Source organism: Methanohalophilus euhalobius (genome assembly GCF_900215215.1).
In the GTDB taxonomy this organism is placed as follows: Archaea; Halobacteriota; Methanosarcinia; order Methanosarcinales; family Methanosarcinaceae; genus Methanohalophilus; species Methanohalophilus euhalobius.
In genome coordinates this window covers 113551-228893 of record NZ_OBDR01000002.1, presented here as the reverse complement: position 1 = coordinate 228893, position 115343 = coordinate 113551, and the positions used below count along the sequence as shown (strand labels likewise).

128 protein-coding genes, 2 tRNA genes and 1 pseudogene (1 of these 131 running past the window's edge) are annotated in these 115343 nt (G+C 42.7%); 79 read left to right on the top strand and 52 right to left on the bottom strand.

Going from position 1 to position 115343, the window contains the following annotated elements; genetic code table 11:
* The 12 genes from CP947_RS03450 to ablB all read left to right on the top strand — a co-directional run.
* Nucleotides 1-4 carry the final stretch of a radical SAM protein gene (locus CP947_RS03450; RefSeq protein WP_096711834.1) on the top strand. The gene continues 1181 nt to the left of window position 1, outside the view, so only the last 4 of its 1185 coding nucleotides appear in the window; the start codon falls outside the window, past its left edge; it ends in the stop codon at nt 2-4.
* Between the two features lie 265 nt (nt 5-269).
* Nucleotides 270-596, top strand: a complete 327-nt coding sequence (gene ahaH / locus CP947_RS03445; RefSeq protein WP_096711833.1) for an ATP synthase archaeal subunit H — start codon at nt 270-272, stop codon at nt 594-596.
* The gene (locus tag CP947_RS03440) at nt 589-2523 is read left to right on the top strand and encodes a V-type ATP synthase subunit I (protein WP_096711832.1); all 1935 of its coding nucleotides are present in this window, start codon (nt 589-591) and stop codon (nt 2521-2523) included. Before ahaH ends, CP947_RS03440 begins: the two co-directional genes overlap by 8 nt.
* Before the next feature lie 4 nt (nt 2524-2527).
* Entirely contained in the window at nt 2528-2758 is a 231-nt protein-coding gene (locus CP947_RS03435; protein WP_172425447.1) for a V-type ATP synthase subunit K, read from the top strand.
* Between the two features lie 55 nt (nt 2759-2813).
* Complete coding sequence (locus tag CP947_RS03430) at nt 2814-3365, top strand: V-type ATP synthase subunit E (RefSeq protein WP_096711831.1); 552 nt, start codon at nt 2814-2816, stop codon at nt 3363-3365.
* A 7-nt stretch (nt 3366-3372) separates the two neighbouring features.
* Nucleotides 3373-4446 (top strand): V-type ATP synthase subunit C, encoded by a 1074-nt coding sequence (locus tag CP947_RS03425; protein WP_096711830.1) that lies wholly within the window; start codon nt 3373-3375, stop codon nt 4444-4446.
* Nucleotides 4446-4748 carry a V-type ATP synthase subunit F gene (locus tag CP947_RS03420; RefSeq protein ID WP_096711829.1) on the top strand — a complete coding sequence of 101 codons (303 nt, stop codon included), beginning with the start codon at nt 4446-4448 and terminating at the stop codon, nt 4746-4748. The genes CP947_RS03425 and CP947_RS03420 overlap by 1 nt, the downstream gene beginning before the upstream one ends.
* Nucleotides 4739-6475: an ATP synthase subunit A gene (locus tag CP947_RS03415; protein ID WP_096711828.1), complete on the top strand. Its 1737-nt coding sequence runs from the start codon at nt 4739-4741 to the stop codon at nt 6473-6475. The genes CP947_RS03420 and CP947_RS03415 overlap by 10 nt, the downstream gene beginning before the upstream one ends.
* Before the next feature lie 2 nt (nt 6476-6477).
* On the top strand, nt 6478-7860 hold the full coding sequence (locus CP947_RS03410; protein ID WP_096711827.1) for an ATP synthase subunit B: 1383 nt from the start codon (nt 6478-6480) through the stop codon (nt 7858-7860).
* 17 nt (nt 7861-7877) lie between these two features.
* A complete protein-coding gene (locus CP947_RS03405; RefSeq protein ID WP_096711826.1) occupies nt 7878-8495 on the top strand; it encodes a V-type ATP synthase subunit D in 618 nt (205 codons plus the stop codon).
* A gap of 409 nt (nt 8496-8904) precedes the next feature.
* Nucleotides 8905-10218, top strand: a complete 1314-nt coding sequence (kamA, locus tag CP947_RS03400; protein WP_096711825.1) for a lysine 2,3-aminomutase — start codon at nt 8905-8907, stop codon at nt 10216-10218.
* Nucleotides 10211-11041, top strand: coding sequence for a putative beta-lysine N-acetyltransferase (gene ablB, locus CP947_RS03395; protein WP_096711824.1), 831 nt, complete (start codon nt 10211-10213; stop codon nt 11039-11041). The genes kamA and ablB overlap by 8 nt, the downstream gene beginning before the upstream one ends.
* Before the next feature lie 31 nt (nt 11042-11072).
* Here the strand turns inward: ablB and CP947_RS03390 are convergent, their stop codons facing one another.
* The 7 genes from CP947_RS03390 to CP947_RS03360 form a co-directional block, all read right to left on the bottom strand.
* Nucleotides 11073-12476 carry a DUF7289 family protein gene (locus CP947_RS03390; protein WP_096711823.1) on the bottom strand — a complete coding sequence of 468 codons (1404 nt, stop codon included), beginning with the start codon at nt 12474-12476 and terminating at the stop codon, nt 11073-11075.
* 10 nt (nt 12477-12486) lie between these two features.
* Nucleotides 12487-13227 (bottom strand): DUF7289 family protein, encoded by a 741-nt coding sequence (locus CP947_RS03385; RefSeq protein WP_241645879.1) that lies wholly within the window; start codon nt 13225-13227, stop codon nt 12487-12489.
* Between the two features lie 56 nt (nt 13228-13283).
* Nucleotides 13284-13757, bottom strand: a complete 474-nt coding sequence (locus CP947_RS03380; RefSeq protein ID WP_096711821.1) for a DUF7266 family protein — start codon at nt 13755-13757, stop codon at nt 13284-13286.
* 9 nt (nt 13758-13766) lie between these two features.
* Entirely contained in the window at nt 13767-14582 is an 816-nt protein-coding gene (locus CP947_RS03375; RefSeq protein ID WP_132130933.1) for a hypothetical protein, read from the bottom strand.
* A 12-nt stretch (nt 14583-14594) separates the two neighbouring features.
* Nucleotides 14595-15203: a DUF7288 family protein gene (locus CP947_RS03370; RefSeq protein ID WP_243641536.1), complete on the bottom strand. Its 609-nt coding sequence runs from the start codon at nt 15201-15203 to the stop codon at nt 14595-14597.
* 1 nt (nt 15204) lies between these two features.
* Entirely contained in the window at nt 15205-15711 is a 507-nt protein-coding gene (locus CP947_RS03365; protein WP_096711819.1) for a DUF7287 family protein, read from the bottom strand.
* A gap of 265 nt (nt 15712-15976) precedes the next feature.
* Entirely contained in the window at nt 15977-16507 is a 531-nt protein-coding gene (locus CP947_RS03360; protein ID WP_096711818.1) for a DUF2189 domain-containing protein, read from the bottom strand.
* Between the two features lie 186 nt (nt 16508-16693).
* Here CP947_RS03360 and CP947_RS03355 point away from each other — a divergent pair, with 186 nt between their 5' ends.
* Entirely contained in the window at nt 16694-17050 is a 357-nt protein-coding gene (locus CP947_RS03355) for a hypothetical protein (RefSeq protein WP_096711817.1), read from the top strand.
* An 8-nt stretch (nt 17051-17058) separates the two neighbouring features.
* Here CP947_RS03355 and CP947_RS03350 read toward each other — a convergent pair whose 3' ends face one another.
* The gene (locus CP947_RS03350; protein ID WP_096711816.1) at nt 17059-17397 is read right to left on the bottom strand and encodes a cupin domain-containing protein; all 339 of its coding nucleotides are present in this window, start codon (nt 17395-17397) and stop codon (nt 17059-17061) included.
* A gap of 32 nt (nt 17398-17429) precedes the next feature.
* Complete coding sequence (gene hcp, locus CP947_RS03345) at nt 17430-19118, bottom strand: hydroxylamine reductase (protein WP_096711815.1); 1689 nt, start codon at nt 19116-19118, stop codon at nt 17430-17432.
* 117 nt (nt 19119-19235) lie between these two features.
* Between hcp (CP947_RS03345) and CP947_RS03340 the strand changes: the two genes are divergently transcribed.
* Entirely contained in the window at nt 19236-19610 is a 375-nt protein-coding gene (locus tag CP947_RS03340; RefSeq protein WP_096711814.1) for a winged helix-turn-helix transcriptional regulator, read from the top strand.
* 11 nt (nt 19611-19621) lie between these two features.
* Here the strand turns inward: CP947_RS03340 and CP947_RS03335 are convergent, their stop codons facing one another.
* The 3 genes from CP947_RS03335 to tnpA all read right to left on the bottom strand — a co-directional run bounded on the left by CP947_RS03335 (nt 19622) and on the right by tnpA (nt 22579).
* Complete coding sequence (locus CP947_RS03335; RefSeq protein WP_096711813.1) at nt 19622-20989, bottom strand: NAD(P)/FAD-dependent oxidoreductase; 1368 nt, start codon at nt 20987-20989, stop codon at nt 19622-19624.
* A 139-nt stretch (nt 20990-21128) separates the two neighbouring features.
* Nucleotides 21129-22181, bottom strand: coding sequence for an RNA-guided endonuclease InsQ/TnpB family protein (locus CP947_RS03330; protein WP_096711812.1), 1053 nt, complete (start codon nt 22179-22181; stop codon nt 21129-21131).
* The gene (gene tnpA / locus CP947_RS03325) at nt 22178-22579 is read right to left on the bottom strand and encodes an IS200/IS605 family transposase (protein WP_096711811.1); all 402 of its coding nucleotides are present in this window, start codon (nt 22577-22579) and stop codon (nt 22178-22180) included. The genes CP947_RS03330 and tnpA overlap by 4 nt, the downstream gene beginning before the upstream one ends.
* A 212-nt stretch (nt 22580-22791) precedes the next feature.
* Here tnpA and CP947_RS03320 point away from each other — a divergent pair, with 212 nt between their 5' ends.
* The 3 genes from CP947_RS03320 to hcp (CP947_RS03310) all read left to right on the top strand — a co-directional run bounded on the left by CP947_RS03320 (nt 22792) and on the right by hcp (CP947_RS03310) (nt 27233).
* On the top strand, nt 22792-23889 hold the full coding sequence (locus CP947_RS03320) for a cobalamin B12-binding domain-containing protein (protein WP_096711810.1): 1098 nt from the start codon (nt 22792-22794) through the stop codon (nt 23887-23889).
* Nucleotides 23890-23963: 74 nt separating this feature from the next.
* A complete protein-coding gene (locus CP947_RS03315; protein ID WP_096711809.1) occupies nt 23964-25064 on the top strand; it encodes an ATP-binding protein in 1101 nt (366 codons plus the stop codon).
* A gap of 549 nt (nt 25065-25613) precedes the next feature.
* On the top strand, nt 25614-27233 hold the full coding sequence (hcp, locus tag CP947_RS03310) for a hydroxylamine reductase (RefSeq protein ID WP_096711926.1): 1620 nt from the start codon (nt 25614-25616) through the stop codon (nt 27231-27233).
* 220 nt (nt 27234-27453) lie between these two features.
* Here hcp (CP947_RS03310) and CP947_RS03305 read toward each other — a convergent pair whose 3' ends face one another.
* Together CP947_RS03305 and CP947_RS03300 are read right to left on the bottom strand one after the other, a co-directional pair.
* On the bottom strand, nt 27454-28203 hold the full coding sequence (locus CP947_RS03305) for an MIP/aquaporin family protein (RefSeq protein WP_096711808.1): 750 nt from the start codon (nt 28201-28203) through the stop codon (nt 27454-27456).
* 57 nt (nt 28204-28260) lie between these two features.
* Nucleotides 28261-29736 carry a DUF2193 domain-containing protein gene (locus CP947_RS03300; RefSeq protein WP_096711807.1) on the bottom strand — a complete coding sequence of 492 codons (1476 nt, stop codon included), beginning with the start codon at nt 29734-29736 and terminating at the stop codon, nt 28261-28263.
* 179 nt (nt 29737-29915) lie between these two features.
* Between CP947_RS03300 and CP947_RS03295 the strand changes: the two genes are divergently transcribed.
* A complete protein-coding gene (locus CP947_RS03295; protein ID WP_096711806.1) occupies nt 29916-30902 on the top strand; it encodes a PAS domain-containing protein in 987 nt (328 codons plus the stop codon).
* A gap of 33 nt (nt 30903-30935) precedes the next feature.
* Here the strand turns inward: CP947_RS03295 and CP947_RS03290 are convergent, their stop codons facing one another.
* Entirely contained in the window at nt 30936-31538 is a 603-nt protein-coding gene (locus CP947_RS03290; RefSeq protein WP_165868993.1) for a hypothetical protein, read from the bottom strand.
* Between the two features lie 374 nt (nt 31539-31912).
* Here CP947_RS03290 and CP947_RS03285 point away from each other — a divergent pair, with 374 nt between their 5' ends.
* From CP947_RS03285 to CP947_RS03275, 3 genes are read left to right on the top strand one after another with little or no spacing between them, the layout of a single operon-like run.
* Nucleotides 31913-32320: a DUF2209 domain-containing protein gene (locus CP947_RS03285; protein WP_096711804.1), complete on the top strand. Its 408-nt coding sequence runs from the start codon at nt 31913-31915 to the stop codon at nt 32318-32320.
* 31 nt (nt 32321-32351) lie between these two features.
* Nucleotides 32352-33608 (top strand): GTPase HflX, encoded by a 1257-nt coding sequence (gene hflX, locus CP947_RS03280; protein ID WP_096711803.1) that lies wholly within the window; start codon nt 32352-32354, stop codon nt 33606-33608.
* 56 nt (nt 33609-33664) lie between these two features.
* Nucleotides 33665-34324 (top strand): PHP domain-containing protein, encoded by a 660-nt coding sequence (locus CP947_RS03275; protein ID WP_096711802.1) that lies wholly within the window; start codon nt 33665-33667, stop codon nt 34322-34324.
* Nucleotides 34325-34327: 3 nt separating this feature from the next.
* Here the strand turns inward: CP947_RS03275 and CP947_RS03270 are convergent, their stop codons facing one another.
* The 10 genes from CP947_RS03270 to CP947_RS03225 form a co-directional block, all read right to left on the bottom strand.
* The gene (locus CP947_RS03270) at nt 34328-35341 is read right to left on the bottom strand and encodes an AI-2E family transporter (RefSeq protein ID WP_096711801.1); all 1014 of its coding nucleotides are present in this window, start codon (nt 35339-35341) and stop codon (nt 34328-34330) included.
* 74 nt (nt 35342-35415) lie between these two features.
* Entirely contained in the window at nt 35416-36504 is a 1089-nt protein-coding gene (gene endA / locus CP947_RS03265) for a tRNA-intron lyase (RefSeq protein WP_394328812.1), read from the bottom strand.
* Between the two features lie 31 nt (nt 36505-36535).
* A complete protein-coding gene (gene cfbB, locus CP947_RS03260; protein ID WP_096711800.1) occupies nt 36536-37981 on the bottom strand; it encodes a Ni-sirohydrochlorin a,c-diamide synthase in 1446 nt (481 codons plus the stop codon).
* A gap of 8 nt (nt 37982-37989) precedes the next feature.
* Nucleotides 37990-38787: a Ni-sirohydrochlorin a,c-diamide reductive cyclase ATP-dependent reductase subunit gene (cfbC, locus tag CP947_RS03255; RefSeq protein ID WP_096711799.1), complete on the bottom strand. Its 798-nt coding sequence runs from the start codon at nt 38785-38787 to the stop codon at nt 37990-37992.
* A 1-nt stretch (nt 38788) separates the two neighbouring features.
* Nucleotides 38789-39898 carry a Ni-sirohydrochlorin a,c-diamide reductive cyclase catalytic subunit gene (gene cfbD, locus CP947_RS03250; RefSeq protein ID WP_096711798.1) on the bottom strand — a complete coding sequence of 370 codons (1110 nt, stop codon included), beginning with the start codon at nt 39896-39898 and terminating at the stop codon, nt 38789-38791.
* A 14-nt stretch (nt 39899-39912) separates the two neighbouring features.
* Nucleotides 39913-41247 carry a coenzyme F430 synthase gene (gene cfbE, locus CP947_RS03245; RefSeq protein ID WP_096711797.1) on the bottom strand — a complete coding sequence of 445 codons (1335 nt, stop codon included), beginning with the start codon at nt 41245-41247 and terminating at the stop codon, nt 39913-39915.
* An 18-nt stretch (nt 41248-41265) separates the two neighbouring features.
* Nucleotides 41266-41661 carry a sirohydrochlorin nickelochelatase gene (gene cfbA, locus CP947_RS03240; protein ID WP_096711796.1) on the bottom strand — a complete coding sequence of 132 codons (396 nt, stop codon included), beginning with the start codon at nt 41659-41661 and terminating at the stop codon, nt 41266-41268.
* A gap of 175 nt (nt 41662-41836) precedes the next feature.
* A complete protein-coding gene (locus tag CP947_RS03235) occupies nt 41837-42463 on the bottom strand; it encodes a DUF2150 family protein (protein WP_096711795.1) in 627 nt (208 codons plus the stop codon).
* Between the two features lie 36 nt (nt 42464-42499).
* A complete protein-coding gene (locus CP947_RS03230) occupies nt 42500-42943 on the bottom strand; it encodes a UPF0179 family protein (RefSeq protein WP_096711794.1) in 444 nt (147 codons plus the stop codon).
* A 25-nt stretch (nt 42944-42968) separates the two neighbouring features.
* The gene (locus CP947_RS03225) at nt 42969-44030 is read right to left on the bottom strand and encodes an NAD(P)-dependent glycerol-1-phosphate dehydrogenase (RefSeq protein ID WP_373420702.1); all 1062 of its coding nucleotides are present in this window, start codon (nt 44028-44030) and stop codon (nt 42969-42971) included.
* 124 nt (nt 44031-44154) lie between these two features.
* On the opposite strand from CP947_RS03225, the gene CP947_RS03220 reads away from it, so the two are divergent.
* From CP947_RS03220 to CP947_RS03200, 5 genes are all read left to right on the top strand, one after another.
* Nucleotides 44155-45006: a DUF63 family protein gene (locus tag CP947_RS03220; RefSeq protein WP_096711793.1), complete on the top strand. Its 852-nt coding sequence runs from the start codon at nt 44155-44157 to the stop codon at nt 45004-45006.
* Between the two features lies 1 nt (nt 45007).
* The gene (locus CP947_RS03215; protein ID WP_096711792.1) at nt 45008-45622 is read left to right on the top strand and encodes a stage II sporulation protein M; all 615 of its coding nucleotides are present in this window, start codon (nt 45008-45010) and stop codon (nt 45620-45622) included.
* A gap of 67 nt (nt 45623-45689) precedes the next feature.
* Nucleotides 45690-46847: a formate--phosphoribosylaminoimidazolecarboxamide ligase family protein gene (locus tag CP947_RS03210; RefSeq protein ID WP_096711791.1), complete on the top strand. Its 1158-nt coding sequence runs from the start codon at nt 45690-45692 to the stop codon at nt 46845-46847.
* 178 nt (nt 46848-47025) lie between these two features.
* Complete coding sequence (locus CP947_RS03205; RefSeq protein WP_096711790.1) at nt 47026-47226, top strand: DUF5371 family protein; 201 nt, start codon at nt 47026-47028, stop codon at nt 47224-47226.
* A gap of 14 nt (nt 47227-47240) precedes the next feature.
* Nucleotides 47241-47771 carry a type IV pilin gene (locus tag CP947_RS03200; protein ID WP_096711789.1) on the top strand — a complete coding sequence of 177 codons (531 nt, stop codon included), beginning with the start codon at nt 47241-47243 and terminating at the stop codon, nt 47769-47771.
* Between the two features lie 193 nt (nt 47772-47964).
* Here the strand turns inward: CP947_RS03200 and gatD are convergent, their stop codons facing one another.
* From gatD to CP947_RS03170, 6 genes are all read right to left on the bottom strand, one after another.
* Nucleotides 47965-49209: a Glu-tRNA(Gln) amidotransferase subunit GatD gene (gene gatD, locus CP947_RS03195; RefSeq protein WP_096711788.1), complete on the bottom strand. Its 1245-nt coding sequence runs from the start codon at nt 49207-49209 to the stop codon at nt 47965-47967.
* 27 nt (nt 49210-49236) lie between these two features.
* Entirely contained in the window at nt 49237-50715 is a 1479-nt protein-coding gene (gene argH, locus CP947_RS03190) for an argininosuccinate lyase (RefSeq protein ID WP_096711787.1), read from the bottom strand.
* A gap of 128 nt (nt 50716-50843) precedes the next feature.
* Entirely contained in the window at nt 50844-53654 is a 2811-nt protein-coding gene (locus CP947_RS03185) for a PAS domain S-box protein (RefSeq protein ID WP_143745132.1), read from the bottom strand.
* Nucleotides 53655-53710: 56 nt separating this feature from the next.
* Nucleotides 53711-54523 carry a metal ABC transporter permease gene (locus CP947_RS03180; protein WP_096711785.1) on the bottom strand — a complete coding sequence of 271 codons (813 nt, stop codon included), beginning with the start codon at nt 54521-54523 and terminating at the stop codon, nt 53711-53713.
* An 11-nt stretch (nt 54524-54534) separates the two neighbouring features.
* A complete protein-coding gene (locus CP947_RS03175) occupies nt 54535-55302 on the bottom strand; it encodes a metal ABC transporter ATP-binding protein (RefSeq protein ID WP_243641538.1) in 768 nt (255 codons plus the stop codon).
* The gene (locus CP947_RS03170; protein WP_096711784.1) at nt 55286-56179 is read right to left on the bottom strand and encodes a metal ABC transporter solute-binding protein, Zn/Mn family; all 894 of its coding nucleotides are present in this window, start codon (nt 56177-56179) and stop codon (nt 55286-55288) included. Before CP947_RS03170 ends, CP947_RS03175 begins: the two co-directional genes overlap by 17 nt.
* Nucleotides 56180-56404: 225 nt before the next feature.
* On the opposite strand from CP947_RS03170, the gene budA reads away from it, so the two are divergent.
* Together budA and CP947_RS03160 are read left to right on the top strand one after the other, a co-directional pair.
* Entirely contained in the window at nt 56405-57202 is a 798-nt protein-coding gene (gene budA / locus CP947_RS03165; RefSeq protein WP_165868994.1) for an acetolactate decarboxylase, read from the top strand.
* Nucleotides 57203-57308: 106 nt separating this feature from the next.
* Nucleotides 57309-58466: an LL-diaminopimelate aminotransferase gene (locus CP947_RS03160; protein ID WP_096711782.1), complete on the top strand. Its 1158-nt coding sequence runs from the start codon at nt 57309-57311 to the stop codon at nt 58464-58466.
* 21 nt (nt 58467-58487) lie between these two features.
* Here CP947_RS03160 and aroC read toward each other — a convergent pair whose 3' ends face one another.
* The gene (aroC, locus tag CP947_RS03155) at nt 58488-59588 is read right to left on the bottom strand and encodes a chorismate synthase (RefSeq protein WP_096711781.1); all 1101 of its coding nucleotides are present in this window, start codon (nt 59586-59588) and stop codon (nt 58488-58490) included.
* Between the two features lie 38 nt (nt 59589-59626).
* Nucleotides 59627-60508, bottom strand: coding sequence for a cation diffusion facilitator family transporter (locus CP947_RS03150; protein WP_096711780.1), 882 nt, complete (start codon nt 60506-60508; stop codon nt 59627-59629).
* 92 nt (nt 60509-60600) lie between these two features.
* Here CP947_RS03150 and CP947_RS03145 point away from each other — a divergent pair, with 92 nt between their 5' ends.
* Entirely contained in the window at nt 60601-61377 is a 777-nt protein-coding gene (locus CP947_RS03145) for an ATP-binding protein (RefSeq protein ID WP_096711779.1), read from the top strand.
* On the opposite strand, the gene CP947_RS03140 is transcribed toward CP947_RS03145, so the two are convergent.
* Complete coding sequence (locus CP947_RS03140; RefSeq protein ID WP_172425446.1) at nt 61365-62681, bottom strand: tripartite tricarboxylate transporter permease; 1317 nt, start codon at nt 62679-62681, stop codon at nt 61365-61367. The genes CP947_RS03145 and CP947_RS03140 overlap by 13 nt on opposite strands.
* Before the next feature lie 130 nt (nt 62682-62811).
* Here CP947_RS03140 and CP947_RS03135 point away from each other — a divergent pair, with 130 nt between their 5' ends.
* A complete protein-coding gene (locus CP947_RS03135) occupies nt 62812-63729 on the top strand; it encodes a TIGR00269 family protein (protein WP_096711777.1) in 918 nt (305 codons plus the stop codon).
* On the opposite strand, the gene CP947_RS03130 is transcribed toward CP947_RS03135, so the two are convergent.
* Nucleotides 63730-64638 (bottom strand): DUF7847 domain-containing protein, encoded by a 909-nt coding sequence (locus tag CP947_RS03130; protein WP_096711776.1) that lies wholly within the window; start codon nt 64636-64638, stop codon nt 63730-63732.
* Between the two features lie 115 nt (nt 64639-64753).
* Here CP947_RS03130 and CP947_RS03125 point away from each other — a divergent pair, with 115 nt between their 5' ends.
* The gene (locus tag CP947_RS03125) at nt 64754-65215 is read left to right on the top strand and encodes a DUF523 domain-containing protein (protein ID WP_096711775.1); all 462 of its coding nucleotides are present in this window, start codon (nt 64754-64756) and stop codon (nt 65213-65215) included.
* A gap of 221 nt (nt 65216-65436) precedes the next feature.
* Here CP947_RS03125 and CP947_RS03120 read toward each other — a convergent pair whose 3' ends face one another.
* On the bottom strand, nt 65437-67455 hold the full coding sequence (locus CP947_RS03120) for a sodium-translocating pyrophosphatase (protein WP_096711774.1): 2019 nt from the start codon (nt 67453-67455) through the stop codon (nt 65437-65439).
* Nucleotides 67456-67742: 287 nt separating this feature from the next.
* Between CP947_RS03120 and CP947_RS03115 the strand changes: the two genes are divergently transcribed.
* From CP947_RS03115 to CP947_RS03065, 11 genes are all read left to right on the top strand, one after another.
* Nucleotides 67743-68186, top strand: coding sequence for a hypothetical protein (locus tag CP947_RS03115; RefSeq protein ID WP_132130935.1), 444 nt, complete (start codon nt 67743-67745; stop codon nt 68184-68186).
* Nucleotides 68187-68296: 110 nt separating this feature from the next.
* Complete coding sequence (locus tag CP947_RS03110) at nt 68297-68794, top strand: DUF134 domain-containing protein (protein WP_096711772.1); 498 nt, start codon at nt 68297-68299, stop codon at nt 68792-68794.
* Nucleotides 68795-68843: 49 nt separating this feature from the next.
* A complete protein-coding gene (locus CP947_RS03105; protein ID WP_096711771.1) occupies nt 68844-69164 on the top strand; it encodes a DUF5320 domain-containing protein in 321 nt (106 codons plus the stop codon).
* Between the two features lie 27 nt (nt 69165-69191).
* A complete protein-coding gene (locus CP947_RS03100; protein WP_243641539.1) occupies nt 69192-70178 on the top strand; it encodes a radical SAM protein in 987 nt (328 codons plus the stop codon).
* A 106-nt stretch (nt 70179-70284) separates the two neighbouring features.
* On the top strand, nt 70285-72225 hold the full coding sequence (gene acs, locus CP947_RS03095) for an acetate--CoA ligase (RefSeq protein ID WP_096711769.1): 1941 nt from the start codon (nt 70285-70287) through the stop codon (nt 72223-72225).
* A 28-nt stretch (nt 72226-72253) separates the two neighbouring features.
* Complete coding sequence (gene pyrF, locus CP947_RS03090; protein ID WP_096711768.1) at nt 72254-72901, top strand: orotidine-5'-phosphate decarboxylase; 648 nt, start codon at nt 72254-72256, stop codon at nt 72899-72901.
* A 112-nt stretch (nt 72902-73013) separates the two neighbouring features.
* Complete coding sequence (locus tag CP947_RS03085; protein ID WP_096711767.1) at nt 73014-74150, top strand: adenosylcobinamide amidohydrolase; 1137 nt, start codon at nt 73014-73016, stop codon at nt 74148-74150.
* Nucleotides 74151-74189: 39 nt separating this feature from the next.
* Nucleotides 74190-75077, top strand: a complete 888-nt coding sequence (locus CP947_RS03080) for an HD domain-containing protein (protein ID WP_096711766.1) — start codon at nt 74190-74192, stop codon at nt 75075-75077.
* A 22-nt stretch (nt 75078-75099) separates the two neighbouring features.
* Nucleotides 75100-75879, top strand: a complete 780-nt coding sequence (locus CP947_RS03075) for a helix-turn-helix transcriptional regulator (protein ID WP_164909017.1) — start codon at nt 75100-75102, stop codon at nt 75877-75879.
* A 184-nt stretch (nt 75880-76063) separates the two neighbouring features.
* Entirely contained in the window at nt 76064-76597 is a 534-nt protein-coding gene (locus CP947_RS03070; RefSeq protein ID WP_096711922.1) for an Hsp20/alpha crystallin family protein, read from the top strand.
* Between the two features lie 32 nt (nt 76598-76629).
* Entirely contained in the window at nt 76630-77001 is a 372-nt protein-coding gene (locus CP947_RS03065) for a response regulator transcription factor (RefSeq protein ID WP_096711764.1), read from the top strand.
* On the opposite strand, the gene CP947_RS03060 is transcribed toward CP947_RS03065, so the two are convergent.
* Nucleotides 76998-78023, bottom strand: coding sequence for a methyltransferase domain-containing protein (locus CP947_RS03060; protein WP_096711921.1), 1026 nt, complete (start codon nt 78021-78023; stop codon nt 76998-77000). The two genes, CP947_RS03065 and CP947_RS03060, sit on opposite strands and share 4 nt — an antisense overlap.
* A 122-nt stretch (nt 78024-78145) precedes the next feature.
* Here CP947_RS03060 and CP947_RS10370 point away from each other — a divergent pair, with 122 nt between their 5' ends.
* The 30 genes from CP947_RS10370 to CP947_RS02915 all read left to right on the top strand — a co-directional run bounded on the left by CP947_RS10370 (nt 78146) and on the right by CP947_RS02915 (nt 94478).
* Complete coding sequence (locus tag CP947_RS10370; protein ID WP_143745131.1) at nt 78146-78337, top strand: hypothetical protein; 192 nt, start codon at nt 78146-78148, stop codon at nt 78335-78337.
* Between the two features lie 89 nt (nt 78338-78426).
* Nucleotides 78427-79440: a 50S ribosomal protein L3 gene (gene rpl3p / locus CP947_RS03055; protein WP_096711763.1), complete on the top strand. Its 1014-nt coding sequence runs from the start codon at nt 78427-78429 to the stop codon at nt 79438-79440.
* Nucleotides 79441-79445: 5 nt separating this feature from the next.
* Entirely contained in the window at nt 79446-80207 is a 762-nt protein-coding gene (rpl4p, locus tag CP947_RS03050) for a 50S ribosomal protein L4 (RefSeq protein ID WP_096711762.1), read from the top strand.
* Nucleotides 80204-80452 carry a 50S ribosomal protein L23 gene (locus CP947_RS03045; RefSeq protein ID WP_096711761.1) on the top strand — a complete coding sequence of 83 codons (249 nt, stop codon included), beginning with the start codon at nt 80204-80206 and terminating at the stop codon, nt 80450-80452. The genes rpl4p and CP947_RS03045 overlap by 4 nt, the downstream gene beginning before the upstream one ends.
* Nucleotides 80453-80463: 11 nt before the next feature.
* Entirely contained in the window at nt 80464-81177 is a 714-nt protein-coding gene (locus CP947_RS03040; RefSeq protein WP_096711760.1) for a 50S ribosomal protein L2, read from the top strand.
* A gap of 13 nt (nt 81178-81190) precedes the next feature.
* Nucleotides 81191-81604: a 30S ribosomal protein S19 gene (locus CP947_RS03035; protein WP_096711759.1), complete on the top strand. Its 414-nt coding sequence runs from the start codon at nt 81191-81193 to the stop codon at nt 81602-81604.
* Between the two features lie 11 nt (nt 81605-81615).
* Complete coding sequence (locus tag CP947_RS03030; RefSeq protein WP_072359999.1) at nt 81616-82071, top strand: 50S ribosomal protein L22; 456 nt, start codon at nt 81616-81618, stop codon at nt 82069-82071.
* 1 nt (nt 82072) lies between these two features.
* Nucleotides 82073-83017, top strand: coding sequence for a 30S ribosomal protein S3 (locus tag CP947_RS03025; RefSeq protein ID WP_096711758.1), 945 nt, complete (start codon nt 82073-82075; stop codon nt 83015-83017).
* Nucleotides 83017-83220 carry a 50S ribosomal protein L29 gene (gene rpmC, locus CP947_RS03020; RefSeq protein ID WP_072359995.1) on the top strand — a complete coding sequence of 68 codons (204 nt, stop codon included), beginning with the start codon at nt 83017-83019 and terminating at the stop codon, nt 83218-83220. Before CP947_RS03025 ends, rpmC begins: the two co-directional genes overlap by 1 nt.
* 1 nt (nt 83221) lies before the next feature.
* Nucleotides 83222-83530, top strand: a complete 309-nt coding sequence (gene rnp1 / locus CP947_RS03015; protein ID WP_096711757.1) for a ribonuclease P protein component 1 — start codon at nt 83222-83224, stop codon at nt 83528-83530.
* Nucleotides 83531-83535: 5 nt separating this feature from the next.
* Nucleotides 83536-83865, top strand: a complete 330-nt coding sequence (locus tag CP947_RS03010; RefSeq protein WP_096711756.1) for a 30S ribosomal protein S17 — start codon at nt 83536-83538, stop codon at nt 83863-83865.
* The gene (locus tag CP947_RS03005) at nt 83862-84260 is read left to right on the top strand and encodes a 50S ribosomal protein L14 (protein WP_096711755.1); all 399 of its coding nucleotides are present in this window, start codon (nt 83862-83864) and stop codon (nt 84258-84260) included. The genes CP947_RS03010 and CP947_RS03005 overlap by 4 nt, the downstream gene beginning before the upstream one ends.
* A gap of 10 nt (nt 84261-84270) precedes the next feature.
* Nucleotides 84271-84624: a 50S ribosomal protein L24 gene (gene rplX / locus CP947_RS03000; RefSeq protein WP_096711754.1), complete on the top strand. Its 354-nt coding sequence runs from the start codon at nt 84271-84273 to the stop codon at nt 84622-84624.
* Nucleotides 84625-84628: 4 nt separating this feature from the next.
* Nucleotides 84629-85339: a 30S ribosomal protein S4e gene (locus tag CP947_RS02995; protein ID WP_096711753.1), complete on the top strand. Its 711-nt coding sequence runs from the start codon at nt 84629-84631 to the stop codon at nt 85337-85339.
* A gap of 4 nt (nt 85340-85343) precedes the next feature.
* Nucleotides 85344-85841, top strand: coding sequence for a 50S ribosomal protein L5 (locus CP947_RS02990; protein WP_096711920.1), 498 nt, complete (start codon nt 85344-85346; stop codon nt 85839-85841).
* Nucleotides 85841-85993 (top strand): 30S ribosomal protein S14, encoded by a 153-nt coding sequence (locus CP947_RS02985; RefSeq protein ID WP_013037793.1) that lies wholly within the window; start codon nt 85841-85843, stop codon nt 85991-85993. Before CP947_RS02990 ends, CP947_RS02985 begins: the two co-directional genes overlap by 1 nt.
* An 11-nt stretch (nt 85994-86004) precedes the next feature.
* Entirely contained in the window at nt 86005-86397 is a 393-nt protein-coding gene (locus CP947_RS02980) for a 30S ribosomal protein S8 (RefSeq protein WP_013037792.1), read from the top strand.
* 18 nt (nt 86398-86415) lie between these two features.
* A complete protein-coding gene (locus CP947_RS02975) occupies nt 86416-86946 on the top strand; it encodes a 50S ribosomal protein L6 (RefSeq protein WP_096711752.1) in 531 nt (176 codons plus the stop codon).
* 14 nt (nt 86947-86960) lie between these two features.
* Entirely contained in the window at nt 86961-87386 is a 426-nt protein-coding gene (locus CP947_RS02970; protein WP_096711751.1) for a 50S ribosomal protein L32e, read from the top strand.
* A gap of 1 nt (nt 87387) precedes the next feature.
* Nucleotides 87388-87834 carry a 50S ribosomal protein L19e gene (locus tag CP947_RS02965; RefSeq protein WP_096711750.1) on the top strand — a complete coding sequence of 149 codons (447 nt, stop codon included), beginning with the start codon at nt 87388-87390 and terminating at the stop codon, nt 87832-87834.
* Between the two features lie 46 nt (nt 87835-87880).
* On the top strand, nt 87881-88402 hold the full coding sequence (locus tag CP947_RS02960) for a 50S ribosomal protein L18 (RefSeq protein ID WP_072561679.1): 522 nt from the start codon (nt 87881-87883) through the stop codon (nt 88400-88402).
* Nucleotides 88403-88411: 9 nt separating this feature from the next.
* Complete coding sequence (locus tag CP947_RS02955; RefSeq protein ID WP_096711749.1) at nt 88412-89047, top strand: 30S ribosomal protein S5; 636 nt, start codon at nt 88412-88414, stop codon at nt 89045-89047.
* Nucleotides 89048-89049: 2 nt separating this feature from the next.
* On the top strand, nt 89050-89511 hold the full coding sequence (locus CP947_RS02950) for a 50S ribosomal protein L30 (protein ID WP_096711748.1): 462 nt from the start codon (nt 89050-89052) through the stop codon (nt 89509-89511).
* 4 nt (nt 89512-89515) lie between these two features.
* Nucleotides 89516-89950 (top strand): uL15m family ribosomal protein, encoded by a 435-nt coding sequence (locus CP947_RS02945; protein WP_096711747.1) that lies wholly within the window; start codon nt 89516-89518, stop codon nt 89948-89950.
* Nucleotides 89951-90037: 87 nt separating this feature from the next.
* Entirely contained in the window at nt 90038-91516 is a 1479-nt protein-coding gene (secY, locus tag CP947_RS02940; RefSeq protein ID WP_096711746.1) for a preprotein translocase subunit SecY, read from the top strand.
* 18 nt (nt 91517-91534) lie between these two features.
* Nucleotides 91535-92185: an adenylate kinase gene (locus tag CP947_RS02935; RefSeq protein ID WP_096711745.1), complete on the top strand. Its 651-nt coding sequence runs from the start codon at nt 91535-91537 to the stop codon at nt 92183-92185.
* Nucleotides 92186-92197: 12 nt separating this feature from the next.
* A complete protein-coding gene (locus tag CP947_RS02930; RefSeq protein WP_172425445.1) occupies nt 92198-92836 on the top strand; it encodes a DUF106 domain-containing protein in 639 nt (212 codons plus the stop codon).
* Nucleotides 92837-93376, top strand: a complete 540-nt coding sequence (cmk, locus tag CP947_RS02925; RefSeq protein ID WP_096711744.1) for a (d)CMP kinase — start codon at nt 92837-92839, stop codon at nt 93374-93376.
* Complete coding sequence (locus tag CP947_RS02920) at nt 93357-94385, top strand: RNA-guided pseudouridylation complex pseudouridine synthase subunit Cbf5 (RefSeq protein WP_096711743.1); 1029 nt, start codon at nt 93357-93359, stop codon at nt 94383-94385. The genes cmk and CP947_RS02920 overlap by 20 nt, the downstream gene beginning before the upstream one ends.
* Before the next feature lie 10 nt (nt 94386-94395).
* Nucleotides 94396-94478 (top strand) — tRNA-Ser (locus tag CP947_RS02915).
* A 52-nt stretch (nt 94479-94530) separates the two neighbouring features.
* Here CP947_RS02915 and CP947_RS02910 read toward each other — a convergent pair.
* Nucleotides 94531-95025: an inorganic diphosphatase gene (locus CP947_RS02910; protein WP_096711742.1), complete on the bottom strand. Its 495-nt coding sequence runs from the start codon at nt 95023-95025 to the stop codon at nt 94531-94533.
* A gap of 169 nt (nt 95026-95194) precedes the next feature.
* Here CP947_RS02910 and CP947_RS02905 point away from each other — a divergent pair, with 169 nt between their 5' ends.
* Complete coding sequence (locus tag CP947_RS02905; protein ID WP_096711741.1) at nt 95195-97852, top strand: cation-translocating P-type ATPase; 2658 nt, start codon at nt 95195-95197, stop codon at nt 97850-97852.
* 359 nt (nt 97853-98211) lie between these two features.
* Here the strand turns inward: CP947_RS02905 and CP947_RS02900 are convergent, their stop codons facing one another.
* Nucleotides 98212-98397: a hypothetical protein gene (locus CP947_RS02900; RefSeq protein ID WP_096711740.1), complete on the bottom strand. Its 186-nt coding sequence runs from the start codon at nt 98395-98397 to the stop codon at nt 98212-98214.
* Between the two features lie 99 nt (nt 98398-98496).
* Entirely contained in the window at nt 98497-99720 is a 1224-nt protein-coding gene (gene gpgS, locus CP947_RS02895; RefSeq protein ID WP_096711739.1) for a glucosyl-3-phosphoglycerate synthase, read from the bottom strand.
* 414 nt (nt 99721-100134) lie between these two features.
* Between gpgS and CP947_RS02890 the strand changes: the two are divergent.
* The 5 genes and pseudogenes from CP947_RS02890 to purQ form a co-directional block, all read left to right on the top strand.
* Nucleotides 100135-100521 (top strand): annotated as a pseudogene (locus CP947_RS02890) (tetratricopeptide repeat protein); the annotation flags it as partial.
* Nucleotides 100495-100761 (top strand): tetratricopeptide repeat protein, encoded by a 267-nt coding sequence (locus CP947_RS02885; RefSeq protein WP_128754217.1) that lies wholly within the window; start codon nt 100495-100497, stop codon nt 100759-100761. The pseudogene CP947_RS02890 and the gene CP947_RS02885, both read left to right, overlap by 27 nt.
* Nucleotides 100762-100877: 116 nt before the next feature.
* A complete protein-coding gene (locus CP947_RS02880; RefSeq protein WP_172425444.1) occupies nt 100878-101465 on the top strand; it encodes a CDP-alcohol phosphatidyltransferase family protein in 588 nt (195 codons plus the stop codon).
* Between the two features lie 68 nt (nt 101466-101533).
* A complete protein-coding gene (gene purS / locus CP947_RS02875) occupies nt 101534-101785 on the top strand; it encodes a phosphoribosylformylglycinamidine synthase subunit PurS (RefSeq protein WP_072359950.1) in 252 nt (83 codons plus the stop codon).
* Nucleotides 101782-102474: a phosphoribosylformylglycinamidine synthase I gene (gene purQ, locus CP947_RS02870; RefSeq protein WP_096711736.1), complete on the top strand. Its 693-nt coding sequence runs from the start codon at nt 101782-101784 to the stop codon at nt 102472-102474. The genes purS and purQ overlap by 4 nt, the downstream gene beginning before the upstream one ends.
* On the opposite strand, the gene rnhB is transcribed toward purQ, so the two are convergent.
* The 3 genes from rnhB to CP947_RS02855 are packed head-to-tail and all read right to left on the bottom strand — an operon-like array spanning nt 102475 to nt 107509.
* Nucleotides 102475-103122, bottom strand: coding sequence for a ribonuclease HII (rnhB, locus tag CP947_RS02865; RefSeq protein ID WP_096711735.1), 648 nt, complete (start codon nt 103120-103122; stop codon nt 102475-102477).
* 14 nt (nt 103123-103136) lie between these two features.
* The gene (locus tag CP947_RS02860; protein ID WP_243641542.1) at nt 103137-105341 is read right to left on the bottom strand and encodes a type II secretion system F family protein; all 2205 of its coding nucleotides are present in this window, start codon (nt 105339-105341) and stop codon (nt 103137-103139) included.
* A 14-nt stretch (nt 105342-105355) separates the two neighbouring features.
* A complete protein-coding gene (locus tag CP947_RS02855; RefSeq protein ID WP_096711733.1) occupies nt 105356-107509 on the bottom strand; it encodes a type II/IV secretion system ATPase subunit in 2154 nt (717 codons plus the stop codon).
* Nucleotides 107510-107695: 186 nt separating this feature from the next.
* Here CP947_RS02855 and pheT point away from each other — a divergent pair, with 186 nt between their 5' ends.
* Nucleotides 107696-109315, top strand: a complete 1620-nt coding sequence (pheT, locus tag CP947_RS02850) for a phenylalanine--tRNA ligase subunit beta (protein ID WP_096711732.1) — start codon at nt 107696-107698, stop codon at nt 109313-109315.
* A 33-nt stretch (nt 109316-109348) separates the two neighbouring features.
* Here pheT and CP947_RS02845 read toward each other — a convergent pair.
* From CP947_RS02845 to CP947_RS02815, 9 genes are all read right to left on the bottom strand, one after another.
* Nucleotides 109349-109447, bottom strand: a tRNA-Arg gene (locus CP947_RS02845).
* Between the two features lie 56 nt (nt 109448-109503).
* A complete protein-coding gene (locus CP947_RS02840; protein ID WP_096711731.1) occupies nt 109504-110277 on the bottom strand; it encodes a sulfite exporter TauE/SafE family protein in 774 nt (257 codons plus the stop codon).
* Nucleotides 110278-110283: 6 nt separating this feature from the next.
* Complete coding sequence (locus CP947_RS02835; protein ID WP_096711730.1) at nt 110284-110967, bottom strand: potassium channel family protein; 684 nt, start codon at nt 110965-110967, stop codon at nt 110284-110286.
* A 13-nt stretch (nt 110968-110980) separates the two neighbouring features.
* Nucleotides 110981-111985 (bottom strand): potassium channel family protein, encoded by a 1005-nt coding sequence (locus CP947_RS02830; protein WP_096711729.1) that lies wholly within the window; start codon nt 111983-111985, stop codon nt 110981-110983.
* A gap of 18 nt (nt 111986-112003) precedes the next feature.
* On the bottom strand, nt 112004-113677 hold the full coding sequence (locus CP947_RS02825; protein WP_096711728.1) for a site-2 protease family protein: 1674 nt from the start codon (nt 113675-113677) through the stop codon (nt 112004-112006).
* A gap of 106 nt (nt 113678-113783) precedes the next feature.
* Complete coding sequence (locus CP947_RS02820) at nt 113784-114227, bottom strand: ester cyclase (protein WP_096711727.1); 444 nt, start codon at nt 114225-114227, stop codon at nt 113784-113786.
* 300 nt (nt 114228-114527) lie between these two features.
* Nucleotides 114528-114677 carry a molybdopterin-dependent oxidoreductase gene (locus tag CP947_RS10690; RefSeq protein WP_253247323.1) on the bottom strand — a complete coding sequence of 50 codons (150 nt, stop codon included), beginning with the start codon at nt 114675-114677 and terminating at the stop codon, nt 114528-114530.
* Nucleotides 114634-114810 carry a molybdopterin-binding protein gene (locus tag CP947_RS10685; protein ID WP_253247322.1) on the bottom strand — a complete coding sequence of 59 codons (177 nt, stop codon included), beginning with the start codon at nt 114808-114810 and terminating at the stop codon, nt 114634-114636. The genes CP947_RS10690 and CP947_RS10685 overlap by 44 nt, the downstream gene beginning before the upstream one ends.
* Nucleotides 114743-115183, bottom strand: coding sequence for a molybdopterin-dependent oxidoreductase (locus CP947_RS02815; RefSeq protein ID WP_253247321.1), 441 nt, complete (start codon nt 115181-115183; stop codon nt 114743-114745). Before CP947_RS02815 ends, CP947_RS10685 begins: the two co-directional genes overlap by 68 nt.
* Nucleotides 115184-115343 lie beyond the last annotated feature (160 nt).

Sequence of the window (115343 nt, the reverse complement as noted above, 5' to 3'; positions counted from 1 at the left end):
ATAATTCTGTATTATATTTCTAAAAAGTAGTCATGTTTTTTCATGAATAATTATTATAATCGGTAGGTTACGAACCGGTAAGAACCGAATGGCTTATATGCAAAGTTGCTTATGGGTATCTGCTGTTAACTTGAACTCCCTATACGAATGATTAAACATTACAATTATTCAATAGCAATCACCTGAAACCGAATAACTTATATGCGAGGTTGCTATAAGGGGCATAAAATCACGCTGCTTAACATATCACAGACGCGATGAGGATTCACATGGCCAAGGACAAAATCTTATCCGAGATAAAAGAAGCAGAACAAAGTGCTGCCAAAAAGGTGGAAGCAGGCCTGAAGGAGAAGGAGGACAAAATCGCCAGTGCCCGTGCAGAAGCCAGAGAAATAATTAAAGAGGCAGAATTAGATGCAGAAAAATCTGCAAATAATGCACTTAAATCTGCACAGGAAGACCTCCAGAAAGAGCACGAAGAAATCGTCAGCAAAGGCAAAAAGGATGCAGAAGAGCTGATAAGCAACGCAGAATCCAATGTTGATAAAGCTGTTGCAATGCTAGTGGAGGAATTCGAGAGGGCGATCTATGCTTAAGCCAAAAAGTATGACCCGTGCTGTTATCGTCGGACACAAAGAAGTCATGGATGAAACAGTAGACACGCTACACGATATCAATATCTTCCATATTGAAGAATATAACGAAGAAGATTCTACTTTCAAGATAGGGAAACCCTTTGAGAATGCAGGGGAAGTTTCCAAAAAACTTGTTCAACTGAGGTCAATTTCCAGTTTTCTTGGTATCAAGCCAAAAGAAGTTCCAAAACAGGACACAAATGTTTTGTGGGCAGAGCTTGATGAAAAACTGGCTCGCCTGGAAAGTGAACTTGATGAAAAGACCGAAAAAAAGAACAGTTATGAAACAAGGTTAAAAGAACTGGATTCTCTCCAAAAAGAACTCGAACCATTTGTTTCAATCCCCATAGATCTTAAAAATTACAGAGGTTATGAGAGCCTATCTGTGTTTGCAGGTACTGTAAAGGGAGACATCAGTTCTGAAATATCTGGAATTACAAATGATTATGAACTCGAATTTGATCCAAATACACACACTATTGCTCTTTTTGTCAGGAAAGACAAAGAAGAAATCGTGGCTGAGATGTTGGCTGATTACGAGTTTCGTGAGATACGTGTTCCAAATATGGAAGGGACTCCTTCGGAGATAATTGCTGATATAGAAAGTGAAAGAAACACTATCAATGAGAAAATCACTTCACTTGAAAAGAGTATTTCTGACATAAAGGAACGTTATTCTGATTTCATACTTGCAAGTGATGAAATTCTATCCATTGAATCCCAGAAATCCGAAGCACCTCTGAAGATTGCCACATCAGAGCATACTTTTGTAATTGACGGATGGGTTCCATCAGATGAGTACAACAGAATGACCCGGACACTTGAATCTTCTACTAATGGAAGAGTATTTGTTTCCAAGCAGGAGGTTACAGAAGAGGAAGAGGAGGAAGTGCCGGTAGAGTACAATAACGCAGGGATCATAAAACCTTTCGAAACAATAATGAACCTTTACGCAAGGCCCAAATACAAAGAAATTGATCCAACTGCATTAATATTTATCAGTTTCCCACTGTTTTATGGAATGATACTTGGAGATATTGGTTATGCTTTAATTCTTCTGGGGTTGGCATTTGGAGTTAAAAAACTGTTTAATTCCGATGCAATAAAACCCCTGATGAATATATTGATATACTGTCAGGTATCGACCTTGATCTTTGGTATCCTTTATGGAGAATTTCTGGGATTCCCTCTTGCAAGCCTGCATGGGGCACATGGAATTGAACCCGGTCTCATAGCCGGATTTGAAACTATAAACCTGTTCCAGTCTCCTATCGGTGGGGAAATGATCACATACCCTATACACAGAACACATCTGGTAATGACCCTTATCGTGCTTACTGCTCTCATTGGTGTTGCTCACATAAACCTGGGGTATATCCTTGGTTTTATCAATGAGAAAAAGAAACACGGCTTCAATGCAGCGATGCTTGAAAAGGGCAGCTGGATAGTAGTTGAGATTGGCATTGTGCTTGCAGTTCTCGGATATGTAGGATACCTACCAATTGCTGTAGGCGCCGCAATATTCGTGATAGGTTTCATAATGCTGACTAAAGGAGAAGGTATTAAAGGTCCCATTGAGTTACCCGGTTTGTTGAGTAACTCCCTGTCATACACACGTTTGATAGCCGTGGGCCTTTCATCAATTTATATTGCATCCACTGTGAACCTCATCGCTTTTGAAATGATCTGGCCACAGGGAGGTATAGCAGCGGTATTTGCAATATTGGTATTCATATTCGGACATGCGCTCAATACAGCCTTAAGCATAATCGCCCCCGGTCTACATGCTTTGAGGCTTCAGTATGTCGAATTCTTTACTAAATTCTATGAAGGCGGGGGCAAAAAGTACAGTCCATTTGGATATATAAGAAAATACACGGAGGAATAATAATATGGTAGGAGAAGAAGCAATAATGGATCCGGCAGGACTTAAAGCAATTGGTGCAGGACTCGCAGTTGGCCTTACAGGACTGGCATCCGGTATTGCTGAAAAAGATATTGGTGCCGCCGCTATCGGCGCCATGGCCGAAAATGAAGGACTTTTTGGTAAGGGCCTTATCCTTACTGTAATTCCTGAAACCATTGTCATTTTCGGACTTGTCGTTGCACTGCTGATAAGCTAAGCGAAGTTTGAGAGCATTCAAAAATGCTCTTAAATTCTTTTTAAGGTGTGAGAGCATGGGACTCGAAACAGTAATCAAAGACGTCATGGATGTTGCGCAGGCGAAGGTCTCTGATATCAATGCAGAGGCAGATGCCGAAGCGTCCCGTATTCTAGAGGATGCAAAGCAATCCGCCAAAGAAATCAAAGGGAGACGTCTTGCCAAAGCGGAAGATGAAATTCAGCGTATGAAACGGCAAGAATTGTCCAGTGCAAATCTCGAAGTCAAAAGGACAATGCTCAATGCACGTAAAGAAGTGCTTGAAAAGGCCTATAACCAGGCATTCAATGAGATTGCAGGGTTATCTGCGGATAAACAGGAAACACTTCTCAAGAATATCATAGAAAATCATGAATCTAAAGGCAGCCGTATCTATTCCAATAAGGAATCAGAAGATTTGGTGAAAAAACTGTCTTCCTTAGAGTATGCCGGCAACATCGATTGTGTTGGAGGTGTTGTTATAGAGAATGAGGATGGTAGTATCAGGCTTGATTATACCTATGATGGAATTCTTGACAGCGTGTATGAGCAGAACCTGAAACAGATTTCAGATATCTTATTCGGGTGATATCAAAATGAGGCTTTTCCAGAGACTCCGGAATAAGAGCTCCTCTGCAACAAGTAGCGGGGGCTCAAATTATGCTTATGTCACTGCGCGCGTACGTGCAATGAAGAGCAATCTGCTTCCAAAAGAGACATATTCACGGCTTATGAACATGGATCTTGATGAAATTACCCGTTTTATCGGAGAAACCCAGTATAAGCAGGATGTAGATGAACTTGCGCGGAAATTTAAAGGAGTAGATCTCATCGAGCATGCATTGAACAGGAATCTTGCAGTCACATTCTCTAAATTGATTGATATTTCCGAGGGTGAACTCAACTATCTCATCACGGAATATCTGAAAAATTATGACATCTGGGATATCAAAACGATTCTCAGAGGCAAGTATTACAATGCAACTCTTGAAGAGATCAAGGATAACCTTGTTTCTGCAGGCCAATTAAAGTATAATTTCCTGTCTGAACTTGCTGAAAAGGAATCTTATGAGCATGTTATAGATACACTCAGCAACACTGATTATTATCCAATTCTTAAGAATTATGACGGGACTAACCTTCCTGAAATTGAAAATCAGCTTGATAAGTTATATTATCAGAGGCTGTTCAATGCAATTGGCACACCCAAGTCCAGTGATCGTAAATTATTCTCCAAACTTATTCGTACTGAGATTGACATAAAGAATATTAAAACAATGTTCAGGATGAAGAAAGAAGGTGTTGAAGATGGTGAACTTGAAGATCTGGTTCTAGATGGTGGTCTCCGGCTTAGTCTGAAGGAAATAAACTCATTGGTTCCTCTGCCTTTTGCAGATTTTATAAATTCACTTGAAAAATATCCATACTGGGATGCGATCTCAGATTTTGCATCTCCTGATATGGAATCTCTTGTCGATCTGGAAACAAGCCTCACCAAGTACAGTATAAAGTCCGCTGCCAGTTTTTCACATGAATATCCCCTTTCAATCGTTCCGATCATGGATTATATGATCAATAAAAAGAACGAAGTAAACAATCTGAGAATAATCATCAGAGGAAAGGCAGTTAACCTCGATGACGAGATAATCAGAAATCAATTGGTGATTTGATGGATCTGGCAGCTGTAGGTGATGGTCAATTTGTAACCGGTTTCAGATTAGCCGGTGTGCATAAAGTGTATGAAATCAATGATGATAACAGCCTGGAGGAAAAGGTAAAGGAAATTTTCAATGATTCCTCCGTAGGCATCCTTGTAATGCACAGTAATGATTTTGATAAACTACCGGAAACCTTGAGAGACACTTTAAGTGAATCCGTCGAACCAACATTGGTAACCCTTGGCGGAACCGGCCAAAGTTCCAACTTACGGGATAAAATAAAACAAGCGGTAGGTGTAGATTTGTGGAAATGAATGGTGAAATTTATCGAGTGGCAGGACCTGTTGTCACAGTCACCGGTATCAAGCCGAAGATGTATGATGTGGTAAAAGTAGGTCATGAAGGACTGATGGGTGAAGTAATCCGTATAGAGGGTGAAAAGGCTACAGTTCAGGTATATGAAGACACATCCGGCATAAAACCGGGAGAGCCTGTAGCAAATACGGGAATGCCTCTTTCAGTAGAACTGGGTCCAGGTCTTCTGGAAAGTATTTATGATGGTATACAGAGACCTCTGGAAGTTCTCCAGCAAAAGATGGGAGACTTCATTGAAAGAGGAGTAACAGCAAACGGTCTTACCAGGGAGAAGAAGTGGGAATTCACCCCTACAGTATCCAAAGGAGACAGTGTCAAAGGCGGAGATATTATCGGTGTCGTACAGGAAACACCCAATCTCGAACACAAGATAATGGTCCCTCCAAGAAAGTCAGGAACTGTAGAAGATATCAAAAGTGGTAAATTCGTAGTCGATGAAACTGTTTGTGTACTCTCTGACGGCTCTGAACTATCCCTTATGCAGAAATGGCCTGTAAGAGATCCCAGGCCGGTAGACAAGAAACTCTCGCCAACAAAACCTCTTGTAACAGGACAGAGAATCCTTGATGGGATGTTCCCTGTGGCAAAAGGTGGTACAGCAGCTATCCCAGGTCCTTTTGGATCAGGAAAAACTGTTACACAGCAGCAACTTGCAAAGTGGAGTGACACTGATATTGTGGTTTATATCGGATGTGGAGAACGTGGAAACGAAATGGCCGATGTACTGAATGAATTCCCGGAACTGGAAGACCCAAAGACCGGAAGGCCACTCATGGAACGTACAGTTCTTATCGCAAACACATCCAATATGCCTGTAGCTGCTCGTGAAGCATCTGTTTATACAGGTATTACCATTGCTGAGTATTACCGTGACATGGGTTATGATGTATCTCTCATGGCAGATTCAACTTCCAGATGGGCAGAAGCAATGAGGGAAATTTCTTCCAGGCTTGAAGAAATGCCCGGTGAAGAAGGATATCCAGCATATCTGTCCGCCAGGCTTTCTGAATTCTATGAACGTGCAGGAGCAGTCCATTCCCTGGCAGGTCTTGATGGTTCCATTACTGTCATCGGTGCAGTCTCACCTCCCGGTGGTGACTTCTCCGAGCCGGTTACACAGAATACCCTGCGTATCGTAAAGGTATTCTGGGCACTGGATGCAAAACTGTCCCAGAAGAGACACTTCCCTGCAATTGACTGGCTTACCAGTTACAGTCTTTACAATGACAGGCTTGCAGGTTGGTTTACAGAAAATGTCGGCAGCGACTGGAATGAACTAAGGGATAATGCAATGGATATTCTTCAGGAAGAAGCAGAACTTCAGGAAATCGTGCAACTCGTAGGTTCAGATGCACTCCCTGAGGACCAGCAGCTTACCCTTGAAATTGCCAGGATGCTTCGTGAATACTTCCTGCAGCAGAACGCTTTCCATCCCGTGGACACATTCTGTCCCTTTGACAGGCAGTATAAACTTCTGAAATCTGTATCGCAGTTTGGTGAAAAGGCAACCGATAAAATGGAAAATGGTGTCCCCATCAACAAGATCATGGAAATGGAGTCCAAGGATGAACTTGCCAAGGTCAAATATGAAGAAGACTTTGATGCAGCCCTTGAAACAATCATGGCAAAGATGGATGAAGAGTTCACACAGCTTGGAGGCAACTGAAAATGACCAAAGAATACAAAACCATTGTAGATATTGCAGGACCACTCATATTCCTTGAAAAAACAGAGCCTGTAGGATATGGGGAACTTGTTCAGATTAATCTCCCTGATGGGACCACCAAGAGAGGTCAGGTCCTTGATACCTCCGCAGATGTGGTTGTTGTACAGGTTTTCGAAGGAACTCAGGGTCTGAATGATGAATCCGGTGTAGTATTCAGTGGAGATACCATCAAACTTCCTGTTGCAAAAGATCTTCTCGGTCGTATCCTCTCCGGGTCTGGAGAACCCCTTGACGGCGGTCCAAGAATTATCCCCGAAAAAAGGGTAGATGTGAATGGGGCTTCAATGAACCCTTTTTCCAGGAGACCACCTGATGAATTTATCCAGACAGGAATATCCACGATTGACGGTACAAACACTCTTGTAAGAGGACAGAAACTTCCTATCTTCTCTGGATCAGGTCTGCCACACAATGAGATTGCTCTTCAGATTGCAAGACAGGCAAAAGTACCCGGTTCTGAGGAAGATTTCGCTGTGGTGTTTGCTGCAATGGGTATCACCAATGAGGAAGCCCAGTCATTCATGGAAGACTTTGAGAAGACAGGTGCTCTTGAAAGAGCGACAGTTTTCCTCAATCTTGCAGATGACCCTGCAGTCGAACGTATAATCACCCCGAGGATGGCACTGACAGCAGCAGAGTATCTTGCATACGAACACGATATGCATGTACTTGTAATCATGACTGATATTACAAACTATTGTGAAGCACTTCGTCAGATGGGTGCAGCCCGTGAAGAAGTGCCCGGTAGACGTGGATATCCCGGTTACATGTACACTGACCTTGCATCCCTCTATGAACGTGCAGGTGTAATCAAAGGTAACAAGGGATCTGTAACCCAGTTTTCCATCCTGACTATGCCTGGTGACGATATAACCCACCCGATACCCGATCTTTCCGGTTATATCACCGAAGGCCAGATTGTAGTATCCCGTGATCTTCACAGGAAGGGTATCTACCCACCAATCGATGTGCTACCATCCCTTTCCCGTCTGATGAACTCCGGTATAGGGGAAGGTAAGACAAGAGATGACCATAAGGCAGTATCCGATCAGTTGTATGCCGGATATGCTGAAGGACGTGATCTTCGTGGACTGGTTGCAATCGTCGGTAAAGAATCCCTTTCCGAAAGAGACCAGAGAATCCTGGAATTTGCCGATCTTTTCGAAGACCGTTTTGTAAGACAGGCAAAAGATGAGGACAGGAATATCGAAGATACCCTGTCCATAGCATGGGAAATCCTTTCCGAGCTTCCGGAAGCACAGCTTACCAGGATAGACAACAAGTATATCGATAAATATCACCCTGCACATCAAAATGCAGAGTGAACAAAGAGTGATCCACTATGGGCACAAAGGATGTTAAACCAACTCGTTCCGAACTTATTGAACTGAAGAAAAAGATAAAACTGTCCCAGAGCGGCCACAAGCTGCTTAAAATGAAAAGGGATGGTCTTATCCTGGAATTCTTTGAGATTTTGAACAAGGCCAAGGGTGTAAGGAACGAACTGGATGACGCCTATGATAATGCCACTGAAAAAATAGGGATCGCTGAGGCAGTCGAGGGCAGAATGGTAATAAAATCCACTGCTCTTGCTCTCAAAGATGGACCAGAAATAAGTCTTGAAAGCCACAATATTATGGGTGTGGTGGTCCCTAAGATCGAAGCATCCAGTGTGCATAAACCCATCAACAAAAGGGGATACGGTATTCTCGGGACAAGCTCCTACATCGATGAAACTGTCGATTCATATGAGATCCTTGTTGACAAGATTATTCTTGCAGCAGAGATTGAGACCACTATGAAGAGGTTACTTGACGACATCGAGAAAACAAAAAGGCGTGTTAATGCCCTTGAATTCAAAGTAATTCCCGAAATGCAGGAAGCAATGGACTTCATCCGTTTCCGGCTGGACGAGATGGAACGTGAAAACACCTTCCGCTTAAAGAGGATTAAGGCATAATGCCTACCGCAGCACCTGATCGGCCTAGACTGGCCGACAGGCTTTTTTTTAGAATCACACAACCCCACAACCTTGCGCGTATTCTGCGCTGGGCATGGTTAATATCCCTTATGATGCTGGTATTTGGTTATCTTATCATTTATTTCAGGATTTCAGATTACTTGAATATCTGATTACATAATTGATTGGAACCATTCAGTAAAGTATATATATCTTCTTCCACTATATATAAACCGATAAATAGACAACATGCGGTTCTACTAGTTGTGATATTTTGCTCAACAAAGGTGATATACCTATTTAATTTCATTTTGCCTGCGTTATTTTTTAGCTGTGCGTATGGTCTTATGCAACTTTTGCAGGCAAATTCATTCAATAAGTAATTATAAGTTAAAAATGTGGTACATTTATGACACAGCACACACAAACACAAAAAGAAATAGCTAAAAAAATCGATTCTGATACTGTTATTGCCAACTGGAAGGACTGGAGATGGCAACTCAAGCATTCCATCGGTGATATAGATACATTTGAAACCTTGCTTGGCATCAAATTCAAACCCGGGGAAAAGGATAAACTCAAACAAACCCTGGAAAAATTCCCATTATCCGTGACTCCTTATTATCTCTCTCTTATAGACACCGATGATTTCAGGAATGATCCCATATTCCTGCAGGCTTTTCCTTCACCAAAGGAGCTGGACATCGATGAAGATGACCTTGAAGATCCTCTCTCTGAGGAGGAGGATAGTCCTGTTGAGGGGATCACACACAGGTATCCGGACAGGGTATTGTTCCATATAAGTAACACCTGTTCGATGTACTGCAGGCACTGTACACGTAAGAGAAAAGTGGGAGATGTGGATTCCATTCCTACCAAAGATGCAGTCTCTGAAGGACTGGAATACATCAGGAATACCCCACAGGTACGGGATGTCCTGCTTTCGGGCGGAGATCCTTTTATGTTGCCTGATGCTTATCTGGACTGGATTCTGACACAATTGAGAGAAATACCTCATGTAGAGGTAATTCGTATCGGTACAAGGATGCCTGTGGTGCTTCCTTACAGGGTAACTGATAATCTTGTAGAAATACTCAAAAAGCATCATCCTCTCTGGATCAATACCCACTTCAACCATCCACGTGAAGTAACAGAATCTTCCAGAGAAGCCCTGCGTAAACTTGCAGATGCAGGAATCCCCCTCGGAAACCAGACGGTGTTGCTTTCAGGAGTGAATGACTGCCACAGGATCATGAAAAAGCTTGTACAGAAACTTGTGCAAAACCGTGTACGTCCTTATTACCTCTACCAGTGCGACCTTTCGGAAGGCCTGTCCCATTTCCGCACTCCGGTGGGCAAGGGTATAGAGATAATGGAACACCTCATCGGCCACACAAGTGGTTTTGCAGTTCCGACCTATGTTATCGATGCTCCCCACGGAGGAGGTAAGATACCTGTCATGCCTTCCTATCTCATATCCTGGTCCACCAACAGGGTTATTTTGCGTAACTATGAAGGTGTGATCACTTCCTATAAAGAACCGGATTCCTATGAGCCGATATACTGTGACCGTAAATGTGAAGAGTGTAAACTCCAGCTTAAACTTGATGATGCAGCTGAATATAAATCTACAGGAATTGCAAAATTGCTTGCCGATCATGATGAAGTTGTAAGTCTTGTACCGGAAGATACCGAAAGAATGGAGAGAAGGGACGTTGAGTGATATAATCGAAAAAATAGGCAACTCCCTGATCCAGCACGGTACGTACAATAATCGTATTTACCTTATGAAACTGGATATTGGCGATCTGCCGGATCTTATACCTGAAATGGATCGGTTGGCAGAAAAACGCGGCTACAACAAGATATTTGCAAAAGTCCCTGCAGATTCCAGAGATGTTTTTGAAGCAAAGGGATATGTGAAGGAGGCCGGAGTACCCGGCTACTATTCCGGCAAGAAGGAAGCCCTGTTCATGTGTAAATATTTCACAGGGAACAGGCAGGAAGACACACAGGTTGAGGATGACCGGATTATCTCCACTGCCAAAGATAAGGCAGGAGACATCATGAATCCTGAATTACCCGAAGGTTTCCTGATACGGATGTGTACGGAAGCGGATGTACCTGCAATGGCAGAGATCTACGCCGAAGTATTTCCTACATATCCTTTTCCTATCCAGGACCCGGCCTACCTGAAAAAGACCATGGAAGATAATGTTGTATATTTCGCAGTTGAATATAAAGGTAACATAGTTGCCCTTTCCTCTTGCGAGATCGATTTTGAAAACCGGAATGCGGAAATGACCGACTTTGCTACACTCCCTCAGTTCAGGGGAATGGGGATGTCCACTTCTCTCCTCTCAAGAATGGAAAAAGAAATGGATAAGAAAGGGATCCTTACCCTGTATACCATCGCCCGGGCCGCGTCCTATGGTATGAATACTGTTTTTGCAAGGCTTGGGTATGAATTTACCGGAAAACTTGTTCAAAATACCAATATATCCGGTAATCTTGAGAATATGAATGTATGGTACAAGCGTATTTGAGTAACTCTTAAATAAACATTCTCCATATCATTCAGTTTATTATATCCATTTCAAGTTCATTCTGTGTTACATGTAAATAAGTGATTCCTCCGGCCTTCACATCATAGTCTATTGTCACTGAAGAAGTGTCATAATCTACCGGATCACTATTACCAGGACTATTAATATTAAACACCACAGAACCATCTTTTGTCAACAATTTCAAATAGTGCTGTGTGAGATTATTAAGCGAAAATGATGTATTTGTGCTATTGATAACAACATCGGGAAGTTCAGTTGTATCTCCCGAAAAATTCCATGAAAAATCCGGGTCTGCACCATTTTGGTTGGGAGGAGCATATTTCATCATAAATGAATCATTTAGGAAATCCACTGTGCTTTCGCCGTTATTTACCTGAAATACATCCTTCCCTTCCCATTTTTCTATATACTCAGATCCCACGGATTTATCCTTATAGGTAACTTCAATCTCCAACTGGTCATTACCACCACTTTTGGAAAGGCTGTATATCAGAGTCTTTGTACCCGAAATTGCTTTTATTTCGTAGTTGGATGGATTCAGGCCCTGACTGCCAGCCGCTTCTAAATTCATATAAAAATCATAGATAGGCAGAGTATTTGATGAATTAACAGCCCCTATTTCAATCTGGTTTGTAAGGGTTGTTGTTCCCATGGGGGGAACTACATCCAGTTCAATAATTGCGGTCTTATTCACATCATCTTTTTCTGCATTGGTATAGGTCATTGACTCCGCATAATTGGCCCATGCATCATAATATTCACTTTCAATATAGATATAGACCTTGTCAGAGGTCACGGGATTTGTTCTTGACGGCGATATGGATGTGTTGGGATACAAGACAAAAGGCCTGTTGTCCGATGTTACGGCAATGTTTACTTCTCCTTCTCCTGACGTTGAGGAGGAGCCATTGATCGTCATTATAGGTAAAGTGAGTGTTTCCCCGTTGTAATGAAATTCCGGGGGTGAAACCATTACAGAACCGCCATTTTCCCTGTACTTTGACCAGACGCCACCACCTTCATAAGCAATCTTCCTTTCATCGAGAGTATATTCAAAGGTACCCAATGAGCAATTGACTATAGGGGTAGAATTTGTAGTGTTCTGGATGACGATTCTTATATTACTGTTGTCGGAATATTCACCGTTAACACCAACTTCGCCTCCCATGAGGGAAAACGATGTAGTCTGGAGAGGAGATTCTCCGAGGGCTACTTTACTCATACGGGAGTCAAGAATCGTAAAAGCCTGTTCTACGTTTTGTGATTTGGAATTATCCTTCAGTTCATCAATTGCAGGGACGCTGTAAACCATCATTGCACTGATGGATACCACAGTAAGAGCAAACATGAGCAGAATACCAATAACAGAAGAGACTGCCTTACAGGAGAGGGATAGGTTACTTATTCGTATCATATATCCACCATTATTCCACTCTCACCTTCATAGGTGAATGAGTTATATATACGTCTATATTTTCGGAAAAATCCTCTTTCCTTAAATGTACAGTTGTATTTGTTTCGTCTCTGTTTATTACCTGCATACCCATTGTTTCATTCAGGTAATTTTCCCAGCCAGTATAATAATCACTTTTCACAGTAATATCTACAGATGATACATTTTCATAAGAAAATACCGATGAATACCCTCCGTCTGCAATAACTCTGATCAATCCCTCTCCCGAAATTCCATTTGAACCCATTACTGCAGCAACAGGTATTATCATATTGTTGTCAGAAAGGACAAAACCGGGTTTTTTGACCATAATTGTGCCTTCATTTCCATATTTTGCCCAGACACCCGTATTTTCATAAGCTACTGCAGTTTCTTCATAAGAATGCTTTATTTCTCGCATTTGCCTTTTGAATGTTTGATTCTCCAAACCTGCAGATGAAGAATTCCAGGTCTGCATTGTTACATTGATAGTACTGGTGCCGCTGACCAGGGCATTGCCTCCATACATTTTTAGTTCAACTGATTGTGAGGGAGCCATATCGAAAACGACTTTGTTTATATTTTCACCTAGTACAATATGGCTCTGCTTTATATTTTCGGTATGGCCGTGCTCCTGGATATTTTGAAGAGCAGGATAACCTGCAACTCCTATTATAGATATGGCTATTAGCATTATTCCAAGTATCAATATGGTATCAACTACTTCTGACACTGCTCCTTCGGACTTGAATATTTTTTTGGGAACAATATGCATGAGATCGCCATTTTTTAGTGGACTTCTATTATCTCCGTAGTACTGTTGTAAAAGAAGTAATGCTCACCTGTTACACTGTTTATCGTAGCGGATTCTATATCTGTTGTTGTCAATTCATAGGGTATCTGGACCCTGGTTTCAGCAATGCCGTCGGATTCAAATATTATTTCATGTGTTTGGTTTGAAATTTGCATATAATAATATTCATCCGCTATTTTCATAGGTAACACAATATCGGATTGTATTTCTTCAACATTACCTCCGGATTTTCTGGTAAGGTTTATTGTTGTATCAATCTTAGTAAGCTGAAGAGCAATGCTACTGCCATGTATTTCGAATTGTTCCCGCATAACGGAATGTTCATTCCGATCCATCATTACATAGGAAGAATTCATCACAGACATAAATACCATGATCGTTATTACAAATGTCAATATAAAACCAACAGCTGTAGAAACTCCCCTCCTGTCATGGTATATTTTTTGCATATTAATCACTCACGGGACCGTTACGGGCAAGGTCACATTGATTTTGTTTTTACTTGAAGAGATAGCCACCGTTGCATTGATCATCTTGTATCTCTCACACCTGAATGATTCCCCGGTGGCGAGTTCTCCTGATAGTGAATACAGTCCAATAACATTGCTTGAGTTTAAATATTTCAAACTGTATGTCTTCTCTGCTGTACTGTTGTCAAACTGGTAGGATTCATTGCCTTTGAGATCTATAAAAAACGGGTCGATTTCATAGGTTTGATTTGAAACATTAACCTTTATATTACTCCCCTCCTCATACATTTTCATACACCAGATGGATGAACCGGATTGATTTAAGGCATGCACTTCGAAAGGTTCTGATATATCCCCCAGATTACTGGTATCGGTTAATTCCATTGTGAAATTATCCGTATTATTCACATTATCGATTATCGTCCAGTTCTCCTGCCCTGAGGATAAACCGTTTTTTGTAAAATATGCATCCTGGAGAGTACTGTTGGTAAATGAAAACGATACTCCCTGATATGCATATAATATTGTAACTTCACGGGAATAATTTTCGAGATAGCGACTGAAGACTGTATGATTGAAAGAAGTACCTGTGGTGGCATTGTAATAGGCTGCCTTTGTCGCTTCATCGGTCATACGGGCAATATTGGATACTTCAAAATAACTTATATCATTATTTGATTCAGAGGCTATGTTACTTGCATAAATAATATTATTTAGCATTACAGTTGAAACTACAACCATAAATCCTATGGTAAATGCAGCGAGCAGCAACATCTGTCCTGAATCATTAGATTTATCCATCATTCACTCCCTTTTTTACATACGCCACATTGTGAGTTTTACATCAACTATATTGTAGAAATCCGTTGTATTGTCCATATCTGGAATTGAAGTTCTGTTCTCAAAGGAAGAGGGATTTGCAAGATCGCTATTTGAAAGTACAACTTTCCTTGAAACTATCACAGCATTATCAGAGGGGTCACCGTTGTATATGTAAGGCGATGTGAGAGTATTCTCTGAATCCAGCCTGAATGTAAATTCCATATTGTGGCCGATTCCTTTTGCTACCAGAGTTTGCTGCAGTAATTCTTTGACCGGACCACTGATAGTATCACTGCTGTTTGTCCTGGATATGTAATGAGTAGCGTTCCAGACATATTCATCACCACTCCACCCTATGATCTCTTTTTTGAGTTGAGAATCCTGATCATATTGTGAATGATCAAGTGCCATTACCATATCCTGGCCCAGGGTATATAGCTGTGATTCAATATGTGCATTTGCTGTAGAAGATGTCAAAGGAGTAATTGTGGTTGCCTGAACGGCAAATATGAGTACCCCGATCATTACCATCGCTGCCATTATGGCTTCAAGTGTGTGAAGTTGTGCCGAATCATCATTACGAAAAATAAATTTCAGTGCCAATTTACCACACCCTGACAGATATTGTGGCGGTTTGCACATTATTGTTTTCTGAATTTTCAAAAAGAACAGTTCTTTTTGTTTGTCCTATGTTTCCAACAGAAGGCAGTGGCTTTCCAGCCATGTATATTGTCGATGAATTATGTTCGAGAGTTATATTCAGATCATAACTACTAAATTCCCCTTTTAACCCGAGAGAGGACAAAGTCGTTTCATAACTGTTATTTAACAATGAAAAAAAAGTTTCCGTATTTTCGCGGTTAATGAGGTTGGTAGTGGTCATATCTCCAGAACCCATTTCTTTTTCTGTGATAGTTACTGCCACACGATCTGCAATCAGGGTTACTTCATCTGATTCAGAATTAAATGGCGTAAACAACCCGGAAGTATAATTGAACACAAAAAAAATTGCAAATATAAAAATTGTAATTGCGGCCAGATAATCGATTGTAATCTGACCATCCGGGTCTGTTTTAAACGTATTATCTTTCATTGACCTGTATGTCATCATATTTCAGTCCATTCAAAAGATGCCAGAATATAGTTATATGTCACCGATTCCTCAAGCATGCTTATTTAATATTGTGAATTATAAAAATATGGCGATGAATGTTGATGGTATTGAAAGTGCCTTCTGTGTGTACCAGTATGTAAGATTTATGTACACAAAAAAACAAAAGAAAAAAGATTAAAGGGGCCTCTGTACCCCTTCATTTGTATCAGATGAGGTATCATCAATTTCTTCAAAATCTGCCACATAGGTATATGCGGTATCATTATTTTCTATCATACGATATGTGACTACCACAGATGCGATCACAACAATCGGAGTAGTAATCAGTGAACCAATAACTACATAGCTGCCGATGGCACTGATTATCCAGAGAATGATGGAGATGATTGCCGTATCCAGGAAATTGTTTTTTCCAATCTTCAATACTTTCCTTGATGGCATCAACTCCACTGTAGCCCCTGATGACAAGTAACGGAAAAGCATACAGTAACAGTATGGAAAGGATAATTCCCGGTATTATGAGCAGCATATAGCCAACTAATAACAGAACAGCCGCCACAATAGCGAAACCCCAACTTCTCACGAAATGATCAAATCCACTGAATACATCTTTGTAATCAATAGGCTCTCCCTTAACGCCCCTGACAGCCATATCAACCAGCCCATAGAACAGCGGGGCAATTGTCACAATAAGAATCGAACCGATCATGGCGACCAATGTAGCAATGATGTATGTCATGAAGTTTTCTTTGAAAACATCCCATGTGTCTGAAAATATCTTCTCATAATCCATAAATGATCTCCTGAAAATTGTGTATAATTATGTCTCTAAAATATATAAGAACTCTATTATATAAATATATAACCTGTCGATTTATAGTCGGTTTTGTGGCATGGAGTGGAACTGGATTGCTCAGGCTGTATTCTTTTGAAAAGCAATTTAACGTAAAACGTACATAGTAAAGTCAGGAGGGTAAGAATGAAAAATACCATTACCAGGAGTTTTGAACTTGGGGATTATGCAATAAAAGGAGCACAGATTGATGGATTTTCCATGACGCTGCATGACCGCGAACATTTGAGCACTGAAGTTAAATATGTGCCCGCCTGCTGTGACAGCTTTACAAAAGACCAGATAGAGGAACTGATCCAAAGAATTATGGAAAAAGCAAGTTATTTCATGGAAAAACTTCATGAAAACATCAAATGCAATGTCATTTTCGTGGATTTTGAAGAAACGGGTTTCACGCCTGATAGTGACATGCCATCAATAGAAGTGCGCTCCCTGGAAAAGTTGCACGTAATATACAGGTTTTCAGTGGAATATTATATCTAAAAAATAAATTACAGGAGTTGGGTAGATTCTTCCTGCTTTTGCATTTTCACAACCAAAAAACGCAGAATTCCGCCACCTGCGTTACCTACCAGATGTGGGATCTTTGCAGGACTCTCAATAATTGAATCCTTCTCCACAATCTCGGCTTCATCGCCAATTTCAACTCTGGCCTTGCCTTCAAGTATATAGAAAAACACATCCACCGGAGTAATATGTTTTTTCAGAGACTGTTTTGGTTCAAGGGTTATGTGCATTGCCTGGCCATGGTCTGATGCATACATCTTTCGCACATCTGCACCATGCGGATTCTTTTTTTGCTCGGCATCTTTTACGTATCGGATTTGCATATTAAATTCTCCTATAGAGGGGATGGGAGGCTTTAGAGCAGCCTCCCCAGATCATTTTCTACAGTTGTGTTCTTGCTGATGTTGAAATTTTCAACCAGCACGTTTAACACATTCGGGGAAACAAACGCCGGCAATCTCGGCCCCAGTACAATGTTCTTGACGCCAAGACTTAGCAGGGCAAGCAAGACAAGGACTGCCTTTTGTTCATACCAGGCAATATTGTAGGAAACCGGCAGATCATTTATGTCATCCAGTTCAAAGGCTTCAGCCAGCTTCTGGGCAATGACAACCAGTGAGTAGGAATCATTACACTGGCCCGCATCCAGTACTCTGGGTATACCGCCAATGTCTCCCAGGTCCAGCTTATTATACCGATACTTGGCACAACCTGCTGTAAGAATTACCGCATCCTGTGGCAGTTGTTTTGCAAATTCAGTATAATATTCCCTGTCGTGCTGTCTCCCGTCACACCCTGCCATGACAATAAACCGGGATATCTGGCCGGCTTTTACTGCATCCACGATCTTGTCGGCAACTGAAAGGGCGGCATTGTGTGCAAATCCGGCAGGTATTGCGCCATTTTCCAGTTGTACGGGTGGTCTGGATTGTTTTGCCATTTCAATGATTTCAGAGAAATCTTTTGTACCGTCTTCTTTCTCTTCGATGTGTTTGAGTCCTTCAAATCCGACCATTGCTGTTGTGAATATCCGGTCTGAATAGGAATCCCTGGGTGGTACAAGACAGTTTGTGGTCATAAGTACAGGACCATTGAATTTTTCAAATTCGGTTTTCTGGTGCCACCATGACCCACCGTAGTTGCCCACCAGGTGTTCGTACTTCTTAAATTCAGGATAGGCATTGGCAGGAAGCATCTCACCGTGGGTATATACATCGACACCGGTGCCTTCAGTCTGTTTCAGGAGCTGGTCCATGTCCTTCAGATCATGCCCACTGATAAGGATTCCCGGATTGTTCCCGGTTCCAATGTTAATTTCTGTGGGTTCCGGATGGCCATAGGCTGCAGTATTGGCTTCATCCAGCATTGCCATTGTCTTGACACCGAAACTTCCACATTCCAGCACCAGGCCTGTGAGGTCATCTACTGACAGGGAGTCATCAAGAGTGGCTACCAGTGCCCTGTCAACAAAAGCCTCAATATCTTTATCTTTGTGACCAAGCACACGGGCATGGTATGCATAAGCAGCCATACCTTTTAGACCATATACCAGTAATTCTTTCAGGGATCTGATATCTTCATTTTCAGTTGCCAGGATGCTGACTGAATCCGTGTTTCCAAGTTCATCCGGGTTGACCGTTGCAGCCTGTGGAAGTTCGCTCAGGTCCACTCCATGTGCCTGGAGTTCGGATTTAATCTGTTCCCTTTTATCATATGCATCCTGAATCCACTTCTTGAAATCAGTGGCACTGAAGTTGACATTGGTTACTGTTGAGAAAAGGGCTTCTTCCATGAAACGGGAATCAATATAATCTTCTGGTTCTCCTTCCTCTTGCTCATTTCCTTTCAGGGCATTTATTAATCGGGTTTTCAGTCCCGGATTTTCGGGAACTGTGTCTCTTGCTTTCTGGTTGACAGCGGCAAGACCTTTAAGCATATAAATAAGCTGGTCCTGCAGATCTGCAACTTCATTTGATTTCCCGCATGCTCCACCCTTTGTACAGGCTTCTCCTTTTGCTGTTTCTTCACATTGGTAACAAAACATATTTTCCTCCACACTTTATAGATATTTTGCAACATTTATATCTAGCAAAGTATCTTCTTGATACTAAGTATTATTAGGATACTGGTTTATATAATAGAAGGTTTCTAACTAGATACTATGAAAGATTGCACCCTTTACAAGATGATGGACATAATTGGCAAACGCTGGACGCTGTGTATTCTACTGGAATTGCATAAAGGAGATAGATACCAGAAACAGTTCAATGAACTCAAAGCAATGTTGGGAGATATTACACCAAAAATGCTGTCTACCCGCCTGAAGGAACTTGAGTCACATGGACTTGTCGAAAAGAAAATTGATTCCTCGGCCATCCCTGTAAAATCCTTCTATTCGTTAAGTGAAAGTGGACAGGAATTTATCGAAATAATCAAGGAAATCAAGGGATGGGGTCTCAAATGGAAGTTTGACAATCCGCTTTGCAGTGTTTCCGATTGTAAGTATTGCGGTGTTGGAAAAACAGCCGGGAACTAAAACTGTAATTGTTACCGGGCGGATATTTCCAATATTCCTCTTGCCGCCAGGATTCCGGTTGCAGAAGCATTAACTATGTCTCTGGACAATCCTGCTCCGTCCCCGGCTGCAAACAGGTTCCTGGTACTTGATTGCATATTCCCGTCAACCTGTATTTTCATGGAATAAAACTTGACCTCCGGAGCATAGAGAAGGGTGGAGTCGCAAGCCACACCGGGGATGATCCTGTCAAGGGTTTCCAGTCCCTCTATGATATCCATAACTATTCTGTGCGGCATGGCCATTGAAATATCTCCTGGCGTTACATCTTTTAGGGTATTCACCACCGGATTTCTTGTAAGACGCGCTTCAGTGGAACGCCGCCCTCTTCTCAGATCTCCCATTCTCTGGAGGACAGGTTTGCCTCCTCCTATGGTGGTTGCCAGTTTTGCCACCGACCTGGCATACTTTATTGTGTTTTCAATGGGTTTTGTCAGTTCGATATGTACCAGGAATGCGAAATTGGTATTCTCAGAAACCGTGTCATGCATTGAATGCCCGTTGATGGCAATGAATCCTTCATACTCTTCCCTGACAACAAAACCGTGTTCATTGGTACAGAAAGTACGTATGAAATCGTCATATTTGCGGGTCTGGATGTGGAATTTCGGATCACGGTTAATTTTGGTCACAGGATCCATTATGATTGCAGGAACCTCCACACGAACGCCGATGTCCACACCTGCAAACCGGGCATCAATGGAATGTTTATCAACCATTTCATTGACCCATTTTCCCCCAATCCTGCCGGGTGCAAGAAGCGTATAACTGCATTCTATTGTCCTGCCGTTATTCAGAAAAACACCCCTGCAGACATTGTTCTCAATCCAGAGATCTTTCACGTCAGTATTCAGGAGAAAATCCACTCCATTTTCATCAAGTCTCTTTTTAAAGTTCCCAATAACAGCAGGTGCGTTATCTGTTCCTATATGCCGTTGTTTTATATCGATGAATTTTGCTCCCACCGACGCAGCCCGGCGTTGTAGTTGTTCTACATCTTCTCCCTTTGGTGAGATCATTTTTTCTGTGGCACCACACTGCAGGAATATATTATCCACATAATCCACAAGTTCCCATGCCTTCTCCTGATCATGAGTGAATTCTAAAAGATCTCCTCCGGTATCCGGTCTTAAATTCAGGGTCCCGTCAGAAAATGTCCCCGCTCCGCCAACTCCACACATGATATTGCAGGGGGTACAGTGCATACAGTGTTGAACGGATTCCATAGGACAATGTCTCTTTTCGACATCTCTGCCCCTGTCAATTACCAGGATTTTCAAACCATGACCGGAAAGTTCATTGGCTGCAAACATCCCGGCAGGTCCGGCTCCGATAATAATTACATCGTATTTGTATACCTAATTCATGTGCCTTTTAGACCTCATAAAGAAAAGCAATCTGGAGGTATATAATTATTTACCACATAATACCCGGGATGAAAATCTCTTACATTCAATTGTTGCTGACATACTCCCACGACTAAAGTGCGTGGGGTTCTACGGTTGATTGCTTTCTAATCATTGCCGCTTTGGGGATACCAGTATTCCCCTTTGCTACATCACTTTCTGTAGCAAATCGAACTATGTTTGGAGATAATGCAATGTTGAAAGCTGCATTAACGTCCGCATGTTCAACGTGTCCACAAGAAGGACACTGGAAGTTTTTGCCATTTCTGTCCCCTATATGACCGCATCTGCTACATGATTGAGAAGTGTATGCAGGGTCGATATAAGCGATAGGAACTCCAAGTAGTTTGGCTTTGTATTCTATCATCATTTGGAACTGATAGAAAGACCAACTATTCAAGGAATAACGGAATGACTTTGCTTGTTTCTTGTTCTTACGGATGCCCTTGAGTTCTTCGAGCTTGATTCCGTAGCCATTTTCATAGGCATTACCCACTATCTTCTTGCTAATTTTGTGGTTAATGTCTCGGACGATTCTACTTTCACGGTTTTTGAGTTGTTTTACTTTTCGATATTTACCTCTCTTTTGTAGATTTTTACGGATATGTTTGTATTTTTCATGAATATGTTGTCCTGATTTACCGAGTTTCATAATTTTTCCAGTATCAGGAGATGCTACGACTGCTATATGACCTGTAGTATTTCGGTCTACTCCTAACCATTCTGTAGCTTCATATTCTGAATTTTCTTTGTGGGTTACAGAAACAAAGAGATATTCGTTATCTACTTCAATCTGATTGATAGTGTCGAAGTAGATGGGGATTTCATGTTTAAGTTCCAATTTCAATGCTGTTATTTTGATAATTTGTGATGCAGGGGCATACTGGATTCCCTGTTTAGGGATTGTTAATTTAACCTTATTGACACGTTTTATCTTCTTATTACGCCCGTATTTACGAATAATCTGATTGCTCATCACTGATTTTAATCCGAATTGTTTTACATCTTTGGAACTGAATTTAGCTGAATGCGGATGATGCTCTAATACATAGTGGGCTACTTGTTTAGCCTTTTTTAGTTCATCGGAAAAATCTCGATGATGCTTGATTTTGTATGTGAGTATCATTTATTTTTCTGTTCCTCAATGTATTTTTTAACCGTTGTTTCCGAAATGTGACCTACAGATTCACAATAGTAGCTTCGAGTCCATAATGTCGGGAGTCTAGTTCTCATTTCTGAAAATTCTTGTCTTAAAATACGAGATGTATAACCCTTCAATTGTTGAACAATCCAATGAGGACTCATTGTAGGTGTAGTTTTCACAAATAGATGAACGTGGTCGGGCATTATTTCCATTTTTTCAATGATTACTCCGATTTCTTCTGCTTTATTATAGAGAAGTTCCTTTAAACGTGCTTCAATCTCATTTTCTAAAACATTGCGTCTATATTTAGGACACCATATTAAATGAAAACCAATGTTATACACCGTTGTATTGCTATGTTTCCATCTCTCTGTTGCCATGATAATGTATTATATGTCTGACATCTATATAACATTTGTGATTAACTAAATGAGTGGGGTACGATTCATCCTATGACTAAAGTCATAGGCTTTCTCTACCCCTACGCCCCATTAGTCGTAAAAGGCCAACTTATTCTTTTATAAAAATAGATTTATAGCCATACTACATTGCCGCTTAAACTGAATTAGGAAATAAAACCCCGGGATAAAATATGCAACTCAGTAATACAATACCTGAAAAATGTACATCAATGGGCCAATTTTTGTATACCAATTGTAACACTCTTTCAGAAAAGGTTGTCGAAAGACAATATGCCCGGCAACCCGAATTGACTGCAAAGTATGGCAAAAAAGGAAAAAAACTGTCATTGCAGGATTGTAGATATCACATATTCTACCTGGGAGAAGCTATCTGTGTTCATAGTAAACCTCTATTCCTGGATTACATGCAATGGGTCAAAGTCCTTATGCATAACCTGGGAATTCCGGAAAAATACCTGATCACAAACTTTCAGATTATAAAAGAAGTTGTTTCCGAAAAAGTTGCTGAAAACCAGTTTACAAAGGAAGAAGCAGATATTATACATGAATATCTAGATGCCGGGTTAATGGCATTTGAAGAAAAAGAAAATGATACAGTATCTTATATTGATCGAAATACATATTATGGTAAATTAGCAGGCAAATATATTGACCTGCTTATTGAAGGAAAAAAGAATGCTGCATCCGACTTAATTTTCAGTGCTCTTGAAAAAGGAGCGACTATAGAAGATATCTATCTTAATATATTCCAGCCTTCACAATATGAAGTGGGAAGACTCTGGCAAACCAACGTGATAAGCGTTGCCAAAGAACACTATATTACTGCTTCAACTCAACACATTATGTCCCGGCTTTATCCAGAAATGATTTCACAGGGAAATAAGGATAGGACCGTTGTGGCTACCTGCATAGGTAATGAATTACACGAATTGGGCGTGAGAATGGTTGCAGACTTCTTTGAGATGGATGGCTGGAATAGTTATTACCTGGGAGCAAATACGCCTGCAGAAAGTATAATACAGACAGTTAATGATACAAATGCGCAGGTTGTTATTGTTTCTGCTACCCTTTCAATCAATGTTCATAAGCTAAAGGCACTGGTTCAGGAATTGAGGAATTCAAAAGATCTGGAAAATACAACTATCATGGTAGGTGGACATCCATTCAACATCGATCCTGAATTATGGGAAAAAGTGGGTGCGGATCTCTATGCTCCGGATGCAAAGCAGTCGGTGGCGCTGGCAAATGAATTATTTGACAGGAAATAACGTTTGAGTGATTTGTTGCTGAAATAAACATAGCAGAAGAAGCCGGATTTGTATATTCTTGTGAAGGGATAGGCATGGATGACAGTGAAATATATGATCAGATGTCACAGTTGAATAATGAGTTAGTAAATACTCAACGTGATCTTGTAAAGACAAATAAAAATCTGGAATATCAAATAGAGAGATTCAAAGTCACACTTCAAAATATTGCAGATCCTGTAATTGTGACAGATGAGAATTTTATTATTACACTGGTTAATCAAAAAGCATTCTCTTTTATTGGTAATAACCAGGACATCATCAACAAACCAATCGATGAAGTTTTGCAATTTAAAGAAACAACATCAAATTCTGAAAATGGTGTATTTACATTATCACAGCAGGAAAGCATATTTCCCTTACATCATAAAGAACTATTACTTTTCTCCTATAGCCAGGAACCGTTTTTTGTAGAACTCAGTATTTCTGCAATTGAAGAAAAATCCGGAATAACAAGTGGGTATGTAGTGGTAATTCACTCTATTGCTGAAAGAAAAAAGATAGAAATTCAACAAACTGAAATTAAGGATATTTTACAGGTAATCAATCGAATATTGCGCCATGACATATTGAATCATCTAAACGTGATTCAGATGGCAACATACCTGTCAGAAAAAAAGGGCGATTTTACTTATCTGAGCAAAGTCATGAAATCTGTAGAAGCCAGTATAAAATTGGTTAATGACATGAAAAATCTGGAATATACGGTATCCAAAGGAGGCAAACTTGCAGTATATGAAACCCGTGAAATAATAGAAGAAGTAAGTTCCAATTACCCCATCCAGTTCAATATTAGCGGTTACGGTAAGATTGTAGCTGATGAAGCATTCAGTTCTGTAATTGACAATCTGATTCGAAATGCCATTAACCATGGCAAAACAGAAAAAATGGATATTGTGATATCCCCTAACAAAGACTATAGTGAGATCAGTATCAGGGATTACGGGGCTGGGATGAAAAAAGATATCCTTGACAAAATATTTGATGAAAATTTCAAGGCTGGAAGTACCGGGAATACTGGGATTGGTTTATACATTGTCAAAAAAGTTGTTGAAAGGTATGGAGGTAAAATCAAGGTGGAAAGTGAATTAGGAAAAGGAACGACATTTACACTAACGGTGCCATCAAAAAAATAAAATTTGCAAAACCTGCTCCCGGGTATTGTAACAAGTAAGGGGTTTGCAAAAGATAAAAGCATGAACAGAATAATAGTGACAGATTGGTGTTTAATTATTATTATTCTTTTTCTTGTAACTACCTTTTATGAATACTTAATCTAGAACAGGCCACTGTTTTTCGCTAATTATATTTCCAACAATATTAGGGAAGAGCTTGGCACATATAATATAAAAAATTTCAAAAGCACAATTGTACATAATAAATACATTATATAATTTGCATATATTGGGTTTGGAATAATAAATTCCAGTGGAAACTATGGGGTTATTATAGGACGAAATATAAGAAAATAAAATCACATCTGATTCTTTGCCACCGGTATTTTAAGTAGGTGTGACAACATAGCTTATAGAGGAGTGGGTTTTAGAAGTATCAAAGTGGAAACTATCTCTATAAATAGTCACATCTCAGATATATCAGTGTTAACTTACAAGGTGGCAACCACAATCTCAAACAGATAAATGGTTGCATACCTACATTCCATAACTAAAAATAAAGGTGATAAAATGTTCTGTTATCAGTGTGAAGAAACAATGAACGGGGAAGGTTGCACTAAGAATGGTATGTGCGGTAAGAAAGGGGAAGTTGCAGACCTTCAGGACGATCTTATCTATGTGCTTAAAAGCATTTCATTCTACAACCAGAAAGCAAGAAAGGCGGGCATTTCTGAGACGAGCACTGATGATTTTATGTTCGATGCATTGTTCTCAACCATAACAAATACCGATTTCAGAGCAACCGGTATTCAGGAACGTATTGACAGGGGATTCGAGCTTCAGAAGGAGATCAAGCAGAAACTTCTGGATAACAATGCACTTGATGAGAACAATTTGCCCGGGATAGCAACTGTGACCCCGGAAAACCTCAATGACAGGAATACCGGCATACTTGCAACAGAGGATGAAGATATCCGGTCATTAAGAGAATTGTTGATCTTTGGTATCAAAGGAATTGCAGCATATGCCCATCATGCTATGATGCTTGGACATACCAATAAAAAGGTCAATTCATTTGTTGAGAAAGGCCTTGTGGCAACCACGGATGACAGCCTAACTGAAAAGGAACTCATCTCCCTGGTCCTGAGATGCGGGGAAAAGGGTTTTGATGTGATGGCAGCACTTGACATGGCAAATACCACTACATTCGGGCATCCGGAATCGACTCAGGTCAATATCGGAACTAGAAGCAACCCTGCAATTCTCATAAGTGGGCATGACCTGAATGACCTGAAACAATTATTGGATCAGGCAGAGGGAACCGGTGTCGATGTATATACCCACGGTGAGATGCTGCCTGCCAATGCCTATCCTGAGTTTAAGAAGTACGAACACCTGGTGGGCAACTATGGTGGGTCATGGTGGCACCAGAAGCAGGAATTCGAGAGTTTCAACGGACCAGTATTATTGACAAGCAACTGTATAGTTCCTCCGAAGAAGACCTACATTGACAGATTATACACTACCGGGTCCGTAGGTTATGATGGTGCCACACACATTGTACCTAAAGATGGTAAGAAAGACTTCTCTGCCATCATCGGGCAGGCAAAAGCCTGTGAACCTCCTGTGCAACTGGAAGAAGGTACCATTACGGGTGGGTTTGCCTACAACACCGTATTGTCCAATGCAGACAAGATTGTTGATGCTGTCAAGGCGGGCAAAATTAAGAAGTTCATTGTAATGGCAGGGTGTGACGGACGTCACAAGGACAGGCAGTACTACACAGATTTTGCAGAGGCACTGCCCGAAGACACTGTCATACTTACCGCTGGATGTGCAAAATATCGCTACAATAAACTTAACCTGGGGGACATTGACGGCATTCCCAGAGTACTGGATGCAGGACAGTGTAATGATTCATTTTCACTGGTAATCATTGCACAGGGACTTATGGCCAGACTTGGATTTGAAGATGTCAATGATGCACCTATCTCCTACAATATCGCATGGTATGAACAAAAGGCAGTCCTTGTATTGCTTTCTCTCCTGAGGCTTGGAATAAAGGATATCACGCTTGGACCGAGACTGCCGGCATTTGTTTCCCCTAATGTATTGAAAGTGCTGGTGGAAAAGTTCAACATAACACCGAACACTACTGTAGAAGAGGATATGGCAAGACTCTTAAAGTAAACTCTTAAAAATGAAGGCAGGACCATAAGGGTCAACTGTCTTATTTTTTCAATAATTCCAAATATGAGGAAGTCCTTCTCCCGCCTCATCAATGATGGGGAATCAGCTTGGCAGAAGTAAATTAGGTTGAATAGTTACACTAAAATAAATAAATAAATAAATAAATAAATAAATAAATAAATAAATAAATAAATAAATAAAGAACGAAGAATGAATTACATCATTCGCAACTTTTCAATTCTGTTACATAGTCATAGACAAAAGCAGCCACTAAAGCTCCAACTATTGGTCCGATGATATAGATTGGGAACTGCCACCAGAAGTTCGTACCTCCCAGCATAAACTCGGCAAGATACGGTCCGAAAGTACGGGCAGGGTTAAGCGATGATCCTGTTATGTTCCCAACAACAATTATGTCCGCAGCAACTACAAGACCGATTGCCAGTCCTGCAAAACCTGCTGGTGCTCTTTTGTCGACAGCTGAACCCATAATTGTCAGCATCAGGAAGAAAGTTGCTACTGCTTCACAAAGTATTGCCTGACTATAGCTGACACCGTCGAACATTGCAGTTGCCCCCAGGCCAGTATCAACTGCACGGGAACCTAAAATTGCCACAATTGTAAATGATGCAAGACTTGCGCCTATTAACTGAGCAACGATGTAACCCATCATATCCTTTGCAGGAAAACGTCCTGTGGCCCACAGTGCAATGCTCACTGCAGGATTGATATGTGTACCCGATATGTGCCCAAATGCATATATCATTGCAATTATCGCTATGGCAAAAGCAATGCCTATAGCAAACCAGGCTTCGATGTTTAGACCAACATTAAAAGAATTCTCCGGGATCCGGTTCGCACCTTGCACCAGCAACATAGCGGTCACTACAGATCCGGTACCAAGGAACACCAGCACATAGGTACCTATGAGTTCAGCAATGGACCTTTTGAACAAACTTATTTCTGACATAAAGACACCTCTCAAAATAAGATAGTGTTCAAAGAAGGCACACTATCTCTAGGCTTTTCACACTGCTTCCTTCCAGTTGCAATAGTTGCACTTGTAATCAAAGTAGTTTGCAGTGCAGAACTTACACACCCTTGCCGGGGAGTGTGGGTCCTCCTTATGCAGAGAAATTATATTCGTCATGAGGGTTGCGGTTACAGGCTCACTTGTGAGCAGGCATGGGAAGTCAGCAAGCCTCATAAGGGAGGAGAAACGGACAGTTATCGCACATGCAGGATATGCATAACGCTGCGGGTTATTTATCACATCATTGTTTTCGATCGCACTGTAGTCAATAGGTATGCCCTGGACTACCGATCCGGCTCCCCTTGGTTTGTGGTCGATAATGCGCTCACCCTTCTCGATCAGGTCTATGAAATCCACGTTATGCAACTCTGCTGCAGCATCCCTTGCAGGATTGGTGAGGACATAATTGTGGAATCTCTTTACCAGCAGATCATTGACCATCATTGTAGTGAAGCCATCCATCCAGAGAATTTTAGTGGTAGCACCTGCTGTAGCATCGGTAGCGATTGTCAGTGGAGAATACTCGTTTTTGAACTTGCCCATTGCACTTTCTAGTGTGTCATAGAGCACACCGCTGACAGCTTCCAGGATAGCCATCGTCATATCATCTTTTGTCATATTGAACATGGACTGAGATATGTGGTGCGCAACGTCTCCTACACCATATGCAGGAACGGTTACTATGTTTCCGTAGAAGATTTCCTCATCCATTGCAGCTTTCACAGTGCCTTCCATTTTTTTCCGATATCCTTCCATATATTTTTTGACATCGAAGGAGGTGTGGCCATGCTGCTCCATGAGAAGTGCCTGGGCTTCCACCGGCGTATCGTATATCATTTTGAGCATTTCAATTTCATCTTTCACTGCATCGGCAGCAGTCTTGCCTTCTTCCAAAGATGTCTGGAACTGAGCACCAATACCGTACGAGGTATTCATACCCCAGGATTTAGAGGAGAGTATTGTGCGCTTGTGATCATCAGGGATGTCCAGGTTCTGAAGAATCCTGTTGACGACATTGCTGGTACTTCCGGGACTGAATGCAAAATCCACAACACAGGTCGGACCATAGAATCCACCATATCTTCTTATTGATTCCTTCCCTATAAGGGCTTCAGCTTTTCCAATAGCATCAACAAATTTCTCGACGGATGCCCTGAATGCCGGGTCTTCATCATAGAGAATTTCAAGGACAGGGGGTGTCTGGTAATGCTCAACGAAGGGATCGTCTTCCGGCCTAACTGTGTCAGTAAGGGATGTCATGACATTATAGTGAGCATTGACCGAATCAATATGCAAATCGAATACTTCCTTGCTTTGCCCACCCTCTGGAGACATCTGATTGACAGCATCCACATACGGTTTTGCGTCAGTCACTTTGAACTCTGTTCCTCTTTTATCTTTAATCGTGCTTATAACAGCCTTCTGTGCATTTATGGCCTCTCTGGCCATCTTGTCGTATATTTTCTTCACTTCCTATACCTCCACTAATAGGTTTCATAAAAAAGTATATCCTGTGTAAATAAAAAGTTTATGGTATATCTTACCGTAACATATAAAACATACCATGTAACTTTATTTTATACCTCTAATTGGAGATAGCTCAGAGTAGAGAAATACATATATTAATATAGAAAATATATGGAGCACATATGCCGACTGAAGGATATTCGAGTACAACAATCAAAACCCCTGTATATGACATGTTAAAAAAAGTTGCAAAGGAAAGAGGAGTTTCTATTTCCGATGTTATCGAAGAAGCAACAATTGAAATGGGCGACCATGCACCTGAACTGGAGAGCATCGACTCGATATCAGCTGAAATGCAACATCTGATTAGCACCACTCAAAAAATGCAGGAAAGAGCGATCCGTAAAGTCGACAGAATAATCAGTGATTTTAAGAGGTCAAAGGAAAAATACCAGACACTCGTTGAAACAAACCCCGACCTTGTGTTCTCCATTGATCCTGCAGGAAACTTCACCTATGTCAATCCAGTGAGCTATGACTACCTAAAAATAAGCCCAGGTGAAACAATTGGACACAATATACTGGATTTCGTTCATAAAGATGACGCTGAAAAACTGGAAAATATTATTGAGAATCTCAAGAACGGGAATAAGAGCACAGGGATGCTGAAGTTCCTTGATGACGAAGGACACGATAAATATTTCAACATCAGCATCAGCCCTTTGATGAAGAACGGAAAGGTCCTAGAAGCGGTTGGTGTAGCAGATGACCTTACAGAACATCAGAGGATGATGGATGAGATCGCTTATCTCAAACAATTCAACGAAAGCATTGTCCAGAATGCGCCACTTGGTATTGTCACTTTTGACAAAAAAGGAAATATAACATATTTTAATGAAGTATTTCCAAAGTTGCTTCAGTGCAGCGAGGACGATCTCAAGGGCGGAAATGTGTTTCATGATGCTGTTGACGGCAGACTTGAAGAGTGGTACAGAAGATGCCTTGATGGCGAATATTGTGAATACAATGGTGCCTGCAGCATCAGTGAAAATGGATTAAAACGAATGTACCACAAATGGTTTTCACCAATCAAAATAGGGAGAGAGGTTATAGGTGGTGTCTGTATAGTAGATGATATCACTAAAAAAGAAAGTTCAGTAGTTCTCTAATTTTACCTCCATCTTTTTCCTACCCCTATTGAATTACCTTAAACACTGCACTACTAGCTGAATCCTTAACTTTCTCCTAAGCCATTCTTCAACAAACAAAATAAATCTGGCAAACCTGAACTTGTCTTCATCAATGGTTATTGGACCTGGTTTTACGATTGTAAAATGCTTTTTCTGGAGATATATCCATACATTTCTGAGCAGGAACGATAATATTGTAAAGAAATATCTGAAAGTTACATCTTTTGTTGATGTCCTTGGTTTAACAATATTTCTCATCCTGTAAGATGATTCGATAGCAAACTCATACTTTTTCTCTGGTTTTAGAGTACTGACAGAACTGTGAAGCAGAATACTTTGATTTGCCTGGATAAGTTCTTCAAGACTTAGTTTCCTGAGATGATATCTCAAAGATGTCTCACATGGAATCTCTTGATAGTGTTTTGATGCAGAATGAACTGAACTTTTATCCACTGCCATACATATGGCAGTGTAAAATAGATCTTTGGAGCTGAGTTGACCGTTTATCTTGATGCCGATATTATCGAAAAATGGTTTAAGAATGGTATCAATACAGTGTTTTGGTCTTAATTCGACCTTCTCACAGGTCCTTGAACTGAATGGTAGAAATGACATATGGCGGCGCTTTCGCCGCATATAAATCTAACGGGAGGTGTTGTTAAGTTCAGATGCTCTAATTAGCTAAGTACTGAAATATGGATACAGGACCCTTCCAGATCAATTGTTTTTTTATTCAATAATTCCCAATATGAGGAAGTCCTCCTCACGGCTCATCAATGGTAGTGGACAGCAAAAAAATGGGACTAAATTACTTATTTTTCATGTCATCCAAGACAATAAAAGGTACAATGCATTTTTTCTCCTATCCCTACAACGATCTAACTTATGTTTAAAAATCTTCTTCAAGGTCTGCATACTAAAAAGACAAATATTTTATTACTAAAAATCTTACTAAGGGCGGAATACTTCAAATAACCGGGAATTTAAAAATGAAAAGGATAATTGCTGTAGATATATCAGGGCGGCATCGGCATAATTCCAGATACCTGATGGTATGTGCCGCTGTATCCCTTTCGGTGTCAGGAGGGCATGTGAAACAGATACATGGTGTAAATATCAAACCATTTGTGAGTGACAACCCACCCGAGGTTGTGGATGTTGTACAGATGATTGAAAGAACAGTTGAAGGAATGGGAGGAGTAATCATAGTGGCAGAGGAAGGAGATCTTTTCAACCAGCCTGAATGGCTTTCAAACAGTATGTTCACCGCATCTTTCAAATATCCAGAATCCCTGAGTGAAAGGATGGGTGTTGAAATCGCTCACCATATATCCCTGAGCAGTCGCAATTTACTTCTTGATCCCCGGTCATGGGAACCAATCAAAGATAATCTATAAACTATATTTTCATAATCCAGAGTTAAACCATATGAAAGATGTAATTCTTGTACAGAGGAGAATTCCCCGTTGCAGTGAGTCGCAAAACCAACGCAAATTTGCTGAATTAAGGGAACTTGCCAGGGCTGGAAATTATAATGTAGTCTCTGAAGTGATCCAGACCCGTTACCCTGACCGACAATACCAGATAGGCAAAGGTAAGGCAGAAGAGGTTGCAGAGCTGGCCCTGTCACAAAAACCTGCAAAAATAATATTCTACAATCCCCTTTCTGTAACCCAGGTATATAACCTCTCCGAGATGTGCAAGTGCGAGGTAATAGATAAGTTTCAATTGATCCTGGAAATTTTTGCAAGCCGGGCCACCACCAGGCGTTCCCGTATGCAGGTTGAACTTGCCAGGCTGGAATATGAACTTCCCAGAGCCAGGAAAATCGTATCCCTGCTAAAAATGGAAGAGCGCCCCGGTTTCATGGGTCTGGGAGGCTATGAGGACTCCTATGAGCAGGATGTCAAGAAACGTATAAGCCGCATTAAAAAAGAACTCAGCACAGGACAGAGAGACAGTGAAAACCTGCGTGGTTACCGGCATTCCAAAGGTTTTTCCCTGTTGTCCCTTGCAGGTTATACGAATGCGGGAAAAAGCACATTATTCCGGAGTCTGGTAGATGAGAATGTGGAGGTGGAAAATATGCTTTTTACCACTCTTTCTCCCACCACAAGATATCTGAATATTAATGGCCGATGGACCCTCCTCACAGACACCGTGGGATTTATAGAAGATCTCCCCCATTTTCTGGTGGATGCATTCCGCTCAACCCTGGAAGATGTATTCAGGGCGGACATCATCCTGCTTGTGGTGGATATCAGTGAGCCGGTAGATGTTATAAGGAAAAAACTCGCCGTATCCCATGAAATATTCTGGGAACGTCTCGAAAAAGCCACAATCATCTCCGCTATCAACAAGGCTGACAGGCTTTCTTCCGAAGAACTCAGCTCCCGGCTCAGATCGATCGCCTACCTGGCTCCCAATCCAGTGGTGGTCTCTGCAAAGACCGGTGAAGGGCTGGATGAACTCAAGGATATTATTCACTCCCATCTGCCTGAATGGAAACGGTTTACCCTGGAGTTGCCTATGTCAGGTGAAAGCATGTCTGCTGTTTCCTGGCTTTTTGAGGAAGGAATCGTGCACAGTATAAATTATGGTAATACTGTTGTCATGGATGTGGAGGCCAGAAATGAGGTCTATCACAAAGCCAGATCTCTCGAAAAAAGATTAAGTTTCCGGTAATACGGCTGAAACCACCTCCAAAGATTTATAAATTCAAATTGCATAGCCTTTACTATATGTTGATCGATCTGCATGTGCACTCCTGTTTTTCAAAAGATAGTGATTCTCAATTTGATTCCATCCTAAAATGGGCTAAAAAAAACGGGATGGATGGGGTTGCTATATGTGATCATGACAGTGTTGAAGGTGGTTTTACCTGTGCACGACGGGCTTTAGAAATTGCTTCGGATATACTGGTAATCCCCGGGCAGGAAGTAAGTTCTGTTGAAGGCCATGTGCTTGTGCTGGGTGCATCGGAAAGTGTGCCTGCGGGAATGGATGTATTTTCCACGATTGAATCTGCACGTAAACTGGGAGCGGTTGTAATCATACCTCATCCCTACAAAAAAACCTCTCATGGGATCGGGCATCTGAAAGGTCTGGATGTGGATGCAGTTGAAGTTTTCAATTCTCGTTGTTTAACCCCTTATGCCAATACAAGGGCAAAGATAGTTGCCGAAAGGCTGGGATTGCCGCAAGTAGGAGGCAGTGATGCTCATGAGCCATGTATGGTTGGCAGGTCCTATACTGACATCGATGTAGAGGATGAATCGGTGGATTCCGTCCTCTCTGCGATAAAAGCAGGGCGTGTAAAACCCGGGGGTAAGTTGACACCTCCTCAATATGTGGTAGGACAGATGTTCAGGGGCATCAGGAAAAAAGTCAACAGTTATTGAATATCAGGTTTTGATGTAATCCTCATAGAACATTCTTAACATCAGCAGGAAGGAAGAAAGAACCAGTGGCCCAACTACGATACCAACCAGTCCGAATAGGTATATTCCTATGAAAATTCCCAACAGGGAAACAAAGGGATGGATTGCACCTACCTTATCCTGAATATAAGGACGCAGGAAATTATCTATGTTGCTGATTACCATTCCTGCTATAAAAATGACACCTGCAGCAAACAAATCTCCTTCGATTACTTTGAAAATAATTGCCGGGCCCCATACAAGAGGGGCACCTACAACAGGCATTATTGAAAGAATCAGTGTGACGAATCCCCATAGTATTGCTCCCTGGATGTCAAGCAGATAAAAGGTGAATGCAAGTAATCCGCCCTGCACGGCTGCTATGAAGAAAGTGGCTATTATTGTGGAATGGATGATATTCTTCATTTCCCCAATCAATTTATCCTTGTTGCTGTCACTGAAAGGGATTATATTGGAAGTCAGGTCCTTAAGTGTCTTATCATCCGTGGTAAACAGGTAGTACAACAGGAAAACCATTATAATCAGGCCGATAAGCTGGTTTCCCAGGTTCTGAATGGTTTCCAGCACAAGCTGGCTTACGAATCCCCCAATTGTTGTGACGAGATCCGATGCTTTCTGTTCCAGGTCCAGAGCCGGAACCAGTTCATTTATTTTTTGTAAATCCCCGTAGATAATATCCATATTTACTGTTACAATTTCCAGCACCTGCCCTACCTGCTGGGATAGAAGGATTATCAGGTAGTACAGGGGAATTATTATAATTACAATGGATAGCACGATCAATACAATGGAGGCAGCCCGGTTATTGATTTTCAGCCTTTTTGTCAGCAAATCATGCGCGGGTTTCATTATTACATAAATAATCAGGGCAGCAAAAAAAGCTTCAATATAGGGATACAGGGCATAGGTAATTGCAACTGCAAGTATTGCTATAAAAAGCAGGGCGATTGCTATTTTTGTATCCTTTTCATTTCTCATCTTATACCTTCGCTTGAGTTGTTCCCGGGATTGAAATAAGCTCGTCTTTTTTATTTGCCTGTGTTTTTGGGTCTTTACATTTTCACACGTGTAATATCAATATGACGTATTTCATCGGCTTCTATTGCAAAGAGCATTTTTTTACGCACACTGTTGGCCAGCCTGATTGCCCTTGACATAACCGGCAGGGAAAATTCATGCTGTGTACCAATCGAATGGGCCAGGTATTCGGAGTGGGCAATCTCTGATGGGGACTTCACTTCACTGTAGACCCTGAAATGTGTACCGAACTTGAATCCGGTTTTAGGTACGAGTTTTCGGGTCCTGAGATCTTCATATACCCTGTATTTCCTCTGGAAAAGAGGCTCGATATGCGCGGCCCTTTCGCAGAATTCATCAAAATTGAGTTTGTTGTCATCCTTTCGTGTGGTTACTTCAATTATGTTGTTCTTTAGCAGGAAAGCCCCCTCTACAAGGGACAGTTGTAGCCTTTTTTGATCCAGGGGTTTTCCATAAAAACCATTTTCGTACAGTTTACCGGAAGCCTCGCTGTTCCAGACAATGACACGATCCTCAAGCATAGTTGCAGGAGTATGCAGTGAAGGATACAGCTGTTCCATATTACCTGCAGGGTCTGATTCCTGCACTTCATAATAGGTAATGTCGCTTTCCTCGTCCACAACTGCAATTATGAGCTGTTTGTGCACGTTACATGCTGATTCCAGATTTTTCAAAAGAACGGACAGAGGAAGGGCAACTCTTTCCGAATGAACATACACATAACTTCTGGATGAGGATTTTCCGGGTTTGCCACCCCGTGGATATACTCTGAAATCCGCAACTCCCGGCTGAACGTAAAACCCACGCTCTCGAAGGTCCTTATACACAATATATTTGAGTTCAAAATTTGGGTTTAACAGGGATGCACTCTTGAAATACTCTTCAAATCCAAGTGATTTGCCTTCACTTTCAATTTCGAGTTTCTCACGGTAAAGCAGGTGTGCTGCTTCAACCAGGGTGAGTATTAAATTGTCTTTTTTGGGCCTGCCGTAATAACTGGTTTCATATATCTCTTCAATTGCCTCTTTGCCGGCAACAACCCTGTCTTCTTTCAATTTTCCAATCAAGCCGAGCACCCGGTAAACAGTAAATAGCGATGGCACAATGAGATTCGCTTTTATTTATAGGTTGGTTTTACTTCAGTATAGAATCCACAAAGGACCTGGCAAATTCACGGTAGGAAACGCCTTCCAGATGTGCATAGGATCCCAGTGTATTTTCTACTGTCATCCCGTCCCATTCACCTTTGATTCCGATGCCCCGGGAAAGTTTAATGGCAAAATCCGTGCTATCCGGGATTTCCCTTATCTCGGAGTGGTGGAATTCATGGCCCCTGAATGTATTACCCTTTTTGCCTATGATCGCATCCTTTACGATTTGACCGTTATTGTAACTAACCACACGTGTATGTCCCATAAGGGTGTGGCCGGGTAATGCTCCCACCATTTCGGTTGTGGCTTCGGGCATTTCTGCCATATGGTATGTGCCTTTTCCTTTTACGCCGGTGGTGAGTTTCTCTGTCAGGTACATAAGCCCACCACATTCTGCATAAATGGGCATTCCTGATCTGGATGCTTCCCGAATCTCCCGGCGCAGGGATTCATTGTCCTGAAGCTGGGGGGCAAAAAGTTCGGGATATCCTCCTCCGATATACAATCCATCAACATCCGGTAACTTACCATCATGGACCGGGCTGAAATATTCCAGGTCTGCACCTGCCAGCTGGAGCAATTCGATGTTATCATAATAATAAAAATTGAATGCCTCGTCAAGTGCCACACCGATTTTAGGCCTTTTTCCGTTTATGTCACGGGATGTGAACATGCTCCTTGGAGGTTTTTCGACAGGTTCTGCAGAGTTTGCAATTTTAAGTATCTCTGCAATATCCACCCCCTCGTCCACCCTGTCCCGGATAGTTCCGATTCGTTGGTCCAGGTCACTGATACGTCTGCGTCCTTCAAGAGCCGGAATCAGTCCGAGGTGGCGCATGGATATCTGCATTGCATTATCCCTGCGGATGGTTCCAAGTACGGGAATCCCGGTGTAGTGCTCAATGGCTTCACTGGCCTTTTTTGCATGGCGGGGATTTCCGATATTATTCAGGATTACTCCTGCAATGTTTATATTTTCATCAAAAGAGGTGTAACCTTTTACAAGGGCTGCGGCTGAACGTGTGATACTGCGGGCATTGATTATCAGCACTACCGGACATTTGAGTATTTTTGCTATCTGGGCAGTACTTCCAGTGTCGGTGAAACTATCAAAGCCTTCATAGAGACCCCTTACGCCTTCGATGATGGCAACATCTGCCTTCTTGTCAGTTTCACATCCATGGGTGAACACATCACGAATTCCTTCCTCATCCATGAGGTAGCCGTCAATATTGCGGGCATTACGACCAGTGATTTCAGAATGATAACTCGGATCGATGTAGTCCAGGCCGACCTTGAAAGGCTGTACCCTGTATCCCCTTGCAGTAAGGGCTGCCAGCATTCCGGCAACAATTGTTGTTTTACCGGAAGAAGAACGATCTGCGGATATCAGCAGACGGGGCATCTCCATAAGATTTTGATCGGACATACAATTCCTTACCGGGTAAGTTCCCTGAGCCGCTCATCTGTCAGTGCCCCGGGATCGACCGCACAATCGCTGGCCATTATATTTCTTGCAAGGCTGCGATACACTTCGGCAATAGGTGTCTCTCCCGCCTTTTCAAGCACGGAATAGCCATCCCTTTCGCAGTCCTGAACGATCTGCTCCTTTGGTATAAAGGCCACCAGGTCACTTCCAATTTCATTTGCAAATCTGCTAACTATCTCCTCTTCCCGACTGACACTGCGTGAGTTGCAGATTACACCGCTAAGTTTCGTATTTATACGGGACAATCCCTTGCAAATGTTGTTGGCTGCATACAGGGGCATGTATTCCCCGGATGTAAGGACATAGGCCTCATTGACCAGTCCTTTCCTGATCGGGGCGACAAATCCGCCACATACGATATCCCCGGGCACATCATAAATGATAAGGTCCATTTCTTTCATGGATTCGGATATCTTCTTGAGTTTCTGGATTGCAACAATGATTCCCCTGCCGGCACAACCTATACCCGGTTCAGGTCCACCGACCTCTACACACTTCACTCCCTTGTATCCCTCAAAAACCACGTCGTCTTCCTCTTCTATTTCCATACCCTCCCTGAGTAGATCCAGGATAGTGGGGATACGTTTTCCTCCCAGGAGGGTTATGGATGAATCGCTCTTGGGGTCACATCCGATGATCATGACATTATAGCCCTCATCGGCACACGCAGCGGCTACATTGGATGCAGTACTTGATTTCCCGATGCCGCCTTTACCGTAGATTGCAATCCTTTTCTGTGGATTCATTTCACTCCTCCCTGGCAAGTTGCCTTAATGTGGCTCCGAATTCAGATTCCACAATATTTGTCACACCCAGTGTTTTTGGATGGAGGTCTATCTCCACAAGCACATGTTTATGCCCCATATCTTTCAGGGGATGAACCTGTCTGGGTCCATTAGTGATAGATATAAGTTCCATGCCTTCAAGCGCTTCCATTGGTATTGCATGGGGTACACCGGCGATCACGGCAAAATCGAAATCTTTGTATTTTGATTTTATAAGTTGCCTGACCTGCTGGCCTGCAATGGGATATTCATCCAGTCCGCCTATTATTTCATCTATTTTTACGTTATCATGCATGTCTGCAAGAATATGTTCTGCATGCTGGCGTACCCGGGGTAACCCAAGCTCCGTATCAAGATTTGCGAAATTGACAATGTTGTCCTCAACACCGAGTTTTACGGCCACTTCATGCAGGGCCATCGTTATATCAGCAAACATGTAGGCGGTCTCTTTTTTGGCATTGAGGATGCAGATTCCTTTCTTGCCTGCTTTGAGCATTTCTATGACTCTTTTTGCCACAGTATATTTTACATCACCGCGGGATGGTTCAAGATACTCTTTGCTTGCTGCTCCATATTTTTTTTCGACATTTGTGGCTTCATTGAGAAGATGTTGCTGTCTTTCAAATTCCTGCCTGTCGATTATTCCTACATCAAGGGCGGATTCCAGGGCAAACAATACTCCTTTGGTGTTATCATTGTAGCCGGCATGGACCTCTACTTCGATTACAGGGGCATCCAGATTTGCTTCCATGACCGCTTCATGGAGTTCCTCGCCGATTATCATGCTCACACATGTCCCGACGACACCGATGCGTTTCGGGCTGAACCTTTCCTCTACTTTCTGTAACATATCCACAAGTCGGTCATGTCCTCCGAACACGAAACCGTTTTCGTCCAGGGCAGTGGTCACAACCCGGATCCCGTCCTCTTCCAGCAATCTTGCATGCTTGAAAGAACAACCCGGTGGCCCGTGGAGGATTGCGACTTCAACATTAAGGTCTCTCAAAGTGTACAGCGCCGCGACTATGGAACTCGGGCGGGGATGCATGATAGAAAGGTTCTTCTGCTGCATTTTTCTCCTCTTTTTTACCTGAAACATTTAACGCAGGATATAATGGTGTCGCCGCTGTCGGTTAACGAAAGGGCACTTTCCAGGCCTTCCTGCAGGTTTTTCCTGTGAATGATATCCTGTGAACTTAAGTTTTCCATGCGTTTGCCTATCAGGATCACATGGTCAAGGAACTGTCTGTATTCTGAAAGCAGGATCTGGACGTTTTCCGGAGCAAAGCCTTCGCATACCTGTGCGGCATGTTCTCCGATAATCAGCACGTTTTTTGCAGATTTATTCAGTCCCATCTCAATGGCCGATCTTGCTGAATCAATATCCAATCCCGAACTGGAGTTATCAATGAGTCTCCTTTGTTGAAACTCCACCCGTTGCATTCTTCCTTCTAAACCACTAAATCCTTCAAAGGTTCTCTGGATGTCGTGCGGGTCTGCTCCTGCCCGCAGGCCGGCACATGCGCTGGCGGCAAAAGCAATTGCATATTCTTCAGGATTATAACCGGGTTGGAGTTTGCAGTCGATGTTTTTTTCATCATAAGTAATACTGATAGTTTCTTTGGATATTCTGCTGATAAGATCGGCGTTTTGATTGCCGTTAGCAAATGTTATGATCTCAGTCTTTGTGTTATTTTCTATGAGGCTGGTGTCCTGATGATTCATTATCACAACAGGATGTTGCATAATCTTCCATTTGGCTTCACTTGCCCATTTGCTGTTTGAAGCAATCCTGTAGTCAGGGCTGAGGGTTGTGAGTATGCCCATTTCACCCATGCCAGTTGTGCCCAGGGATTCTTCCAGCACATAAACCGATGGCTCAATTTCCTGCTCTCTGACAATATTAACAACTTCAAGTATGCTTGCGGGAGTTATACTGAGACCTTTATGGAGCATGATGTGTTGGTTTTCTGATAGGTATTCTATGCCCCGGGTTGTATGTAGTATGACTTCTTCCTTAAAGGAAAGTATCCTGGCCAGAAGGGTTGCAGTACTGGTCTTGGCTTTAACCCCGGTGATCTCGATTACTTTTGCTTGACTGAAGATACCCTCCTCACGCAGTATCCAGCCGGTGATGTAATGGTGAGAATAGATGGTATTTCCCTGCGATCTGGCTTTTGTAAGAACAGGATAGTTGGGGTCCAGATGGACAGGTGTGATTATAATAGCGTTTTTGTCCGGCAGAGGTGGCTTGCTAACCACCTCTACTCCAGCAGGCAGGTCAGAGATTTTTTTTGGGGGGAGTGTGCCGTAAACATCCACTGCGGTTACGCTGTATCCGTGGCCTGCAAGTTTACTGCTTATCAACAGGCCACCGTGATTCAGGTCAAGCACTATGAAATGTCTCTGTCCTGCTGTCATGTGGTCTCATAAATTATTTCAGATTACTTCCTTTGCCCTTTCAAAGACAAGGTCTGCAAGCATTTCGTGGTTACCGAGGGGTTTTCCGTAAACAACGGGAACTTCATTGCCATCGACCTCAAATTTTCCTTCGTTTGTTTGGGGGTCGAGTTTGAGAATCTCAGGAATATCTTCGGTGATGTGTACGCCGGATGCGAGGAATACGGGAACTGCTGCAATCCTGGTAACTCCGGTTCCCTCGAATTCTTTCATGGCTTCTTCTACGGAGGGGCCGCAGTTTTCCATGAAACCTGTACGGATTACATATTCAGGGTGTTTTTCTGCGATGGTGTTGGCGATGTTTGTAACTACTTCTTTGTTGTAGGGTAGTCTGCTTCCATGTCCGATTGCTAGAATTCCTATTTTTTCACTCATGTGGAATACCTCTTTTTTGTCAGTGTAATATGCATATTAAAACACCAGTCTTACTTTCGTAGGGTGTTTGTGTTACTCCCTATGAATGAGTGATTACATAAAAATAATTCGGATCGATCTTGCAGGGTGAACTTTAATTAAAAATAAGGGTGGAGGGGATCAAAAAGGGTGAGGTTCAGACAACTTCGTATTCTCCATCGTCTTCCTTGTAACTGTCAGTACCTACCATTGCGGCTTCTATGGAATCAATTCCGTCCATCCATTCGGCAACAATTCCATAGGGCATATCTTCCATTTCTTTGCCCGGAAGTTCCTTGCCATCCAGTACAAGGGCACCTATCCTTGCAACATATCCCAGGGCGGCCTCGAAATCCTCATCATGTTCGGCTTCGACTGCACTTTTTATGAGGTCGGATATTTTTGATTCCTTATCAAAGTCCCCGTTCAGGTAACATTCGAAGGAGACGAATGTTGCCAGCAAAGAATTCTGAAGGGATTCGATCATCATATCGGTGTCTTCGGATATGGAATCTACCTTTTTCAGAACGATTTCTTCGATACTGGAGAGGATATCAAGGGTTTCTTCTACAGAATTTTCTCCACGCTGGCAGGTAGCTATGACCTTCAGGCATGCCAGGATCACATCATCCTGCATGTTCACAAAAATAGCACTATCATTCTCGGGAGTATCCCCGGATTCTTCAAGCTTGAAATTGCTTTCTCCAACTTTTTGAAGCCAGTTGTTCCATCGCTTTTCCGTATAAAATTCATGAAATATCTGTTTATCACTAGTTTCTGGCATTCTAGCCCCTCGCATTATAAATTATATAGGGATTTTTCAAAACCTAAGTCTGACTTTCTTATATCCGCTGCATTGGTCACTTTCAATATTTCCCATGACTTCTGCAACTGTACATTTATCGCCATTTTTTATTCCTGCAGGGTGGAACAGGTCGTACAATTCCTGGTCATCTGTGTCACATTTTGGTTCCTTATAGCTGATAGTGGAACCCTGGACAGCGTTGCGTGAATCAATGGCAGCAATGATCGGAGCTTTTGCAACATCAACCACGTATGCTCCTTGTTCATGAACAAAACATTCGTGCAGGGTATTTGTCCTTACTTTCCGGACTACATACTTGCGTCCCTTTTCCAGATTCATGCATGTATTCCTGAGTTTGCATTTTTCGCATTCTGGAGCTTCCCCTTCAAATATGAACTCTTCCCCTTCCCGGGCAAGTTGAGTTCCGATGAGTGTAATCATGGTATCTTCTTCATCCATAAGTATCACCTGTAATGATCAATAATCATGAAATTACTCCGGTGGTCCTTGCCACCACCTCGGCTGCGTCAGGTGTTATCCCGGTCCCGAGTATTGTGTACCTTTCCGGCCTAATTTTATGAGACTCAACAAGCGCTTGTAATATATATTTATCTTCGATGCCCAATTCATGGGCCGTTGTGGGAGTACCAATTATCCGGAGGGCATCCCTTATTTCCTGCCAGTCCCCGCCATGCAGGTACATCATCATGATCGTCCCGATACCACATTGTTCTCCATGCAGGGCAGGATTTGGAGCGATGCGGCTTAATGCGTGGCTGAACATGTGCTCCGAGCCCGAAGCAGGCCGGGATGAACCTGCGATGCTCATGGCAACCCCGCTTGATACAAGGGCTTTGACAACCATCCGAACCGAGCTTTCAAGTTCAGGCTTTATGGAATCTGCGGATTCTATGAGAATGTTTGCGGTCATACTGGCTAAAGCTGCAGAGTACTCACTGAATGAAACATTCTGCAACCTGTGTGCCAGTTGCCAATCAAGTACTGCTGTACAATTGGATATAATATCCCCACAGCCTGCTGCAAGTAACCTGAATGGGGCTTTTGCGATGACTTCGGTGTCGGCTATTACTGCCATGGGTGCACTTGCCTGAATGGAGGCTGTCTCACCATTATGTGTTATGGAAGCCCTGGACGAGACGATGCCATCATGGGAAGCGGCTGTGGGTATGCTCAGGAAAGGTACATTGTGTCTGGTAGCAGCCAGTTTGGCTACATCTATGGATTTGCCGCTGCCAACTCCCAGCAGGAAATCTGTATCCATTTCTCTGGCAATTTCCATGACATTTTCCACTTCTTCCATGGAAGCACTGGCCGAGACATGGATCTGGACACTCCTGCCGGTTTCTTCAAGTTCTTCTGCGACCTTAATACCTGCGATATCCCGGGTTTTCTGGCCCGTTACGATCAGCGCATTGCGGCCGAGTTTGAGATCACTGCATACATCGGCTACCTTTCCTAACATGTTGCTGCCGACCAGAACGTCCCGGGGAAGTTGCATCCATTTGTTGCTCTTGAGTTCGTTCAATTGAATTACCCTGCTTTTATTTGTAAAAACACTTATATTATATCTATCTCTTTTATAATTGTGCTTCCAGCCGGATTCTTCTGTATATTAGCCCCAACGGGATTTTTCGGATTGTGATTTATAGATGAATACATTAACTGATAAGATTTTGCAATTTGTAAATAAGTATTATATTGATCCCATTATCTATGATAGTGGTTACAACCCGGTTAATACACTAACATGGGCCCTGATTCTTGGTGCATGTGTTTTTGGTGTTATAAAGTTGCTTGACCGGATGAAAGTTGAAGTGGATGAACGCTTCATTTTGACCATAATTCCCTTTATCCTGGCAGGTTCGTCCCTCAGGGTGCTTGAGGATGCCAATGTCTTCAGTGCTCCCCTGAAATATCTCTTTATTACTCCCAACATCTATTTTGTGGTTTTTGTTGTGACTCTTGCCTGTCTGGTAGTATCCAAAAAACTCTATGACCTGGATGTTGTAGGCGACTGGGAAAAGACATTTGCCGCTGCAGGAGGTTTGTGGTTTTTATTCAACCTGTACGCCCTGCTCTATTTTGAGGATATTGTAAGACCCGATGCGCTTGTCCTGATTCTGGTGATAGGAACATTGATTGCTTTTTCCATTTACGGCCTGGCACGCTGGCAGGGAATCGGCCTGATTACAGACAGGCTCAATTTCACCATTCTCTGGGTTCATTTAATGGATGCATCTTCCACATTTATCGGTATTGATATGCTGGGATATTATGAAAAACATGTTGTGCCTTCCTACCTGATCGATCTGACAGGCACGGCACTTGTGATGTATCCCCTCAAACTTGCGATCTTCATCCCGGTGATCTATGTGCTGGATACCCAGTTTAACGATAGCGAAGAATCAATATCTTTAAGAACTTTCGTAAAGATGGTTATTATTGTACTGGGATTGTCTCCTGCTACAAGAAACACACTGAGGATGGCACTGGGTATCTGAAATGAAACGCAATGATATTTTTCCCGGCTCTCTGGTTGCTGAAGACCTGCAGAGATACTTTATTTCACTGAAAAGCCTTTTTGTCCTGTCCATTGCGGTATTTTTCATCTCAGCATTGGCGGGTTACATTTATACTTCCATGAGTCCTGCTTCAGCGGACATGTCCCTGGAGGAATTACAAAGCCTGGTGGATATCATCAAGGAACTTTCTCCCCTGCAGATAATGCTCTTTATTTTCCTGAACAATGCCCTGAAAAGCCTGGCGGTTATCCTGCTGGGTGTGAGTATAGGTTTCATTCCTCTTTTATTCCTGGCCTATAACGGTTATGTGCTGGGTGCAGTGGCTTATGTGACCGGTGCTGAGGAGGGCCTTTCATATGTTTTACTGGCGATAATTCCCCATGGCTTGATCGAGCTGCCGATGATATTTCTCTCGGTTGCTATCGGAGTACGTATAGGATTGACCACTCTTGCCAAACTGCGGGGCCAGGCAGTATCGGTAAAACAGGAAATAACAGCAGGTGTGGCTGTTTTCATACGTTTTGTAGCACCTCTCTTGCTGGTGGCATCAGTGATCGAGACATTCGTGACCCCCATGTTCATTGCCTTTGTCTGAGGGTTTACAACAAATCTTTTATTGCAGATTCTTATTATGTTCCAGAAAGATTCACGAGGATTTTCCCATGATTGACAGGAAAGAGATCATCGATATAGTTAATGATTATAATACAGATAATATTCGGATAGGTGCAGTAGCTTCCCACTCAGCCCTTGATGTTTTTGACGGAGCTGTCGAGGAGGGGTTCCACACGCATGCTATATGCCAGAAGGGCCGTGAAAAGACCTATACGGATTATTTCCGCGCCCAAAGAGATCAGAATGGCAATGTTGTACGTGGCGTGGTCGATGATTATGTGAACTATGATAATTTCGATGAGGTCCTGCTTGAGAAAAACCAGAAAAGCCTTGTGGACAATGATGTGCTTTTCGTTCCCAACCGCTCCTTTACTTCATACTGTGGAATCGATGAGATAGAGAATGATTTTGCAGTTCCGCTTGTGGGTAGCAGGAACATGTTGCGCAGTGAGGAAAGGGGATTGGAGAAGGATTATTACTGGCTGCTGGAAAAAGCGGGAATGCCTTTCCCGGAGAAGATCGGTGATCCGCAGGATATCGATGAACTCTGTATTGTCAAACTGCCTCATGCTGTGAAAAAACTGGAGCGCGGATTCTTTACGGCTTCAAGTTATGAGGAATATCTTGAAAAATCCGAATCCCTGATCAAACAGGGAGTCATCACCCGGAATGGGCTTGCAGAGGCACGTATTGAGCGCTATGTTATCGGGCCGGTGTTCAATTTTGACCTGTTCTATTCCCCGCTTGAAGAGGAAATGAACCCGATCGAGTTGCTGGGCATTGACTGGAGATTCGAGACGAGCCTGGACGGCCATGTGAGGCTGCCCGCTCCCCAGCAGATGGCTCTGGCAGAGCACCAGTTGACACCCGAGTATACGGTTTGCGGGCACAATACTGCAACCCTGAGGGAATCCCTGCTGGAGAAGGTGTTCGAACTGGCGGAAATGTATGTGGATGCTTCCAGGAAATACTATGACCCCGGTGTAATCGGTCCATTCTGCCTGCAGACCTGCGTGGACAAGGACCTGAACTTCTACATCTACGATGTGGCACCCCGGGTTGGCGGCGGTACCAATGTGCACATGTCCGTGGGCCACCCCTATGCCAATACCCTGTGGAGAAAACCCATGAGCACGGGACGCAGGGTGGCTTACGAGGTCAGAAGAGCCATCGAAACAGAACAGCTGGATAAGATAGTAACCTGATCTGAAACTTAGTTGACAGGATAATGCGGCTAATTTGCCGCAACATCATTTTATTTATACCTTTGTGCTTTTCTTTCTACTCATAGTTAGCAAGACTCTTATACCATTATTCCATTATGATAATCATGAGAAGGGACCTGAACCTGTACTCACCATTTATATATTGGGAGTGTTATAAATGAAAATCGTACATGCTCAAACTGTACTGACTGACGAGCAGCTCGCGGCACTGAAGAAGAAAAGCAATGAAACTTCTACCAAGGATGCCCTCAGTATTGCAGTACAACATTACCTCGAGTGTGAGTACACTGACATGGATGATGAAATGTGGACTCGCAAGCTGGAGAAGGTCGTGCAGAAAAAGAATAAGAAAGACTGAAAAGGAGAGATTTAATGCAGATTCCAGAAATGTTTAAAAAAGACGATGCAGTATCCCCGGTCATTGGTGTCATTCTGATGGTCGCCATTACTGTCATCCTCGCAGCGGTTATAGCAGCGTTCGTATTCGGAATGGATACCCCAGAAGTATCTCCACAGGCAAGTTTGAAAGTAGATGACATTAAACTTGATGTTGGTGACAATCATAATAATTCCATCTATATCGACCATCAAGGTGGAGACAAAATCGACCTGTCTGAAGCAACCTTGACTGTAACTCAGGGAAATAACATTACTAAATTTTCACCAATGAATAATTCTGAAGTTTTCTTTGAGGCAGGGGACTTGTTGATAGTCAATATTACTGACTCTGACTCTAACCCGGATGATGTTAGTAGTGGTATCAGTTTAAATGGAGTTCATCAAGATCCTAACCTTGACACTGAAAGTTTAGTAGATATCAATTCTACAGGTGAAGACGTCAAGATTTCTGTGTCACATATTCCAACCGGTCAGATTATTGCTGATATGAAATACGATGTATAAACCTTAACCTAACACCTACCTCGCTGCACTTGCAGCACCACTTTTTCTCTTTTTCCCGAAACCTCTGTTTTGCGTATGCCATGAATTCAGGAAAGCTACCTCTGCAAAGGACACTATTCTGATAAAAAACATACCGGAATTCCTTTCCCTGGAATACCGGAAATAGGTATTGTAGAGAAAAACGATTGGTATTTCACTCTAGACTGCAATCCGAGATATCGTTAGCCCATTTTTCCTGCATCAACTTTTGGACTTCTGACAGGTCGGATGTCTGGCCCAGTACACACATAAGTTTTACAAGGGCAACTTCCGGTAACATGTCTTCGGCTTCGATTGCTCCGGCTTTGAGCATATCCGTGCCGGTATCATAGACACGGTCACAGACACGTCCGTGCAGGCACTGGGATGCGATCACTATCGGTATGTTTGCTTGTGTTGCACGCTTGATCTCAGGGACCCAGTCGGTGGACACATGACCCAGGCCAGTTCCTTCTATTACAATCCCCTTATAACCTGCATCGATGTAATGACCCAGGATTTCGGGTCTTGCGCCGGGTGTGAACTTGACAATAGCACATTCAGGCTCGATCTTATCCCTAAGGGCCAGTTCTGTCTCTCCGCGTGCGGTGTATTCTGATTCTGTGGTAATCTGTCCTGTGGCATAATCCACAAAACCAATCGGGCGGGAATTGATGGACTGGAAAGCATCCCTGCGTGAAGTGTGCATTTTCCGGACTCTGGTAGCGTAATGGATGCCGCAGCGATCATCGGAACTGCTCTCATGCATGACCGTACACACCTCAGCAATATCACTGACAGCAACTTTTGTTGCACAGATTGCATTCATCACATTGTCGCTGCTTGGCCTGTCTGCACTGCGCTGGGAGCCTACAAAAACAACGGGAACCGGCGTCTCAAGCATGAATGCCAGGGCTGCTGCGGAATACATCATCGTATCGGTACCATGGGCAATCACTATGCCGTCTGCTCCGTTGTCAATTTCTTCATATACGGCCCGGGCAAGTTCTGTCCAGATTTGTGGCGTCATGTTCTCGGATAGGATATTCGCAACAACCCGTCCTCTTATATTGGCAATATCATCAAGTTCAGGGATTGTGCGGACAATATCATCTGCAGAGCACTGTGAGCTCACAGCACCGCTACGGTAATCGATCTTACTGGCAATGGTACCTCCTGTGGAAATGAAAACCACATTTTTAAGCCCTTTATTTTTGGTAACCTTGACTTGCTTTTCAGGCTTCTGAATTTCCTTTTTAGGCTCCAGGAATGTGATCTGTGCACCATCCGGCTCGATTCCTACATTGTATCCACTGACCATCTTCAACACAATATGGCCGGTGACACTGGGCATTACAACCCCCTCATAGGCAGCTCCGCCCTTCTCGACCCTTATCCGGTCTCCTTCCTTGTAATCCATAATTATCCCTGCAATGAATCTATTATCTTATTTTTGTTGTATGTAATCTTCGACAATCTGCATCAGCTTTTCAATGGAATCTGTGGTATGGTCCTTGATCCTTTCAACCTCTTCTATCCACATTCTGGTTTTAATACCAAAATTGTCGATTGATGCTTTCATGGCTTCTGGTGCAGGTCCTCCAGTGACCTTTCTTTTTTGGATGTTGAGCATTGGGTCCAGAGCCTGTTTTACCATATCTTCATTCAATCCCTTTTCTGTAAGGCTTTCCCCGAGGACCGTGCGCCCCACCGCTTCTATATCTTCCAGGGTTGGTTCGACATCTCCTTTTGCCAGAATTCCCACTATCTGGTGTGCAGTCCTGAAAGGTATCCCGCATTCCCTGACCAGGGTATCGGCAAGTTCGGTGGCTGTAGTAAATCCGGTTGAAGCCTGCCATTTCATAGTATTCTTGTCAACCTTCATGCTATCCAGCATACCTGCCATGATCCTCACCGATGCACGTGTGTTTTCCACGGATTTCCAGATATGGGGGCTGGCATCCTGCATATCCCTGTTATAACTCATCGGCAGGGATTTGCAGACCGTGAGTAATGACATCAGACTTCCCACAGCGATCCCGCTTTTGCCTCTCACAAGCTCTGCAGTATCAGGATTCTTTTTCTGTGGCATTATTGATGAGGTGGATGCGTACTGATCAGATAGTTCAATAAAACCAAACTCCGTAGAAGACCACAGGACCAGTTCCTCTGATATCCTGCTCATCCCTACCATAATATTTGCAAGTACAGAAGCCGTTTCCAGCAGGAAATCCCGGCCACTGACTGCATCCATGGAATTTTGCATTACTTCTTCAAACCCGAGCAACTCTGCAGTCCTGCTCCTGTCGATCGGAAAGCCTGTGGAAGCAAAAGCCGCAGCTCCGAGGGGACAACGGTTGATCCTGTCAAGGCATCCAAGTATTCTTTCCACATCTCTTCCCAGGCTCTCCGCGTGGCCCATAATATGGTGGGCCAGTGTGGTAGGTTGGGCATGCTGCAGGTGTGTATATCCCGGCATGATGGTATCATAGTTCTCAGACGCAATTTTTGCCATAGTGGTAACAAGCTGCAACATCTCTTCTGCCAGTTCCAGTACTTCTTTGCGCAGTCTCAGGCGGATACAGGTGGCCACTTCATCATTGCGGGAGCGACCGGAATGCATCCTTCCACCTACGTCTTCTCCTGCCATATCAATAAGTCTGGCTTCCAGGGATATGTGTATATCTTCGTAACTATGGTCAAGGGAATCGATACCCTCTTCGCGGATGCGCTTCAATCCATCCAGGATTTTGGCACAATCATCTGTGGGGATGATTCCCTGCTCTTTCAGCATGATCGTGTGGGCAAAATCCACCAGGACATCAGAATCAAATATCCATTTATCGTCTTCCATGGATGAAGTATAACGCATTATTTCCTCGTCCGGGAGAGAATCAAGGCGTCCTCTTCGTAAAATATCACTCATGATTATTCCTCAAATGAACAATTTTAAGGGGTCTGCCCACATGAAAAGTGGTTTAATGGGACTTTCTGACTGCCCTTCTATTCAAGGTCTTATCAAATAAAAGTAGCTGTTCTGATAAAAGTAATTCTTTATTTTTCGCCTACAGGAAGTTTAATATGCACTTCTGTTCCCTTTCCTTTACCTTCACTTTCCACCCAAATTTCTCCATCGTGTGCCTCTACTATGGTCTTGGAGATATAGAGACCAAGCCCTGTACCACCGTATTTACGCTTCTGGGAAGAATCAATCTGGTAAAATCTCTGGAATAAGTTGTCTATCATATCTTTCGGTATGCCGATTCCCGTATCTTTGATATTGATATGTATGTATCCATCTTCTTTGTTTGCAAAGACAGTAATTGAACCGCCCTTTGGAGTGAATTTGATCGAATTATCTATTATATTGGTGAACATATCAGTAAGTTTGTCCCGGTCTCCTTTTATTTGAGGAAGGTTCGGTTCGATTTTCTTAATCATTTCCAGATTTTTCTCTTTAGTCTGGATCTGCAGGTCCTCTATAATCTGGTCTGCCAGTTCGGATATATTCAATGTTTCAAAATCATACTGAACAGTGCCTGCCTGTGTGCGACTGAGATATAGCAGTGAATCCACGAGTCTCTGCAGCCTTTTCGTATTACGCATCACGGTTTCTTCTGCATGTTTCTGTTCTTCTCCCAGTTCCCCGAGGCTGCCGTCATTTAGAAGTTCTGTATAACCCCTGATCGATGTGAGAGGGGTTTTCAATTCATGACTCACATTGGAAAGAAATTCATCTTTCATTTTATCCAGCGATTTCAATTCCTTATTTGCCTTTGCCAAGTCTTCTGCATATTTCCTGAGTTCTTCTTCGGCCCTTTTACGTTCGGTAATATCACGGGCCACAACCAGTATTGTAGGTTTATCATTATACTCTATCATACGGGCACTGATTTCTACAGGAATTGTAGTGTCATCCTTGTGTCTGTATGTAGCCTCAAAGATAGCATGCCCCTTATCTTTGACCTCTTGGATCCTTTGGGGTATCTCTTCCATAGAAAGGCTGGTGTTTATGTCCTTTGTCTTCATACTGAGTAATTCATCCCTGCTGTAACCCATGGTTTCACAGGCTGCCTTATTGGCCTCCATGATATTGCCTTTAAGGTCATGCACAAAGATCGCATCATTGGTGCTGGCAAAAATTGTGCGGAATTTATCTTCTGATTTTTCAAGTTCTTTTTCAGCTTTGCGGCGCTGTACGATTCTCCACATCCCCTGCATGAGGAGGGTAAGCTGTCTTACATCAGAACTGTCATAATTTTCATTCTTATTCCCCACTCCGGCAAGGGCTACAATCTTGCCTCGCTCAAAAATAGGTACATCCATATGGCGAATCAGTTCCACATGACCCTTTGGGTATCCGCCTTTCCTGGGATGTGGCCTATTGTAATCGTTATTTATAAATGGTCGTCTTTGTCGTATACTTTCTCCCCAGAGTCCTACATCTTCGATCTTGTATTCTATCTTCTTGTCCTTAATTTTACAGCGATTCATTGGAGTATCGGACCAGGATTTCAGTTGTATGGCACCTATATCTTCATCCACAAATGCAAGATAGCCAATCTTGCTTTCTGTAAGTCGCACTCCCTCAGCTCTTGCAAAATCGATGATTTCTTTCAGGGAGGCTTCTGTCATCTGGTTAAGCTTTACAAGGGTTTCCAGGCGCGATTCATCCAGGTGGAGGGCTTCTTCGGCTTTCATGCGGTCACTGATATCTTCAACAATCCCGACTCCTCCCAACAGCTCGCCATCTTCTGATATGTAGGGGCTGTAATCGGCTTTTATAGGGGTTACTTTTTCACTTGTGGTGGAATGATATTTTCCCTCATAATGACCAGAACGTCTCAGGAATACAGCTTTTACAGCTTCATACATCTTTTTGTCTTTTAAATCCTTGAGTATGTTGAAACCGATTATTTGGTCTCTGGTCATCTCGAGAATATGCATTATATTCTCATTGCAGTGGGTTATCACACCATTTTCATCGAAATGGAATATTCCCAGGGGAGAATTTTCAAAGATCAATCTGTATTTCTTTTCAGATTCTCGCATAGCCTCTTCGGCCAATTTACGGTCTGTAATATCAATTATGATGCCCTGGTAGTACGAAGGTTCTCCAACTTCATCTCTTCCTATAAAGGACCGCTCAATCACCCAGCGTATTTCTCCGGATTTGGTGAGTATGCGGTATTCCTTGGAAAAAAAGATCTTGCCTTCAATTTCATGCTCGCTGACCTCGCTGCGTACCATATCGAGGTCATCGGGATATATTATGTCTCCATAGATAAGTTTGCCGGAAGTGAAATCTTCGGGCGTATAACCAAACTGGGAAATGTTTCCGGATACGAATTCCACAGGCCAGTCTTTCTCTGCGGTCCACAGGAAGGCCACAACAGGACTGTTTTTATAGATTTCCTCGAGTTTCCTGTCCGAACGGAGTCTTTTACGTAAGGTTTTCTGGCTTATCTTCTGCTCGCTAACGCTTTCTACAGTACAGATCATCCCGTCATAATTTCCTTTCTGGTTGAGTAAAGGAATCAATCTGCCTGTCTGGAAACTTAAGTTGCCGCCCTTTGTAACGATTGGCATGGTTTTGTAGGGTATGGGTTTCAGAGAATCTTTTGCCCTCAGGAACATTTCCCTGAAATGGGCTTCATCACCAACACTGTGGCGGGAGGCAGACATATATTGTTCCAGTTTTTTGTCTATCACTTCCTCGCTTTTGATACCGGTGATTTCTTCCATTCCCTTGTCAAAATAGATAAAAATCTCGTCTTTGTCAACGACCCATGTGCCTTTGCAAATAGTGTCAAGTATTCTTTCCAGAAGATTTTGCATTGTAGTACCCTTTGTCATCTCGCCCATAAAAAGATTACAATATTGAATATCTGGCTGATTCAATTAATATTTTATCATTAATCTTATGCGGTTTTTTTATTTTTTCCCTTGAATGGGAAATGCAGCATATAACCAGCCGCCATTGTTAATATTATAGTGGCTCCGGAAGGTACGCTTAAGTAGTAGGATAAAAACAGGCCTATAAAGGTAAATACCGTGCCGAATATAACAGCAAGCATCATCATCCTGTCAAGTTTATCTGTAAATTCACGGCTCAATGATGCCGGTATCGTTAACAGGGCTATAACAAGAATCAATCCTACAACTCTGATCATGACTATTATGGTAAGGGCTATCAGGCAAAGCATGTACAGACTAAGCTTTTCAACCGGCAGTCCTGAAACCTGTGCAAATTCTTCATCAAAACTTATGGCCATGAATTCTTTGTAAAGCAGATAGACACTTGCAATGATCAGGATATCAATTACTAGCATCAAATAGATATCATTTACAGGGACTGTCAGTATATTACCAAAAAGGTAGGTCATAAGATCCGGTGCATATCCCGGTGTAAGGCCTATGAATAGGACTCCCAGTGCCATACCTACAGACCATAGTATTCCGATTGCGGTATCTTCGGCTATATTGGTACGTCTGTTGACAAGACCTATTACAAGTGCAGAAAGCAGGCTGAAAGGCAGGACACTGAAAAGGGGATTAATTCCCAGGTAATAGCCCAGCCCAATACCGCCAAAAGAGGCATGTGCAATCCCTCCGCTTATGAAAACGATCTTCCTGACAACCACATATACCCCGATAATCCCGCATGCTATGCTGGCCAGCAGGCCTGCAACGATAGCATTTTGCATGAATGTGTATTGTAAGATATCCAGCATATTCAATTTCCTCAATGGGCTTTCAATACCCTATGGGGTACACCATGTGCTATCATTTCTACGGGACACTTATAGGCTTCTTCAAGGTCCTCGGGCTTTATTTCTTTAGTACCGTGATAGTAGAGTTTCTGATTCAGGCAGGCCACTTTATCTACATAGACAGAGATCGCACTAATATCGTGGGATACCATAATGATTGTAACCCGGGATTTGAGTTCTTCAAGTATTTCATAGAACTCCTTTTGCATAGTTGTATCTATTCCGGCCATAGGTTCATCGAGAAGTAACAGTTTTGGTTCTGTGACAAGTGCCCGGGCTATGAAAACCCTTTGCCTCTGCCCGCCGGAAAGTTCGGCAATGTGGCGGTCCCTGTATTCATACATTTTGACCTTTTCAAGGGCTTCCTTCACCACTTTCCGGTCATCAGGACTGTATTTTCTGAAAAGGGTTGTCTTTCCAATGCGTCCCATCATAACAACATCCCATACATTGATGGGAAAATCCAGTCTGGATGCACTGTGCTGGGGGACATAACCTACAATGTTTCTCCCCTCCTTCGGTTTTTTACCGAATATGCGTACATCACCTCTGTCTGGTTCTATCAGGCCGAGAATTACTTTTAATAAAGTACTTTTTCCCCCGCCGTTAGGTCCAATGATTCCCAGGAAAGTTCCTTCCTGCACGTCAAGATTTATCTCCTTGAGGGCAGGTACATCGTGGTAATACGACCACATATTTTTTATTTCCACTGCATGCTGATGGTTATTTAAGTCCTTCACGGAAAGCCTCTGTTACTTTATACATATTGTCTGTATAATTGCGTGCAAGGGGGTCCACTTTCACAACCTTGCCGTCAATTTCTTCTGCAACGGCTTCTGCACTCTGTGTACTGAATTGGGACTGCACAAAGATAATAGTTATGTTTTCCTGCTTTGCAAAAGTTATGACCTCACTGAGCTGTCTGGCACTTGCTTCCTTACCTTCGGTTTCGATGGGTACCATATTAAGATCGTACCTTTCTGCAAAGTATCCCCATGCAGGATGATAGACCATGAAACTATTCCCCGATTTGTTTTCAAGTGTTTCCTGAATCTCCCTGTCAAGAGACTTAAGTTCCTCGGTGTAGGAATCCCGGTTTTGTGTATATGTTTCTTCGTTGGATGGGTCTACCTCAACCAGGGCTTTGTATATGTTATCGACCATTATAATTGCATTATTGGGATCATTCCATACATGGGGGTCCATTCCTTCTCCCATTGGCCTCAGATCAATGCCTTTGGAAGAATTCACAAATAACATGTCATCATTCAGGTCCTTTATTTTTTCCAGCCATACTTTTTCAAAAGGTAATCCGGAATCAACCTTTACGTATATTTCCGCTTTGCTGAGTTCTTTCAGCTGACTTGAAGTTGGTTCATAGGTGGCAGGACTTGCACCAGGCGGAATCATTACGATTGTTTCAACATGCTCTCCTCCGACCTTTTCCACAAATTCGGCCTGGGGAGGTATGCTTACAACAACCGTTGTTTTTTCAGGCTGGTCTGAACTGTTTTCCTCCGTACAACCTGTAGTGGCAATTATGGCTAGTATTAATATAAGCAAAAATGTTTTTTTGGTATTTGGCCAAAAAACAATATTCCCAATAATTTCTCTCATTTCTCTCTCTCTCTTTTCACATTCTTTATATATAAATGATTCTGGTTATTCACTCATACATTGTGTTTCAAGTTTAAACCTTTTGGTATTTTTGGTATAGTACAAAAAATGGATTTGTAAATTGTTATGAATGCAGCGGCACATTTATGCTTCCAATGTTGGAAAAATGGAATTTTACCCCAACACAAAAAAAATATTTATACTTTTATTTTCATACACTTCACTATGAGTAATAATATCTGGAGTATTGTGCTGCTGGGCATTCTGCTATTTCTTACTTTTTCAGGTTGTACCACAACAACTGATGAACCTGCCGTATCCAATAATGATGTTCTTTTCCAGACATCCACAATTGACTCTTTAATTGCCGGCTCCTATGATGGGGATATGCAGGTTCGCGATCTTAAGGAACAGGGTGATATTGGATTGGGTACCTTTGATCGGCTGGATGGTGAAATGATAGTTATTGACGGTGAAGTTTACCGGGCAAAAGCAGATGGTTACATTTATCAGGTAAACGATACGGCTACAACTCCTTTTGCGGCAGTGACCTTCTTTGAAGCAGATGACACGATCACAATTGGGTCAAATACGGATTATGCGTCTCTCCAATCCATGATTAAAGAAAACATTCCCGGCCCAAATCTCCTGTATGCATTGAAAATAGAGGGAACATTTGAAAACCTAAGTATACGAAGTGTACCTGCCCAGAGTAAGCCCTATCGCCCTCTGCTGGACGTAGTGGCAGAAGAGGAAGCTGTGTATCATCATGAAAATATTAATGGTACAATGGTTGGCTTCCTTCTTCCCTATTATATTGAAAACATCAATGTGCCGGGTTATCATTTCCATTTCATAGATGCAAACAAAACAGTCGGAGGCCATGTTCTTGCCTGTAATCTGACTTCTGGTTCAGTTGAACTGGATTATACATACGATTTCACCCTGTCACTTCCCGAATCATCATCGTTCTCTGATGCATCATCCGAGGATAAAGATACCCTTAAAGCCATTGAGCAATAATTTACATTTTTTCGTTTTAACCACCCATGATTCTTAAATAGCTTCATTACAATATGACTTCCGATACTGCTATATCAAAATTTTTGATTGTAATTCAGGTGAAGCAATGTACTCAGACAGAATAAATGCACTACCACCGTATTTGTTTGCAACGATAGATGAAGCCAAAGCCAGGGTAAAGGAAAAAGGAGTGGATGTAATAGACCTTGGTGTCGGTGACCCTGATCAACCTACCCATCAGCATATCGTTGATTCCATGTGCGAGGCTGTCCGCGATCCCTCAACCCACAGGTATCCATCCTATTCTGGCATGCCGGCTTTCAGGGAGGCAGCAGCCCGTTGGTGTAAGGAGACAAAGGGAATTGATGTTGATCCGGCCACTGAAGCCCTCACAATGATCGGTTCCAAGGAAGGTGTAGCACACATCCCTCTTGCTTTCCTCAATCCCGGAGATGTAGCCCTTGTGCCTGATCCCGCATACCCGGTGTACAAGATAGGCACCCAATTTGCAGGTGGTGTACCTCATATTATGCCTCTGCTTGAGGAAAATGATTTCCTTCCAGACCTGAATTCGATTCCGAAGGATGTACTTGAGAAAACCAAACTCATGTTCATGAATTATCCCAACAATCCGACTTCAGCCACAGCAAGCCTCAAGTTCTTTGAAGAGGTTGTGGATTTTGCACGGGAAAATGATGTTGTGATAGTCCATGATAATGCTTATTCCGATATGGTTTATGATGGTTATGAGGCTCCCAGTTTCCTGAGTGTTGATGGTGCGATGGATGTAGGTGTTGAATTCTATTCCCTTTCCAAAACTTACAATATGACAGGCTGGAGGATTGCCTTTGCCGTGGGTAACAAGGATATAATCACCGGCTTTGGAAAGGTCAAGTCCAATATAGACTCGGGTGCATTCGAGGCAGTCCAGAAGGCAGGAATTACTGCACTGGACAGTTCCCAGCAGTGTGTCACAGATATGAATAGTGTATACAAGCAAAGACGTGATGCCCTGCTGAAAGGTCTTGACGCGATGGGTCTTGATGTGAATCCGCCAAAGGCCACCTTCTATGTATGGGCCCGGGTTCCCGAAAAATATAGTTCAATTGACTTTTCTTCCCTCCTGCTTGAAGAAGCGGGAATTGTCGCGACTCCGGGTGTAGGATTTGGCGATTATGGTGAAGGCTATATCAGGTTCGCTCTCACCCAGACTGTTGAACGTATAGAAGAAGCCGTAGGAAGAATGGAAAAACTGGATTTGTAATCTTTTCCTTTCTCCTTCTTTTCATTTTTCAGGCAGTATACTATCCGGATTTATACGGCCGCTCTGTATCATATAATCGGCCAGTACAATTGCCATCATGGCCTCGGCGACAGGTACCATTCTCGGAGGGATAGTCGGATCATGTCGCCCCTTTATTTCTATAATTTCTTCTTTTTTGGTCACCATATCTGCCGTATGCTGGGGCAATGAGATTGATGGGGTGGGTTTTACAGCACAGCGACAGACTATTGGCATGCCTGTGGTAAGTCCTCCGAGTACTCCGCCTGCATTGTTGGTAAGGGGTTTTATTGTTTCATTGTCAACTTCAAAGGCATCGTTCATCTCACTGCCCCTCATTCGGGCAGCCTTGAAGCCGGCACCAAATTCAATTCCCTTGATTGAACCAATACCCATCATTGCAGCCGCAATATCAGCATCGATCTTATTGAATACCGGTTCTCCCAGTCCTGTCGGTACACCAGTGGTAAGGATTTCCACAATTCCTCCGGTGCTTTCCCCGCAGTTGCGCATTTTCTCTATCATTTCAAGCATTTTTGTAGCAGCTGAAGGGTCGGCGCAGCGTACAGGATTTTTTTCGATTGCAGTTTTGATATCTGGATCGATATTTTCTGCCCGTATTCCTCCGAGTTCGATTACATGTGCAACTACTCCGATACCGTATGCTCCAAGTAATTTTTTTGCAATTGCGCCGGCTGCTACCCTGCCAATGGTCTCACGTCCCGACGACCGTCCCCCTCCCCTGTGGTCCCTGTGGCCATATTTTTCCATATAGGTAAAATCCGCATGACCGGGTCTGGGTTTATTGCGCAATTTGTCATAGGAACTGGAATTTGCATCCTTATTGTAAACTATCAGTGATATTGGGGTGCCTGTTGTAATACCTTCAAAAATTCCCGACAGAATTTCTACCCGATCTTTCTCTTTGCGGGGTGTTGCAGCGCCACTCTGTCCCGGTCGGCGGCGATCCAATTCCTTCTGTATATCCGCTTCATCAAGAGCCAACCCCGCAGGAGTTCCGTCCACAACTACTCCTAATGCCTTTCCGTGGGATTCTCCCCATGTGGTTATCCTGAATGAATGGCCAAACGTGTTTCCTGCCATGCTATTATGTTACACATTCCGTTATTTATCAATTTGCTTCAATCCTGCTTTTCATGTGGCTCCGTATGCACAACTACATCCTTTACATCTTCCATGTACTGCTTTATTTGATCGCTCACCTGATGGGATATAGCATGGGCCTGATCAACCGGCATTTTTGGATCCACCTCTATATGCAGATCGATATAATATTCTCCTTTTGTCCCTCGTGTGCGTATCCGGTGGCATTCCATGACGCCATCTACTTCAAAAGCTATGTTACATATTATATCTTCATCAATCCTTGATTCGTCGCATAGGGTTTTGCTGCTGCTTTTGATTATATTGATCGCTGCGCGGATTATAAACAGGGAGATAATGACAGCTATTATCGGATCGATAAGGGGATATCCACCCTTTACGGCAAGCAGGCCTGCGATGACTGATATGGAAACATAGATGTCGCTTCTCGTATGCATGGAATCTGCAATCAGGATGTCGCTTTTCAGTTTCTCTCCTTCTCTTTTCTCATATATTGTTACAAAGAGATTGACTGCAATGGTAAGTATCATTACAACAAAACTTAAGGTGGTGATTTCCGGTGTGGATGGTGAAATAAAACGATCAACTGATTTGGAGATTATTTCCACCGCTACTATGAACAGCAATACCGCAATAAAAACTGAGGCCAGGGATTCATATTTTTGGTGTCCGTAGGGATGACTGCGATCAGGCGGTCTTGCTGCTATCTGTATTCCGATAATACCTATTATGTTGGAGATGCCATCAAAAAGGGAATGATAACCGTCGGATTCCATACTTAAGGTGTTAGTAAAAATACCATAGCCGATTTTGGCAAAGGATACAATCAGGTTAAGTACAAGTATCTTAATAAGTATCGATCTTATTAACCGGTATTTATCTGTAGGAGAATCCATCATAATTATTTACGTCCTGTTTGGTATATTTAGATACTACTTTAATGAAGATGTATATTGGCTTTCCGTTATTTTGTTAACAGGGTGACTATAAGATGTTCAAGGTTGCGATTACAGGCAAAGGCGGTGTGGGAAAAACCACCATCTCAGGTACGATTGCACGTTTACTGGCCAGGGATGGCTATGATGTACTGGCAATAGATGCGGACCCGGATATGAACCTGGCTTCCTCACTGGGTATAACAGTTCCTCCCAAACCATTGACCGAATACAGGGAAATGATCGAGGAGCGTGCGGGGCAGACAGGAGGCATGTTCAAATACAACCCGAAAGTGGATGATGTAGTTGAAAGATTCGGGGCAGTGGGCCCTGATAATGTGAAAATGCTTGTCATGGGTACGGTGGAAAGGGGCGGAAGTGGCTGTATGTGTCCTGCATCAGCATTTTTGCGCGCCCTGCTGCGACATGTGGTACTCAAGGACAGCAGTGCTGTCATAATGGATATGGAAGCCGGCATAGAACATCTGGGCAGGGGAACCACAAAAGGCATTGATTTAATGCTGATCGTTGTGGAGCCGGGCAGACGTTCCATTGAAACCGCATCACGCATAAAGAAACTTTCTGACGAGATTGGTATCAGACATATTGCTGCGGTCATTAACAAGAGTAATGAAGCTGACATGTCAACTGTGCTGGAGGATATCGGTGTCCCGGTAATTGGCGAGATTCCTTTTTCATCGGACTTTATAGAAGCCGATCTGCAGGGTCTGTCACCCATTGATTTGGGTGGGGATGCATTGGAATCTATCAAAAATGTCAGGGACAATATGGTGGATATGATTACATCCTTTGATGATGCTCAAATGAAGTAAAGGATCACAGGCAGCAAAATCACTCCCATAAGGTGACTTCTCCTGACCTTCATGAAAGGGGGAAGCATGCCTATTGTAGTGGCTGTCAAAAAGAGCAGTATTCCGAAAATCCCGGTGAAAAGGGCTACCATAATAGTAAGTCCGGCTATGACAACAAAACATAGTTTCCTGTATTCTATTTTCTTCAGGACATGATGTACGTTGTTTCCAATGGCTATGGTAGATAGGTAGGATAGCAGGGCTGCTGCAACTATTGCTGTCAGGAAAAGAATTATTGAGCGGCTATCAATGGTTGCAGAATCAAGCAAACGGTTGACTGCTACCATAGCACCGCTTCTTGTTTTACCGATCATCGCCAGGGCAAAAAGGCCAAAAATAGAGTTTGCTGTATTAACTCCGGATATAGATACTATAAACTCTTTTGAATCTTCCAGTTCATCTTCAATATCGTCCCTGTCAATTTCTTTTGGAATAGTAAATCTTGCAACCACTGTGGCAATTGAAGCCGAGATCCCGGGCAGCCACGCAACAATTGAGCCAGCAAAACTGCCGGATATTATGCCACGTAATATTCTCTTTACTGAAAGTTGCATGCGGGATATATTTTCAGAAGGGATGTGCGAATCTGACATCAGGCTGATTGCTAGTTGGGAGGCACCGAATAATCCGCTCAAAATAGGTAACAGAATGGACGTTTCACCAAATTTTAAGATTGGCGTTGCCAGATATTCCATCTCAAATGCAAAATATCCCAGCAATCCGCTTAGTATAAAGAGACAAAGAGCATAACCTTTGTATCTAAATGAGGCAAGTGATCCCTGCCCTGTGACATATTCTCCTTTCTCGGTCAGGATAAGTATGGCTGATATGGCTATGAGTATCCAGGCCATATTTTCCTGTATGGTATCATAGGAATTTGTGAAGAAAAATACCAGAGGATATGCCATTATGAGGGCAAAAGCAACAGAACCTGCACTTCCCAGGGCAGAAAGTCTGACAGCTTCAGCACCATATCCATCCAGGAGCAACCTATGGCCAGGCAGGACTGCAAGGGCCATGTCATCGTTAGGTGCGCCCAGAAAGATGGCAGGTATTATGTCGTGGAAAGTGTGAGATATGGAGTTGGATAATACAATTATTGCTACATAAAGAGGTTCGATTCCCTGATTCAGAAGAATGGGGCTTACTCCTACCAGTATCAGGGCGAAATTGTTTGTATGTATGCCCGGGATAAGGCCGGAAACAATTCCCAGCAGAAAACCTGCAAGGATTGACAACAGTATCAGGGATATTTCAACTGTCATGATTGCCCGTTATTCATTCATAACAATATTTATATTTTTGTTTATATTAGAATATTATCCGTTTGTTATTTTTATTTGTATTCAATGTGTAACGTAAGTATTTATACGAGGTCAAATTGAATGTGGTCACATGACCGAAGAAAAAACCAGGTGTATGAAATGCAATCATGAAGCTATCATTTACCAGCCATATTCCGGTATGCACCTGTGCAAAAAACATTTTACAGAAGATGTAGAACGCAAGGTCAAGCTTACGATTCGCAAGAATTACAATATAGGTAAAAACGAAAAAATTGCAGTTGCCTTGAGTGGTGGTAAGGATAGCTGTGTGGCCCTGTATATTTTGAACAAGATTTTTGGCAAACGCAGGGATCTGGAACTGGTTGCAATTACAGTTGATGAAGGTATTTCTGTTTACAGAAAGCGCTCAATAGGCTATGCCAAAAAACTGACATCTGATATTGGTGTAAAGCATCTTATCCATAGTTTTGCTGAGGAATACGATACATCCCTTGATGAACTGGCAGCAAAAGAAAGGGTACATGGTGCATGCAGTTATTGTGGTGTGCTGCGCAAATCCCTGGTTAACAGGATAGCTCTTGATATCGGGGCAAAACGACTTGTGACAGGCCATAACCTTGATGATGAGGCCCAGACGATAATGATGAACCATCTGGGGGGTGATGTGGAGCGGATGATACGTCTTTCTCCGCCAAGAGAACTCGAAGGTTTGGTCCTGCGTGCCAAACCCTTACGCAAAATCCCTGAAAAAGAAGTGGAATTGTATGCAAAGGTCAATGATATTCCGGTAGATATAAGCCTGTGTCCTTACAAACACGAGGCCTTGCGTAACGAAGTAAGACTGATGCTTGATGATTTTGAGCAAAAACATCCCGGTACGAAATATTCAATCCAGAAGGGCTTTGATAAAATGGTGGGAATACTTGCAAAAGAATTCCCTCAGGCGGAAATTAAAAAATGCACAATTTGCGGACAGGCCTGCACTGCTGATGTCTGTCAGGCATGTCGGCTTCTTGGCAAGACCTGATCAACGCTTAAACTCCAGATAGTCATCAATATCATAAAACTGTGTGCTTTTACCGCTTAAATACATCCTTGTCCACCACAGTACTGTCAGGGGCTGGATTACTGCAAAGGACAGGACAAAATCGGCAAATGACCAGAATGTGCTGAGTATTTCGATGGAACTGAGAATTTCCCCGGCTACTCCTGTGAGTATTGACAGGCCAATCAGAACCAGCCAAAGGATAACTGTATCAAGTTTATTGTTCATGAAAAATGAGAAACCTTCTTCCAGGGCTTCCAGGGGTTCCAGTCCACCAACAACCAGTGCATATTCTGCAAAAGTAAAAATCAGTTTGACTACGATTGCATAGAATATCCAGACAAATATTCCAAAAACAAGGATTAATGTTCCCGAGAGTGCTTCTTCAGGGTTTTGTATCAATATGTTCAGGTTCCCAATGGCCAGTATTCCGGGCACCACGAAGATTATTCCTGCGAGGATAATCAGTATTACTATGAACCTGGTAAGGAAGAGGTTGATCAAGTTCTTTTTTCCTGATGTAAACATCTCATTGATGCTGGTGGACCCATTTTGAAGAGCTTTTTTTGCCATTCCTATGGCTCCGCCGTAAAAATAGGAACTTATCAGGGTGGATACTACAAATGCTGCGATGAACAGGAGTATGAACAATCCCATATTTTCATAAAAGGCAGTTGTGAGGACTCCAAATGCCATTTCAGGATTGATATTTGTGGGGTCTGTTGTAATGTCCTGCATTGCAGGCATAACAAATATGATGACCGCAACCATGAAAATAACAAACATTGCAAATATACCTGCAAATATGTTCAAAAAGAAGGGGATGCAAATATTGAGATTGTGTGTCCAGGTCTGAAAACCTTTTCTCAGAACCGTATTTATATTTTCCATTAAATATTATCTCCCGATTACCATGTCGTGATAGTTATATGGAAGTATCCCTATGGATATAACTGCGTACCCATAAGTCTTCTTATTGTATAAAGATTCTCATGCAGGTGATTCAATGGATGCCGAAAATGATAAAATTATGGTAGTTTCTCACTGTCTTCTCAACCCTGAGTCGCGTCTGGCAGGGATTAAAAATCCGGGAAAGTTTTCTCCCGGGAAAAAGAATGTAATTCAACTTCCCTGTCCGGAACTGATATATTTTGGTTCAAGTCGCCGGGAAATTACCAGAGACCAGTTAATCCATTCGGCCTACAGGAAATTCTGCAGGCAATTATTCGACCCCTTTGCAGATATGATTGAGGAATTTTATCGCAGGGGTTTTTCCATTGAATTTGTGGGTGTAGGGAAAAGCCCTTCCTGTGCTGCAGACCTCACAACCGTGGCTGGTCCTGCGGGCAGGGTATCAAACTTCACACATGAACATGTTGCTGGCAGGGGTGTTTTTTTTGAAGAAATCGAGATGGAACTTGTCAGGCGTGGAATATGCTATAGTATGCAGGATTGCCACAAACAGTAAAATATATATAACATGTAGTCATCACGAGGGTTGCTGACGGGTTGTCTTTCTTTTCCTAAAACCCCACTCCCCAAATATTAAACCCCCCTTAAAACCCGTCAGCTTTTCCCCATTAGTAATTCTCAATAGGGCAATCTCTATTATCTTTATAACAAATAAGTGTAGGATAGCTTTTACTGTTTTATTATATCAAAAAAAAGAAAATGAAGGTCAAGAGACCTTCAGAATATTCCTGCCCCTATAAACAGGGAGGAGAACAGGATTGCAATCATGTTGACTACCTTAATAAGGGAGTTCAGTGCGGGTCCTGCGGTGTCTTTGAAAGGGTCTCCGACGGTATCTCCGACAACTGCTGCTTTATGAGCTTCGGAACCTTTTCCGCCATGATGTCCATCCTCGATAAGTTTCTTGGCATTATCCCATGCTCCTCCACCATTGTCCATTGTAAGGGCAAGGAGAAGTCCTGATGCGATAATTCCTATAAGCAATCCTCCCAGGGCAAGTGGTCCGAGGATATAGCCTATAAGTAATGGAGTTGCGATTGCAAGAATACCAGGAATTGCCATCTCGCGGATTGCAGCGGCTGTTACAATATCCACACATTTTCCATACTCTGGTTTGGTTGTACCTTCCATGATACCAGGTATTTCCCTGAACTGACGCCTAACTTCATTGATGATGCCAAAAGCAGCTTTTCCAACTGCCTGCATCGTGACAGCACTGAAGATGAATGGCAGGAGAGCACCGATAAACAATCCGACAAGTACGATAGGATTGTCAAGACTGAGTCCGCCTGTTTCAATGTTTACTTTGTGCCTGTAATCGGCGAAAAGAGCCAGTGCTCCCAGTGCAGCGGATCCGATAGCGTATCCTTTTGTTACTGCCTTGGTGGTGTTACCTACAGCATCCAGGGCATCTGTGATCTCACGCACCTCGGCGGGTAGACCGGCCATTTCGGCTATTCCGCCGGCATTATCCGTAATTGGTCCGTAGGAGTCCAGGGTAACGATCATTCCTGTGGTAGAGAGCATTGCTGCTGCGGCAATTGCAATACCATATAGCCCCATTGCAGGATTTACAGCTCCGCCTGCAACGAAGAATGCGGCAAGAATTCCGATTACGATAATTACAACAGGAAGGGCAGTACTTTCAAAGCCCATTGCAAGTCCTGAAATTACATTTGTACCGGCACCGGTCTCAGAAGCCTCTGCTACTTTCTTGACAGGTCTGTAACTCGTTGAAGTATAATATTCGGTGAAAACAACCATCAACACCATAATAGCAACACCTACCAGGGATGCATAATAAATGTTGATGTCTCCAATGAGTATGTCTGTTACGAAGTAGAAGGCAACAAGACACAACAATGCGGCTACAGCAACTCCCTTGTAAAGGGCTTTCATGATCTTGTTATCGTTTCCGACACGCACGAAGAAGATGGAGATAATGGAGGCAAAGATTGCCACGGCACCGAGAATTAATGGGTAGATTATTGCATTGGGATATGACTCGAGTACCTGTGCACCAAGCAGCATCGCTGCAAGGACTGTTACTACATATGTCTCGAAAAGATCTGCTCCCATACCCGCACAGTCACCGACATTATCACCGACGTTATCAGCAATTACACCGGCATTTCGGGGGTCATCTTCGGGGATTCCCGCTTCAATTTTTCCTACGAGGTCTGCTCCCACATCGGCTGCTTTGGTGTATATTCCACCGCCAACCCTTGCGAAGAGACTGATTAGACTTGCACCGAATCCGAATCCTACTACTTGATCGACATTGCCGAATAATATGTAGAATATACTGGTACCCAGAAGGGCCAGTCCTACGACGGCAAGCCCGGTTACTGCTCCTCCGCGGACAGCGACCTGCATGGCTTCATGCAGTCCTCTGGATGCGGCGTTTGTTGTCCTGACATTTGCTCTTACAGATACATTCATTCCAATGTATCCGGCAATAGCTGAACTGGCTGCTCCTACTATGAATCCTATCGCTACTTTTCCGCTGTTTTCTCCCAGCAGGGCGTAGATTAAGAAAGCAAGGATTACAGCAACTATGGCTATTGTCTTGTACTGGCGATTCAGATATGCCATGGCCCCTTCCTGTATCGCAGTGGCAATTTCCTGCATTTTCTCGTTACCGGTTCCTTCCTTGAGGACACGGGTCGCGAAAAATGCAGCAAATACCAGACTTACGATACCTGCCAGAGGGGCGAGGTATATAATATCCTGCATTATTGTTCTCCTAAATTTGTTTAACTGTAATGATAATGCTTTGATTGGATTTCAGGCAGATTTGCTGTTAAGCTGCCCTTTTCCTGAAATAATACTTTGTAAAGGCGCCGGGAAGGCAGATTGAAATAGAACACACCTGATAATAAATTAACGTTTCAAAATTTTTAGATTGATGTGTGCCATGTTCGATTTGCCCTAACATATTTTTGTTAGTATTAATGTTTTCCCTTTTATATGCACCACAGATATGAATAGACATATTAATCATAGCGTATTATCCTATACCAATGAGGATTTCAGGGCTTATACTCGTAACTTTGCTGCTTTCGTGCTCTATATCAGGGGCACTTGCGGCTGAGGATGGCGGGGATTATATACATATTTCAAGTATGCAGGTCCGATTTTCAGGTACTGATGCCACAGTTGATCTGTTCTATGACCTGGATTTTTTCGGAGACATGTATGTTTTTGCATTAGGCAGTCGTCATCTTAAACCTGAGTTTGAGGCCTTTTTTTATGATTTTGAAAAATTAAAGATCGTAGAACTCGGAAGGGCCCATTCCAGATTCTTACTCAAAAATGTATCCCGGGAAAGTGATAATTTCTATCTTCATGATGAGAAGAAACTTGGCAGACAAGTTGATTCTCTTGTAGTTATTTATCCCGCAGGCTCTTCAAAAACTATGGGTAGTATGGATTCGATCCCAAACCTGTTTTATGAAAAACCATGACTCTGCAGTAATTGATTATGTGTGATCTTTATGTCCTGCTATCCTTCTGTTTGGAATTCAATCTGTTCTTGGAGTTAAATTTATATAGTTATGCATTATAATGCAATATTATGGTGCGTCCCAAGAAAAAGAGAATGGTAGGCTTCCATTACAGGTGTCGGCGTTTCAGTCCCGATGATACGAATGAAAGTATGCCTGTTGTTGATGTCGGTGTAGATGAATTGGAATCCATGAGATTGAATATTTTGGAAAATTTGTCTCAGGGAGAGGCTGCACAGAAAATGGGAGTCCATCAGTCTACATTTCAAAGAACCCTTCGTAGGGGTCTTGAAAAAGTTACGGATGCACTGGTTTATGGAAAAGGTATTTCTTTAGAAGGAGGTGAACTCAATATGCCTGGAGGAGATGGCACGGGTCCAGATGGAAATGGTCCTATAGGGGCCAGAGGACAGGGTCGCAGAGGTGGTGGAAATCGCCCGGGCCGTGGAGCTGCAGCTCCGCAGAATTGCAGGTGTCCTTCATGTGGACATCTTGAACCTCACCAATCGGGCTTACCATGCAGTCAGGCCAAATGTCCTGAATGCGGTTCCCAGATGGTGCGAGGTTGAATTTATAGACTAGAATCAATGCTAGAACGACAAAGGAGGTTGTATTAATATGCCAGGTGGAGACAGAACCGGTCCCAGGGGAATGGGGCCAATGACAGGAAAGGGTGCAGGTTATTGCACCGGATATGATATCCCAGGATGGCAGAATCGATTGGTAAGAGGAAACTCCTTCAGGGGAGGTTTTTACAGATTTGGTGGCCCTTTCAAACGAGGTATGGGTTACTATAGAGGGGGTCCCATTGCGACTCCTCCTCAGCCTGTATCCCCGCAAAGCGAGCTTGAAGCGCTTGAAAGAGAAAAGGACTTGCTTTCCCAGCGTATAGAACAATTGAAAACCCAACTTTCTGGGAAGGGATCAGAGGATGTCTGATCCTCTTTTTATTTTAGGGGAATGTCTGTGGGAAAGCGAAAGTCCAGAATAATTTATGGCCCAATCCTCTCGCGAAGATTGGGCAGGTCCCTGGGTGTGGATGTTATCCGCAATCCTTCCAGCCGGAAAAACTGCAATTTTGACTGTGTCTACTGTCAGCTGGGTCCAGTTACAGATAAAATCCAATCTCCAGAGGATGCTGTGGGATGTGTTACGTGTTCCGAAGTTGTTGAAGGTATTCGGCATTATCATCGCAGTATAGAAGATATTGATTATATTACATTCTCAGGAACCTGTGAACCAACCCTCAATCTATGGGTTGGGGAGATGATCGACGGTATCCGTGATATTTCTGATGTACCCATCTGTGTCATTACTAATTCTTCCCTTGTTGGCAGAAAGGATGTGCGCCAGAATCTTGCAAAGGCTGATCTAGTGGTTGCCACTCTAGTCTCAGGTTATGAGGATACATTCCAGAATATTAACAGACCTGCTTCGGGTATTCATCTGGAGGAAGTTATAGAAGGACTTGCGGCTCTTTCTCTGATGGATGGCTGCAAGCTTTCCATTGAGGCTATGTTTGTAGAAAGTAACGAGTTTCCAGGCAACTCATCCGATAGAGAAATTTCACGTCTTGTAGAAGTTCTGGAGTACATCGATCCGGATGAAGTTGAAGTCTTGACTGTAACCCGACCTCCCGCTGAATCTTCCCTACATGCTGTTGATGAGAAAAGGTTGAAGGAAATTGCCAGCTATTTTGACGGTAAATTTGGCAGGAATAAAGTGCGCCTTGTATTGCAAGGTATAAAAAGAGGCCGCTCCGTCCTCAAACATGAGAATATTGAGGAGGAAGTGTATGACCTGATTTTGCGCCGTCCCTGTACTGCTGCACAGGTGCTTACATCCCTTGGAATTGAGGAAAACACGCTCTCTCCTATTCTTGAGAAACTTGAAAACAAGAGCAAAATTGAACCTGTCAGGGAAGGTAGGTATTGTTACTACAGGGCTCTGTGATTGATACAGAGCTCGCCTTTCTGTTGATTTTTATCTTACCGGGACCATTACATTTATACATGATTAATCATTAGGGTTATATATACTTTTAAGGAGGTCCACTAGCATGCATGAAATAATAGAATCATCACTTGCAGAGGAGCGTGTATTTCAGGCATCCAAATCTTTCCGGATGCAGGCGAATATGAATGACCCCGACATCTACAAGAAGGCTGAAGAGGATTTTGAAGGTTTTTGGGCTTCAGTTGCAGAGGATATAGACTGGTTTGAAAAATGGGATAAAGTCTTAGAATGGAAACCTCCGCATAGCAAATGGTTCCTTAATGGCAGTCTAAACGCATCATATAACTGTATTGATAGGCATCTTTCTTCAAAGGGCGATAAGACAGCGATTATATGGGAAGGGGAAATGGCAAACAATCGTACCTTTACCTATAATGAACTCTTTTACTCCACATGTCGCTTTGCCAATGCATTGAAAGAATTGGGGGTGCAGAAAGGAGATATTGTAACAATCTATCTTCCGATGATCCCTGAAGCTGTTATTGCCATGCTTGCCTGTGCAAGGATTGGTGCTCCTCACAGTGTGGTATTTGCCGGATTTTCCCAGGAAGCACTAGCCCAACGTGTTGAGGACGCAGGCAGCAAATTTGTAATTACCTGTGATGGTTACTATCACAAAGGTAAACTGGTTAACCAGAAGGAAAAAACCGATAATGCACTTGAAAAATTAGATGACATAGAGCATGTGCTGGTTGTCAATCATGCGGCAAATTCTGTATTTTTCACAGAGGGACGGGATGTGTGGTGGCATGACATCGAAAAACAGGTGGATTATGAATGTCCGCCTGAACACATGGATTCTGAAGATACACTTTTCTTAATGTATACTAGCGGAACTACAGGCAAACCCAAGGGTGTGGTCCACAGCACCGGAGGCTATCTTGTCGGAACAGCGATCTCTGCTAAATGGGTCTTTGATCTGAAAGATGATGATGTTTACTGGTGTACCGCGGATGTGGGCTGGATTACAGGTCATTCCTATATTACATATGGTCCCCTGCTGAACGGTGCAACTGTGCTGATGTATGAGGGAGCACCGGATTATCCAGAAAAGGACAGGTTCTGGAGTATAATTGAGAATTATGGAGTGACGATTTTTTATACTGCACCTACAGCTATTCGTACATTCATGAAATGGGGAGAACAATTACCTGCAAAGCATGACCTTTCTTCGTTGCGGCTTCTGGGAAGTGTCGGTGAACCCATCAACCCGAAGGCATGGCTCTGGTACTATGAGCACATCGGGGACAAGAAATGCCCGGTAGTTGATACATGGTGGCAGACAGAGACAGGTATGATAATGATCACACCCCTGCCAGGCATTACTCCGATGAAACCCGGTAGTGCTGTCCGTCCGTTCCCGGGAATCGAGGTATCCATTCTCGATGAAGAAGGAAATGCGGTTCCAGAAGGGTATGGGGGCTATCTTGCAATTAAAAAACCCTGGCCCAGCATGATCCGGACCATTCATGGGGATGAAGAACGCTTCATTGAAACTTACTGGAGTAAATGGGGTAATGACATCTATATGTCAGGAGATGGTGCCCGTACTGACAGGGATGGCTATATCTGGGTACTTGGAAGACTTGATGATGTGATCAAGGTCTCCGGTCACAGACTGGGTACCATGGAGATTGAAAGTTCTCTTGTGTCCCATCCGGCCGTTGCAGAAGCTGCTGTTGAGGGGAAAGAGGATGAAATTAAGGGGGAGGTAATAGTCGGTTATGTTGTGCTTGAAGCCGATGTTCCTGTTAGTGATGAGCTGAAAGAGCAACTTAAGGGTCATGTTGTAGATGAGATTGGGCCGATAGCCCGTCCGGCGGCGATAGTTTTTGCAAGGGACCTGCCAAAGACACGTAGTGGAAAGATTATGCGCCGGGTCCTGCGCGCAATAACAAATAATACTTATCCCGGGGATGTGACTACTCTGCAGAATCCTGAAGTGGTCGAAGAACTCAAAAGAAAAGTTCATCTATCAGATTAACATTCAAACTGCTAGAGGTTTAATTTTCATGGAAAGGAATACCGGCCTTATAATTGCAATGGATGTTACGCGTATGGATCGCGCCGTCAAGATTGCCAGCGAAGTTGCTGAATGTGTGGATGCAATAAAGGTGGGCTATCCGCTGGTGCTCTCAGAAGGTTTAAGTGTAATTTCCCGACTTGCCGATTATGCTCCTGTCATTGCTGATTTTAAGGTTGCCGACATTCCATACACGGATGAACTTATCTGCGAGCAGGTATTCAAGGCAGGTGCCAGCGGTCTAATCGTGCATGGTTTTACAGGTGAGGATAGCCTGAAAGCCTGTATAGGTGTGGCCCGACTTTATGATGGGGATATTTATGTAGTCTCTGAAATGAGCCACCCGGGCGGTGCGAAATATTTCCAGCCGATAGCCGATGAAATTGCTTCAATGGCGTATGAATTCGGTGCTACAGGTATTGTCGCACCGGCTACCCGGCCAGAAAGGGTAAAGCACCTGCGTTCTATAATAGGTGATAGCCTTTCTATTATATCTCCCGGTGTAGGTGCACAGGGAGGTAAAGCATCTGATGTGATTGCATCAGGTGCGAACTGGATTATTGTGGGTCGAAGTATTTATAATTCAGAAAACCCCAAAGAAACAGCCATGGAACTTGTTACCGGGATTGGTATCTAAGGAAAAAGCCAGTGATGATATACTCTTCTGAGATAGTGATGAGCCCTATGAGTTCTGAGGCTTTTACTTTTTACTTCAGGTCCGGTGTTGATCTATATTCAGGAGAAGGTGCATGACCAAAAATGAGTTGACCGTAAATTGTCGGGATGGGGGCTGTGAACCTCTTCTTGAAACATCTGCCGGTGAAAAAGTTTTCAGGTCAGGCACAGATTCCGTTATAGTTACACTGCCAAAAGACAGGAGAATAATTTCCAATTCCTGGCTCAATGGGGGTATCCGTGATGATATCAATGTCCTTATCAATCAGCGGATAGGAAGGCATGTTGGAAGTGAGAATGAGCTGGAAGAAGGAAGTGTTGAAGGCTATCTCTCCCATGTAGTGGAGCAACTTGGCTATTCTGCATCAAATGCAGCTGCATTGCTAACTGCTGCAAGTATGGAGAATGTTGCTTTTGTCACGCACTCTTTCCGTGGCCTTGAAGTAACAGCAATTGCAACCGCGGGCGTTGAAGTAAATGCATGCAGTCCTGCAGACCCTGCTTCCTATTATCAGGAAAATGGTAAATGGCAATCTCTTGGCGGGACAATAAATATGATTCTTCTAATAGATGCAAATTTACCAGCATATGCTCTTACCAGGGCCTGGATGACTGCTACTGAAGCCAAATCAGCAGTTCTGCGTCAATTAATGATTCCAAGTCGTTTTTCTGAAGAATTGGCTACCGGAACCGGGACTGATATGATGGCAATTGTATCCAATGATTCTGCTTCTCTGCAGTTGACTGACGCAGGTCCTCATTCCAAACTTGGTGAACTGATCTGTAAATGTGTAAACCAGGTCCTTTTAAAGGCCCTGGATCAGCAATCAGGTATATCAACTGTTTCCCAGAGGGATATGCTCGTAAGGCTTGATAGGTTTGGGATTGATGAAAAATACTTCTGGAAAGTTTCGACATCCCTTGAAGGGGAAAACAAAAAAGGTCCATTTTATGACAATCTCAGGAACATTTCACGTAATCCTGTTATGGTTGCATTGATTTCTTCTATTCTCCATCTTGTCGATGAATTGAGGTGGGGTTTGATCCCTGAAAACAGTGCAAAGAAAGTATCTTTTTCCCAGATGGTTCAACTTCACAATATTTTGAATTTGGGTGTAGATGTTCCTTATGATTATTTGCTGGATCCGAAAGAATCAATAATTGAGAACTGGGTAAGAGTTACTTCCTGGATTGTAAAAAGAAATGTTTAATTCCTTTACTATAATATTAATATAAAAACGGGATTTACCATGAATCTGAGAAATTATATAGCCACTTATTGTACCGATTCTAAGAAAAAGCCAACAGGTGTCATAGTTCATAGCGCAGAAATAGGAGAACAACTTCCTGAATTGCCGGATCGCTTTTTCTACATGGCCGAGTGGTCTGATGTGCCTTCCAGGCGTATATGGAAAAGTGAACCTTATCAGTCAGTATTGATTCATGAAAATGGGCAACTCATCATACACGAACACCTCAGAAAAGCCAACTTCCGGATTCATCTGCTGGAGCTGGAAGAGAAATACGAGACCTCCTCACGAGCGGGACATTTCGTACTTTCAATCCCTGAAGCTTTCGAGTTTGCCTATAATGCACATCGGGATACAGCAAGACGATGTTCCAGGACACCCTATATCTCTCATCCAATGGACGTTGCATCCATCCTCTTAAAGAACAGTGCCCCTGATATAGTTGTAATTGCAGGTCTGCTGCATTCGATCAAAAAAGAGTCTAAAATAGATATGGTTGAAGTGGAGAATAAGTTTGGTGAGACGGTTGTAAATTTTGTAAGAGCAGTATCTGAATTGGACCAAACAGATGATCCCTCCCTGTTATCTGTTGATGAAAATATGTGGAAGGAGCGCAATGAAGCCTGCCTGAAGGCACTTGATGGTGTTGGAAGGGATGTCAAACTCCTATTCTGTGCCGGCAAACTTGCCAGCATCAGGGATATGAGGGATGAGGAAAAATTTCATGGAAATATAACATGGAATCATTTTGTAGTAGGAAAAGAATCTTATAAATGGTATTATAACCGATTGCTACAGTCCTTTGAATCCCCTCCTCATAGTATTATCGATAGCCCAATGTATAAACAATTGAAAGAATGTGTCAACCAGTTTTTCAGTGATGCTTGATTTTTTGTTTTGTGGTACTAATATGGGTGTATCTATAATCGAGCTTGTATGTCGCTCGGAAAAACGGAAAAACTTGCTTGTCTATCTAAAAGATGGCCCCCGGAATCTGGCAGCTATCAAAGAGGCTCTTGATGTTACATCAACGGGCGTTCTCCCCCAGATAAAGCTTCTTAAGGATAATGATATCGTTGTGCAGAAAGACGATGAATATGAATTGTCTATTTTTGGTAATATCGTAGTGCAGAAAATATTGCCGGTTTTTAAACTCACCAGAATGCTTGAAAAGAATCCTGAATACTGGTTTTCCAGGGATATTTCCACCCTTCCTATGAAATTCATGGAAAGGCTGGGTGATCTGGGTGATTCAGAGGTCATTGAACCGGATATCAATTCTCTCTTTGATCCGCCTCAGGAATTAATAGACCATCTGCTTGTAAGTCAGCATGTTACAACCATTACTTCTTATTTCCATCCTTATTATGTCAAGCATTTTGTAGGACTGGCTAAAAAAAGTGTGGGGGTAAACCTGATTTTGACCAATGATGTCTATGAACGCATTGTTGAGGATTATGAGGAAGAAGCCGAGGTTTTTTTCGGAATGGATAACACCAGTATATATATCTACGAGGGTGATTTGCCGGTAGTTAGTATGGTCTGTGCGGACGGGTTTTTCCTGTTGTCCCTCTTTAACAAGAAAGGAATATATGATCACAATAAACTGATCAGTACGAGTGAGGAAGCTATAAGATGGGGGCATGACCTGTTCGAATACTGTTGCCTTGATTTACAGGAGAAGGAATGATTACTAGGTCCTGCGTTTATTATTAATACATGAAACGAAATAGTATTTATATGATAATGGTGGAATATCAGCAATCCGATTTACTTTCTGCCGATAAAAGCAGGGATAAGTGATCCTTGTTCAGGTGCGGCTTTATGGCCAAATATCTCTAAGTGATAAGAATTTATTTATGGAACGGGTCAATATGGCAGATAAAAAGAAAGGAAACAATCCGTCTGGCAGTGATGATTCATTCAGTGATATTACTGATATGATCGAACAGATGTTACAGAGATTCGGAGTAGGTATAGAAGAATTCTCTGATGAACCTTTCATTTATGGTTTTTCTATTACACAGCGTGCCAATGAGGACCCTGAAATCAGGGAATTCGGTAACATACCTTCTGATTATAATGATTTCGAAGAAGAAATTGATCCTTTAGACGCCCCCCTCTCCATAGATGAGAAAAAACCTCTGATAGATGTTCTTGAAATGGATGGAAAAGTGTATGTTACCGCCGAAATTTCGGGTATGTCCAGGGATGATATTTCGGTCTGTGCAACAGGTCAGTATCTGGAGATCGATGCTTCCAACAAACATTATACATATTCAGAAACTCTTGAAATGCCACTAAAAGTAGATCCCAATAGTGCAAAAGCAACTTTCAATAATGGTGTCCTCGAGATAATATTTTCTGTTATGGAAGAAACCGGGAAAGTAGATATTAAAATCAATTAACTTCACATTAATTTATTTTGAAGGTGCACCGGATGAGTTGTTCTGGGAAGAAAGTACTTGTAGTGGATGACGAAGCGCATTTGCGTGAACTTCTTCAAAATTTGTTGGAATTGAATGGTATGTCCACATCGTGTGCTTCCAGTGGAGAAGAATGTCTTTTGATGCTTGAATCTTCCCTGCCGGACCTCGTCCTTCTTGATGTTATGATGCCTGGTATGGATGGGTGGGAAGCTTTCCACCGGATTAAGGAAAAGTATGAAGGTTTGCCGGTTGTCCTTCTGACTGTCAGGAACCATGATTTTGACAGGATGATGGGATTGGATATTCTCAAAGCTGAGGATTACATTACCAAACCTTTTGGCAATGATGAACTCATAGAACGTGTTTGTAGTCTTCTGGATTAATTTTTTCCAGCAAGGGGTTGGCAGATAATCGCAGAATTGTCAGTAATATAGAGATGAATTGTCTTATCGCCATTTAATCCGGTTTCTATACGGTTACGGAAATTCCAGTAATTGTCAGGGTCGATTTTTCCTCTTATCAATGCATTTTTGGCATTTAATTCTTTGAGTTTCCTATTGATATCTTCAACAGATACCTTTGTCTCTGCCAGCACAACATACTGATTTTTAAGCAAGGGGGACTTCAATTTTTCATCAGATGTCATTAATGCCCTTTTCGAATCAATTCGGAACAAATATGTCCTATTATCTCCCTTTCTCATTTTTTCTGCAAGTTCGGGCAACAGCTCTGCTTTCACAACAGATGGTTCTGGTTCATATGCAAATTTTTTAATTATTTCCGATTCAGGGATTTCTCCTGTCCCGCTGCCACACAATGATTCTTCGGAAGGAAGTGTGATGGCGGATCGATTGCATTTTTTGAGATGGTTGAAGTATAGTGTAAGGCGATTGATTTTGCCATTAAGGGACAGGTATTCCATTTCACAATCAAAGGGAATTCTTTCTGGAGTCAGCTGGGGGGGTACTTCAAAGGCGAATCCTTTTGCCCGGGATGAATAAGCATTAATCATATCTTCTATGGATGGTGTAATGCTTGAAAGTAGGCGCCTCTTCTCTTTAGGGGGCCTTGCAGGATCAGAAAACACGACATCGAGTTCAGGAAGTTTATGTATTATTTCGGGGCCAAGGGCGTCACCACAGATAAATTCGACATTGTCCACTCCATATAACTGGCAGTTCTTTTTGGCATGTTCTATCTTTACAGGGTCGATTTCTATGGCATAGACTTTTTTGCACTCCTTTGCAAAGAAAATGGTCTGTCCGCCGATACCACAACTTATATCCGCCAGAACGTCACATTTAAGTCTTCTGGCCCGGTACTTTGCTACAATTTCGGGAGTAGCAAAGCGTAATCCATCATGATCAGAACTTATCGGTTTGGTGAATTTGACTTTGTTTTTCATTGCATTCCAATGGTTTATTGGTGCTTTTAAAGGTGTTGTTTCCTGTATCACTGTTTTTGGTCCAAAGCATTTATATACCTAATATGACATCATACAGCCCAAGCTGAGAATATAGTATGTAGATGATACATACTTCGCAGGTAGGCAAAAAGTGTGGAAATGTAGGATTTAACATAGACCATCAGTGGGCCAATTCAATGAAAGCCCCCATGCATGCGCGTTGTGTATGTGTGGATGGTAGATGTGTAAATCTTTTTGTGATGATGTTGCAGTATTGCTGCTCCTATCCGCATAACGTAGAATATCCATGTTGAGCTCAAACCTTGATAGGTAGCCAACACACTTTTTTGTTAATTCAACCTGCGTAAGCGATTGAACATAAAAAAACTCAAGGAGAATACAAGTGCCAACAATACACAGACCAAGGCGAGGTTCTCTAGCGTTCAGTCCACGCAAAAGAGCAAAGAGCCACATCCCGAGGTTCAGGTCATGGCCTGAGGCTGAAGGTGAGCCAAAATTGCAGGGATTTGCAGGTTACAAGGTCGGAATGACCCATGTAATTATGATTGACGACGCCAAAAACAGTTTGACTGAAGGCGCTGAAATTGCCGTACCTGTTACTGTTATCGAAACACCGCAGATCGGTATTGCAGCAATACGTGCCTATAAGGATACTCCTTATGGAGAAAAAACAATTTCAGAGGCATGGTCAGCAAATCTGGATGGCGACATTGGACGCAGGATAAAAACTCCCAAAAATTACGATACAGAAAAATCACTTGAAAATATGGCTTCCTTTGTGGAAGAAGGGAAAGTTTCCGAGATTCGTGTGATCACATATACAATCCCCTCTTCAGTAAGTGGAATTCCCAAGAAGAAAGCGGATATTATGGAAACTGCAATTAGCGGTTCCGATGTAAAAGCCAAGTTTGAGTATGCAAAGTACATACTTGGCAGCAAGGTTGGAATCTCTGATATCTTCTCGGAAGGTAATATCATCGATGTAGCCGCTATCACAAGGGGCTACGGTACTGAGGGACCTGTGAAAAGATGGGGTATCCAGCTGGCAAAGAACAAACACTCTCGTCAGAGCAGTCTGCGTCAGGTAGGTACTCTTGGGCCATGGAATCCACCACATGTAAGCTGGAGAGTTCCACAAATGGGCCAGGCCGGTTACCATCAGCGTACCGAGTATAACAAGCGTATCCTGAAAGTATCTTCTGATGTGGATGAAGTAAATCCTGCAGGAGGCTTTGTGAACTACGGCCTTGTTGGCGGAGATTATATCCTTGTAAAGGGTACTGTCCCAGGTCCTTCCAAGAGGCTTATCAGACTCAGGGAACCAACCAGGCCAAAGACATCTGCTGTGGGAGAGCCCCAGCTTATGCATATAAACACACAGTCCCGGCAGGGGTGAGATAGATGGTCACAGCAAATATTCTTGATATTTCAGGTAATTCCAAAGGTGAAATAACCTTACCCGACGTTTTCGAAGAGATTTACAGGCCGGACCTTATCAAAAGGACCGTGCTTTCTTCCCAGTCTAAAAGGTATCAGCCCTATGGTCCCAAGATGTATGCCGGAATGGAAACTTCTGCAGTCTCCTGGGGATCCGGGAGAGGGGTTGCTCAGATTCCAAGGCTTGTCAACGGAAGTCGGGTTGCAAGAGTTCCCCAGGCAGTAGGCGGAAGGCGTACCCATCCACCAAAACCTGAAGCTGACAGGACAGAGAAGGTTAACAAAAAAGAGAAACGTCTTGCAGTTCGCTCTGCAATAGCAGCTACAATTAATGCAGAACTCGTGAAAGGACGAGGTCATGTATGTGACGCTACCCTGCCTCTTGTAGCAGAAGATGCCCTGCAGGATGTTGAGAAAACAGCAGAAGTTATTAAATTCCTCGAAGCAGCAGGTGCTTATGATGATGTCCTGCGTGCCAAAGACAGCCGTTCCATCAGGGCCGGTAAGGGTAAGATGAGAGGAAGGAAATACAAACATAAGAAAAGTGTTCTGATCGTTGCCGGTTCAGAAAGTCCAATATTCCGCTCGGCACGTAATCTGCCAGGTGTGGATGTTACAACAGTAGATTCACTTTATACTGAATTACTTGCACCCGGTGCAAAGGCAGGACGACTGACGGTATGGACAGAATCCGCAATATCCAGTCTGGAGGACATGTTCATATGAACGCTATTAAGTACCCGTTCATCACCGAAAAAGCTATGACGCATATGGAGGATAACAAACTTCAGTTTGTTGTCGATACCCGTGCCAACAAGAGCCAGATCAAGGAAGATGTGACAAAGATCTACGGTTTTCCCGTAAAGTCCGTTTGCACAACGACAACAATGAAGGGAGAAAAAAAGGCTCTTGTCACATTTGATGAAGTAGATGCAGCACATGAGATTGCTACACGTATTGGTTTGATGTGAGGTGTTGATTTATGGCAAGACGAATTATATCACAGAACAGGGGTCGTGGAACACCTACATATAGGGCACCTTCACATCGCTATAAAGCTGCTCTTAAACATCCTTCAGTTGAAGAAGGCAGCACAATTTTTGCCGATGTGGTGGAAATTGTCCATGATCCAGCAAGATCCGCGCCTATCGCAAGGGTTTCCTTTGAAAGTGGCGAAGAGCGTTTAATTCTCGTTCCGGAAAGTATCGGTGTAGGAGATCGCATTGAATGCGGTATCTCTGCAGAGATCAAACAGGGTAACATCCTCCCGCTGGCTGAGATCCCGGAAGGCGTACCTCTCTGCAACATAGAATCCAAACCAAACGATGGTGGAGCTTTTGCTCGTTCATCCGGTGCCTATGCTACCCTTGTGGGTCATGAAAGGAATAGGACAGTTGTCCAGCTTCCTTCAGGTGAAATGAAATGGCTGAATCCAAAATGCAGGGCCTCTATTGGGGTTGTTGCTGGTGGCGGACGTGCCGAGAAACCATTCCTGAAGGCCGGTAAGAAGTATCATAAGTTGAGATCCAGGGCAGCCAAGTATCCGAGAGTTTCCGGTATTGCAATGAATGTTATTGACCACCCATTCGGTGGAGGTAACAGGCAACATCCCGGCAAACCAACTACCGTAGGCAGGAACGCCCCGCCTGGCAGGAAGGTAGGACAGATTGCAGCCCGGAGGACCGGAAAGCGTTAAATGAGGTGTATATATGGCTAAAAAATCTTCATCAAGGTTACCAAAGAGGAAAGGAGAATATACCTATCGGGGCAAATCTGTGGATGAGCTCAAGGAATTGAGTATTGAGCAATTCGCCGAACTTCTTCCCGCAAGGGAAAGGAGGACCATTCACCGTGGGCTTCCCGATGGGCATAAAAAAGTCCTGGAGAAATACAGGGCTGGAAAGGATAGTGTGCGAACCCACCACAGGTCAATGATAATTTTCCCTGAAATGGTAGGTAAGCAAATTGCAGTTTACAACGGTAAAGAATTCGTAAGTGTAGATGTACAGCCTGAGATGGTAGGTCACAGGTTTGGAGAATTCGCACAGACAAGAGGCAGAGTTTCCCACGGAAGCGCTGGTGTTGGTGCAACCCGTTCCAGTAAATTCGTACCACTTAAGTAAGGTGATTGTTAATGGCAAGAATTGATTATTCAACGGAACTTGAGCCAGCAACAAGTGCCAGAGCTATGGGTTCAGAGCTACATATCTCTCCCAAGAAATCACGCGAACTCTGTCGCGAGCTTAAAGGAATGCGTACTACATCTGCAAAGAATTATCTTGGAGAGGTAATTGATTTCAAAAGGGCTGTACCATTCAGGAGGCACAATGACAGTCTGGGGCACAAGAAAGGTCCAATGGCGGCAGGTCGTTATCCTGTAAAAGTGGCTGCAGAAGTTCTCAAACTTTTAGAGAATGCTGAGAGCAATGCGGAATACAAGGGTCTTGATCCTTCTCAAATGTACATAAACCATGTTTCTACAAAGAAAGGTAGGGTTATCCATGGAATGCGCCCCAGGGCTCGTGGAAGGGCTACCCCCAAGAATACGGAAACCGTAAATATCGAAATTATTCTGAGCGAGGTGCGCTAAAATGGCAGTAGAGAAGAAATTTGTTGAGGACGGCTATGTGAAAGCCTCGCTTGACGAATATTTCGCAAACCAGCTGAGTCGAGCCGGTTATGGTGGCATGGAGATCAATCGAACTCCTATGGGGACACAGATTGTTGTTTATTCCGAAAAACCCGGTATGGTTATAGGGAAGGCCGGAAAGGTCATCCGCCGGCTCACAAGAGACGTCGGGCGCCTTTATAATCTTGATAACCCTCAAATTGATGCACAGGAAGTAAAGAGGCCAGAACTGAATGCCCAGATGATGGCAACAAGGCTTGCTTCTTCCATTGAACGTGGCTGGTATTTCAGGAAAGCAGGTCACAATGCAATGCGTGCCATTATGAATTCCGGTGCCCTTGGTTGTGAAATAATCCTCTCCGGAAAGGTTACCGGTGCAAGGTCAAGAGTCGAGAAAATGGTAAATGGCTATATCAAACACGCAGGAAAACCTGTTGATGATATTGTGGACGAAGGGTTCGCAGTAGCCGTTAAAAAACTCGGTACAATTGGCTGTAAAGTGAGAATTATCCATCCGGGTGCTGTATTGCCAGATTCCTACCACCTTAAAGAGATTGTGGAAGAGGCAGTTGCAGAAGTTGCTCCTGAAGAAGCTGAAAGTGCTGGCGTTGAAGAACTTGTGGAAGCAGAAGCAACCGGTGAAGTTGCAGAAGCTGAGGATGTTGAATCCACAGAAGAAGCAACAGAAGCAAAAGTTACTGAAGAAGTACCTGAGGCAGAACCGGAAGTTAAAGCAGAATCCGAAGAAGTTGAATCCACTGAAGGCTCTGAAGAAAATGTTTCGGAACCTGAAGACGAACAACTTCCAGGTGAGCAGCGCCGGCTTGTTGAAGGTGTATGGCAGCACAAGCATGAAGGACATGATTACTGGCATCCCATGGCACGTGTTCACAGGGGGGATAACTGATGGCAATCCTTCGTGTAAAGGAAATCAGGGATATGTCTCCCAATGAAAAAGTAGATGAACTTGAAAAACTCATGAACGAGCTTATCAAGGAACGTGCTCTTTCCTCTGCAGGTGGTGCGCCTGAAAATCCCGGTCGTATAAAGGAACTCAGAAGGACGATTGCGAGAATAAAAACCATCCAGAGGGAAATGAAGGAGATATAAATTGGATATATCCCCCCAAAACCTGATCTATCACGAATTGATAGGATTGATGGTTGAGGTGGTTGGTTCTACCAATCAATATCTTGCAGGCATTAATGGAAAAGTAGTTGATGAGACACGGAGCATGTTGGTAATCGAGGTCGAGGATATGTACGAAAAACAAGTACCAAAAAAAGGTTCCACATTTGTGTTTCATCTCCCAGTTGGTTCTGGATGTCCTCCGGCCACATCAGTAGAAGTCGGGGGCACCCTCTTGCTCTCACAACCCGAAAACAGGACCAAGAATATCAGGAAATTACGCATGAGGTAATAATCATGGCACGAAACATTGGATTGGATGTTCCTGAACCTTCCGAAGAATGTGACGATGTAAATTGTCCTTTCCATGGCAAACTTCCCGTAAGGGGGCAGGTGTTGTCTGGAAAGGTAGTCAGTGACAGTATGGATAGGACAGTTGTAATCCAGCGAAAATATGATAAATTCATCAATAAGTACCAGCGGTACGAGAAACGTCAGTCAAAGATACATGCTCACAACCCTCCTTGCATTGATGCAAAGGAAGGGGACATTGTAACAATAGCAGAATGTCGTCCACTGAGCAAGACGAAAGCTTACGTAGTTGTTAAGGCGGAGGCACAGGTATGAAAGGAATGCGTTCCAGTGTCCCCAAATGCCTTAATGCCGGTGCACGTATTGAATGTGTCGACAATACTGGTGCAAGGACCGTGGAAATTATTTCTGTCAAGAAATACCGTGGTGTGAAAAACCGTCAGCCAAAAGCAGGTCTGGGCGACATGTGTGTCGTCTCAGTCAAGAAAGGAACTCCTGAAATGAGACGGCAGATCCTCCACGCAGTGGTTGTCAGGCAGAAAAAAGAATTTCGCAGACCGGATGGAACCCGGGTTAGTTTTGAGGATAACGCAGTGGTAATTACAGATCCCACCGGTTTCCCCAAAGGAACAGATATTAAGGGTCCCATTGCCAGGGAAGTTGCAGAACGTTTCCCCAAGATAGGGACTACAGCATCAATGATTGTGTGAGGTAATCAATATGGTGTCAAAACAGCCAAGAAAACAGAGAAAGGCACGTGGCACTGCCCCTCTTCACGTCAAACAAAAATACATGAAGGCTCCTCTTTCCCAGGACCTGCGTTCCAAGTATGGACGCAACACAACTGTAGCGGTAGGCGATACTGTACAGGTAATGCGTGGTGACCATGCAGGAACAAAAGGATTGGTAGAAGGTGCTTCTTTAAAAAGTGGAATGATTGTGATTGAGGGCATCTACGTCACCAAGGCAGATGGGACTGAAGTGCCCAGGCCGCTTTATCCGTCAAATGTAATGATTACATCACTGGATTTGAAAGATAAGCAGAGAGAATCAAGATTACTAAAGAGCAGGTGATAGTGTGGGCAAACATCAAAAGAGAATATCTGTCCCGAAGAGCTGGCAGATATCCAAGAAATCTAGGAAATGGATAACCTCTACCAGGCCAGGCCCTCACAGCAAAGACCAGAGCGTACCTCTTGCCGTAGTGCTGCGTGATATGCTTGGCATAGTGGATAACAGGGCAGAGGCAAAAAGAGTCCTTTCCGAAGGGAAAGTTCTGGTTGACGGTGTAGTACGGAAAGATGTTCGTTTCCCCGTAGGGATAATGGATATTATTACCATACCTTCCGATAACACTTCATACAGGGTTTTGCTTGACAGAATGGGAAGGCTTTCCCTCCAGAAAATGGAAGGTGTTGAGGATAAGAAACTTTGCAGGATCGACGGAAAGACCTGCATAAAAGGTGGCAAGTTACAGCTTAATCTGGACGACGGGTCCAATGTGCTCGGATCAAACGATTACAACAGGAAGGATTCTGTAGTGATGTCCATTCCTGATAAAGAGATCCTCAAGCACATCGAATACAAAGAAGGTAATCTTGCCCTTATTGTAGGCGGTAGCCACACCGGAGAGGTCGGGAAGATCGCCGAGATAAACACCGTTCTCAGTTCCAAGAAGAATACGGTTTCCATTTCAGGAGAAACCGATTTTGAAACAATTGAGGATTATGTTTTTGTAATTGGCGAAAACGAACCTGAAATTACAATGGGTGGTGAGCTGATTGACTAATCCCATGAAAGATCCCAGAGTTGACAAAGTAGTTGTCCATATGGGTGTAGGAGAGAGTGGTCAGCATCTTGTGGATGCAGAAGGAATATTGTCAACTATTACCGGACAGGGAGTTGTCAGATGTTATTCCAGAAGAACCATGCCTTCCTTTGGTATCAAAAAGCATGAACCAATAGGATGTAAAGTAACCCTCAGGGGAAAGAATGCAGAAGATTTTCTTTCAACGTCGATTAACATTATTGAAAAAAAACTTTCTGCTTCCCAGTTTGATAATGATGGAAACGTGGCTTTCGGAATCGAGGAGCACACTGATTTCCCTGGAATGAGATACGATCCGAATATCGGTATCTTTGGAATGGACATAAATGTCATAGTAAACCGTCCGGGTTACAGGGTCAAGAAAAGGCGTGCTTCTAAACACAAAATCTCCAGTTCACATAAAATAACAAAGGATGATTCAATTTCATTCTTCAAGGAGAAATATGCGGTGGAGGTCGTATAATGGTACAAACCAAGAAAAGTTTTGGACGTGGTGCCAGCGAGTGCAGAAGATGTGGTCGTAAGCAGGGATTGATCCGTAAATACGGCATCTACCTTTGCAGGCATTGTTTCAGGGAAGTAGCCCATGAAATGGGTTTTGAAAAATATACATGAGGTGATTGATTATGGTATTATTAGATCCTCTTGCAGATGCTCTGTCGGTAATTAAGAATGCAGAATCCGTAGGTAAACAGGAATGTACCGTCAAACCTGCATCAAAACTGATTGGCAACGTCCTGAAAGTAATGAAAGAGTCCGGATATATCGGTGAATTTGAGTTTGAAGATGACGGCAAAGCTGGTCTCTATAAGGTTGAACTTGCCGGAAGGATAAACAAATGTGGTGCTATTAAACCCAGACATTCAGTAGGTGCTGACAACCTCGAAAAATGGGAAAAGCAATTCCTTCCTGCAAGAAACTTCGGTACATTAATTCTCACGACTCCAGCTGGGGTAATCTCCCAGTACCAGGCACGTGAGCAGAATGTCGGAGGCCAGCTCCTTTCGTTTGTCTACTGATGAGAAGGGGAAGTTGATATGGTTAATGAAACGAAAAAGGCAATCCCAATCCCTGAAGGTGTGACAGTTTCTTATGAAAATAAGGTATTCACAGCTTCAGGAGAAAAAGGAACCAATACAAAGCGTCTCTGGTATCCCGGGATCACTATTACCGTTGATGAATCTGAAGTAACTGTGGATTGTCAGTCCGTAAGGAAAAGGCAAAAAGCAATGGTTGGAACTTTTGCATCTCACATCAGCAATCTTATGGATGGTGTTGTCAATGGTTTTGAGTATAAGATGAAAGTCGTTTACTCTCACTTTCCAATGCAGCTTAAAGTGGAAGGAGATAAATTGCTTATCAATAATTTCCTTGGTGAGAAAAGAGCAAGGGTTTCCAGGATAATTGGTGAAACCAATGTCAAAACCAGCTCTGATGAAGTGACAATTACTGGTATCAACAGGGAAGATGTAGGACAAACTGCTTCCAATATGGAACAGATTACCCGCATCAAAGCTTTTGATCCCCGTGTATTCCAGGACGGATTATATCTTATTGAGAAGAATTGAGATAGGTGGTCTTAATGGAAGAGAATACTGATTTAAAATGTGGGCTTTTCGAAGATGCCGAATATAAAAGGCTTTTCAAGGTACGCAGAATCCAGAAAAGTAAAAAACCCACTTTCAAAAGAGCGGGTTCCCACAAATTCAAGCGTCTTGATTCCAACTGGAGACGTCCCAGAGGTTTACAAGGCAAACTGCGTAGACATTATGTTGCCAAGGGTGCTATTGCACAGGCAGGTTATGGAAGTCCCAGAACAGTAAAGGGATTACATCCATCCGGCTTTGTAGAGGTGCTCGTGCACAATCCGGCTGATGTGGATGATATCGATGCCTCCATACAGGCAATCCGTATATCTGGTAAAGTCGGCGGCAGGAAAAGAGCTCTTATTGAATCCAAAGCGGATGAAATGGGTATAAAGATATTCAATCGCAAAGGAGGTCAGTGAGATGACAGATCTCACCAACCAGCGCAGGATTGCATCTAAAGTCTTAGGATGCGGACTGAACCGTGTCTGGCTTGACCCCGAAGCATCGGAGGATATCGCTGCTGCGATCACAAGGGAAGATATTCGTGAACTTGTTGAAAGTGGTAATATTAAGTCTGTACCGGTAAAAGGTGTAAGTCGTGGCAGGGCTCGTGCAAGGGATGCCAAGAGGAAATATGGCCATAGAAAGGGTCATGGGTCCAGGAAAGGTAAGAAAGGTGCAAGAAACCCTAGTAAAGAGCAATGGATGAAAAAGATCCGTGCACTTCGTCGCAGGCTCAAAGAACTTCGTGATGATGGTACACTCGACAGATCCACCTATTGTAAGGTTTACAGGAAAGCCAAAGGTGGGGAATACAGAAGTGTTGCTCATCTTGAAGCTCACCTCGATATCGGAAAAGATGAATGAGTATTGATTAAAATGAATTTACATATTATATGTTGGAGGATAAATCATGGCAACAGGCCCCCGTTATAAAGTTCCTTTCAGAAGACGAAGGGAAGGGCGTACTGATTATCACCAACGTCTGAGACTGCTCCTTTCAAAAGAAAATCGTCTTGTTGTTAGGAAAAGTATTAGGAATGTCAGGATACAGCTGGTAATTCCAAATAATGAAGGAGACGAAACTCTTGTCTCCGCAATTTCAGGCGAATTGGGCAAATACGGTTATGAGGGATCTACCAGCAACACCACCGCGGCTTATCTTACAGGCTTGCTTTTTGGAAATAAAGCGCTTGCTGAAGGCTATGAAACAGGTGTTCTGGATATTGGATTACAATCTCCCTCTGCCGGTTGTAAAGTCTATGCAGCTCTTAAAGGTGTAGTGGATTCCGGAATGGATATCCCGCACAATCCTGCTGTATTCCCATCAGATGAACGCATAAGTGGAGAACATGTGGCAGAATATCTTGAAGGATCAAATCTGCCAGAGGTTTTCGAGGCGACAAAAGAAAAGATCCTTTCGGATTTCAATTAAGGTGGTTATATGGCATATCAATATGAAGAAGATTGGGTTCCCCTCACAAGACTTGGCAGTCTGGTAGCTGAAGGACAGATAACTTCCATGGATGAAGCTATTGAGTCAGGTTTGCCAATCAGGGAATCTAATATTGTGGATATACTGTTACCCGGTCTTGAAGATGAAGTACTTGATATTAATATGGTCCAGAGGATGACTGACTCTGGAAGACGTGTCAAGTTCAGGGCAACAGTTATTGTAGGAAATGGTGACGGGTATGTGGGTCTTGGTCAGGCCAAAGACGGACAGGTTGGACCTGCTATCCGCAAGGCAATTCGCAATGCCAAGATGAACATTACTCGTGTAAAACGTGGCTGTGGTTCCTGGGAATGTGGTTGTGGACTTCCACATACTGTTCCTTCCGAGGTGCGTGGCAAAGCAGGCAGTGTTAATGTAGAACTCAAACCAGCTCCCAGGGGTCTTGGTCTTGCTGCAGGGGACACTGCAAGGAAAGTGCTTGAAAAGGCTGGTATCAAGGATGTCTGGACAAGGACCGAAGGTCAGACCAGAACTACCCTCAATTTTGCCAAAGCAACTTACAATGCTCTCAAGCATACCGGTACAATTAGGGAACCTCTCAAAACGGAATGTAAGGAGGCCTGAAAATGTATGCGGTTATAAGAATGCGTGGAAATGTTAATGTCAGGAAAACAATTGCTGATACATTAACTATGCTTCGTCTGAATCGTATAAATCACTGTGTGATACTCGATGAGACACCCAATAACAGTGGTATGATCCAAAAAGTGAAGGACTACGTGGCTTATGGTAAGATTGACGCGGAGACCCTTGCCCAGATTCTTGCCAATCGTGGTAAAATTGAAGGTGGGATTTCCCTTACCGATGAATACATTGCTGAAAATACAGATTTTGATTCGATTGCTTCTTTTGCAGAAGCCGTTTTTGAAGGCAAAGCCAGTTTTTCCGCAGTTCCAGGTCTGAAACCCGTATTCAGGTTGCATCCTCCAAGGAAAGGTCATTCAGGTATCAAGAGACCTACTCAGAAGGGTGGGGTACTTGGTAACCATGATGGAAACATCAATGTTCTTCTCAACAAGATGAGGTGAAATCATGGGTAAAACTCAAACAAAGAAGTATAGGGGTTCCAGAACCTGCGGGGGCGGTACTACCAAAAACAGACGTGGTGCTGGAAACCGCGGTGGGCGTGGCAGATGTGGGGAAGTCAATCACCACTTTGTCCTTGCACTCCAGGGTGGTTACACTCACGGTAAGTATGGATTCAAACGTCCTTTAAAATCAATTCATGAAGTCTCCATTGTTAATGTGGGTGAACTTGATGAACTTGCAGACCAGCTTGTAGTGGATGGTCTTGCAAATGTTGAGGATGATATCTATAAAATCAATCTTGCAGACCTGGAAATTGAAAAAGTTCTGGGCTCAGGAAAGGTTAACAAAAAAATGGAAATTACAGCATCCAGTTTTTCCGGATCTGCCCGATCAAAGATCGAGGAAGCCGGCGGATCATGTGTTGCTATAGAAGAGTAATGTCTAAATGACATTACTCTTATTAACCTGTCCGATATATTTACATTTATATATTACAATATTGGAACCCAGCAAAAGGTGTAATTGATGAGCTTTAAGGAAAGTTTAGAACCGTTTTTTAACAGATTACCTGCTGTGGCAAGTCCACAAGGGCATATTCACTTCAAGAATAAACTGCTGTGGACTCTGGGGATCCTCATGCTGTACTTTGCTCTTGCAAATGTACCTCTGTTTGGGCTTTCCTCGGAATCCATTGACCTATTCGAACAATACAGGGCTTTCTTTGCTGGAGCTTCTGGTTCTTTGATGCTTCTTGGTATTGGGCCTATTGTTACTGCATCCATTGTTCTTCAGCTTCTCACCGGTGCAGATATTATAAAACTTGATATGTCAGATCCCCGGGATCAAGCCTTTTTCCAGGGTGCACAAAAATTCCTTGTATTTGTTATGATTGTCCTTGAGGCGTTGCCTCAGATTCTTGGAGGTTATATTCAACCCGATGCTGGTATTGCCGCATCTCTGGGAGTGGGTCTGGGAGTAATTACATTCCTGATATTCCTCCAGATATGTGTGGGTGGAGTATTGATCCTCTTTATGGACGAAATTGTTTCCAAATGGGGTATTGGATCCGGTGTAGGTCTTTTTATTGTTGCGGGAGTTTCGCAGCAGATTGTGACCGGTTTAATTAACTGGGTACCCGATTCATCCGGATTGCCCTCAGGTATTATTCCAAAATGGATATATATAATTCAGAATGTAGGAGCAGATTATCTTTTCTCGGGTGACGGCTTAATGTTCATCCTGATACAGGGAGGTATCCTGGCACTAATCAGTACAGTTGCAATCTTCTTCTTGGTTGTATATACAGAAAGTACTCGTATTGAAATTCCTCTTGCACATAGTTCTGTGAAAGGGGCAAGAGGTCGTTTTCCTGTAAAACTGATCTATGCTTCAGTTCTGCCGATGATTCTTGTTAGGGCTCTACAGGCGAACATACAGCTCATCGGCCTTCTGCTTGCAGGACGAGGTATTACGTTCCTCGGAGAATATTCAGGTTCACATCCCATAAATGGCGTAATGTATTATCTGGCACCTATTAACAGCCCTTATGATTGGATTCCTTCTCTTGTACAGGAAACATTCACAGGTTATGGTGTGACTGCCCCTGCACTCTGGCAGATAGGTCTTCATGTGCTTATAGATGCAGCCTTCCTGATTGTTGGTGGTATTATTTTTGCATTGTTCTGGATTGAAACCACTGGCATGGGTGCCAAACCAACAGCAAGGAAGGTATTCAATTCGGGTATGCAAATTCCTGGCTTCAGGAGGAATATCAGCAGTATTGAGAAAGTGATGGACCGTTATATACCAAAGGTTACGATAATCGGTGGTGCATTCATCGGTGTCCTGACACTGGTTGCCAGTTTGCTTGGTACCATTGGTGGAGCAAGTGGTACAGGGCTTCTGTTGACTGTGAGTATTGTTTACAGGCTGTATGAAGACATTGCTTCCGAACAGATGATGGAAATGCATCCTATGATGCGGTCTTTCTTCGGACAGGATTGATATGAGGGAGCAAAAAATATGAATGTGGTTTTATTTGGGCCACCGGGTGCCGGTAAAGGTACCCAGGCCAAAGAACTTTCCAGATACTATGATATTCCCCATATCTCTACAGGGGATATCCTTAGGGCAAATGTAAAGGAAGGTACCGAACTTGGGAAAGAGGCAGAAAACTATATGAATCGAGGGGAACTTGTACCCGATGAAGTTCTGATTGGTATTATTAAAAATCGTCTGGCAGAGCCTGATTGTAAGAAAGGTTATTTGCTGGATGGTTATCCTCGTACAATACCACAGGCTGATGCATTGGATGGTATCCTTGATGAAATAGGAATGCCACTGGATGTAGTGCTGAATATTGATGTTCCTGATGAAGAACTTGTAGGACGTCTTTCCGGTCGCTACATGTGTAAATGTGGTGAAAGTTATCATATTAAGTTCAATCCCCCAAAAGCTGAAGGTGTCTGTGATTCTTGTGGAGGACAATTGTATCAGCGTGATGATGATAAGGAAGAGGTAATTCGTCAGCGTTTAGAGTCTTATAAAGCCAAGACACAGCCATTGATAGATTATTATAATGAAAAGGATTTAGTGGTAAATATCAATGGCGAAAAGGACATAAAGGATGTCTTTGATGATATTCGCGGTGTCCTTGATAAATATGTTAATTGAAGTAAATGAAAAATGTCGGTGATGGTTGCCTTGGAAAATGAAAAATTAAAACAGCTGCTTGAAAGGTTTGTCATAGCTGTGGGTGTATCCCTCATGCTAGGGATTATGCTAGTTGGGCAAGAAGGTAGACAAATAATTGGGTCCGTTGTCGGAATTATTATGAATCCTATCATCATGCTGATAGGTGAAAGTAATTTCCATGTTATGCTGTTTATTATGGCTTCCATTACTGCTCTTTATGCTTCTCTTATCCAGAAATATACTATTGACTGGGAACTTATGCGCAATACCCAGGAGCGTATGAAAGCGTTCCAGAAGGAGTATCGTGAGGCTCAGTTATCCCAGAACAATTATATGATAAGTAAACTGGATGAGCAGCGCAAGGAAATGATGTCTGATCAGATGGAAATGTCCAAGCAGCAGTTCAAACCAATGGCTTATATTAGTATCATTTCCCTTCCACTTTTCATGTGGGCCTATTACTACATAAGTCAGCATGGGAATGCTGTTCTTACATTTCCCTTCATGGGTGAGACCCTTCTGACAAATACTATAATCGGGCCTATCCAGTACTGGATATTCTGGTATTTTATCACTTCTCTGGCTATCAGTCAGGTTGTACGAAAGGCTCTGGATATCGGTGGCGCGTGAATGCTTGTTACGATAAGCGGTCTTCCGGGCAGTGGAACCACCACCGTTTCCCGGATGCTTGCCTCATATTACGCCATCGAAATGATTTCAGCAGGTGACGTTTTCCGCAACCTTGCAAAAGAGCATTCTATGAGTCTGGGTGAATTTGGAAAACTTGCCGAATCTGATCCTGTAATAGATAAAATGATTGATGAGAGGCAGCAAGATATTGCTTTAAGCCGGGATAACATTATTCTGGAGGGCAGGCTGGCCGGTCATATGGCAGGCGATGAAGCATTGTGTATCTGGCTCAAAGCATCCCGTAAGGTCCGTGTTGAACGTATCGTCGGGCGTGAAGGTTCTTCTTTTGAAGCAAAACTTAACGAAACAATAGAAAGGGAATCTTCCGAAGCTTTGAGATATCGCGAAATTTATGATATAGATATAAATGACCTTTCTATCTATGATATGGTGATCGAGTCAAACCGCTGGAACCAATACCAGATATGTGATATATTAAAGACTGCAATTGATAATCTGGGTGGGTTTTTTAACGAATAATATTAATGTTGATTACGATTTAACCCGACAAAGGGAATATATTCTCAAGGCAAATGCTCATACAAATCCGTCATATGGTTTTCCTCCTATTAAACGTCCTCTCTCTTTTTACATCAGAATGGGAGTGGTAAACCTTGACAAACCCGCCGGGCCTACAAGTCATGAGGTTACTGCGTGGGTCAGGGATATGCTTGAACTCCCCAGAGCAGGGCATTCAGGTTCACTGGATCCACGGGTGACAGGTGTATTGCCGATTATGCTGGGTAAGGCAACAAAAGCGGTCTCAGCACTTCGCCTTTCAGCCAAGGAATACATCTGTCTTATGCGCCTCCATGTAAATGTTCCTGAAGAACGTGTGCGGAAGGTCTGCGATGAATTTACCGGTCCTATATACCAGACCCCTCCTGTAGTTTCGGCTGTCAAGCGTGCTATCAGGACACGCAATATCTATTCCCTGGATGTGCTGGAAGTTGAAGACAATCTTGTCCTTTTCAGGGTTAGATGTGAGGCAGGAACCTATATACGCAAACTCTGTCATGATATCGGGCTTGTGATTGGTTGTGGGGCCCATATGCAACAGCTCAGAAGGATTGGCACAGGACCATTTGATGAGTCATCACTTGTCACTTTGCATGACCTGAAAGACGCTTTTGTATTCTGGCAGGAAAATGGTGATGAAGAGCACTTGCGTCGTATTATCAGACCAATGGAGCAAGCTCTTGTACACCTGCCGCACATCACAATCCGTGATTCCGCCGTGAGTGCGATTTGTCATGGGGCGGCACTAACAGTACCGGGTATTGTCGGTCTCGATTCTGATGTCCAAAAAGAGGGTGATGTTGCCGTTTTTAGTTTGAAAGGTGAAGTTGTTGCTCTTGCAAAAGCATCAATGGACTCCTCTGAAATCTTGGCTTCATCCAGCGGAATTGCTGCTATCACCGAAAGAGTAATAATGGATGCCGATGTTTATCCGAGTCGCTGGAATGCAAAACGTATGCAGCGTACATGAAATCATATTTGCTGAGGTAGTCTAGCGGTACGGCGCAAGCCTGGAAAGCTTGTGGGGCTTGACCCCTCGGGAGTTCGAATCTCCCCCTCAGCGTCTTTCTATTTTTAACTAAGTTTAAGGGTTAATAGGGATTACCTGCAGAAAGTTACCTTTGGTTTATGTGTCTGTTTTTAGATTCTTTAATTACATTGATTGCATTTCCCAGACTTTTCCAGCCGATTATCTCCACATCTTTATTTTCTAAATTTTTATACGTCTCAAAGAAATGGGTAATTTCCTTTAAAAGATGAGGTGGGACTTGATCTATTGTTTCTATGTGTATCCACAAGGGATCACTTTCCGGAACACATAGTATCTTTTCATCTCTGCCTTTCTCGTCCATCATATCAAATAGTGCAACAGGGTGCACATCTATCAAACAACCGGGGAATGTAGGTTCCCATGTTAATACCAGTGCATCTAAAGGATCCCCATCAAGGGCGAGTGTGTCGGGAAAGAAACCATAATCACAGGGATAGACCATCGAAGAGAAAAGCATCCTATCAAACTTTATCATTTCCTTTTCCTTGTCATACTCATATTTATTTCGGCTTCCTTTTGGAATTTCTATAAGTACACTTTCAATTTGTCTTTTAACCATCTTCACACCCTGTTTGATTATATTTGCTCCTATTATATTTCATCATGGTGCATATTTCAGTTACTTATACAAACATTGATGAAGATGTTACACCCGATATCCAGATGGGGATTTCTGGGGACGTTAATTCAATCACAAAAACTTTAAATCCATAAATCCATTCTTTTTTATGAATGGGGAGGTTAAGTGGTATCGTGCTAGTTTAAAGGAGACCTTTTCTCTCCTTGAAAGCAATAAGGAAGGCTTAAGTGAAGATGAAGCATCTTTCCGCTTATCTACCTATGGATACAATGAAGTTGAGGCAAAAAAGAAACATGGTCAACTGTATCTTTTTGCCAGACAATTTGCAAGCCCATTGATCTATGTGTTAATCGCTGCTGCAATAGTCACTTTCTTCTTAAAAGAATATGCAGATACTGCTGTGATTGCCGGAGTGGTCCTGGCTAATGCAATAATTGGTTTTGTGCAGGAAAAAAAGGCTGAAAACGCTCTGGAATCCCTTGCCCGGATGATGCGTCCCGAAGCTACTGTACTTCGCAATGGACAGCGCAAAGTCATCCCCAGTCGGGAACTGGTGGTAGGGGATGTGGTGCTCTTTGATGCCGGTGCAAGGGTGCCTGCCGATGTAAGGCTTTTCCAGACCAAGAACCTGCGTATCGATGAATCAGCTCTTACCGGCGAATCCATGGCGGTTGAAAAGAATACTACAGCCATTTCCGGTGAGGACGTACCACTTGCAGACCAGAAAAACATGGCTTTTTCAGCCACTCTTGTAACACAGGGTGTTGGATATGGTGTGGTGGTGGCAACCGGCCCTCGTACCGAGATAGGCAAGATCTCAGAACTCATCAAGGAATCGGAAAGTATTTCTACTCCACTGATACGCACTATCAATCACCTGAGCAAATTACTGTTTGTTGTCATCCTTTTTGTTTCGGTCCTGACATTTATTATTGGACGTCTGCAGGGCTTTGAATATCTGGAAATTTTCCTGGCCTCAGTTAGTCTTGCAGTGGCGGCCATTCCTGAAGGTTTGCCAGCTCTTATCACCATATCACTGGCCATAGGGGTAAAATCCATGGCCTCAAAGAATGCCATAATGAGAAACCTGCCTTCAGTGGAAACACTGGGATCCGCTACTGTCATATGCTCCGATAAGACAGGCACCCTGACTATGAATCAAATGACAGTAACAACAATATATACCTCAGAAGGGTGGTTTGATGTTACAGGTGAAGGTTATTTGCCCAAAGGGACCTTTGCCAGTGAAGGAGTGCAAGTTTCCCCTCATGATTATGGTTCCTTGATGGAGACCCTCAAGGCAGGTTTCCTGTGTAACGATGCGTATCTGCGTGAAGAAGGAGGTGTGGTTGGTGATCCCACAGAAGGGGCACTACTGGTATCCGCTTTGAAAGCATCATCTTTCCATTTACCTCGTATTGATTCACTGCCCTTTGAATCCGAAAAACGATTTATGGCAACTCTGCATGAAAAGGATGAAAAATCCAATATAATTTTTGTAAAGGGCTCACCGGAAACAATAATCAGGATGTGCTCCTCTAAATACGGAGATGAGGAGGTTTTTGATCCGACTGAAATACTTGAAGTTGCTTCAAACATGGCATCTGAAGGCCTGCGTGTTATTGCCATGGCATACCGGGAAGTGGGATCTGACAGGGAAGAAGTAAAGGAAGAGGATATTGACGATCTTATTTTTCTGGGGTTGCAGGGAATGCGTGATCCCCCCCGGGAAGAGGTCAGGGATGCTATCAAAAAATGCAAAACAGCCGGTATCCGTGTAATCATGATAACGGGGGATCATGGACTCACAGGTCACAGTATCGCAAATCAACTCGGTATAACCACAGAAGGTGTACTTACAGGTTCAGAACTTGATAGCATGTCGGATGAGCACCTGCATGAAAAATTAGAATATGTTTCTGTCTTTGCGCGTACTTCCCCGGAAAATAAATCTCGTATTGTCAGGTTGCTGCAGGAGCAGGGAGAGGTTGTGGCCGTCACGGGAGACGGGATAAATGATGCACCAGCCCTCAAAAGGGCAGATATAGGAGTTGCAATGGGCAAATCCGGTACAGAGGTTGCCAAGGAAGCCTCGGACATGGTGCTTGCGGATGACAATTTTGCTTCCATTGTAAATGCTGTGGAGGAAGGCAGGGATGTTTACGACAAAATCCAGAAGGTTATTTTATGGATGCTGCCCACCAATGCTGCCGAGGGGCTTGCTGTAATGGCTGCAGTGCTGCTGGGAATTACCAATCCTCCTCTATTGCCTCTACATATATTGTGGATTAATACTGTAACAGCAATCGGTTTGGGTGTACCCATCGTTTTTGAACCGAAGGAATCCTTGTTATTGAGAAGACATCCACGCCCTCCCGAAGAGCCACTTTTACTGCCGGTTATCAAGCAAAGAATTGTTTTAGTTGCCCTGCTGATGGTAACAGCAACATTCCTTTTGTTCTTCTTTGAGATTAACAACCAGAAAACCCCGGTAGCTACAGCACAGACCATTGCGTTGAATACCATTGTATTCTTTGAGATCTTCTATCTTTTCAGTTCAAAATCTATTTATGAAAATATATTTGACCGGCTATTTTCTAACATGGCAATGTTGGCCGGGGTGATTGTGGTTGTCCTGCTACAGTTGCTGATAACCTATAACCCATTGATTAATGGTATCCTTGACACAGCACCTTTAAGGTTGGTTGACTGGGTAATTATAGTAATAATCGCCAGTTCTGTGTTCTTTGTGATCGAAACTGAAAAGATGCTGCGTAAGCGCCAGAAAAGCAAGATTGCCCGTTAAGGAAAGCATCAAGTATTTCCATTCCTTTTTCGATATTTCCTAAACTGTTGGCATACGAGAATATCACATGGCCTTCTCCACCGGACCCAAAGTCGATACCCGATGTGGTAACTCCGGTTTTTTCCAGAATCTGCCTGCTGAATTCAAGTGAATTCCCGGTAAACTTATTTCCATTGTAGAAACAAGGACTGCCTTGCCTCCAATGGCTTTGACGAAATTGGGATAACATGCATAGATTGGACATCGCTACCTTTACCCCTTCATCAACAAGCGCCATGAAACTCAACATAAGGGCAGGGCTTGTACCAGAAGTGATAACTACCTGTGAAGGGTCTAGGTTGAAACGTGTGTTGTAGTCGTCAGTGATTACCTCTCTGAGTTCGGGTATCCCTGACTATGTGTGTAGGTTGTATTGCAGGCATCGAGGGCATATGGGCAGCTTCACATATATGGGGAGCAGTGGGAAAATCCGGTTCTCCAATCTCCAGATGAATAATACTTTTCCCCTCTGCTTCGAGCTGCTGGGCCCTCTCCAGTACCTCCATAACGTAAAAAGGTGGTATGACTGCTACTTTCTGGGATATTATGGCAATGATATTGCGCTGTATTTGTTATTTAAACCTTTTCAATCTTTCATCTAACTCTCAAAAAACGTTACCATAAAATTCCCTGGCATCCTCGCGTGCTGCATAACAGATTTGTTCCCTTAGGTCAGGTATTGCGGAGAGAACCCTTGTCCAGTCTGGCAACAGCATATTATGGGGTTTATCAATATATTCTTCCCCGGATTTCATGATGACCTTTGAGAACATATCCACATAGGTTTCCTCTTCATGACGGTTAAAGTTGAGGCCATTGAAAAGAGCATCAGTATAATATTTTCTTATAATGTCCTGCCCCCTTCTCTTATATTTCACCTGTATACTATGCAAGAGTGAATGGGATATGGGGGTGGTTGATGATTCCGTGATTATACGTAGAAGCGTTGAGAAAATATCGCCGGTCATCTTGCAGAGGCCTTCAGTGCGGTCATGACCAAGTTCTTTGTGTTTGTGATCGTAAAACCCAAGATCTGTCTGGCATACTCTCTTGAAAGTGGCATTGTTGTAGACTTCTGCAAGTAATCCGACTTCAAGTCCCCAGTCTGCCGGGATTCTTATATTGAGTGCAAGATCGCTTGTCATTGCAAATTCGCCGGAGAGGGTGTAGCGGAAAGATCTGAAATAGTCCAGGATATCTGAATCACACCAACGTTCTTTGTGCAGGGTATTCATAAGGGGCTGGACAAAAAGACGATAAACACGTCCATGCATAGTTTTTTTGTCCTGGTTTATCCTTGCATAATAACCTTTGTTGAAAAAGAAATTCAGATCACGACTGACTATGGGATAAAAAAGCTTTAAAGGAATGGCAGATGTGTAATTGACAATATCCGCATCATGCAGGGCAATTGCATAAGAATTCAGGCTGGCAACACCCAGGCCCAGCCAGGCATCCATGCCCTTACCCCTGAACCCTGTAAGGTCAAGATCAATCTCTTTCATATCATCAATGATTTTTTGGACCCTTTTGCCATTACACCATATGAGCATATGGTCGGTTTTTAACTGGCTGAAAAATTGTGCAGCTTTTCGGTATTGTTCAGGATTATCAGCTGCCATTGGAATAATTATCTGTTTAATACAGTCGCATTTATTTAGTGCCTCCACGATTTGCTGGAGAGGAAGTTTTTCGACTTCCTCGTATAATATCGGTATGATCAGGCAAGCAGGTCGTTTTTGTTCAAGTTGTTTAATTTTTTCTTCAAGTTTATTGACATCAATGCAAAAATCATGTATTGTAGTAATATCCTCCTGATGAAAATCCATTTAATTCCCCCCCATTTATGGATGATGTTTTGTACTATGAATATATTTTTTATCCTGATTCTCTCCCTCTTAAAGTCGAATCAGTGATTGAATGTCTATTCATAATTCCATTTTTGCTTTATATAATGGAGCCAAAAAATTTATAGTTTTCTATTTCCCCACAATTTCCTGTAAGAAAGGCGCAGGATATAAATTTGCCAGTTCTATCACGTCAGTATCTCAGAAAAGTATGATAATAGACTGCAGTGGATATATGGTTCAACAATGATTATGGTTGTAAATTCTATAAAGTTGAACTTTCGTGATGTCCTTTTTGGATGATTATATGTAATAGATAATAAGTATTTTATACTTCGAATAACCTTATACTTTTACTTATACTTAATATCTGGCGTGCTCAGGAGCATACTATAAATGGAAGGAATGGCGGCAGAAAAATGGTTTCAGCTTGGTTTTCACGCCGAATATCCTGAAGACAAGATTCGCTGCTACTCACGCGTTCTCGAAGTGGAAAAAGATTCTTTGATCTGGGATGATGAAGCGATTGCCCTTGTATGGACGAACAAAGGCATCGCCCACAGCGATCTGACAGAATATCAGGAAGCTATTCGTTGTTTTGATAATGCTCTTGAACTTAATGGGAATAATCCCGATATTTGGTACAATAAAGGCATAGTTTATTCCTAGTTGAAATAGCCAGAAAAAGCGATTGAATGCTTTGACAGGTCTACCGAGATTGATCCAGATTATGATAATGCATGGCTGAATAAAGGAATGATGTTGTGTACTATAAAGAAATATGATGAAGCCCTTATTTGTTATGGACATATTAATATCAGGGAAACTGATTCTGCTGAAAAGAGGACTATTTTGTGGAACTGTAGGGGTGTATCATATTTCTTAAAAGGGGCATATGGTGAAGCAACACGATGTTTTTCTCATGTATTAAATCTTGATCCTGAATGTGAAGAAGCAAAAAATTACCTGAAAAAGGCTATATCCCTGCTTAATCAGCAAAAAAAACAAACATCCAATTACTAAGTACCCATTATTTGTGTTTAATTTTATATATGTGGAATCCCAATATCTCTACGATTATACTACCAATTTATGGAGAGGGATGGAAATACTTGGATACTACCAATTTATGAAGAGGGATGGAAATACTTGGTAATTTAAAAAACTCCATACGTCATTATGTATTGCCATTTGCATCCAGAATCCCCTTCTCCCCCGACGTAATCACATATCTTGGGCTTTTTGTAAGTTTTCTGGCAGCTTTCGAATTCGCAAAAGGCTATCTTTTATATGGTGCCCTTTTTTTAATTCTTGGAGGAGTACTTGATATTTTAGACGGGGCCGTTGCACGTGCCAGTGGTACAACATCGGCTTTTGGAGGGGTACTTGATTCGGTATGTGATCGTTATGCAGATGCTATTGTTTTCGCAGGTTTGATTTATGGTTTTGTAAACAACACAATTCAAGGTACCGGATTTTTTATAGAAGGATGGATTTGGTGTATCTTTGCAATGATCGGCTCATATCTTGTCAGTTACACACGCGCCCGTGCCGAAGCAGCAGGTGCATCCAAACTTGATATAGGGGTGGCAGAAAGATCTGAAAGAATTATAATTCTGATACTCGGCGCACTTTCAGGTTTCCTCCTGCAAGCACTTGCACTTATTGCAATCCTGACCCATATTACTTTTATACAGCGGGTTATGGAGGCAAAACAGCGTCTATAGAAGAGATTATATAACACATCATTTATGTCTAGGGTTGGATTACTTTACAATCACAGCTGAGGATTAATATGCTATATGAGGCAGAAGTCACCATCAATCTAAAGGCCGGTATGCTGGACCCTGAAGGAACTACTATCAAGCGTGCTCTGGGACACCTGGGTTATAATACAGAGAGTGTTAAAAGCACCAAAAGGTATGTGATTGAACTTAATGCAGAATCAGAAGAAAATGCACGCGGACTTGTTGACCAAATGTGCCAGAAACTGATTGCAAACCCTATAATTCACGATTACTCGATTGACCTGAGGGAAATAGAATGACCGTTGCCATCATACAGTTTGGTGGAAGCAATTGTGATAATGATGTCCTGCATGTCTTGCAGAATGTACTTGGAATTGATGCCGAACTTGTCTGGTATAAAGAAGAGAAACTCGATGGCTATGAAGCTGTTGTAATCCCGGGTGGTTTCTCATATGGTGACTATTTGAGATCAGGTGCTATTGCTTCAAGAACACCTATCATGGAATCTGTGAGAAAACTGGCTGACAATGGCAAGCCAGTTATGGGAATATGCAACGGTTTCCAGATACTTACTGAGTCAGGGCTGCTGGATGGAGCCCTTACAACAAACAGTTATCCCAAGTTCAAATGTGAATGGTCATACCTGAAGGTAGAAAATACGAATACACATTTTACTTCAATGTATGAAAAGGGTCAGGTAATCCGCATCCCGATTGCCCATAAGGATGGCAAATACTACCACGATGACATATCCCTGCAGCAGCTGGAAGATAATAAACAGGTTGTATTCAGATATGTAGATGAAAAAGGCAATCCAACCGAAGCTGTCAACCCAAACGGTTCACGTAATAACATTGCAGGCATCACAAATAGAATGGGTAATATACTGGGTATGATGCCACATCCCGAACGAGCATCGGAGACAATTATAGGTTCTGATGATGGTCTTTTGATGTTTAAGTCGATGGTTGAAGCCGGCTGGAAATAATCATCTGCTTGCTTTTAGTTTTGCAGCGGTTTTCCAGGAATGCCTGACAAAATCGGGTAAATTCCCATTTTTATCCATCCATTCCTGAAGGAATTTTTTGGTTTTGGGATCTGATGGATAACCGCTTCCAAAATCTTCATTGATAGATTCTTTGATATTTCCTATAAGCTCGTCTCTTCTGACTTTTGCAATAATGGAGGCTGCAGATACTATTGGGTATATGTCATCGGCACGATGCTCGGAAACAATTTCCGGTTTTTTTTCTCCTTCATGTTTATTTTCATATGCAGCAAGAAGTTTCTTGCCAAACCTTTCTGCGTTTACATCTGCAGCATCTACATATGCCAGATCGGGTTTCAGGTTTTCGAGGACACTAGAAAACCCTCTTATCATGATATCATTCATGCTCATTATGTTGCGTAACTCATCTATTTGGCAGGCTTCGATTTCCTGAATAAATATCCCTTCTGCATATTTACGTATTTGGCGGGCGAGATTTTCCCTTTTTTTAGGAGACAGTTTTTTTGAGTCTGCCACACCCAGATTCTTCAGGGCGTTTATGTTTGATTCATCCATAATAACACCGGCAACACACATTGGTCCGATTACCGGTCCTTTGCCAGCTTCGTCAATTCCTGCAATTTTCATAGTTTTCCTCATCTTCATATAAATAAAGTAAAGATAACATATGCAATTGTCATCATCACTATTGAATGTTTCAATCCGGCAAGGACTTTCCCTTCACCCATTGCACCTGCCATCAGGCCGGAACTCAGTCCCTGTATCAGACAGGCATGTTTGAACAATCTCGTATACTCATCCAGGTTAAAACTCGAAAGGAAACTTGCCTGTGTTCCCGAAGAAGCCATTTTCGCACCTGCAGATGCCATTTCTGTCAGGAAGGTAGTGGATATTACATAGATCACACCTACAAAAACAAAAAAAGCAATGTAGATAATTACTATATAAATCATCATGCTCATTGAACGTTCCCGTTTCATATCCTGTTCAGATGATGCATCACGGGATGCTACGAGTAAAACCTGACCTATATCTCCACTGGACTCATTGGCCTTGGTAATAAGGGTAAATGACCTTGCCACAACCTGGGTCCTCAGTCGGTTTGCAAACCTGATAAGACTGTCATTTATGTTTACTCCCCAGGAAATATCCCTCCATACCTTTTTTATTTCCTTACTGAGAGTATCAGTTTCCTTTCTTGACATAAGCTTTATTGAATCCTGTAAGGTCATCCCGGTCTCGTTAGTACTGGCCAGTTTTTTCAACAGGTCAGGAATATTTTGTTCCAGTTTCTTCTTGCGCCGGTTTTTCTTCTCATAGAATATTGTCAGGGGAACAACTGCTGCAAAAAATCCAAATACAAGATAATCATCAATAAAATCAATTATCCCGGAGGGTAATCCTCCATCATTCATATTGAGCAGGAGAGGAATTATTATTATGCATACACCAATCGGACCCGTTATAACCAGTGTATATTCGGGCTTTTCCAGCATTGGCTTTAAAGGATTCTTTATATATTTCTTATACTGAAGGCCTTTTTTTGATTTAATGAAACTTTCAAAATATCCGCGTTTTTGTACTTTTTCCTCATTTTCATCTATAACATCCCCCTTTTCGTCATAAACAGGCTGGAGGTGTAGAGGTACTTCGGGAATTCCATGATCATATGTATCATTGGTCTTGAGTAACTTTGGTTCCCCGAGCTCGCCAGGTGTTATTATGCTGATCATAACAACAAACATTAGGGAACCGATGGGTAGGACAGCATATATGATTGCATATACCATTGATTTTGAGCCGGAACCCATAATGATCATCATTATTCCCATTATTATTATAAACAGTGGGCCGGCCACAAATGCGGTTACATATGATTCAGAAAGCAATGCCAGTGTTTCCAGGAAACCTTTCTGGTCCACCATACTTTTCTGCAAGTACTGGTCTGATTTATCCTGGAAATATTTTGCAATATCTCCTCCACTATCTATAATTGTAACAAGATTGTATATCAAATCCTGAAACCTGTCTGAAGGGGTAGTACTGGATATATTTGTCAGTGCTGTTCTGATGTCGTTGCCGAAATATTCCATATCCTTTACAATGGTATCGACTTCGACAGCCACTTCCCCATAGGTATCTTCCGCTTTTGCAAGGGCTTTGAATACATCCAGGATATTCATCCCGCCCCTTGTTAATGCATACATAAAAGTTACTGCATAGGGGAGTTGTTGATCGATATTATTTTTCCTCTCGCCAGCCTGGAATGCAGGATAAAACATGAAAAGGACATAAGTTATACCTCCCAACACAAGTGCCAGGAAAATAACAATAAAAAAACCTACTATAATATCCCTGTAAGCCAGCAACCATACAAACGATGAATTGATCTGGATGCCGGTTAGCTGATCGGGTAATCCTATGACTGTGACTATGAGGTATGCGCATAAAAGTCCCAGCAAAGCCCCGAAAACCCCGGCAACAACAGAATAAAATATCCCTGCTGATACATACATTTCATAAGACACAGGAATTCGTGCCTGTTTTAGCTGGAGCTGGAGACTTGAATACCTGTCACCTTTTTTCTTTACCCTCTCTCCCAGAAGGGCAAAAGGAATTTTTCTGGCAAGTTCAAAAAGAATTTGACCATAATCTTTTTCTGAATTGCTTGTTCCATTTAATTTGAAACGTGTCTTCAGATGCCTGGAAGAATTTATTATTTTTTGTTTGTGCGATATTTTATTGGTTTGAGGCAGGCGGGATGTCTTATTGACAGGATTCGTAGATTCCCCGATTACATTGGGCTCAACTGTGGCGTCATCTTCTCCATCTTTTGATCCATCCAAGTTTATCCCACCATTTATTGATCCATTCCAAATCTGGTAAGGGTCCTTTCAGGTGTTGCCTGGTACTCTTTAATGATGGTAGCAATCTCTTTGAAATCCCGGATACCATTGTCCAGCATATATTCAAGTATATTTTGCCGGGTTTGCAGTTCTCGCTTTATATCTTCTTCTTTCCAGCCCCTTTGTAGTTTTATATCGTTCAATGCTTTGGATTTACCGGTATGCCTGAAGGAATCAGCAGATGAATCCCACGTAAATATGTCATTGGTTCGAATATTGCGGGTATTTGGATCTATGTCGGTGATCTCCACAAGCTTCAGGTTTCTCCTGACACGTTTACCTGCTGAAAATGTCTGTGCCTGAATACTCATTATGTCAAGAGCCTGGATCATATTCCTGGGTACACTTATAGGAGGATTTTCCAGCCTGTGAATTGCCGATGACACCGAATCAGCATGCATGGTGGAAAATGTGGTATGGCCTGTAGACATCGCCTGGAACAATGTCAGTGCTTCTTTGCCTCTGACCTCACCTACCAGCAGGTACTCCGGTCTTTGCCTCAAAGCCGCCTTCAGCAGGTCATACATATCAACAGCTCCCCTTTCATCTGCTGTAAATGAATCCCTGGTAACTCCCGGTATCCAATTAATATGCGGCAATTTAAGTTCTCTTGTATCCTCAAGGGAAACGATTTTTGCCTTTTCAGGAATGAATAAGGAGACTGCGTTCAATGATGAAGTCTTACCTGAAGCCGTCCCTCCAGCATATATTAGGCTCTTATTATTTTCAATACACAACCACAGATATGCCATTCCTGCCGAAGAGAAGGTGCCCCACTCAAGAAGGTCAATTGGTGTAATAGGAGTTTCACTGAATTTACGAATGGTGAAGGTACTGCCGTGAGTGGTTACACTTGTACCCAGAGTCATCTGGATACGGGACCCATCAGGCATTGTGGCATCTATCATTGGTTCGGCTACAGATATATGTTTACCACTTTTTTGAGCAAGCTGGACTATAAAGGAATTGAGTTCATCTTCCTCAAAGTAGATATTGGTGGAAATATTGCTGTATTTCTTGTGGTAGAGAAAAATAGGCTTGTCGTGTCCGTTACCTGATATATCTTCTATCCCTTCGTCATACATCAGTGGATCTATTTTTCCCAGCCTGACAAAATCTCTTTTTATATAATAAATGATTTTTCCCAGCATAAGGGGGGTAAATTTAATAGCATAATCCGTAAGGATGATCAGTATCTTCTCTTCCAGTATCTTTTCTTTGTCCGCCTGCCTGTCAATATTTTCCACGAGTAAAACATCACGCAGACGATCTTTTATCTCTGTCAGGAAGACTTCTTCAAATTCATCCAATTTTGGCTCTACTATCTGGTACAGATAATCATTGAGGAGTTCATTATAAAGAATGACTACAAAACAAAATGGCTCATCAAGCCAATATCTCTCAATTTCTTCATAATTTGCTATCCCTTCAAAATATGTAATGGGGCCATGGATAGCAGGGTCATACTGTTCTATTGGTTCGATTTCTCTTTCGAGGAGATTACGTATTTTCTGGATGAAATTAATATTTTTAAAACTTGTCTTTATTTTAGTTTGTGAATCAGTCTCTTCGCCTGATTCTTTATTTTCTCCTTTTGGTTCATCCTCTTGTAAATTTTCCGTATTATCAGTGGCAGTAGGAGTTTGAGATAAAGACGTTTTCATCATATCGTTGTCATTTAGGTCTTCTGTGTCAAGGGCTTCATTTGTTTTTTTCTGTACCTCATCAATATTTTTGTCAGCAGTTTCGTTTTCTGGATGTGGAGTGAATATATTTGGCAAATCCTCTTTAGAATCGGAAGTATTTGATTCTCCACCTGATAGTATTCTTTGCTCTTCATTATTTTCGTTTGCAGATGGATTTTCTCTACTTATGATTTTTTCACCTTTGGAAGGTGAGAAAATAATTTCATCCTTTTTTTCTTTAACAAACAAGGTATCTTTTTGAGAAGTTTTTTCTTTTTTACGGAAGGAGCCGGGTTTGAAAAGTTTTGGTTCTATTACTCCCGGTCCTTCTCGCTTGCCAGTGGATGAGCTTTTATTGTTCTTTGAATTATCTCCCTTGCCTGAATAATCCATACCCCTTTTTACGGAATCTTCATCACTCATTTTGTCACCGGAAATCAATTATTATTTATGGGTATTATGAGCCTATATGCAGCGTACATATATATCAGTAATAATATTATAATCATTATTATAGTTATGGATAATATTCTCCTTCTATCCATGAAAAACATTAAATCTTAGATACCCATTTTCCAAGCATACAAACCAACTTTACGGAAGATCCCCATGCCCATTATAACACTGGATTATGAAGACCTTGAGAAACTTACAGGTACTGACCGGGATAGCATAATAGATAGGGTTCCCATGATCGGAGCAGATATCGAACGTCTTGAAGACAAATCCATTGATATCGAATTCTTCCCCGACCGTCCCGATCTATATAGTGTTGAAGGTGTTTCCAGAGCAATGCGGGGTTTTATGGATATTGAAACAGGGCCTGTAAAATATAATATTAACGATTCAGATGTTGAAATATTTCTGGACAACGATATAAAGAGTATCCGTCCTGTGCTTGCTTGTGCTATTGTCCGCGGAGTCAAATTCACCGAATCCTCAATAAAATCCCTGATGGATCTGCAGGAATCCCTGCATTGGGGATTGGGCAGAGACCGTAAGAAAGTGTCAATCGGGGTTCATGATCTCTCCGGGGTCAAACCACCTTTCAAGTATATTGGTGGCGACCCATCAGTGGATTTTGTTCCTCTCGATTTCACCGAACCCATGAACCTGGCCGACATTCTTGAAAAGCACCCAAAGGGCACACGTTTTGCCCATCTCCTTAAAGGCTATTCCAAATATCCCCTTATACTTGATGCTGATGATCAGGTGCTTTCCTTCCCACCTATAATTAACGGAACACTAACCATGGTGAACAAAAATACCACCGATATTTTCATAGATGTAACAGGCCTGAGTGGCGAAGTTTATACAGCCCTCAACATTGTTGTGGCTGCACTAGCCGATCGTGGAGGCCGGATTGAATCAGTTAAGATTAATAATCCCGATGGGGAATCAAAGATCACTCCTGATCTCTCACCGGAAAAACGTATTATTTCAATGGATGAAGTAAAATCCCTTGTTGGTATGGACTTCACATCAGAGGAAGTAGCAGGTCATTTGAGAAGAATGCGTTATGCAGCATCACCTGCAGGCACCAATGCAGTGGAGATAGAAATTCCTCCCTACAGGGCAGATATCCTCCATAATTATGACATAATTGAAGACATTGCAATTTCGGTAGGTTTTGACAATATTGAAGCAATATTCCCCTCCACCTCCACGACAGGTAAGGCACATCCCCTTTCCATGCTGCAGGATAATATCAGGGAGATCATGATTGGGTTGGGATATTCTGAAGTGATGCCTTTCACTCTTACCAGTGAGAAGGTGCATTTTGATAATATGAGAAGGCCACATACAGAAGATGTGACACCTGTAATGCATCCCATCAGTGAAGATCAGACAATGATACGCACGACCCTTCTGCCCAATCAGCTGGAAATTCTTTCCCTGAACCAGCATCATGAACTACCTCAGCGCATATTTGAGGTCGGTGAGGCAATCGTAAATTGTGCAAATAAACTGCATCTGGCAGCTATGTCTATCCATGCACTGGCAAATTTCGAGGAAATAAGAGAAATTGTTGATTCAATGATGATGGAGCGAAATATCCCTTATTCAGTCAAGCCATCAGAAGACCCTGCATTTATTGAAGGCAGGAGAGCAGATATTCTGGTAAATGGCACAAAGGTGGGTGTAATGGGAGAAATTCATCCGCAAGTCATACTTAATTTCGGGCTTGGGCAACCGGTTGTAGGTTTTGAGATCAATCTGGATGAATAAGTAACCGATATTCAACTACCATTTAAAACAGAACGGGCCCGCCGCGATTCGAACACGAGTCAATGGGTATCTTCGCACCTTTTTCAGGTTACATCGAAGCCCATCAGGATATCCTGGCTACCCCACGGGCCCGCAGGAAGCAGCCTTATCATAGTGATAACGTCTATTAAACTTTTCTATAGCCACAGTTAAAAATTGATGCGATATTGCAACAATATAGCGACTACTATCAGCATCAATCCGAAAATTTTTTTGAAATATTTTCTGGAAAGGGTTTCAAGATTCCATTTAGAGGTGTACATAATCCTGGATCCAAACTGGCTTCCAATCAGCGAGGCAGTCGCAAATAAAAGCATTGTAGTACCAGAAATTTCTATATTGTTGAGATGGGAGAGAAGGCCGGACAGTGAAGAGATCATCACAATTAGTGATGAAGTGGCGGGTGCCTCCCTTATCCCGTAGCCAAGACCAAGGAGCAGGGGCACCACGAAAGTTCCCCCTCCGATACCCAGCATTCCCGCAGATATTCCTACCCCAATACCCACAAGTGATCCCAAAAACAGTCTCCTGTGGGTTGCTGGTTCTGCTATATGTGCTTGTTTTTTGCCATTAATGAGCATGCTTAATCCGACAAGAACGATTACAATACTGAAAATAAAGAGAATTGTTTCCTCTGAGACTCTCATGCCAATATGTGTTCCAATTGGTGCTCCGATCACTGAAAAGATAAGGAAAGGAATTGCAGTATGAAAATCAATCATCTTTTTTTTCAGGTATGTCAATGAAGCTGAACCGGCTGTGGTCACATTGAGTAGAAGGGCAAGCGGGATTGCTATTCTCAGGTCAATGCCCATCCAGTAAAAAAGGGGTACATATATTACTGCCCCCCCAATTCCCAATAATGCAAAAATGGAGGAAAGTCCCAGGATTAGGATTGTAAGAAGAAAGGGATCTACAGCCATTATATCTTACTTGTCCTTTACATCTTTGTATCTTTCTTTGAAGCGGGCAATATCCCCACGTGTGCCTACAACAGATATGACATCTCCCTTTTCAAGTACTACATCATCCAGTTCTTCTATCTTTTTCTTATCTCCTTGCATATAGCCGATTACACGGCATCCTAGAGTATTATAGAGGTCAAGTTCGCCGATTGTCTTATTCTCCATATTCTTACCCACGACATGACGCTCAATTTCAATTCCTTCATAAAGCATTATGTCTTCTATCGGACAGTATCCTCCGGTCCCATAACAAACAGAAGTTATTTTTGCCAGCATCTGGCCGGCAACTATAGAAAGGGAAGCAACGTAATCCGCTCCTGCTTTGTAAATTTTGTCAATGGATTCTACTGAATTTGCTCTGGAATATATTGTGGACTCCGGATTCAACCCTCTGGAGATAAGAGTGGCAAAAATAATATCTGTATCTTGATTCAGACAAATTATCACTGTAGAGGCATTCTCAATACCTGCATTTTTGAGTACCTCTTCTTCCGTACCATTACCCACTATATATTCAAAATCAGGTCTTGGGAAAAGCCCTTCTTTTGAATCAACAATGACAAAAGGGATGTCGTTCTCGTCAAGTACTTCTACAATTCTTTTACCTACATCCCCGTATCCAAGAACGATTATATGGCCCATTTGCATTCCAGATCACCTATCATTTTGTAAGATCTTTTAATTCACTCAAATGTTCCATTGTACCGGTTGCAAGCAGTACAGTATTTTCTTTAATTATTTCTTCATCCTCAACTTTCAGGAACAATTTACCTTCTTTCCTTACTCCTATTATATTCGCTCCTGTTTTCTTGTGGATATTAGCTTCGTTGAATGATTTGCCAACAAGCTGGCTTGCAGGGTATACGGGAAGTTCTACAATGCTGTATTTATCCAGGAATGTAGTTGCACCACCAAGACCCATTACATAAGGGTCCAGTGCTTTTTTTCCCAGGAACCTGCCAAGTACAAGCTTTGGGGAAACTACACGATTTGCACCTGCATATTTGAGGTATTTGATATTTGCTGAATCTTCGGCTACTGCTATTATGTGAACATCTGCAAGACTGGAAGCGGCAAGGACAATACTGGCGTTTTCTTCATCAGAGCGATTTGCTATCAAAAAGCGAGCATTGCCAACCCTGGCATTTTCCAGTGTTTCATCATCTGTGGCTTTACCGTATATGCATGGTAGCTTTTTTTCAATAAGGCTTCGAAGTATCTCTTCATTGTCTTCAATGATTATGAAATTGACTTTCTGCTCCTCAAGTTCATCTATAAGCGTTTCCATTAACCGGTTGTAGCCACAAATGATTATATGGGAAGAAAAGGAGTCCGGCGCTTTTGTTGGAAGGGGCATGTTCAGGGCTTTTTCAAACCACGGTGTTATGACAAAAGTAATCAAAATACCAAATACCATGACTACACCACTCAATTCTACGAAGATGGTAAAAAATTTGCCAATTGGACTTGTTAATACAATGTCTCCGTAACCTACAGTAGTGGTAGTTGTAATTACCCAATATAGAGCATCTACAGGATTAGAAAACTGCGTTTGCCCTTCATAATTTACCAGCAGGAGGAAGATGATCGTATCTATGATTACCACTCCCAGGAAAATTCCCAGGTAATGGTACAGTGATCGCCTCCATATGGCCGGTAATTTCATTTTCATCCATCCTTGTTTTTAGAAACCATGAACTATATAGGGTCCGAATATCATCAGGACAAAGGATAATATGATTAGGATTGTAAATGTGCCTGCTATGGTCCCTGCAAGGGTGGTTGACTTGATTTCATCCCCTGTAAACCTTTTGAGGAATGACTGGAGGTAATCCCTGAATACATGTCCTCCGTCCAGCGGGACAGCCGGAAGACAGTTGAATAAACCTACATAGAAGTTCAGCCATCCAATCCAGAGAAGGCTGTTGGCAATCCAGAAAATTCCTACACCGAGAGGCTCACCCCATCCAACAGGTTCATAGAACTGAGCAAAAGTGCCACTAAAGCCGGGGAAACCTTCTCCTGCAAATCCTATTATGGGCAGACCTAATAGAATTACCCAGCCAGCTACACCTGTAAGCATAGAAGGCAGGCCTTTGAGCATATCCAGATATTCGTGGGCGGGGTACTCGCCGATGGAAAGTCCTAGCGGTATATTTTTTACTCCATCTGTGCCATAATAAACTCCCAAAAACCCTTTTTCGGAATTGCCATCCGGGTGTTGCCCCAGTGTAAGGGTGTATATTTCATTTTCTCCCTCGGGTGTCTTCACCTCAATTTCCACTTCCTGGCCGGCAGTTGTGGTATTCATGAAATTGACAAACTCTTCAGGGGTTTGGGTGGTAACATTATTGATGGAAAGTAAAAACATCCCTTTTTCAAGATTACTTCTTTCTGCAGGTGAACCATCTACAATATCATTGATATATATCCCAAAATCTCCGGTATCCTGCCTGTCGGTTACTTTCAGTTCATACTCTCTTATCTCTCGGTCTTTGGCTGCCTTCAAGGTGACCGTGGAACCGGTTTCTGTTTTGTTCAAATAGGCTACAACATCGTTGGCATAACGTACTTCCCTGTCATCGATGCCGGTAATTACCATTCCTTTTTCAATACCTGCAATATCAGCTACAGAGTCTTCTTTAACATCCACTACCATTGTGTCGCTCATAGGAGCTACAGCCCCCAGTACTGGTCCGAAAAAGAGAACAAAAGCAATCAGAGCCACTGCAAAATTGGACATCACTCCGGCGGCCAGGATGCGTGCACGCTGGTTTCTGGTGGCCTTTTTCTCATTTATTGCAGGACTTCCAAATTCGTCTTTCCCTTCCCCGAAAAGTTGCTCCTCATCGGGTTCAGCAAATCCTCCAATAGGCACCAGGGCAAAAAGTATTCCCATGGATTTTACCCTGATATCTTCTACCCTGGCAAGAATGGCATGGGCAAATTCATGAACCACCAGTGTTATTACCAGGGCAATGATGCCCCAGGTAAGCGGAATAAATTCGTTGACTCCCGGAATCAGGAATACATTGCGGGCCTCGTTGAATTTCCCAGGTTGAGGCATTGCATTCTCTGTAAGGGAAGAAATAAGCGCGATATCTGAAAGAATGACAATAAAAAGCATGGCAAACATGCCTATGAACATTAGCACAATGCCGGTATTTGCAAATACTCTCCAGTAACGGCGGGGTTTTGCAAGTTTATCCAGAAGAGCCAGCCCCCTGACAGTTCTGATCATGAGTATGGGGCCGTATGCGGATATGTTGTACTTTTCCAGTACTCCCTTTTTGTTAAGATAGGCAACTGCAGCCCAGTATACTAAAAATATCGCCAATATGAGGTTAGTAGTGTCCAATTGAATTCTCCGATGGTTATGCCAGTGATGATTAGGTGGTTGAATTAATATCTTTTTATATTAAAATCAAATGGGCAAAGGATAGTGTAGCCTGCTATAGAATAAATTATATATTGTCGGGATAGACACCAAACTGCTGGGTGAAATTGAGCTGGTCTACTTCTTCCCAGTCCTCGGCAATCTTTTCATCCTTTACCCTGCTTATGGTTATGCCTGTAAAACTAACTTTACGGTTTGTAGGAAACACACCCTGAAATGTTTTTTTATGGGTCCCTTCTGCCTTCCAGCGTGTAACAACCTTGTCATTTTCAGCTATTATATCTTCTATTTCAAAATGGAGGTCTGGAAGGGCATGGTGTATGGCACCCATGAATTCCTTGAGATTTTCTCGGTCCAGCTTTTCTCCGCCATAATGCATCAGATAATCATCTGTACAGTGCTTATCTATTATAACAGGATTCCAGCCTTCTCTGGCGACTTTCAGCACGATTTCTTTGTTTTTATCAAGAGAGCCACAGATTTGCTCATCGTTAGTCTCATTTTTTCCCATCGTTAATAATAGACAGGGTTTCTATTTAAAAAGTTTATTTCCCGAAAATTGCAGACTTATCCGGTAGTATCAGTATATGTCAGGTACAATTGGTTCTGACCTGTGGTTCTGTGATATATTTATTCTATATACTCTGTATATTATATTGTAGAAGTATAAACGCAACAGAGGATTGATTGTAAATTCTGGAAGAGTAAGGCGGAGGTATTTAGGCTTAGATACATAAAGTCCCAAATTGTATGGTTTGCACCCGATTCTTAATATCTCTGTCTCCTTCCAATTTCTGAAATTCATTTATGATTATTGAAACTTTGGGCTATCCACATCTGCATCATTATTGTAGCCACGCCTTTTCCAGGATCCTTCATAATTCTCATCGTCCGTCACCTCGATCCCGGTAATCCATTTAGCCCATTTGTAACCATATTTTCCCTCTGCTACAAGTTGCAGGGGAAAACCTCTTTCCCGGGGGGAGGGTGACGTTGTTAAGTTTGTAGGCAACGATAATATTGTTATCAATCAGGTAATTCAGGGAAAGGGATGTAGAATAACCGTCTTTTGAATAGAAAATAACCGTGTTCACCCCTGTCCTGACTCCGGCTTCTTCCAGCAGGGTCTGTACCGGTACACAGTGCTGTAAAGCGCCAGCCTTCTACACAGTCAAGCGGCACAACCCTGGAAACGGCCGGGTAAGAGGCGAGCTGTTCATAACTTGTATGTGTAGTTTCATTTACCATTCCACTGATTTTGAGTGTGTAGGTCTCTCTATCAATATACTGGGTTCCCTTGATGCCATTGTTGCGCTGCTCTTCAATCGGTGTAAGTTCAACACCGTCATATTCCAGTGTTTCTGTCTCATTGTCCTGCACACCATCTTCTGTTTCCTGCGGTGTGTTGGAAATACAGCCTGCTACAAGCACTATAATGATAAGGAAAAGAAATATTGGATGTTTCATGAAACCACCTCTGTATATGGAACCTGGAACTTATTGCAAAAATAGATTTTGTATGATGTATTGAGGTGTCCCTGCTTGCAATAAAAAATGTACTTTTTAGGGCACTTATTGGAATGGCTAGCAAGTTGTCGGTGCTGTCTCAATTACAGGTCTCCTGCGA

Coding starts and splice junctions, on each gene's coding strand:
- CP947_RS03355 (WP_096711817.1), top strand. CDS start 16,694: ATGAAAAATACCATTACCAGGAGTTTTGAACTTGGGGATTATGCAATA.
- kamA (WP_096711825.1), top strand. CDS start 8,905: ATGACACAGCACACACAAACACAAAAAGAAATAGCTAAAAAAATCGAT.
- CP947_RS03365 (WP_096711819.1), bottom strand. CDS start 15,711: ATGATGACATACAGGTCAATGAAAGATAATACGTTTAAAACAGACCCG.
- CP947_RS02990 (WP_096711920.1), top strand. CDS start 85,344: ATGAAAGATCCCAGAGTTGACAAAGTAGTTGTCCATATGGGTGTAGGA.
- CP947_RS03180 (WP_096711785.1), bottom strand. CDS start 54,523: ATGCTGGATATCTTACAATACACATTCATGCAAAATGCTATCGTTGCA.
- CP947_RS03045 (WP_096711761.1), top strand. CDS start 80,204: ATGAACGCTATTAAGTACCCGTTCATCACCGAAAAAGCTATGACGCAT.
- CP947_RS02980 (WP_013037792.1), top strand. CDS start 86,005: ATGGTATTATTAGATCCTCTTGCAGATGCTCTGTCGGTAATTAAGAAT.
- acs (WP_096711769.1), top strand. CDS start 70,285: ATGCATGAAATAATAGAATCATCACTTGCAGAGGAGCGTGTATTTCAG.
- purS (WP_072359950.1), top strand. CDS start 101,534: ATGCTATATGAGGCAGAAGTCACCATCAATCTAAAGGCCGGTATGCTG.
- CP947_RS03390 (WP_096711823.1), bottom strand. CDS start 12,476: ATGATACGAATAAGTAACCTATCCCTCTCCTGTAAGGCAGTCTCTTCT.
- CP947_RS02885 (WP_128754217.1), top strand. CDS start 100,495: ATGATGTTGTGTACTATAAAGAAATATGATGAAGCCCTTATTTGTTAT.
- CP947_RS03200 (WP_096711789.1), top strand. CDS start 47,241: ATGCAGATTCCAGAAATGTTTAAAAAAGACGATGCAGTATCCCCGGTC.
- CP947_RS03065 (WP_096711764.1), top strand. CDS start 76,630: ATGAGTTGTTCTGGGAAGAAAGTACTTGTAGTGGATGACGAAGCGCAT.
- CP947_RS02935 (WP_096711745.1), top strand. CDS start 91,535: ATGAATGTGGTTTTATTTGGGCCACCGGGTGCCGGTAAAGGTACCCAG.
- CP947_RS03040 (WP_096711760.1), top strand. CDS start 80,464: ATGGCAAGACGAATTATATCACAGAACAGGGGTCGTGGAACACCTACA.
- CP947_RS03305 (WP_096711808.1), bottom strand. CDS start 28,203: ATGTCAGAAATAAGTTTGTTCAAAAGGTCCATTGCTGAACTCATAGGT.
- CP947_RS03420 (WP_096711829.1), top strand. CDS start 4,446: ATGGATCTGGCAGCTGTAGGTGATGGTCAATTTGTAACCGGTTTCAGA.
- CP947_RS03080 (WP_096711766.1), top strand. CDS start 74,190: ATGAATCTGAGAAATTATATAGCCACTTATTGTACCGATTCTAAGAAA.
- CP947_RS02815 (WP_253247321.1), bottom strand. CDS start 115,183: ATGAAACATCCAATATTTCTTTTCCTTATCATTATAGTGCTTGTAGCA.
- hcp (WP_096711815.1), bottom strand. CDS start 19,118: ATGTTTTGTTACCAATGTGAAGAAACAGCAAAAGGAGAAGCCTGTACA.
- budA (WP_165868994.1), top strand. CDS start 56,405: ATGAGTAATAATATCTGGAGTATTGTGCTGCTGGGCATTCTGCTATTT.
- rnhB (WP_096711735.1), bottom strand. CDS start 103,122: ATGAAAATTGCAGGAATTGACGAAGCTGGCAAAGGACCGGTAATCGGA.
- CP947_RS03140 (WP_172425446.1), bottom strand. CDS start 62,681: ATGACAGTTGAAATATCCCTGATACTGTTGTCAATCCTTGCAGGTTTT.
- CP947_RS03285 (WP_096711804.1), top strand. CDS start 31,913: ATGAAAAGGATAATTGCTGTAGATATATCAGGGCGGCATCGGCATAAT.
- rpmC (WP_072359995.1), top strand. CDS start 83,017: ATGGCAATCCTTCGTGTAAAGGAAATCAGGGATATGTCTCCCAATGAA.
- rplX (WP_096711754.1), top strand. CDS start 84,271: ATGGTGTCAAAACAGCCAAGAAAACAGAGAAAGGCACGTGGCACTGCC.
- CP947_RS03160 (WP_096711782.1), top strand. CDS start 57,309: ATGTACTCAGACAGAATAAATGCACTACCACCGTATTTGTTTGCAACG.
- CP947_RS03005 (WP_096711755.1), top strand. CDS start 83,862: ATGAAAGGAATGCGTTCCAGTGTCCCCAAATGCCTTAATGCCGGTGCA.
- CP947_RS03440 (WP_096711832.1), top strand. CDS start 589: ATGCTTAAGCCAAAAAGTATGACCCGTGCTGTTATCGTCGGACACAAA.
- CP947_RS03350 (WP_096711816.1), bottom strand. CDS start 17,397: ATGCAAATCCGATACGTAAAAGATGCCGAGCAAAAAAAGAATCCGCAT.
- cmk (WP_096711744.1), top strand. CDS start 92,837: ATGCTTGTTACGATAAGCGGTCTTCCGGGCAGTGGAACCACCACCGTT.
- gpgS (WP_096711739.1), bottom strand. CDS start 99,720: ATGGATTTTCATCAGGAGGATATTACTACAATACATGATTTTTGCATT.
- cfbD (WP_096711798.1), bottom strand. CDS start 39,898: ATGCAGCAGAAGAACCTTTCTATCATGCATCCCCGCCCGAGTTCCATA.
- CP947_RS02820 (WP_096711727.1), bottom strand. CDS start 114,227: ATGGGAAAAAATGAGACTAACGATGAGCAAATCTGTGGCTCTCTTGAT.
- CP947_RS03230 (WP_096711794.1), bottom strand. CDS start 42,943: ATGGATGAAGAAGATACCATGATTACACTCATCGGAACTCAACTTGCC.
- CP947_RS02910 (WP_096711742.1), bottom strand. CDS start 95,025: ATGGTTAAAAGACAAATTGAAAGTGTACTTATAGAAATTCCAAAAGGA.
- CP947_RS02975 (WP_096711752.1), top strand. CDS start 86,416: ATGGTTAATGAAACGAAAAAGGCAATCCCAATCCCTGAAGGTGTGACA.
- CP947_RS02830 (WP_096711729.1), bottom strand. CDS start 111,985: ATGAAATTACCGGCCATATGGAGGCGATCACTGTACCATTACCTGGGA.
- CP947_RS02930 (WP_172425445.1), top strand. CDS start 92,198: ATGTCGGTGATGGTTGCCTTGGAAAATGAAAAATTAAAACAGCTGCTT.
- CP947_RS03205 (WP_096711790.1), top strand. CDS start 47,026: ATGAAAATCGTACATGCTCAAACTGTACTGACTGACGAGCAGCTCGCG.
- CP947_RS03295 (WP_096711806.1), top strand. CDS start 29,916: ATGCCGACTGAAGGATATTCGAGTACAACAATCAAAACCCCTGTATAT.
- CP947_RS03405 (WP_096711826.1), top strand. CDS start 7,878: ATGGGCACAAAGGATGTTAAACCAACTCGTTCCGAACTTATTGAACTG.
- aroC (WP_096711781.1), bottom strand. CDS start 59,588: ATGGCAGGAAACACGTTTGGCCATTCATTCAGGATAACCACATGGGGA.
- pyrF (WP_096711768.1), top strand. CDS start 72,254: ATGGAAAGGAATACCGGCCTTATAATTGCAATGGATGTTACGCGTATG.
- CP947_RS03115 (WP_132130935.1), top strand. CDS start 67,743: ATGAGGATTTCAGGGCTTATACTCGTAACTTTGCTGCTTTCGTGCTCT.
- CP947_RS03120 (WP_096711774.1), bottom strand. CDS start 67,455: ATGCAGGATATTATATACCTCGCCCCTCTGGCAGGTATCGTAAGTCTG.
- CP947_RS02950 (WP_096711748.1), top strand. CDS start 89,050: ATGTATGCGGTTATAAGAATGCGTGGAAATGTTAATGTCAGGAAAACA.
- CP947_RS03435 (WP_172425447.1), top strand. CDS start 2,528: ATGGTAGGAGAAGAAGCAATAATGGATCCGGCAGGACTTAAAGCAATT.
- CP947_RS03275 (WP_096711802.1), top strand. CDS start 33,665: ATGTTGATCGATCTGCATGTGCACTCCTGTTTTTCAAAAGATAGTGAT.
- CP947_RS03070 (WP_096711922.1), top strand. CDS start 76,064: ATGGCAGATAAAAAGAAAGGAAACAATCCGTCTGGCAGTGATGATTCA.
- CP947_RS03105 (WP_096711771.1), top strand. CDS start 68,844: ATGCCAGGTGGAGACAGAACCGGTCCCAGGGGAATGGGGCCAATGACA.
- ahaH (WP_096711833.1), top strand. CDS start 270: ATGGCCAAGGACAAAATCTTATCCGAGATAAAAGAAGCAGAACAAAGT.
- CP947_RS03360 (WP_096711818.1), bottom strand. CDS start 16,507: ATGGATTATGAGAAGATATTTTCAGACACATGGGATGTTTTCAAAGAA.
- CP947_RS02955 (WP_096711749.1), top strand. CDS start 88,412: ATGGCATATCAATATGAAGAAGATTGGGTTCCCCTCACAAGACTTGGC.
- CP947_RS03330 (WP_096711812.1), bottom strand. CDS start 22,181: ATGATACTCACATACAAAATCAAGCATCATCGAGATTTTTCCGATGAA.
- hcp (WP_096711926.1), top strand. CDS start 25,614: ATGTTCTGTTATCAGTGTGAAGAAACAATGAACGGGGAAGGTTGCACT.
- CP947_RS02985 (WP_013037793.1), top strand. CDS start 85,841: ATGGTACAAACCAAGAAAAGTTTTGGACGTGGTGCCAGCGAGTGCAGA.
- CP947_RS03320 (WP_096711810.1), top strand. CDS start 22,792: ATGCAACTCAGTAATACAATACCTGAAAAATGTACATCAATGGGCCAA.
- CP947_RS02905 (WP_096711741.1), top strand. CDS start 95,195: ATGAATGGGGAGGTTAAGTGGTATCGTGCTAGTTTAAAGGAGACCTTT.
- CP947_RS03125 (WP_096711775.1), top strand. CDS start 64,754: ATGGATGCCGAAAATGATAAAATTATGGTAGTTTCTCACTGTCTTCTC.
- CP947_RS03430 (WP_096711831.1), top strand. CDS start 2,814: ATGGGACTCGAAACAGTAATCAAAGACGTCATGGATGTTGCGCAGGCG.
- CP947_RS03035 (WP_096711759.1), top strand. CDS start 81,191: ATGGCTAAAAAATCTTCATCAAGGTTACCAAAGAGGAAAGGAGAATAT.
- CP947_RS03425 (WP_096711830.1), top strand. CDS start 3,373: ATGAGGCTTTTCCAGAGACTCCGGAATAAGAGCTCCTCTGCAACAAGT.
- CP947_RS03380 (WP_096711821.1), bottom strand. CDS start 13,757: ATGCAAAAAATATACCATGACAGGAGGGGAGTTTCTACAGCTGTTGGT.
- CP947_RS02840 (WP_096711731.1), bottom strand. CDS start 110,277: ATGGCTGTAGATCCCTTTCTTCTTACAATCCTAATCCTGGGACTTTCC.
- hflX (WP_096711803.1), top strand. CDS start 32,352: ATGAAAGATGTAATTCTTGTACAGAGGAGAATTCCCCGTTGCAGTGAG.
- CP947_RS02960 (WP_072561679.1), top strand. CDS start 87,881: ATGGCAACAGGCCCCCGTTATAAAGTTCCTTTCAGAAGACGAAGGGAA.
- CP947_RS03130 (WP_096711776.1), bottom strand. CDS start 64,638: ATGGAAAATATAAATACGGTTCTGAGAAAAGGTTTTCAGACCTGGACA.
- secY (WP_096711746.1), top strand. CDS start 90,038: ATGAGCTTTAAGGAAAGTTTAGAACCGTTTTTTAACAGATTACCTGCT.
- CP947_RS03375 (WP_132130933.1), bottom strand. CDS start 14,582: ATGATGGATAAATCTAATGATTCAGGACAGATGTTGCTGCTCGCTGCA.
- CP947_RS03410 (WP_096711827.1), top strand. CDS start 6,478: ATGACCAAAGAATACAAAACCATTGTAGATATTGCAGGACCACTCATA.
- cfbE (WP_096711797.1), bottom strand. CDS start 41,247: ATGACAGCAGGACAGAGACATTTCATAGTGCTTGACCTGAATCACGGT.
- rpl4p (WP_096711762.1), top strand. CDS start 79,446: ATGGTCACAGCAAATATTCTTGATATTTCAGGTAATTCCAAAGGTGAA.
- CP947_RS02945 (WP_096711747.1), top strand. CDS start 89,516: ATGGGTAAAACTCAAACAAAGAAGTATAGGGGTTCCAGAACCTGCGGG.
- cfbA (WP_096711796.1), bottom strand. CDS start 41,661: ATGAGTGAAAAAATAGGAATTCTAGCAATCGGACATGGAAGCAGACTA.
- CP947_RS02970 (WP_096711751.1), top strand. CDS start 86,961: ATGGAAGAGAATACTGATTTAAAATGTGGGCTTTTCGAAGATGCCGAA.
- CP947_RS10370 (WP_143745131.1), top strand. CDS start 78,146: ATGATACATACTTCGCAGGTAGGCAAAAAGTGTGGAAATGTAGGATTT.
- CP947_RS02880 (WP_172425444.1), top strand. CDS start 100,878: ATGGAAATACTTGGTAATTTAAAAAACTCCATACGTCATTATGTATTG.
- CP947_RS03340 (WP_096711814.1), top strand. CDS start 19,236: ATGAAAGATTGCACCCTTTACAAGATGATGGACATAATTGGCAAACGC.
- CP947_RS02835 (WP_096711730.1), bottom strand. CDS start 110,967: ATGCAAATGGGCCATATAATCGTTCTTGGATACGGGGATGTAGGTAAA.
- CP947_RS03060 (WP_096711921.1), bottom strand. CDS start 78,023: ATGAAAAACAAAGTCAAATTCACCAAACCGATAAGTTCTGATCATGAT.
- purQ (WP_096711736.1), top strand. CDS start 101,782: ATGACCGTTGCCATCATACAGTTTGGTGGAAGCAATTGTGATAATGAT.
- CP947_RS03085 (WP_096711767.1), top strand. CDS start 73,014: ATGACCAAAAATGAGTTGACCGTAAATTGTCGGGATGGGGGCTGTGAA.
- cfbB (WP_096711800.1), bottom strand. CDS start 37,981: ATGTCCGATCAAAATCTTATGGAGATGCCCCGTCTGCTGATATCCGCA.
- CP947_RS02855 (WP_096711733.1), bottom strand. CDS start 107,509: ATGAGTGATGAAGATTCCGTAAAAAGGGGTATGGATTATTCAGGCAAG.
- CP947_RS02900 (WP_096711740.1), bottom strand. CDS start 98,397: ATGGAGGTACTGGAGAGGGCCCAGCAGCTCGAAGCAGAGGGGAAAAGT.
- CP947_RS03270 (WP_096711801.1), bottom strand. CDS start 35,341: ATGAGAAATGAAAAGGATACAAAAATAGCAATCGCCCTGCTTTTTATA.
- CP947_RS03235 (WP_096711795.1), bottom strand. CDS start 42,463: ATGCCAGAAACTAGTGATAAACAGATATTTCATGAATTTTATACGGAA.
- CP947_RS03290 (WP_165868993.1), bottom strand. CDS start 31,538: ATGTCATTTCTACCATTCAGTTCAAGGACCTGTGAGAAGGTCGAATTA.
- CP947_RS03025 (WP_096711758.1), top strand. CDS start 82,073: ATGGCAGTAGAGAAGAAATTTGTTGAGGACGGCTATGTGAAAGCCTCG.
- tnpA (WP_096711811.1), bottom strand. CDS start 22,579: ATGGCAACAGAGAGATGGAAACATAGCAATACAACGGTGTATAACATT.
- CP947_RS02965 (WP_096711750.1), top strand. CDS start 87,388: ATGACAGATCTCACCAACCAGCGCAGGATTGCATCTAAAGTCTTAGGA.
- CP947_RS03210 (WP_096711791.1), top strand. CDS start 45,690: ATGATTGACAGGAAAGAGATCATCGATATAGTTAATGATTATAATACA.
- CP947_RS03110 (WP_096711772.1), top strand. CDS start 68,297: ATGGTGCGTCCCAAGAAAAAGAGAATGGTAGGCTTCCATTACAGGTGT.
- pheT (WP_096711732.1), top strand. CDS start 107,696: ATGCCCATTATAACACTGGATTATGAAGACCTTGAGAAACTTACAGGT.
- CP947_RS03135 (WP_096711777.1), top strand. CDS start 62,812: ATGACCGAAGAAAAAACCAGGTGTATGAAATGCAATCATGAAGCTATC.
- CP947_RS03030 (WP_072359999.1), top strand. CDS start 81,616: ATGGCAAGAATTGATTATTCAACGGAACTTGAGCCAGCAACAAGTGCC.
- CP947_RS03220 (WP_096711793.1), top strand. CDS start 44,155: ATGAATACATTAACTGATAAGATTTTGCAATTTGTAAATAAGTATTAT.
- CP947_RS03315 (WP_096711809.1), top strand. CDS start 23,964: ATGGATGACAGTGAAATATATGATCAGATGTCACAGTTGAATAATGAG.
- cfbC (WP_096711799.1), bottom strand. CDS start 38,787: ATGAATCCACAGAAAAGGATTGCAATCTACGGTAAAGGCGGCATCGGG.
- argH (WP_096711787.1), bottom strand. CDS start 50,715: ATGAGTGATATTTTACGAAGAGGACGCCTTGATTCTCTCCCGGACGAG.
- CP947_RS03150 (WP_096711780.1), bottom strand. CDS start 60,508: ATGATGGATTCTCCTACAGATAAATACCGGTTAATAAGATCGATACTT.
- gatD (WP_096711788.1), bottom strand. CDS start 49,209: ATGGATTACAAGGAAGGAGACCGGATAAGGGTCGAGAAGGGCGGAGCT.
- CP947_RS03145 (WP_096711779.1), top strand. CDS start 60,601: ATGTTCAAGGTTGCGATTACAGGCAAAGGCGGTGTGGGAAAAACCACC.
- CP947_RS03010 (WP_096711756.1), top strand. CDS start 83,536: ATGGCACGAAACATTGGATTGGATGTTCCTGAACCTTCCGAAGAATGT.
- CP947_RS03170 (WP_096711784.1), bottom strand. CDS start 56,179: ATGAGAGAAATTATTGGGAATATTGTTTTTTGGCCAAATACCAAAAAA.
- CP947_RS03185 (WP_143745132.1), bottom strand. CDS start 53,654: ATGGGCGAGATGACAAAGGGTACTACAATGCAAAATCTTCTGGAAAGA.
- CP947_RS03215 (WP_096711792.1), top strand. CDS start 45,008: ATGAAACGCAATGATATTTTTCCCGGCTCTCTGGTTGCTGAAGACCTG.
- CP947_RS03075 (WP_164909017.1), top strand. CDS start 75,100: ATGGGTGTATCTATAATCGAGCTTGTATGTCGCTCGGAAAAACGGAAA.